The sequence below is a fragment of the Microbispora sp. NPDC004025 genome, from assembly GCF_053604425.1.
Window position 1 is genome coordinate 1 of sequence record NZ_JBSGHN010000001.1, and the last position, 110,114, is coordinate 110,114.

Below are 110,114 nucleotides of genomic sequence, written 5' to 3' on the forward strand. Positions count from 1 at the left end.
GGCCCCCTAGAGATGATGGGGTTGATAGGCCGGAAGTGGAAGCGCAGTAATGTGTGGAGCTGACCGGTACTAATAGGCCGAGGACTTGACCATGAAACCCGCCCTGCTTGGTGCGGGGTGTGGTGCTCGCGTTCACTATGTGATCTCAGAGACAGCAACCAGTTGTGGTTGTGTGTTTCATGGGGTTACGGCGGTCATAGCGGCAGGGAAACACCCGGTTACTTTCCGAACCCGGAAGTTAAGCCTGCCAGCGCCGATGGTACTGCACCGGGGACGGTGTGGGAGAGTAGGACACCGCCGGACAATCTTTGAAAAAGGGGTCACCCCGCATGGGGTGGCCCCTTTTTTGTTTTCATGCTCCGGCTGCCCTGGTGGCAGGCCCCCGCCCCCGGACGTCGCAGCAGGCGAGCACTGCTGCCCGGGCGGCTGCAGCGACGGCGAAGGGCAGGACCCCAACGGTGAGTCGTGAATCGTCGCCGGCTGAGGTGACCATGGAGCAAATGATCCGCGTCCCCGCAGGGAGGATTCTCCTCCGGGATGAGGGGACGCGGACGAGCTGGGTGGGCGTGGTCGGGGATTTCCTTTTGGCGCCCTTTCCGGTGACCCGGGAGCTGTATCGATCCGTCACCGGTGAGGCCGCGGTGGACGCGGCGGGACCGCATACGCCGATCACCGAGGTCTCCTGGATCGACGCCGTCCGGTTCTGCAATCGCCTCTCAGAAGTCATGGGGCTGACGCCCTGCTATGCCATCGGAGACGACCCCAACGCGCAGGACGTGGTCTGCGACTGGGACGCGGACGGATACCGCCTGCCGTCCGAGGCGGAGTGGGAGTACGCCTGCCGGGCCGGCACGACCGGGGTTCGGTACGGAGAGCTCGACGAGATCGCCTGGTACAGGGAGAACTCCGCCGGGCGAGTGCACGACGTCGGGACCAGGAAGCCGAACGCGTGGGGCCTGTACGACATGATCGGCAACGTGTGGGAATGGTGCTGGGACGTCTACGACGCGAGTGTCTACGGGCCCTACCGGGTTTTCCGCGGTGGAGGAGCACATGATCTGCCCCGGGCATGCCGGGCCTCGTGCCGCCGCAAGAGCCACCCGACCTTGCGCATCGACGACCTCGGCTTCCGCGTCGCGCGATCCGTCTGAGCCGCGGTTCGTCTGAGCCGCGGTTCGTCTGAGCCGCGGATCGCCCGAGCTGCTGAGCGCCCGAGCCGGCGACCGCGACCAAACGCCGGCGCCCGCGCGATTCAGGCCGGCGTGCGCGGTGGTTCAGACGGTGCGACCGCGGCCTCCAGCAAGGGCTCGATGCGGAAGGGGATCTGGGTCGACAGGGCGATCGTCGTGTCGGTGCGCTGGATGGCGGGGGAGGCGAGGATCCGGGCGATGATCTCCTGAAGATGCGGGGTGCTGCGGGCGACCACGCGGCACAGCAGGTCGGCCTGGCCGCTGGTGCCGTAGACCTCGAGGATCTCCGGGATGCCGTCCAGCCACCGCACGGCCTCGGTCAGCTTGCCCTGAGCGATCTGCAGGGAAGCGAAGGCCAGGATGGGGTAGCCGATCTGCTCCGTCGTGATCGTCGGGCCGAAGTCGCCGATGACGCCGCGGGCGGTCAGCTTGTCCAGCCGCGACTGCACGGTGCCGCGGGCGACGCCGAGCAGGCGGGCCAGTTCGGTGAGCCCGATCCGGGGGTTGGCCCGCATGGTGGTCAGCAGGCGGCTGTCGAGCGCGTCGAGCATGCGCCGAGGGTACGCCCCGACTGAGCGGATCGACCAGTGTGCCCGCCCGAATACACGCTGATTTGAGCATTTCGCACACCTCAACTGGTCACTCTTGCCAGCCAACCGCTTACTTGCTGTCATATCGGAGTATGTTCGAAGAAGCGCAGTATTTCGCTCCGGTGGCGACGAAGGAAGACGGATCCGTCGTCGTCGAGCTGGCCACGAGCCACCCCGGCTTCGCGGACGCCGTCTACCGTCAGCGCCGCAACGCGATCGCGGCGCTGGCGCTGGTGCACAAGCCGGGTGACCCCATCCCGATGGCCGAGTACACCGACGAGGAGCACCATGTGTGGGCACTCGTCACCAAGGAACTGGCGATCAAGCATCAGAAGTACGCGGTGCGGGAGTTCCTCGACGCGGCGGCGCGGCTCGGCCTGCCGGAGGACCGCATCCCGCAGCTGCAGGAGGTCGGCGACCTGCTGGAGCCGCTGACGGGTTTCCGCTATCTGCCCGCGGCCGGGCTGGTCCCGCTCCGCGAGTTCTACGGTGTCCTGGCCGACGGCCTGTTCCACTCCACCCAGTACATCCGGCACCACTCCGTGCCGTTCTACACCCCTGAGCCGGACGTCATCCACGAGGTGATCGGGCACGCCAACACGCTGGCCTCGCCCCGGTTCGCCGCGCTGTACCGAGCCGCCGGCCGGGCGGCGCGCCGGATGGAGACCGACGAGGCGCTGGAGTTCGTGTCCAAGGTGTTCTGGTTCACCCTGGAGTTCGGCGTCATGCGGGAGGACGGCGAACTCAGGGCGTACGGCGCGGGGATTCTCAGCTCGTACGGCGAGATCGAGGAGTTCCGCGGGATGGACATCCGCCCGCTCGACCTCGCCGCGATGGGGACCACCCACTACGACATCACGAAGTATCAGGAGGTCCTCTTCGAGGCGGCCTCGTTCGACCACCTCGAAGACACGGTCGGGACGTTCTGGGACACCTGCGACGACGACTCGATCGCCCGGCTCCTCGCGGGTTCCCCCGCCTGAGCGGGTTCGGCGAGGCGGGTGCCCCGGTCTGGCGCGTACCCCGGTTCGATGCGTCCCTTGCCTATGCGGGCTAGCGCGGGCCGAGGATCAACAGGGCGTCGCCGACTCCCCGCTCGGCGCCGTCGGACGGATGGTTGACCACCTTCTTGCCGAGGACCATGGTGCTCGACCCGCCGCCGTCCAGGTTGACCGCGTCGCGCGCGCCGAGCCAGCGCATGAGCGCGGCCGCCTCGAAGAACGACGCGCCGATCGTGCCGCCGGGCCGGCGGCCGTCGACGACCGCGATGACGAGCTTGCCGTCGCGGGTGACGCCGGCGAGCGTGCGCGGGTGGCGCCGCAGGATCATGTTGGTGTTGGCCATGCCGTCCCGCGACGCGGTGATCGAGGTCCTGCCGTTCCGGACCAGGCCGATCGCGCCGCCGACGATGTTGGTCTCCGGGGTCAGCGGGACGGCCTTGTTCGTCCGCAGGTCGGTGACCCGGGTCGTGACCGTGATGGTCGTGCCCTCGCCCGCGCGCTGCGACAGCCAGTCGGCGGCGGCTCCCACGGCGTGCAGCACGCGGGTGCCGGGTGCCACGGGACCGCCGGACGCGCGGACGGCGGTCACCCTTCCGGAGGCGTCGAGGACCACCTCGATGCCGTCGTCCTGGGGAGTGTCCCGCCCGAGTTCCTCGGTGTACATGACCAGTTCGTCCGGCTTCGGCACCCGGTTGACGCCGGTCACCTCGGCCGTGGTCCCGTCGGCCGCCCGGGCGACCACCGTGGACGACAACTCGGTGACGCGCGCCGTACGGCCCCGCAGGACCAGGCCCACGCGGCCGGCGACGGCCTCGCTGAGCAGCCTGCCGCGGACGACGGAGATGCCGGTGGGGTCGCCGCGGAAGGCGGGCAGCGTGTGGATGTCGAAGAAGCCGCCGTTCACGGCGGCGAGGGCCTTGGCGGCGGACGCCATGGCCGAGACCTTCTCGCGCTTGGCGACGCTCGTGCCCAGCGACGCCTCGTAGGAGCCGCGGAACTTGCGCGGGTCGACGACGATGACCCGCACATCCCAGGGACCGGTGGTGACGAAGCCGTCGTCGCCCTGGAAGTCGACCTTCGCGCTCACCCCGGCCTCCTTGAGCTGCTTGACGACCTCGGCGGCCGCGGCCTTCTGGTCCAGCGGCCAGCTGCCCACCCGCACCATGAAGTAGTCGCCGGCGGGGTGGTCGGCGACGGCGGGCCTGGTGAACTTGACGATGACGGGTTCGAGGCCCGCCGCCTGCACGGCCGTCGCCTGGGCCTGCGCCTTGGCCTCGGACATGAAGTCCTTGCCCGCCATGACGACGCTGACCGTGTATCCGTCCTGCGGCTTGCCGTGCCTGAGGGTGAAGTAGCTGACGCCGGGGGCCAGGCTCTTGGCCGCCGACTTCGGGATCCCGGGCTCACCGAGGGGGAAGCTCGTCGTCGGCAGTCCGGCGACGGGCTCGGCGGTGGCCGGTGCCGAAGAGATGGTCGTCGTCAGGGCCAGCGCGGCGGCCCCGACGATCAGGCGGCGTTTCATGCGATCGCTCCCGCTCGGTGATCCTTGCGGGACTATCGTGGCGACGATTGCGTACGGAGACGACGGAAACGCGCTAAAGCGCATGAAATTCCCAGACGACTTCGGTAATTCTCGCATGTCGAATCGGACATTCATGCACATAAGCGCACTAAGGGGTGTTGGCGTCGATTTCCCGTGCCCGCTGCACGAACTCCTGCGCGGACCGGGCCTCGATGTGGACGAGCAGTCCGTCCCGCCGCCGGGACATGCCCCAGTAGTGCGTGGTGGCCTCGCCCCACCAGATGGTCCATTTGGGGAAACGCGCGGACAGGGCCCGTACCACGACCGTCGGGCTGATTTTGGGTTCGCTCATCGTGGGCACGTTTCGAGGTAAGCACGATTCACCCCGTGAGCGCGAGCATGCGAAAAGTAGTCAGGGGCGATAGACCTTACACCCGGGACGACATACGTACTTTCTGGGTGTCAGCAAGTCCGCGAGGAGCTGCCCAGCGAACGCCTTAACGGGTCAAATCGTCTGCCCCGGTCGTCGAGTACGCCGTGCGGGGAGCTCGCTCAGGTGGTCTCCCGGCGGAAGGTCTCCAGAGCCAGCAGCGCGACGTGCAGCGACAGGCACGACTCGACGTCGTCGAGGTCGGTGTCGAGGACGCGTTCGAGCCGCCGCAGGCGGTCGTAGAAGGCGGGGCGGGACAGATGGGCCTTCTGCGCGGCCACCGCCTTGTTGCGTCCCGCGTCGAGATAGACGCGCAGGATCCTCGTCAGGTCGCCGTGCCGCTGAGCGTCGTGAGCCAGCAGGGCCCCCAGCTCGCGCTCGGCGAAGGTCTGCAACCGGGCGTCGTCGCGCAGTAGGTGCAGCAGGCCGCGCAGCCGCAGGTCGGGCAGCCGGTAGAACGGCCGGCCGTCGGGCTGGCGCACGGCCACCTCCGCCACCTGCTCGGCCTCCAGGAAACTCCGCCGTACGTCCTTGATGGACTCGACGACCGAACCGGCGGCCAGCACGAACGGCGTGGCGAAGTTCGCCCGCAGGCGCTCGGCCAGCGATTCGAGCGCCGTCTCCGCGGCCATGCGGGGCGGCAGCGGCAGCAGCACTCCGACGCGGTTCTGGTCCAGCGCCCCGACGAGTGCGGGCAGCTTGGCCTCGCGGCAGGCGGCGGCGCCGGCCTCGGCGAGCTCGCCCAGCCTGGCCTGCTCGCCCAGCGCGGTGCCGGCGGGCGCGGTCAGCCGGATGACGGCGCTCACGAGCCTGCGGCCGGTGAGCGGGACGCCGACGGCGCGGGCGCGGGCGGCGGCCTCGTCGGGGTCGGCGTACGCGTGGGTGAGGATGCCGGTCAGTATGGTCCCGTGCGCCTGCCGCTCCAGGGACTCCTGGTGCCGCTCCAGCAGGCGGCTGAGCGCGAGCGTCGTCGCCGCGCGCTCGGCCAGCACGATGTCGCGAGGGCTGGGCGGGCCGTCGCAGAGCAGGATGAGCCGCCCCCAGTCCTGGCCGCGGGCGCCGACCATGGTCACCAGCCACCCCGCGGCGGCGTCGTAGGCGGTCCGCTCGGCCGGCATCACCCCACGCGACCTGGTCTCCCAGTTGGCCAGCACGGTTCCGGTGTCGCCGCCGGCGGCGTCGCACGCCAGGACCTGGTGGGCGAGGTTCTCCAGCAGCGCCGGGCGGCCGGAGAACCGGGTGACCTGGTTGAGCACCTCCGCCGGGGACGCGCCCTCGACCGACAGCTCGGTGAACACCTCGTGCAGTTGCTCGGAGGCCCGCAGCTCCTGGAGCTGGATGTCGATGATCCGTGCGTGGACCGACTCGGTGATCTGCACGAAGGGCGTCTCGCGGGCCAGCGTGATCAGGGGCAGCCCGTGCTCCTCCGCGGCCTTCACCACCGCCCTAGGCAGCTCGCGGACGAACCTGCGGCCGAGCTCCACGATCAGGCCCGAGGCGCCGACCGCGGCCAGCTCGCAGATGTAGTCGGCCAGCTTGTCGGGTTCGCTCGGCAGCGCCACACCGGTCGTGAGGACCAGCTCGCCGCCGCGTAACAGGTGGGCGATGTCGTGCACCTCGCCCACGTGGACCCATCGGACCCTGGTGTCGAGCCGGTCGCCGCCCGCCACCACCCGGGGGCTGCCACGCCGGACGGTGTCCAGCGCGAGCACGTCGGCGACCGTGGGGAGCATGCTCAGAGGCTACCTGATCATTATGTAAGGATGACCCCCCAGTAGCTGACACACTGAGAGCCGGCTCTCAGTGCAGGCGCGTGCCGAGACCGTCCAGAAGGGCCGTCAGCCCGAAGTCGAAGCTGAGCCGCCGCGCGATCGCGGGATCGAAGCTCTTGCCCACGTATGTCTGGTAGCGCTCGCGCAGTCGCGGGCGCTCCGACGCCAGCTTCTCCAGCACGGGCGCGATGGCCTGCTGCATCTCCAGGTGGTCGGTGCCGGCCTCGACCGCCGCCCTCGACCAGGCCACCTCGGGCACGGTGGCTCCGAGCGTGAAGGCGACGACCGCGGCCACCGCGTAGTCCCCGTCCATGCCTCCGAACCCCGCCTCGGCGAAGGCGGCCATCAGGTTGTCGGCCGCGGCGAGGGCGTTGGGCCCCAGCGCGGGCAGCGCGCCGATCAGGCTCGCGCTCCACGGATGCTCCAGGATCGCGCCGCGCAGGCCGTACGCGAAGGCGGTGGCCGCCTGCCGCCATCCGGCGTCGTCCGGCACGCTGACCATGCCGTAGACCTCGTCCATGGCGAGTTCGAGCAGCTCGTCCTTGTTCGCCACGTGCCAGTAGAGGCTGGTCGCCCCCGCGCCGAGCCGGGCGCCGAGCTTGCGCATGCTGAGCGCGTCGAGGCCCTCGGCGTCGAGCAGCTCCACGGCCGCGCGGACGATCTGGTCACGACTGAGGCCCTGCTCGCGCGCACCCTTGCGCTCGCGGGTCCAGACCGAGGAGAACGGCTTCGCTGACACGGCCTCACAATATTCGCTCGCACGGTGTTCGATTCAGTCGTACAGTGTCCGACAGTACTCGCACACTGTTCGAGGTGACCTTCATGTCTCATCCCCGACGCTGGTGGATCCTCGGCGTCCTCTGTCTGAGCCTGCTGACCCTGGTGGTGGACAACACCGTCCTCAACCTGGCGATCCCGTCGCTCATGCGCGACCTGGGCGCCACGCCGTCCGACGTGCAGTGGATCATCGACGCGTACGTGCTGGTGTTCGCGGGCCTGCTGCTCACCGCGGGCAGCCTGTCCGACCGGTACGGCAGGCGGCGGATGCTCGTGATCGGCCTGGCGTTCTTCGGCGGGGCCTCGCTGGCGGCCACGCTCGCCACCGAGCCCTGGCAGCTCATCGCCGCCCGCGCGCTGATGGGCGTCGGCGGCTCCTGCGTGATGCCGTCGACCCTGTCGATCCTGATCACGGTGTTCGACGAGAGCGAGCGGCGCAAGGCGATCGCCGCCTGGAGCTCGGTCGCCATGGTCGGCGTCATCGCCGGGCCGACGATCGGCGGGTTCCTGCTCCAGCACTACTACTGGGGGTCGGTCTTCCTGCTCAACGTGCCGATCGCGGTGCTGGCGATCGTCGCGGCCTTCGCGCTCATGCCCGAGACGTACGGCGAGACGCGGCGGGCCGACCCGCTCGGCGTGATCCTGTCCACCGCCGGGATGGGCGGGCTGGTCTGGGCCGTCATCTCGGCGCCCGGCGGGCACTTCAACCCCCTGACCGTGGCGCTCTCGGCGGCCGCGCTGCTGGCGTTCGTGCTGTGGGAGCGCCGCACCGCCCATCCCATGCTGCCGCTCGGCCTGTTCCGCGACCGCTCGTTCAGCGGCGCGTGCTTCTCCATCGTGCTGCTGTCGTTCGGCGCGGGCGCGCTGATGCTGGCCATCACGCAGTATCTGCAGTTCGTCCTCGGCTACGACCCGCTGAAGGCCGGTTTCGCGCTGCTGCCGTACGTGGTGGCCGCCATGGTGTTCAACGGCCTGGGCGCGGCGCTCGGCAAGAAGGTGAGCAACCGGACGCTCATCGTCACCGGCCTGGTCGTCATGGCCGCCGGGTTCGTGCTGCTGTCCACGCTCACCGGCGGGTACGGCACGCTGATCGCCGGCCTGATGGTCATGGGGGTGGGCGGCGGCCTGGCCGGTCCCGCGTCGTACGCCACGCTGATGGGGGCGGTGCCGCCCGAGCGCGCCGGGGTCGGCTCCGCGCTCAACGACACGGTGCAGCAGGTGGGCATGGCGCTCAGTGTGGCCGTCCTCGGCAGCGTGCTCGCCGGCGCGTACACCGCGGCCATGCCGGAGTCGGCGCCGCCGGCGGCGCGCGAGTCGATCGGCGTCGCGGTGAACCTCGGCGACGCCGCCGTGGCCGCCGCCGGACGCGAGGCGTTCGTGTCGGCGATGTCCGTCGGCTCGTGGGTGGGCGCGGGCTGCTCGCTCGCGGCGGCCCTGGTCGCGCTGCTGGTCCTGCGCGGGAAGGCCGCGGGAACGGCTCCCGCGCGGGAGACCGGGGCGCCCACCACTGTGTAAGGGAAGTTCGCGGTATCCCAGACAGGCTGACGGGTGAGCCGGTCACCCGTCAGCCGGGATACTTCAGAGCATGTCGGACCTTCTCGCACGCCATCGCGCGGTCATGCCGAACTGGATGGCCCTGTACTACAACGAGCCCATCGAGATCGTCGGCGGCAAGGGGAACCGCGTCGTCGACGCGAACGGGAAGAGCTATCTCGACTTCTTCGCCGGGATCCTCACCAACATGATCGGGTACGACGTGGCCGAGGTGCGGGAGGCCGTCGAGCGCCAGCTCGCCACCGGTGTCGTCCACACCTCGACGCTGTACCTCATCCGCGGCCAGGTCGAGCTGGCCGAGAAGATCGCCCGCCTGTCCGGCATCCCGGACGCCAAGGTCTTCTTCACCAACTCCGGCACCGAGGCCAACGAGACCGCCCTGCTGCTGGCCACCTACGCCCGCGGGTCCGACCAGGTGCTCGCCATGCGGCAGAGCTACCACGGCCGGTCCTTCGGCGCGGTCAGCGTGACCTCCAACCGGTCCTGGAAGAACAACTCGCTGTCGCCGCTCAACGTGCACTTCCTGCACGGCGCCGACAAGCATCTGGCGCAGTTCCGCGGCATGTCGGACGCCGACTACATCGCCGCCTGCGTGGACGACCTGCGTCACGTGCTCGCCACGGCCGTCACCAAGGACGTCGCCGCGCTCATCGCCGAGCCGATCCAGGGCGTCGGCGGGTTCACGATGGCCCCCGACGGGCTGTTCGCGGCGTACAAGGAGGTCCTCGACGAGGAGGGCATCCTGTTCATCTCCGACGAGGTGCAGACCGGCTGGGGCCGTACGGGCTCGGCGTTCTTCGGGATCCAGAACCACGGCGTGACGCCGGACATGATGACCTTCGCCAAGGGGCTCGGCAACGGCTTCGCGGTCGGCGGCGTCGTGGCGCGCGGCGACCTCATGGACGGCCCGCACGCCGCCGGTGTGGCCACGTTCGGCGGCAACCCGATCTCGATGGCGGCGGCCAACGCCACCCTCGACTACGTGCTCGACCACGACCTGCAGGCCAACGCCGCGAGGACCGGCGAGATCATCATCGGCGGGCTGCGCGAGGCGGCGCCCCGGCTGCCCGTCGTCGGCGACGTACGCGGCAAGGGGCTGATGTTCGCCGTCGAACTGGTCGACCCCGCCACCAAGGCGCCCGCTCCGGCGCTCGCCGCCCGCTTCCTGGAGGAGACCAGGAAGCTCGGCCTGCTCGTCGGTAAGGGCGGGTTGTACGGCAACACGCTGCGGATGGCGCCGCCGCTCACCCTCACCGAGGACGAGGCCCGCGAGGGTCTGGGCATCCTCGTCACCGCTCTGGAGGTCGTCAACGATGAAGCGCGTTAACCACTGGATCGACGGCACGCTCGTCGAGGGCGCCGGCCGTACGGCGGAGGTGTTCGACCCCGCCACCGGCGGGGTGAGCGGGCAGGTGTCGCTCGCCTCGGCCGAGGAGGTCGACGCGGCGGTCGAGGCGGCCGCGCGGGCCTTCCCCGCGTGGCGCGACACCTCGCTCACCAAGCGCACCCAGATCCTGTTCCGGTTTCGCGAGCTGCTCGACGCGCACCGCGACGACCTGGCCGCCCTGATCAGCGCCGAGCACGGCAAGGTGCACTCCGACGCGCTCGGCGAGGTGGCCCGCGGACTGGAGGTCGTGGAGTTCGCCTGCGGCATCCCCCATCTGCTCAAGGGCGGCTACTCGGAGAACGTCTCGACCCGGGTCGACTCCTACTCGATCCGCCAGCCGCTCGGCGTGGTGGCGGGCATCACGCCGTTCAACTTCCCGGCGATGGTCCCGATGTGGATGTTCCCCGTGGCCATCGCCTGCGGGAACACCTTCGTGCTCAAGCCCTCCGAGCGCGACCCCTCCGCGTCGCTGCTGCTCGCGGAGCTGTGGCGGCGGGCCGGTCTGCCGGACGGCGTGTTCAACGTCGTCCAGGGCGACAAGGTGGCGGTGGACCGGCTGCTGGAGCACCCGGCCGTACGGGCCGTGTCGTTCGTCGGGTCCACCCCGATCGCGCGGTACGTGTACGAGACCGGCACGGCCCACGGCAAGCGGGTGCAGGCGCTCGGCGGGGCCAAGAACCACATGCTCGTGCTGCCCGACGCGGACCTCGACCTGGTCGCCGACTCCGCCGTCTCGGCGGGCTTCGGCTCGGCGGGGGAGCGGTGCATGGCGATCTCCGTGGTGCTCGCGGTCGACCCGATCGGCGACGAGCTGGTCGAGAAGATCGTGTCGCGGGTGCGGGACCTCGAGATCGGGCCCGGAAACGACCCCGAGTCGCAGATGGGCCCGCTCGTCACCGCCGCCCACCGGGACAAGGTGGCGTCCTACCTCGACCTCGGCGTCGAGGAGGGGGCCAAGCTCGTGGTCGACGGCCGGGAGACCCCGGTGCGCGGCGGCCGGGGGGACGGCTTCTGGCTCGGCCCGACCGTCCTCGACCACGTGCCGCCCAACTCCCGCGTGCACCGCGAGGAGATCTTCGGCCCGGTGCTGTCGATCGTGCGCGTCCGCTCGTACGAGGAGGGCCTGGAGCTGATCAACACCGGCGAGTACGGCAACGGCACGGCCATCTTCACCAACGACGGCGGCGCGGCCCGGCGCTTCCAGAACGAGGTCGAGGTCGGCATGATCGGCGTCAACGTGCCGATCCCGGTGCCGATGGCCTTCTACAGCTTCGGCGGCTGGAAGGCCTCGCTGTTCGGCGACACGCACGTGCACGGCACCGAGGGGGTCCACTTCTACACCAGGGGCAAGGTCGTCACCTCGCGGTGGCTCGATCCCTCCCACGGCGGCGTGAACCTGGGCTTCCCCACCAACGCCTGACGCGGCGGGCGACGCCCCGAGCCGGTGCGGCCCAGTAGGCTCGGGGCGTCCGTCTTCTGTCTTGGGGGTCGTGCGTGCGCCGTACACACCTGGTCGTGACGGTCGCGGCCGCGGGTCTGCTCGCGGCCGCCTGCGGCGGCGGGCCCGCGCCCGAGACGGAGGTGGCGACGCCGGGCACCTCGGCGGCCGCGGCGACCGCGTCCCGCAGCACCGGCCCCGGTCCGTCCTCCGCCGGCCCCACGCCCACCCCCGCCGCGTCCCTCGGGCCGGGCGAGGGGACGCTCAGCGTGGTCGCGATCGACGGGTACGCCGAGTGGGGCGGCGTCGACCCCAAGGTCAGGTGGGTCGGCACGTTCGAGAAGGAGACGGGCTGCAAGGTCAGCCTGCGCTACTACGACCCCCGCCAGGAGGAGAAGCCGGGCGACTTCCCGCCGTCGTCGTTCGACGTGATCTCGGCGACGCCTGAGGTGGGCGGCCGGCTGATGAACGAGGGCAGGGCCGCTCCGCTCAACACCGCTCTGCTGCAGGGCTACGACAAGATCCCCAAGCGGCTGCGGACGCTGCCGTCGGTGACCCGGGACGAGCGGGTGTACGGCGTGCCGTACGTCTGGGCGACCAACGAGGTCCTCTACGACGCCCGCAAGGTCAGTCCCGACGGGCCGGAGTCGCTCTTCGAGGACAAGGGCCCGGTGCTGCTGCGGGACCGCCCGCTGGCGCTCGCCGACGCCGCGCTGGTGCTCAAGGCCCGAGGCGGGGACGCCGGCGCCGACATCAAGGACCCGTTCGACCTAACCGACGACCAGCTCGACGCCGCCGCCGGGCTCGTCACCTCGGATGAGGACGGCCGCCGCGTCTTCTGGCGCGATCCCGTCGAGGTCGTCCAGGCCTTCGCGACCGGGTCCGCGCGGCTCGCGCAGGGCACGCCGTACCACCTGGACGTGCTCAGGCGGGGGCACAAGCCGGTCAGGGCTCTGACGGACCGGCCGGTGACCGGCTGGGCCGACGCGTGGATGATGTCGGCCCAGGCCGCGCATCCGTCGTGCGCGTACAAATGGCTCGACTTCACGATGTCGGCGGACGTGCAGCGCAAGGTGTCCGCCTGGACGGGCCTCGCCCCGGCCAACCCCGCGGCGTGCACCGGCGCGGCCCGCCGGATCTGCCTGGACTACCGCGTCGGCACCTCCCGCGCGTTCCGGGGCGTCTACTTCGCGGTGCGGCCCGAGGCGTACGACAAGTGGGTGGAGCGCTGGTCGCGCGTCGTGTCCTGACGGACGGCGCCCGGCCGGGGCGGCGCACGCGAGGACGGTCAGCGCCCGGTCCCGCCGCTGAGGGATTCGTGCGTCCCGGCGTCCCGGGGCGGGCGCGTGGGGAAGACGGTGCAGGCGACCGGCCAGAACACCAGCCAGACCACCATGACGAACGTCAGGCGGCCGGCCCATGCCAGCAGCGCGGCCGAGCGGTCGAGGTCGCCGATGAGAGCGACGCCGGCCAGCAGCAGCCCGCAGGCGACGGCCCAGCCGATCATGCCCTTGCCCCAGGCGACCCATTCGTACCGGGCCCGCTCCCTGCCGTAACGCTTGCGCCGGTCCGGCGGCGGCCCTCCGGCGAAGCGGTGGGCGAACCTGGCGTCGGCCCACCGCACCAAGTCGTGCCCGAAGGCGACGCTGAACCCCAGGTAGGCCGCGGCCAGCCCGTGCGTGAGCTCCGCCCGGCCGCCGCCGCGAAGGTCGATGACGCTCGCCACGAGGAGGACCAGGTCGACGAGGGGGACGGCGAGCAGCAGCAGGCCGCCGAGCCGCTTCCGGCGCAGGAGGTAGCGGACCGCGAGGCCCGCGACCAGGAGTACCCAGAACGCGACCTCGCAGGCGACGATCAGACCCAACAGCATGCCGGCTCCTTTTTTCGCACGGTGTGCTACGAAGGTTTCTCACACATTGTGCTATAAAAAATCGCGACTCGCGTGGCTGGAGGATCTGTGCCGAAGATCGTGGATCGCCAGATGCGGCGTGAGGAGATCGCCGAGGCGCTGTGGCGGGTCGTGCGCCGGGACGGCGTCGGCGCCGCCACCGTCCGCAGCATCGCCGCGGAGGCCGGTTGGTCCCCGAGCGCGCTGCGGCACTACTTCTCGACCCAGGCGGAGCTGCTCGCCTTCGCGATGGAGCACGTCATCGCGCGGGTCCGCGCGCGCATCGCGAACACCGTCTTCGACGGACCCGTCCGCGTCGCCGTACGCCGCCTGCTCGAGGAGCTGCTGCCCATGGACGCGGAACGGCGCGCGGAGGCCGAGGTCTGGCTGCAGCTGACCGCGCGGGCCCAGGGCGACCCGGTCGCGGCCGCCTGGTTGCGCCACGCGGACGACGGTCTGGTGGAGGCGGCGACCTCGGCCATCGGCGCGCTCGCCGCGGAGGGGGAGCTCGCCGGGCATCGGGACGCCGAGTTCGAGGCGGCGCGGCTGCGCGCCCTCATCGACGGCCTGACCGTGCACGTCCTGGCCCGGCCGGAGTCGATGCCGCCCGAGCGCGTCAGCGCCGTGCTGGCCGCCCACCTGGAGGATCTGGCGACCTGAGGACGCTCCGGGCATCCCATGACGGCGAACGCGAAATCCGCCATTCACGAGAAGTGATCTAATCGCTACCGATAGAAATGACGTGAGAGAAGAGATCCAGGGCGGCGCGGCCCCGGGGTCGCGCCGTCCGCCCCACACGGCGGCGCCGGGCGGGTACGGCCGCCGAACCAGGCGTCACATCAACGACGCGGGCGGATCGCCGGCCAGGAACGGAGGCGGCGGCTGCGACGAATCGACCATGTCGGCCGGCAGCATCCAGCTCTCACCGGGTGGGGCGTGGCTGAGCTGTTCGGATATGCCGTCGAAGGCAGCGGTCGCCAGGTGATGGCCCCTGGCGGCCGCGATACGGAACCAGTAGGCGGCCGTCCAGCCCTCGCCCTTGTCCTGGTGGATGAGCGCCAGCTGGTAGGCGGCTTCCGGATGGCCTCCCGGGTCGGCGGCCATCCGGTAGAAGAACATCGCGACCTCGATCCGGTCGTCACGCTGATAGCTGCGGCCGCAGCGGTAGGCGTAGTCGGCGGCCATCTGGTGCCGGCGTGGATGTGACAGCAACTCCAAGGCGTCGCGGTGGCCGGCTTGGGCGGCCTCCATCAGACGCTGGACGCCCTCCTGGGCGTGTCCGCGCAGCAACGCGGTCACTGCCAGGCTCACTCCGACCTTCACGTCGAACGGGTAGTCCTTCATCAGCCGCACTCCCGTCCGGCCGTATATCTCCAGCATGCGCTGGGCGTGTTCGCCCGGCTGTCCCGTGTCCTCGGCGGGCGGCGGGGGCGCGTCGCCGGCCGCGGGCGCCGACGGGGGCGCGGGCGGCATCGGCTCCCTCACCGGTTCTGTCGACGGCTCTCCCGGCGGCTCGCCGTCGAGGGCGGCGGCAGTCTGGCCGGCCCGGGCGGCGCACCAGCGGGCGTGCCAGTCCATCAGCGTGCCCATCGTCTCGGTCGGCAGCCCGGTCTGCTCCGCCGCGGCGCGACAGGCGGTCACGAACGAGGCCACCCATGGCCAGCTGGGGACCCTTTTCCGCCTTCCGCGCAATATGTCGTGCGTGGTGCTCCTGGCCAGAGGTCGGGGTTGGCGTCCGTTATCGCCAGTACCGCCCGACAATTTCTTCAATTCGGACATCGTGGGAGAGCCTGCCTGGTCGTGCAGCGTTTTCAGCTGCGCGAGGAAGGCGCGGCACGCCGCGACGAGAGCTTCTTCGGTCATCGCCTCAGCCGCAAGAAGAGAGATCCACAAATTACGGAAGCGCTTGCTGATGGTCATGGTGGCATCACGGCGGGACTGATGTTCGCATGATTGGCATATCCCACCTCATCCGGAAATCCTGTCGGGCCTGCCTCGTCGGACAACCCCGGACGGCTCCGAACGTCGCCGGACGATTCCGGACGGCTCCGGATGGGACGGGACGAGGGCGGATGATGTCGACCGGCGTGGGACGGGCTCGGCTACGGGAAGGGTGAATCGGCGGCGGCGGCGCGCGGGCGGCGGCCGTGTGGCGCCCAGATGATCCGGAGTTGTCCGGACAGTGCCGATGCGGTGGCGGCCCCGGTCCGGTCGGGGTCAATGTAGGGCCCGTCCAATCCCCCAAGTGAAAGTCGAGCCCATGTCGCGTGCCGCCCCGAACGCATCCCCGCGCTGCGCCGGCGCACGGCCCGGCGCTCGACCTGACCGGGGTCGGTGTGATGAGCGGCAGTTGCTCATCCTGCTGGTGTCGACCTGGGCGCTGGCCACTGGGCGGATCCCGCCCGACCGGCCTCCCTGCGAGCTGTCCAGCGCGGAACTCATCGAGTTCTGGGCCGACGACCACACCGCCGGCACCCTGAACCCGCTTCAGGAGCGACAGAAATGATCCCTCTGCCACTGCTGGTCCTGCTCGTCTGTGCCGCCCTGGTGGCGGCGATCGCCTGCGCGCTGGCCCTTGCCGCCGGTGCCCCCTGGCCTACCGCGCTGCTCGGCGGCGGCGCCGCGGGGGGCGGCGTGCTGGGCATCCTGCCGCGCCTGCTGGAGGATCGCCGTGACCGCGACGAGTAGGTTCCCGGGTCGTACGCGTTCTCGACCGCCCCGTCCATCAGTCCCGGTACGTCGTCGGCAATCGTCGGCCACGGCCCTCCGCCCGCGGAACGGGGTCAGGACATGGCCGCCCGGGAGCGGCGGGGCAGCGGCACCTTGCCCTCCGGGGCGGGCAGCAGGGCCTCGGCGCAGTCGTCGCACGCGTGGACGGGGGCGTTGTCGGGCAGCATCCCGACCTTGACCCGGGGACGGGGCCACTTCTTGTGGCAGACGACGCAGGCGTCGCCGTCGCGCTGCGTGATGGTGAGGCCGGCAGGGTCGAACGTCAGCATGAGCCGCTCGGCGCCGTTCGGGTTCCAGCCCATCAAAGTCCCCCCTCGATCGCCTATCGGAACCGTTATAACGCGGTTACCCTTCGTGATCGGCGCGAGTCGGGCCAAGCGATGGTTAAATCGAGGCATAACGCAAGCCGTACAACAACAAAAGGGACACCTTGGAACAGACCGGGTGCCCCTTTTGGTGTTGTTTAAACGGTCTACTCCACGTTGAGTGCCTTCTCCAGAATGGAGAGGCCCTCCTCGAGCAGGTGGTCCGGGATGACGAGCGGCGGCAGGAAGCGCAGCACGTTGCCGTACGTCCCGGCGGTGAGCGCGAGCAGGCCCTGCTCGTGGCACCTGCGCGCGATCTCGGCGGCCGGGTAGGGCTCCTTGGTGCCGGGCACCACGAGCTCGACGGCGATCATCGCGCCGCGCCCGCGCACGTCCCCGATGATCGGGTTGCGCTCCTGGATGGCGCGCAGGCGGGGCAGCATGATCTCGCCGATGTGCCGGGCCCGCTCGACGAGCTTGTCCTGCTCGATGGTCTCCAGCACGCCCAGGGCCGCCTCGCAGGCGAGCGGGTTGCCGCCGTACGTGCCTCCGAGGCCGCCGCTGTGGACGTGGTCGAGCAGGTCGGCCCTGCCGGTCACCGCCGCCAGCGGAAGGCCGCCGGCGATGCCCTTGGCGGTGGTGATGATGTCCGGGACGATGCCCTCGTCCTCGCAGGCGAACATGTGGCCGGTGCGGGCGAAGCCCGTCTGCACCTCGTCGGCGATGAACACGATGCCGTTGGCGCGGCAGAACTCCACGATCTTCGGCAGGAAGCCGCGGGCCGGCTCGATGAAGCCGCCCTCGCCCGCGATCGGCTCGATGACCACCGCCGCGACGTTCTCCGCGCCGATCTGCTTGTTGATCATGTCGATCGCCTGCGCCGCGGCCTCCTCGGCGCAGTTGTCCGGGCCGGTCGGCCAGCGGAACGGGTAGGCGAGCGGCACCCGGTACACCTCGGGCGCGAACGGCCCGAACCCGTGCTTGTACGGCATGCTCTTGGCCGTCAGCGTCATCGTCAGCAGCGTGCGGCCGTGGTAGCCGTGGTCGAAGACGACGACCGCCTGCCGCCCGGTGGCGTGCCGGGCGACCTTGACCGCGTTCTCGACGGCCTCCGCGCCGCTGTTTACCAGGAACGTCCGCTTCTCGTGGTCGCCGGGCGTGAGCTCGTTGAGCTTCTCGCACACCGCGACGTACGACTCGTACGGGGCGACCATGAAGCAGGTGTGCGTGAAGTCGGCGACCTGCTTCTGGACGCGCTCGACGACCCGGGGGGCGGCGTTGCCGACGTTGGTCACGGCGATGCCGGAGCCGAAGTCGATCAGCGAGTTGCCGTCCGCGTCGACGATCACACCGCCGCCCGCGTGGGTCACGAAGACGGGCAGCGTGGTGCCGATGCCCGGGGGCACGGCGGACTGCTTGCGCGCGAACAGCTCGCGGGACCGCGGGCCGGGGATCTCGGTGACGAGGCGGCGCTCCTGGGGGAGCTGCGGGCCGCCGTGCGTGGTGGCAGTGCTCATATCTGAGACCGTACGACCGCCGCCGCCACCTGCCGATATGCCGCTATGTCAGAATGTAGGCGTACTTTTGGCCGGTAAGGACAAGCCGGTTGTTCGGGGGGAAGAGCAGTGGCACCCACGCTGCGCCGGATCACCGCGATCGTACCGCTCCAGCTGGCGGTCCTCGCGGGGCGGAGCGGCCTCGACCGGCAGGTCCGCTGGGTCGCGGTGAGCGAGCTGGAGGATCCGACGCCGTTCCTGGAGGGCGGCGAACTGGTGCTCACGACCGGCATGCGCCTGTCCGCCGGCGACGCCGTGCCGTACGTCTCCCGCCTCGTTGCCCGTGGCGTCACGGGGCTGGGGTTCGGGGTGGGGCTGAGCCACGAGACCGTGCCGCCCGGGTTCGCGGAGGCGGCCGAGGCCGCCGGGCTGCCGCTGGTCGAGGTGCCGAGGGACACCCCCTTCATCGCGATCGGCAAGGCCGTCAGCGATCTGCTCGCCGGGGAGCAGTACGAGGAGATCAGCCGCGCCTTCGCGGCCCAGGGCAGGCTCACCCGCGCCGCGCTGCAGCGCGAGGGGCCGTTGGCCGTGGTGGACCGGCTGGCGCGGGAGATCGGCGGCTGGGCGCTGCTCCTGGACCCCTCGGGCGCCGTACGGCACGCCGCCGACGCGACCGGCCGCCGCGCCGGTTTGGCAGGCACGCGCGGCGCGGCGGCGGACTGGGCGGGAGAGACGGCCCGGTCGCTCGAGCCCGAGATCGCCCGGCTGCGGAACGCGCCGTCGCTGTCGAGCCTCGCGCTGGCCACCCCGGACGAGCATGTCGTCGTCCAGCCGCTCGGCCGCAGGGGATTCTTCGCGGTGGGCTCGCCGCGGCCGTTCGCGCCCATCGCGCACACGGTCGTCAACGCGGCCGGATCCCTGCTCACGCTCGCGCTGGAACAGGGCAGGGAGCAGCGGTCGGCGGCGGCGCACGTGCGCTCGGCGGTGCTCCGCCTGCTGCTGGCCGGTGAGACGCGGGCCGCCGCGGAGACCCTGGCGGCCCTGGGCATGCGGCTGCCCCGGGAGCCGGTCACGGTCCTCGCCTGCGACACCCCCGACCCCGACGCGCTGACGGAGGCCCTGACCGGCGCGGCGCCGCACTCCGCCGGTGGGCGCCGGCCGGCCGCGGCGGCCGCTCACGAGGCGAAGCGTGGGCCGGCCTCCGGGACGACGTCGCGGGCGATTCCCTCGTGCTTCACCGCGCACTGGGAGGGGCTGCTCGTCGTGCTGGCCCCGGATTCCCGCGCCGACGAGGTCGTCGCGCTGGCCGCGCGGCACGGCCGGGTGGGCGTCAGCGCGCCCGGCGTGGAGATCGCGGCCTCCGCGCGGACGGACAACCGGGTGGAGAGCCGCCCGGAGAGCCGGACCGACCCCCTTGCGGAGGCCCGGGAGGAGGCGCGTGCGGAGGCCCGGGAGGACCGTGCTCTCGACCGTGCCCCCGACCGCGCCCCGGACCGCGCCCTGGACCGTGCTCTCGACCGTGCTCTCGACCAGGCGAGACGGGCGCTCGTCTCGGCCTCGCCGGTGGCGCGCTTCAGCGAACTGGCCGGGCGCGGGCTGCTGTCGCTGATCGACCCGGCCGCCGCCGCGTCGTTCGCCGCGGCGATCCTCGCGCCGCTCCGCGACTACGGCTCGCGCGCCGATCTGGTCGAGTCGCTGCGCGCCTACCTGGCCAGCAACGGCCACTGGGACGCGGCGGCCCAGCGTCTGGGCGTGCATCGGCACACCCTCCGCTACCGCATGAAGCGGGTGAGCGAACTGCTCGGCCGTGATCTGGACGATCCCGCCGTCCGGGCCGAGCTGTGGATCGCGCTGTGCCTCTAGCTCAGGCCGAGCTCAAAACGGGTTCAGGCAGAGGGGCGGCGGGCGAGGAATGAGCGGATGGTGGCGTTCGTGACGATCTCGTACGTCTTGCCGTCCGGCAGGTGTCCGGCACGTTCCAGGCCGAGCGCACCCTGAGCCGCGGCCCACAGCGCATCGGCGATCTTCCGGGGCTGGGTGGGCACGAGGTGACCGGAGGAGATGCAGTCGGCGATCACCCGGTCCACGATGTTGAGCGCGGCCCTCGCGAGCGTGCGGGCGCGCTCGCTCGGCACGAAGCCGGGGATGGCCCGCTCGAACATCAGGCTGTAGTAACCGGGCTCGGCCAGCGCCGCCTCCCGGTACGCGGGGCCGAGCAGGCTCAGGTGCTCCAGTGGGTCGTCGCGCTTCGGCACCGCCTCCAGCCTGCGCCGGAACCGCTCGAAGCCCTCCAGGTAGAGCGCCTCGGCCAGGCCCTCCTTGCTGCCGAACATCGTGTAGATGACCTGGGTCGAGCAGCCGGCCTCGGCGGCGATCCTGCGTACGGTCAGGCTTTCCGGCCCGGCCTTGGCGAGCAGTCCGTTGGCGACGTCGAGGAGACGGGTGCGCAACTCGTCGTAGTTGCTGCGATGGCCACGTGCGTAGGCACCCTGAAGACCGAGCGGCGCCGGCGTACCCATCAGCGACGAGCCCTTCTCATATTGGGGGTCCCGCGACAGACCCGGATGATGACTTAACCATGCCGCTCCGCCTTCAAACCGCAGTGAAACAGAAAACATCATGAAATTGCCGCGCATCTGTGACATCTGGGAGTTGTCCACGATGGCGTGACGGAGGGCGGCGATTGGCCCGTCCGGCGTAGGGACCGCCTCCCGCCATGGGCATAGCGTGAAGACATGGACGTAGGCCGCACTTCCGATCCCCGCCCCTTCTGGCTCGCCGGTCGCCCCGTCACCGGGGACGCCGAGCAGGCCGTGACCAACCCCCACGACGGCAGGGTCGTCGGCGTCCACTCGGTGCCGACCCCTGAGCAGGTCGAGCAGGCGGTGGCCGCAGCCGACGCCGTGCGCAAGCAGGCCGCCGCGCTGCCCATCCACGTACGCGCCGAGGCGCTGGCCCATGTGGCCCGGCGGCTGACCGAGCGCGCCGAGGAGATCGCCCAGCTCATCAGCGCCGAGAACGGCAAGCCGATCTTCTGGGCGCGCGGCGAGGTGGGCCGCGCGATCTCGACGTTCCGCTTCGGCGCCGAGGAGGCCCGCCGGTTCAGCGGCGAGGTGCAGCGGCTCGACACCGAGCCCGCGGCGCAGGGACGGCTCGCCTACGTCTCCCGCGTGCCGCACGGCCCGGTGCTGGCGATCACGCCGTTCAACTTCCCGCTCAACCTGGTGGCGCACAAGGTCGCTCCCGCCATCGCCGTCGGCGCGCCGATCGTCGTCAAGCCCGCGCCCGCGACTCCGCTTTCCGCGCTCGTGCTCGGCGAGATCCTGGCCGAGACCGATCTGCCCGAGGGCATGTTCTCGGTGCTGCCCGTGCCCAACGACCGGGCGGCGGCGCTGGTGGAGGACCCGCGGCTGCCGGTCATCTCCTTCACCGGCTCCGGCCCGGTCGGCTACTCGATCCTGGACAGCGTGCCGCGCAAGCACGTCACGCTCGAGCTCGGCGGCAACGCCGCCGCGGTCGTGCTGGCCGACGCCGACCTCGACTGGGCGGCGAGCCGGGTGGCGCTCTTCTCCAACTACCAGGCGGGCCAGAGCTGCATCGCCGTGCAGCGGGTGCTCGTGGAGGACACGGTCGCCGACGCGTTCACCGACAAGCTCGTCGCCGCCGTCGGCGCGCTCGTCACCGGCGATCCCGCGGACGACAAGACGCAGGTCGGCCCCCTCGTCAGCGAGGACGCCGCGATCCGCGTCGAGAGCTGGGTCGACGAGGCCGTCGCCGCCGGGGCGCGCCTGCTGGCGGGCGGCACCAGGGAGGGCGCGACCGTCACCCCCACCGTGCTGGCCGACGTGCCCGCGGACGCCAAGGTGGCGTGCGAGGAGGTCTTCGGGCCCGTCATGATCGTGCAGCGGGTCGCCTCGGTCGACGAGGCGTTCGCCGCGGTCAACGACTCCCGGTACGGCCTGCAGGCCGGGGTCTTCACCCGCAGTCTGGACGTCGCCTTCCGGGCCAACCGCGAGCTCGAGGTCGGCGGCGTCATCATCGGCGACGTGCCGTCCTACCGGGCCGACCAGATGCCGTACGGCGGGGTCAAGGAGTCGGGCGTGGGCCGCGAGGGGCTGCGCTCGGCGATGGAGGACTTCACCTACGAGAAGGTCATGGTGCTCACGGGTCTCACGCTCTGAGTACCTCTGAGGCGCCGAATCAGCGAGAACCGGGCTCGGGGACCACGTCCCCGAGCCCGGTTTCCTCTGTGAGGCGTCAGTCCGCCACGAGCCGTGCCACGAGGTCCGATCCGCGCGACCGCTGCTCGCGCTGCCGCCGTACGACGTAGGCGCCGGGGGCGCAGCCCGTCCCGCCGTGCTCGGGATGCAGCAGGTAGACGACGGACGAGGCCTCGAAGATCCCCAGCGCCAGGCCCTCGGTGTCGGCGACGTCGGCCGTCCAGCGGCAGGTGCCCGCGTCGGCGACGAGCGTGTGCGGGTTGCCGCCGGCGGCGCCGCGCAGCAGCTCGACCCCCTCGGGCGGCACGTCGGTCCACCGGGCCCGCGGCCGGGCCTGCACGGACGACGCGATGAGCGGGAGCGGGACGACGATGAGGTCGCCCTGGGCGTGGAGCCCGTCGACGACGGGGATGCGCGCCGACCGCTCGAGATGGTCGAGCACGGCGAGTCCGGTCCGGTGGGACAGGGATGCCAGAGTCGCGGAAGCCAGAGTCACAGTCATGGAGATCACCTCAGGTTCGGCGGACGAGAAGGGAGTACTGCTCGGCGGACAGCCCGTAGGTCCAGCCGGCGGCCGCGACCGGGTCACGGAAGTAGCCCGGCACGGTCAGCCCGTACCGGCGGCGGGTGCCGTCGCGTTCGACGGAGCCGTTCACCGCGAGGAGCACCCTGGTCTGCCCGCGCAGGTCGTAGAGCCGCAGGAAGTGGCCGGGGTTGCCGGGGTCGGGGGCGGAGGCGACCGGACGCAGCCCGGCCCGGCCGATGTAGGCGTCCCAGCCGACGCGCTCGATCGCGCACCGCCTGACCTCGACGTTCTCCTCCCGCTCGATGCGTTCGACGGACGGATCGGTGATCACCCAGGGAGGCACGAGTGTGCCGTGCCAGGCGTGCACCTCCCAGCTGTCGGCGTACCGCACGGCCGGGCCGTCCGCGCAGTGCGGCCGAACCTCGCCGTCGTCCCCCCACACCTCCGTACGGAGGACGGTGGGCCGTTCGGACACGACGCAGACGTCCTGCCGGGGCCACCACGGGCCGCAGGAGGCGGCCGCGGTGGCCCACAGGCCGAGCTGTCGCGCCTGCCCGGCCGGGAAGACCACCCCCGCCTGCCGCAGGGCGTCGTAGTGGGCGGCCCAGAAGGCGCTCTGAACGCGGTACCAGTCGGGCCGGGGGAGGTGTGGTGCGTGCGCGGCCAGGACCGGCCTGACGAACGCGCCGTCCGCGGAGCGTTCGAGCGGCGCGCGCACGTCGTGGCGGATCCAGCCGTCCAGAGTCCGGTGCCTGGGGCGGACCCGCAGGTCGAGGTCCAGGCAGAGCTCCGTCACCACGGCCTGGAACCGGCGGGTGAGAGGCCAGTCGGATACCCGGCTCGCGTCCTCGGCGGGACGTGGACGCACCCCGGGCGGGAGGGTCGTCAGGGCCGTGAGCGGTGACGGGACCCAGTGGAACCGGGGCGGAGCGAGCCCGATCAGGCCGTACAGCCCGGAGATGGCGGCCTCTGCGGCCGGACGGTCGGCGGGCCGCGTCGACAACACGCGGCCCAGCCATTTTTCGCGGAGTGCGGCAGCTTCCCGCTGCGCGAGAACGCTCACCGGATGCGGGTGGCGTCGTCCTTTCCAACGATCATGTCGTCGATGGTGACAGACGGCCACGGGTCCTGTCCACGGTCAGAGGAGACCGAGCGCCTTGGCGAGGCCGGGGTCGCGGCCCTTGGCCAGGTCGAGCGCCGTCATGGGGGCGTAGTGGTCGACGGGGACGCCGATGGTGTCGATGGTCTCCCGGGCGGGACCGAGGTGCCGGACCTTGGGCAGCAGCAGCACGCTCCCGTCGTCGAGGAGGTGCGGCTCGCCCGGGCCGGAGATCGCGCCCGCGGTGCGGGTCCCGACGAGAACGCCGAGGCCGTTGTCCTGCACGGCCGAGCTGAAGTGCTCGCAGGCCGAGGCGCAGGCGCGGTCGGTGAGCACGACCAGGCGCAGCCCGAGCAGCGGGACGGAGTCGTCGGTGCGGTTGGCCGTGCACTCGCCGGTCAGCGGGCAGAAGTAGCCGGTGACCTTCCCGTGCGCGAACGCGCCGAGCAGCCGGTTCACTTCGCGCGGCGACCCGCCGCCGTTGCCGCGCACGTCGATGACCGCGGCCTTCGTGGCGCCCTTCAGCGCGGCGATCACCTGGTCGGCCGCGCCCTCGAAGAACCCGGGCACCTTGACGTGGGTGACGCCGCCGGGCAGCGTCTTCGACGTCACCGCCGGTTCCTGCTCCCCGACGGGCCCAGCCGTGAGTGTGACGGTCGTGACGCGTCCCGTCGTGGGCCGCTTCAGCGTGAGCCGCACGGTGTCGGAGGTGAACGCCTCGACGAGGCTCTGATTCACCTTGTCCCCGAAGAACGCCGGCATGCCGTCCGCCTCGACGACGATGTCGCCGGGCCGGACGCCGGCGCGGTCCGCCGGGCTGCGGGGCAGGACGCGGGTGATGAACAGGGGTGGTCGGGCCGCCGGATCCAGCTGTGGTCCCTGCGCGGCCGACAGTCCCACGATGCCCGTTCCGGTCGGCCCGCCCTCGGGCGGAGGAGTCGGCCTGACCGCCCGGGCGTGGTTGTCGCGCAGCCCGGCGACCATGCCGGTGATCGCGGCGCGCAGCGCGTCCGGGTGGCCGGAGCCGATCACGCCGGCGAACGCGGCCCAGTCGGCGTCGCGGTTCCCCGTCAGCGCGGGCAGGCGGAGACCGGCCACGTCGGCGCCGCGCCGCATCAGTTCCTGCGTGTACGCGGCGAGAGCGTCCCGCAGCAGGAGCTTCGGATCCAGCGAGGGCCCGCTGTAGTAGTTGTCCAGCACGCACTCGTACGCCTGCCGTAGCGTGTCCACCGTCGTCGGCGGCGCGGACTCGGGCGGCGGCCCGGTCGGCCGGGCGCACGCGCCGCCCGGGGACGCCGCGGCAGGCGTCGCGGCGGCCGTCGTGGAGGTCGTCGCCGCGGTGGGAGCGGAAACGGCGGCGGTCAGCGCGCAGGCCGTCATCAGGACGGCGGAGCAGACAGTTCTGATCATGCCCGTCAGCGTGTCCGCCGGTGGGTTGCGCGGCCGTGAACGACATCGTTAACGCCGCTGTTACCTCCCGTCGATTAGGAACCCGGGTATGCGGGTTCTCGTGGCCGAAGACGAACGCGATCTGGCCGATCTCGTGGCGATGGGGCTGCGCCGCCACGCCATGGCGGTCGACGTGGTGTACGACGGGGCCGCCGCGGCCGAGCGGCTGGCGGTGAGCGACTACGACGTCCTCGTGCTCGACCGCGATCTGCCGGAGCTGCACGGCGACCTGGTCTGCCGCGAGCTGGTGGCGCGCGGCAGCCGTACGCGGATCCTCATGATGACGGCGGCGTCGTCGGTGCCGGAGCGCGTCGCCGGGCTCGGCATGGGAGCCGACGACTACCTGCCCAAGCCCTTCGACTTCACCGAACTCGTCGCCCGGGTCCGGGCGCTGGGCCGGCGCAGCCGGGACCAGGTGCCCCCGGTGCTGGCCCGGCACGGGATCGTGCTCGACACGCACCGGCTCCAGGCGTCCAGGGACGGCCGTCACCTGCACCTGTCGCTCAAGGAGTTCGCCGTCCTGGAGGTGCTGATGCGTGCGGAGGGCGCGGCGGTGAGCGCCGAACGGCTTCTCGAGGAGGCCTGGGACGAGAACGCCGACCCCTTCACCACCGTGGTGCGGGTCGTGGTCAGCCGCCTGCGCGCGAAACTGGGCGATCCGCCGTGCATCCGGACCGTTCCCGGCGCGGGTTACCTGCTGTGACGACGGTGCGGGTACGTCTCACGCTGATCTACTCGGGGATCTTCCTGCTCACCTCCGTCGTCCTGCTGGTCATCGTCAACACCCTGTTGCGGCAGGCGCTGCACACGCGGATCGCGCGGCTTCCCGAGCCGTTGCCGGGAGGGGCCCCGCCGGCCCCGGCCGCCCCCATGGAGAGGATGCCGGACACTCCGTCGCCGTTGTCCGCGCTGGTGCGGGACGTGATCCACTATCAGTGGGACGTGAGCGCGCTGGCGATCGGCGTCCTGGCGGTGGTGTCGGTGGTCGTGGGATGGGTGATCTCCGGGCGTGTCCTGCGGCCCCTCCACCGGATCACCGCCACCGCGCAGCGGCTGTCCCTGTCCACCCTGCACGAGCGGATCGCCCTGTCCGGGCCACGGGACGAGCTGAAGGAACTGGCCGACACCTTCGACGCCATGCTCGACCGGCTGGAGCGCTCGGTCGTGGGCCAGCGGCGGTTCATCGCCAACGCCTCCCACGAGCTGCGGACCCCGCTCGCCGTGCAGCGGACGGCGATCGAGGTCGGCCTGCCCGAGGACGTCGGGGAGATCCGCGACACCCTGCTGCTCCACAACCACCGCATCGAGAGTCTCATCGACGCCCTGCTGGTGCTCTCCCAGGCCGAGCACGGGCTGGAGGGGCGGAGCCCGGTGGCGCTGGACGAGGTCGTACGGCTGGTCCTGGCGGAAGTGGACCGCGGCGACGTGACGGTCACGGCGCGGCTGGACTGGTTCGTCGTCCCCGGCGACCCGGTCCTGCTGAACCGGCTCGTCACCAACCTCGTCGACAACGCCGTGCGGTACAACCATCACGGCGGCGCCGTCGAGGTGACGCTCGCCGGGGGCGTGCTGACGGTCCGCAACACCGGTCCCGAGGTGCCGGCCGAGCGCCTGGGCGACATCTTCGCGCCCTTCAGGCGACTGCACACCAGCCGTCGTCAGGGCGCGGGGCTCGGACTGTCCATCGTCGCGTCGATCGCGACGGCGCACGGGGCCACCGTACGGGCGCGTCCCAACCCCGGCGGCGGCCTCGAAGTCGCCGTGACGTTCCCGGCCGGATGAATTCCCCGAGAACAGTGTGGCCGACGGGGATTGGAATCGTCCGACAGGTGCAGTAGGGGGCCATGGAGATGCCGCAAGCGTCGCAGAGTGCGCGGGAGCACCCGGACGGCGTCGAGTTGCTGCGCCGTACGCCGGGGTTGAAGGTGCTGGACGACGATGACGACGATCCCGTCCTCGTACGCGCCGACGGGGGCCCGGTGGACACCTGGCGCGAGCACTACCCGTACGACCACCGCATCGCCCGGCAGGAGTACGACCGGCAGAAGCGGCTGCTGCAGATCGAGCTGCTGAAGCTGCAGTACTGGCTGAAGGACACCGGCGGGCGCCTGGTGATCCTGTTCGAGGGACGGGACGCGGCCGGCAAGGGCGGCACCATCAAGCGCTTCATGGAGCACCTCAACCCCCGCGGCGCGACGGTGGTGGCGCTGGAGAAGCCCAGCGAGCGCGAGCGTGGCCAGTGGTACTTCCAGCGATACGTCGAGCATCTTCCGGCCGCGGGGGAGATCGTGCTGTTCGACCGGTCCTGGTACAACCGGGCAGGGGTCGAGCGGGTCATGGGCTTCTGCACTCCGGAGGAGTACATGGAGTTCATGTACCAGACGCCGCTGTTCGAGCGGATGCTCGTGCGCGACGGCATCCGCCTGGTCAAGCTGTGGTTCTCGGTGTCGCGGGCCGAGCAGCGCACCCGCTTCGTCATCCGCCAGGTGGACCCCGTGCGGCAGTGGAAGCTGTCGCCGATGGACATCGCCTCGCTCGACCTGTGGGACGAGTACACCCGGGCCAAGGAGGACATGTTCCTCAACACCGACACCGAGGACGCCCCCTGGACGATCATCAAGAGCAACGACAAGAAGCGCGGCAGGCTGGAGGCGATGCGCTACGTCCTGTCCCTGTACGACTACGACGACAAGGACGCCTCGGTGGTGGGCGAGCCCGACCCCCTGATCGTCCGGTCCGCCGCCGACATCGTGGACGAGGACAACGCCGAGCCGCTGTCGCCGTTCTGACCCCTCACGCCCGCTCGGCGGTGCGGTACAGGTCGCGTACGGCCTGGCCGAAGTAGGGGCCGTACATCGTGCGGTGGTCGTTGCTGTACTTGAAGCTGCTGACGGACGTGAGCGTGCCCCGGCCCGAGGCGGGGTCGAAGCCGCTGAGCCAGGGCCCGCCGCTGGCCCCCGCGGTGAGGTTGCAGCGCAGGCCCTGGTCGCGGGTCTGCCCCTGCGGGTCGCCGTGCGGGACGCCCGCGCAGTACAGCAGCCGCTCCCCGTCGTACGGAGGATCGGCGGGGAACCCGAAGCCGTAGGTCCGGCGGCCCCGCGGCGGGTAGAAGCCGATGGGCTGCCCGCCCACGGCGTCGGTCAGGTGCTGCCCGTCCAGGTCGTCCACGGCGACCATGCCCACGTCGTAGTCGTCGTCGCCCGAGCGCGACCAGGGCCCGGCGACGAACATGCGCCGCGCGGGGAAGCCGCCGTACGGCTGCCGCCCCTCGTCGTATCCGGGCACGAAGGTCCAGTTCTCCGCCCAGGCCCCGGCGCCGTCCTTGACGCAGTGCCCGGCGGTGACGACCAGGTCCCTGTTCGCGCTGCGCACGGCACTGGCGGAGCAGGAGAAGTCCACGCCGTTCAGCGTCAGGAACACCCTGCCGGTGGTCCTCGTCACCGAACCGCCCGCCGCCCAGCGCGTGCCGCTGGTGGTGGCGGGGGGCATCGCCGCCGCCTGCCGTGTCCTGTCCGTCCTGCCCATCCGGGTCGTCTGGGTGGTCCGGGTCGTCCCGGTCCTCGCGGCCGGCCGCACCGCGTGGCCGGGCACGAGAGCCGACCCGGCGGCCGGCGTCAGAGCGGCCCCGACCACGGGCGGCAGGACCGGTTGGGTGCCGCCCAGCAGCTTGACCGGGACCGCCCGCGCCATCCGCTGCGGCGTCCAGTAGATCCCGGACGCGTGCCCGGCGACGTGCTCCACGACGTCTCCGAGGGGCGGGACCTCCGGGCTGGGGGCTCCCAGGAGTCCGGCGGCGAGGGCGGTGACGGCAAGCATGGGGAGGCTCGAAGTCATGGCTCCCGAGTGTGGACCACAATTCGTGATCTCGCCGCTACTTTGCGTGAATCAGGTCAGGGCCGTCTTCTGGGCCGCGTTGTAGACCGCCTCGGCCTCGGGGCCGAAGTAGGGCCCGAACATCCAGTAGGACGCGAAGTTGTACTTGAAGCTGTTCACCGAGTTGAGCAGGCCGCTGCCGGTGTCCGGGTCGAACCGCACGAACCACGGGCCGCCGCTCGAGCCGCCGGTCATACCGCAGCTCAGCCCCTGGTCCTGGGAGCTGAGGTAGTCGTCGAACGTGCGCCCCCCGCAGTAGACCAGTTTCGACCCGTCGTACGGCGCGCCCGCGGGGTAGCCGAAGGCGTACGTCTGCCGCCCGCGCGGCTGGTTGAACGCGACGCCCTGGCCGCCGACGACGTCGGTGAGGCTCTTGCCGCCCTGCGGCGCGACGACGGCGGCGGCGAGGTCGTAGTTCATGTTCTCGCCGGAGTTCCACTGCGAGGTGGTGAGCAGGGTGGTCGCCGGCCAGGTGCCGTCGGGCCGATCGCCCTGGTCGTAGCCGGGGACGAAGACCCAGTTGGCGTGGAAGGCGCCGTTCAGCTTCACGCAGTGGCCCGCGGTGATGACCACGCTCTTGTTGGCGCTGGTGACGGCGGTGCCCGAGCAGGAGGCGTTCCGCCCGGCGTCCGACCCGGCCGTGACCGTGAAGAACACCCTGCCCGTCGTCTTCGCGACCGTCCCGCCCGCCGTCCAGGGCGAGCCTGAGGTCCGCGACGAGACGTACGCGGCGGCGCCGACCGCCATGGTCCTCGCCGTGGGCGCCGTGGCGCCGGACGGGGTGGAGGAGACGGGCACGGTGGGAGAGAGCGGCACGGTGGGGGAGACGACGACGGGCCGTGTCCCGGTGCCGTCGGCGGAGGCGGTGGCGGAGGCGGCCGCGGCGAAGTGCCGGTCGCCGGCGCCGGGCGCGTCCAGCGGCTCGGCGGCCTCCATCCTCGCGGCGGTCCAGAACTTCTTGACCGTGCGCTGCTCCGTCGTCGTGTCGGCGGCCTCGTGAACGGCGGGCCGGGGGCCGGCGGCGGCCCGGGTCACGGTCGCCGCGGCGCCGTGCGCGGCGGGGAGCATCGCTCCCGCGGCCGCGAGGGCGGGGACGGCGAGAACCGCGAGACGTCGTGCGGTGGGGTGCATGCCTACCTCCGGGTCGGGATGTCCTGACGCGGGAAAGTAGCGACGCCTTCACCCGGATTTCCCGCAATTCGTCTATACGGTTATGGGCAAATTCGGTCTTATATGTGCTGTTTTCTCCTGGGTACCGGGCGTCTCGTACCGGGCCCGCGTCAGGACGCTTCGGCGGCCCGTGCTGATGCGAGCCCGCGGTGCGGCTTGGGGACAATGGAGAGATGAGCTCCGAATCACTGCCGCAGCCCCGGTCCGTCGTCGTGCTGGGGTCCACCGGATCCATCGGCACCCAGGCTCTCGACGTCGTCGCCAACGCTCCCGGACGGTTCCGCGTGACCGCGCTCGCCGCGGGCGGCGGCCGGGTCGACCTGCTGGCGAGGCAGGCGGCCGGCTTCGGGGTCGAGGCGGTGGCGGTCGCCGACCCGTCGGCCGTGCCGGCGCTGCGCGAGGCCCTCGCGGCGGCCGGGGCGCGGCCGAGGGTGCTGGCGGGCCCGGAGGGGGTGGCGGAGGTCGCGGCCTCGCCCTGCGACGTCGTGCTCAACGGCATCACCGGGGCGCTGGGGCTGACCTCCACGCTGGCGGCGCTGGAGGCGGGCCGGGTGCTCGCACTGGCCAACAAGGAGTCGCTGATCGTGGGCGGCCCGCTGGTCAAGCGCCTGGCCGGGCCGGGACGGATGATCCCGGTGGACTCCGAGCACTCCGCGCTCGCCCAGTGCCTGTGGGCGGCCGGGCCCGAGGGGGCCGACCCCGCGGCCGTACGGCGGCTGGTGGTGACGGCGAGCGGCGGCCCGTTCCGGGGCAGGAAGCGGGCCGAGCTGACGGACGTGACGCCGGAGATGGCGCTGAACCACCCGACCTGGAGCATGGGCCCGGTCATCACGGTGAACTCGGCGACGCTCGTGAACAAGGGCCTGGAGGTGATCGAGGCCCATCTGCTGTTCGACATCGGGTTCGACCGGATCGAGGTGGTGGTCCACCCGCAGTCGATCATCCACTCGATGGTGGAGTTCACCGACGGCTCGACGGTCGCGCAGGCGAGCCCGCCCGACATGCGGCTGCCGATCTCGCTCGCCCTGGCCTATCCCGAGCGGGTGCCCGGCGCGGCCCGGCCGGTCGACTGGACCACCGCCCACACCTGGACCTTCGAACCGCTCGACGACGAGGCGTTCCCGTCGGTCGCGCTGGCCCGTCACGTGGGCGCCCTGGGCGGCACGGCGCCGGCGGTCTACAACGCGGCGAACGAGGTGTGCGTGGAGGCGTTCCTGAAGGGCGCCCTGCCGTTCCTCGGCATCGTGGACACGGTGGAACGCGTGGTGGCCGCCCACACCCCCGGGCCGGCGGCGTCCGTGGAGGAGGTCCTCGCGGCGGACGCCTGGGCGAGGGCGCGGGCGGCCGAGCTGACGGTCTAGATCACCCCTGGCGCGACCCGGGTCAGGCGGGCCGCGCCACGGGCGGGCGGGTCAGGCCGTCGAGCAGGTCAGCGAGGGGGTGCCGCTGCTCGACCCGTTGGCCAGGAAGCCGAACGTGGTCGAGGCGCCGGCGCCCAGGCTGCCGTTGTAGTTCACGTTCTGCACGCTGACGTTGCTGCCGGACTGGCTGAGCGTGCCGTTCCAGACCTGCGTGATCGTGCCGCCGCTCGGCTGGGTCCAGCTCACCGTCCAGCTGCCGATGGACGAGGACCCTGCCTTCACCGTCACCTCACCCTGGAAGCCGCCGCCCCAGGAGTTGGTGACCTTGTAGGTGGCCGAGCAGGCGCCGCCGTTGCCGGAGGTCGGGCTCGCCGAGGGGCTGACCCTCGGGCTCGGCGAGGTGTTCGGCGAGGTGCCGGGGGACGGGGAGACGGGCGGGGTGGGGCTCGGGCTGGTGTTCGGGATGCCGACGCCGGTCACCTCGCCGTTGCCGCCGTCGAAGACGACGTCGGAGCAGCTGTAGAACGTCTCGTTGCTGTCCGAGCGCTGCCACACGGTGTAGATGATGTGGCGGCCGCTCTTACCGGAAGGCAGGCGGGCGTTCCAGTAGTAGTGGCCGTCCTCGGTGCCCACAGAGCCGAGGCTCGGCGGGTTGGTGACGCTGTCGAACGGCGTCGACTCCAGGTCGCTCCAGGCCAGCGGGCGGGTCGGGCTCCAGGAGTCCTTGGTGACGTACGAGCGGAACGTGCCGGGGTGCGCGGCCCACTTGTTGTACTTGAACTGGATGGTCGCCCCGGACGTCAGGTGGGTGACCGGCCAGTCGTTGCGGGCGAGGTCGAAACCGCTGAAGTCATAGACGACCGCGCCGCCGCTGCACAGCTGCCCGTCCGGGATGAAGCCGGACATCCGGCCCGCGCCGTCCGAGCGGAGCACGGCGAACCAGTTGTACAGCGCGTTGGTCCCGCCCTTGGCGACCGCGGCCGCGCAGGCGGGGTTCTTCGGCTGGATGGCTCCGCTCGAAGTCGTGCCGTCCTTCCAGCACAGGTAGGTGCGGCTGCCGGGCACCATCGGGGCGCCGTGCGCGGACGCCGGGGAGGCGAGCACGACGGCGGACACGAGGGCGGACAGTGCGGCGACGATCAGCCCGATCGTCGTCTTCGTTACTCTTCTTCGTGGTCTACCCACGGGCTACCCTTTCGCGTGGTCATGGCTGCCGCACTCGTGGTGCAGCACGGCACCGCCGACGGCGCGAGCACGTCGGCCCGGGGGACAGCCTTTGACACAAACCGGCCAGATGGTGCGAGAGCGCTCACGCTGTTCGGACTGTAGGTCGGCCCCCGCCGTCTGCCCACCCCGCATGCGGGGACGATGGCGATTGGCGCAGGTCGTGCCGGTTTCTTCCGCGACGGGTCATGAAACCTTCATTCCTCGTGAAAGGTTTCGGGCCGTCCGGCCTCACGACACTCCTTAGACTGGGAGGGCCCCCCACCGGGCGTCGCCTATCACAACAAGGTGCAGAAATGTCTGTTGATCTCGGGATCCCCGCCGTACGGACGCAGCCGATCGCCAAGCGGCGGGTGTCGCGTCAGATCATGGTCGGCTCGGTCCCCGTCGGCGGGGACGCGCCGGTCTCGGTGCAGTCCATGACCACCACGCTGACCGCCGACGTCAACGCCACCCTCCAGCAGATCGCCGAGCTCACCGCGACGGGCTGCCAGATCGTGCGTGTCGCGGTCCCGTCGCAGGACGACGCCGACGCGCTGCCGGCCATCGCGAGGAAATCCAAGATCCCCGTCATCGCCGACATCCATTTCCAGCCCAAATACGTGTTCGCGGCGATCGACGCCGGATGCGCCGCGGTCCGGGTGAACCCGGGGAACATCAAGAAGTTCGACGACAAGGTCGGCGAGATCGCGCGCGCCGCCTCCGACGCCGGTGTGCCGATCAGGATCGGCGTCAACGCCGGCTCTCTCGACCCGCGCCTGCTGCAGAAGTACGGCAAGGCCACCCCCGAGGCGCTGGTGGAGTCGGCGCTGTGGGAGTGCTCCCTGTTCGAGGAGCACGGCTTCCGCGACATCAAGATCTCGGTCAAGCACAACGACCCGGTCGTCATGATCCAGGCCTACCGGCTGCTCGCCCAGCGCTGCGACTACCCCCTGCACCTCGGCGTGACCGAGGCGGGGCCGGCGTTCCAAGGCACGATCAAGTCCGCGGTGGCGTTCGGCGCGCTGCTGGCCGAGGGCATCGGCGACACCATCCGGGTGTCGCTGTCGGCGCCTCCGGTCGAGGAGGTCAAGGTCGGCACCCAGATCCTCGAGTCGCTGGGCCTGCGCGAGCGCGGCCTGGAGATCGTCTCCTGCCCCTCCTGCGGCCGTGCCCAGGTGGATGTGTACACCCTGGCCGAGCAGGTGCAGGCGGGGCTGACCGGGCTCAAGGTCCCGCTGCGCGTGGCCGTCATGGGCTGTGTCGTCAACGGTCCCGGCGAGGCCCGGGAGGCCGACCTCGGCGTCGCCTCCGGCAACGGCAAGGGCCAGATCTTCGTGAAGGGCGAGGTCATCAAGACGGTCCCCGAGTCGCAGATCGTCGAGACCCTCATCGAGGAGGCCCTGCGCCTGGCCGAGGAGATGGGCGTCGAGGTGGACCTCGACGAGGACGAGGCCGTCGGCCCGGAGGTCGTCGTCCGCTGACCTCGGGCGGGTTACACCAAGCAATGCTCTGACTACACAATGGCAATGATCGGGTAGTACGGTCCGTGCTCCGCCGATCACGCGGCGAAGCTGTCCTCTGCCGTAAAGGGAGCAGAGGAGCGTGCCGGTGAAGCGGGTCGTTGGTGTGGTCATGGGCGTGGCGGTGCTGGTCGCCGGGCTGGTCGGACCTGAGGCGGCGGCTGGATCCGACCATGCCGGGCACTGGGGGCCGCCGCAGCGTCCGCTGGAGTGGAAGCCATGTCCGCCGGAGCCCGGGCCGGCCTCCGGCGGCGCCCTCGCCCCGACCCGGTCCGCCCGCCGGGAGCCGGCGCAGGAGTGCGCGGAGCTGCGTGTCCCGCTCGACTACCGCGAGCCGTACGGCCAGCAGATCTCGCTGGCGCTCAACCGGATCAAGGGCACCGCCTCGCGTGACGGCAACCACCTCGGCGCGCTGCTGGTGAACCCCGGCGGGCCGGGCGGCGAGGGGCTCAGCCTGGCCCGGTTCGTCGCGGCCCGGCTGCCCCGGGACGTCGCCGCGCGGTTCGACGTCATCGGCTTCGCGCCGCGCGGCGTCGCCCCCAGCAAGCCCGCGCTGTCGTGTGTCGACGTGGCCCGCTTCTACGCGCCGCCCCGGCCGGACAACGTGCCGAGGAACGACGCCGAGGAGCAGGTGCTGATCGGCCGGGCCAAGCAGTACGCCGAGGGCTGCGGCAACCGCGGGGCCTGGTTCCTGCCGTACCTGACCACGGAGAACAGCGCGCGGGACATGGACGCCGTGCGCGCGGCGCTGGGCGAGGAGAAGATCAGCTATCTCGGCTACTCCTACGGCACCTACCTGGGGGCGGTCTACGCCACCCTGTTCCCGCAGCGGGTGCGCCGGCTCGTGCTCGACAGCGTGGTCGACCCCGACGGGGTCTGGTACGAGGCCAACATCGCCCAGGACCACAGCTTCGACCGGCGGCACCGCGACTTCCTCGCCTGGGTGGCCGAGCACAGCGACGTCTACAAGCTGGGCGCGACGCAGGCGGCGGTGTCCTTCGCGTGGTACTCCATGCGCTCACGGCTGCGCGACAGGCCCGCGGGCGGGATCGTGGGCCCGAGCGAACTGGACGACGTCTTCTCCAACGGCGCCTACAGCGACCGCCTCTGGCCGTACCTGGGCGCCGCCTTCTCGGCCTACGTCCGCGACGGCGATTCCTCGGTCCTGGTGAAACTGTTCCGCCTGGAGGCCGAGATCGACGCCGAGGAGGAGAACGCCTACGCGGTCTACCTGGGGGTCGAATGCCGGGACGCCGCCTGGCCCCGGTCGTGGGAGCGCTGGCGCGCCGACACGCGCCGGGCGCACGCCGAGGCGCCGTTCATGGCCTGGCCCAACGCCGTCTACAACGCGCCCTGCGCCTTCTGGCCGGAGAAGGGCGGCACGCCGGTCAAGGTGGGCACACCGCACCTGCCGCCCGTCCTGCTGATCCAGGCCGAGCGCGACGCCGCCACGCCGTACGAGGGCGCGCTGCGCATGCGCCGCCTGTTCCCGACCGCGCGCCTGCTGACCGCGGGCGGCGGCAACCACGGCGTGTCGCTCGCGGGGAACGCGTGCGTGGACCGGCACCTGGCGGCCTACCTGCGCGACGCGGCGCTGCTGCCGCAGCGCAAGGGCAAGCGGGGCGCCGACGCGGCCTGCCCGGCCGGGCCGGAGCCGCGGGCCGCGCTGATGAAGGTCGCGGAGGGCGCGCAGGGGACGCCCGCCCACGTCTCGGCCGTACGGCGGTGAGCGCAGCCGGGCCGATACCTCCCAAACGGGAATCGTTCGCGTAGGCTGGCCCCGTGATGCTGCGAACATCGGCGTCGCGCGTGCTCGACGACAGCGATCGTGACGAGGTGCTGGCGCTCCTCGACACCGATCCGGTCGCCAATGTGTTCGTAGCGGCCCGGGTCAGGGCCGTCGGCCTCAGCCCTTCACGGCTCGGCGGTCAGATGTGGGGCTACGGCCCGCGTGGCGGGCTCGTGGCCGTGTGCTACGCGGGCGCCAACCTGGTGCCCGTGAACGCCACCCGCGAGGCGGTACACGCCTTCGCCGACCGGGCGCGCAAGCAGGGCCGCCGCTGCTCGTCCATCGTCGGTCCGGCCGGCGCCGTGGAGCAGCTCTGGGAGCGGCTGGAGCCGCACTGGGGTGGCGCCCGCGCGATCCGGTGGGCCCAGCCGGTCATGGCCACGAGCTCCGCGCCCGCCGTCGAACCGGACCCGCTCGTACGCAGGGTCCGGCCCGAGGAGTTCGGCATCCTGCTGCCCGCCTGCGTGGCCATGTTCACCGAGGAGGTTGGCGTCTCGCCGGACAACGGGGACGGCGGCGCGCTCTACCGGTCCAGGGTCGCCGAACTCATCCGCATCGGGCGGTCCTACGCGCGGATCGACGACGGCCAGGTGGTCTTCAAGGCCGAGATCGGCGCGGTGACGCCGCAGGCGTGCCAGATCCAGGGCGTGTGGGTCCATCCCGACCTGCGCGGACGCGGCCACGCTGCCGCCGGGATGGCCGCCGTGGTCGAGCAGGCGCTCAAGTACTTCGCCCCGGTCGTCACCCTCTACGTGAACGACTTCAACCTCCCGGCCAGGGCGGTCTACCGCAAGGTGGGCTTCCAGGAGGTCGACACGTTCATGTCCGTGCTGTTCTAGCCGGCTGTTCTAGCCGGCTGTCCTATCCGGCGCCGAGGCCGGCCTGTGCGGGTCGCACCAGTCGGGTCAGCAGGTGATCCAGCTCGGCCGCGGGGTCGCCGGTCAGCCCGGCGTGCACCGGCCCGGTCTGGACGACCGTGCTGCGCGGCGCGGTGAGCCAGCGGAACCGGGCGCCCAGCGGCTCCCCGCCCAGCGGCCCCGCCTCCTCGCCGCACGCCCGCTCGTAGGCGGCCAGGGCAAGCCGTACGCCGGGCAGGTCCACCGCCGCGCCCAGCGCCAGCAGCCGGGCCTCGTCCAGCTCGACCCGCGCGCACAGGTAGCCGCGCGGCTGGCAGTAGAGGATGACCCCGGCGTTGACCAGCTCGCCCCGCTCCACGCTGGGCACCACGCGGATCACCGCGTACTCGTAGACGTCCAGGTCGCTCATCGGCCGCCCTCCCGGGTGGCGCGCCAGAAGCCGCCGATCGTCGCGCCCCGCTCGCCGCGGCGCTGCGAGGCGGTGGCGGTGCCGGCAGCGGGGTCCGGCAGCCAGTCGCGCGGCCCCGCGACCCGGGCGAGCAGATGCTCGGTGTAGGCCTGCCGTACGGCCCGCGCGTCCGCGAAGCCCGGCTCGTCCTCCAGCCACTCGTCCGGCACGAGCGCGGTCACCTCGTCGAGCAGCGGACGGGTGACGAGCCCGGCCAGGTCCGCGTCGGCCTGCTCCAGCTTCGTCGCGAACGGCGCGAGCACGTGGTCGCGGCCGTCGAACCGGCGCCGCGGGTCGGCCGTCGGCCAGTTGTGGTGGAACCACAGAGCCGCGCCGTGGTCGATGAGCCACACTCCGCCGTGCCAGACGAGCAGGTTCGGGTTGCGCCAGCTCCGGTCGACGTTGTGGACGAGCGCGTCGAACCACAGCACCCGGGAGGCGAACTCGGCGTCGGGCTCCCAGGCGAGCGGGTCGAAGCCGAGCGCTCCGGGCAGGAAGTCGATCGCGAGGTTGTGCCCGGCGCTCGCCGTGAGCAGGTCCTGGATCTCCTCGTCGGGCTCGCGGAGGCCGAGCTGCGGGTCGAGGTCGATGACCTTGAGATCCGGGGTGGCGAAGCCGAGCCGCCTGGCGAGTTCGGCGCAGACGATCTCGGCGACGAGCACCCGCCTGCCCTGTCCGGCGCCGCGGAACTTCACGACGTACGTGCCGAGGTCGTCGGCTTCGACGACACCGGGCAGCGACCCGCCCTCGCGCAGGGGCGCGACGTACCGCGTCGCCGTGATCTGTTCGAGCACGAGAGGAAGGTTACCGTCAGGGCCGGCGGTCGCTCCCCTCCCCGCGCCCGCCGGCCGTCGTGACGGTCAAGCTCCTCAGTTGGCCTTGCTCGGCAGCCACCACATGCGGCCCTCGGCGACGTCGTGGTAGACGTCGAGCAGGTCCATGCCGGTGGTCTTGCTGCGCGACTCGGCCGCGGCCCACGCGTACACCCCCCGGGCTATCGCGCCGGGCTCCTGCTGGACCCGCATCGCGTAGACGAGGGCCCTGATCTCGTGCACCCGCCGGTCCTCCGGCTCCGCCTGGGCGGCGAGCTCGGCGAGCTGACAGGCCAGGCGCAGGTCGCCGTCGGCCGCCGCGGCGACGGCCCGCCCCGCGACCGACGCCGCTCCCGCGGACAGCTCGGCGACCGCGCGGGCGAACACGGCGTCCGGGGCCGGCTTGAGGTTGGCGGGGTTGCCGTCATGCCAGCCGCCGTGCAGCCGCCAGATGTTGCGCACGATGAACTCGGGTTCGTCGTGACGTTCGCGCAGGTAGGGCCGTCCGGCGAGCGCGGCGGGCGGCTTGACCGTGTGCAGGATCTCGTCCAGGCGGGCGCCCGCGTTCATCAGGTCGAGCGTCTGCTCCACCAGGCTGTCGAGATAGTCGGCGGTGTCGGTGAGCGCCCGGCGCACCCGGGCGGACCCGCGCACGGGCAGCCCACGCCCGGGGAGCAGCAGGTCGGCGTCGAGCGTCGCCATGGTGCGCAGCGCCACCGCCCAGTCGTCCGGGTAACGCTGCACCCGCTGCGGGTCGCCCGCCCCGGGAACCGTCCAGGCGAACAGATCGCCGGTCAGCAGCACGCCACGCTCGGGCAGGAACGCCCAGGTGGCGTCCTCGGTGTCACCCCGGGCGTGCGTGAGCTCGAAGGAGACGTCTCCCAGCGAAAGCGACAACCGGTCGCGGTAGGTCAGGTCGGGCAGCCGCTGCGGCGGCGGCCAGACCAGCCGGGGGAAGCCCCGCTCGCGCAGGTCGACGACCGCGTTGTAGCCGGCCGTCCTGGCCTGCCGGGTGAGCCTGTGGGCCAGCCCCTCCTGCGCCACGACCAGCGGGCGGGTGCCCGGTTCGGCGTCGAACTCCTCGATGCCGCTCAGCCTCTCGGCACGGCTGCGCGAGAAGATCGCGTATTTGAGCGGCTCGACCGACCACTTCCTGATCGCGCGGTACGACTGCGGGGCCTCATGGGCGTCGCCGGTGTCGAAGAGGCCCAGCCCTTCCTCGCCGCGGACCACGTACACGTTGCCGCACGCCGGCCACATCGCCACGCCGTAGGCGATCTCCTGCACCCCGTCTCGGCGCAGCTCGGCATAGGGCACGTCCTCCGGGCGCACCGAACCACGCCAGACCTCGTCGGCGTACGAGAGGATCGGTGATTCCATGGTCAAGAGCCTGATCCTCCGGGCGGACGGTGCCCAGTAGGGAGATCCCTAATGTCCGCGCCGGCCCGCCGGGGTCTTCGCGTTCCAGCTCGCGAGAAGGTCCAGGGCGCGTTTCGAGGACGAGCCGGGTTCGGCGGTGTAGACGAAGAGCGTCGTGTCCGGATCTCCGGGCAGGGAGAGGGTCTCGTACTCGACGGTCAGCTCGCCGACGAGAGGGTGCCGCAGACGCTTGGAGCCGTGGGTGCGCTGGTGGACGCGGTGCTGCTCCCACCAGTGGGCGAACTCACGGCTGTGCTCGCGCAGGTCGGCGATGAGTGCGACGGTGGCCTGGTCGTCCGGGTCGCGGCCCGCGTCGAGCCGAAGGCTCTCGACCGCGGCGCGCGCCTGGACGTCCCAGTCCACGAACAGCGACCGGGCGTCGTCGTCGAGGAACATCCATCGCGCGTAGTTGCGCTGCCGGGGCGGCAGCCGGTCGAAGTCCGTGAACAGCGCTTTCGCCATCGCGTTGGCGGCGAGCACGTCGGTGCGGCGGCCGAGGACGAGGGCGGGCTCGCCGTCGAGCGCGTCGAGGAGCTGGTAGAGCCCGGGGCGCACACGCTGGACGCCGCGGGCCCGGTGCCGGACGGGGGCCGCGGTCATCCCGATGAGGTCGTGCAGATGCGCGCGTCCGGCGTCGTCGAGCCCGAGGGCGCGTCCGACGGCCTCGACGACGGACGGCGAGGGGGTGATGCGCCGGCCCTGTTCCAGGCGTGCGTAGTAGTCGGTCGAGACTCCGGCCAGGAAGGCGACCTCCTCGCGGCGCAGGCCCGGGACCCGTCGCACGCGGCCGTCGGAGGGCAGGCCGGCCCGTGCCGGGTCGACCTGGCTGCGGGCACGTCTCAGGAAATCGGCGAGTTCACGGTTGGTTCCGGCCACGAATCCAGTCTCTCGTCCGCCGCGCGTTCCTGACTGGTCCTGTGCGTCCTAGGTTTCCCGGTGCGCGGTCGCGCAGGGCGCGATATGGACGTCCGCGGCGGATCGCCGTGGATGAAGCTGGAGCCGTGCCGGTCCCGGGGGCTTCCCGGCCGGCGCCACTTGCGACCTTCGAAAGGATCACCATGAGCTTCCCGGCGGATCGACCCGCTACGTGGTTCGTGACCGGCACCTCCCGCGGCCTCGGCCTCGAACTGGTCAGGCGGCTACTGGAGCGCGGCGACCAGGTCGCCGCCACGACGCGGTCGCCGGAGCGGCTGCTCGCCGCCCTCGGTGACGGGACCGGGACCTCGCGCCTTCTTCCGCTCACCGTCGACCTGCGTGACGAGGCGGCGGTCAGGCGTGCGGTCCGGGAGACCACCGGGCGCTTCGGCGGCCTGGACGTCGTCGTCAACAACGCGGGCTACGGTTTCCTGGCCGCGGTGGAGGAGACCAGCGACCGCGAGGTCCGCGACATGCTCGACGTCCAGGTCGTGGGCGTGTGGAACGTACTGCGCGCCGCCCTGCCGATCCTCCGCGAGCAACGCGGCGGTCACATCGTCAACGTGTCCTCGATCCTGGGCCTGACCGCTGTCGCGGGCTGGGCTCTGTACTGCGCCGGGAAGTTCGCGCTGGAGGGGCTGAGCGAGGCGCTCGCCGCCGAGGTGGCGGACTTCGGCGTCCAGGTCACCATCGTCGAGCCCGGGTACTTCCGCACCGAGTTCCTCACCCCGGACTCCATCGCCCTGCCCGCCGAGACGACCGCGCACTACCCGGCCATCCGTGAGATGACCCTCGACCACCTCAAGTTGCAGGGCAGCCAGCTCGGCGACCCGGTCAAGGGCGCCCGCGCGATCATCGACCGGGTCCTGGCCGGGGAAGGCCCGCTGCGGCAGCTGCTCGGTTCGGACGCCCACTCCTACGCCGTGGCCAAGGTCGAGGCCCTGCGGGCGAACGTCGAGGCCGCCGCCCTCAGCGCCCCGGCCACCGACTTCCCCGCCGCCTGACGCCCGTAATCGCCCCGGGGACACGCAGGTGGACAGGGGGACTCGTCACAGCTCGCCGCGTTCGACGGCCAGGGCGAGCTCGACACGCGACCGCAGGCCGGTCTTCGCGTACACGCGGGTGAGATAGACCTCCACGGTCTTGCGGCTGTAGTGCAGCTCCTCGGCGATCTGGGGGTTGCTCAGCCCGTCGGCGACCAGTTCGATGACGCGGCGCTCGCCGGGGGTGAGGTGGCCCGCCGGTTCGGGGACCAGCCCGGCCGCACGCAGGCGGCGCTCCGACAGGGCCGCCCAGGGCGCGGCGCCGAGCCGGGTGAAGATCGCATGTGCGCGGGGGAGCTGCGCGGTGTCGCCGAGCGCGCCGAGGACCAGCCGGGCCCGGGCCTCCTCGAACGGCAGGCCGTCCGCGCGGGACTGCTCCAGCGCCGCGCCCGCCCGCGCGCGGTCGCGGAACGCCCAGCCCACCGCCAGGTCGGCGGAGAGCCGGGCCCGGGGCGTGCCGTTGGCCGACCGCTCCTCCAGCCGGGAGGCCGCCGCCCGGCAGCCCGCGTCGTCGCCCGCTCCGCCCGCCACCAGCACCTTGATCGCCAGAGCCCGGTGCACCACCTCGGGCACGTCGCACGCGAGGGCGTCGTCGAGCTCGCGCCGCGCGGCGGCGATGTCGCCGCGGGCGGCCGCCAGGCGGGCGTGGAACACGCACCGCATGCCCTGCTGCAGGGCCGAGCCGGGCGGCGGCTCGGCGAGGACCCGGGCGGCCTCGTCGAGCCTGCCCTGGTCGAGCAGGATGTCCAGTTCCATGTTGCGCAGGAGGGCCAGGTTCTCCAGCAGGCCCGCCTCGGCCAGGGCCCGGCCCGCGACCGCGATCTCCTCCAGCGCCCGGGCCCATTCGCCGCTCATCCGCCGGATCACGGCCATGGTCCGCACGTGCTGCCCGGCGATGTCGTGCCAGCCGAGGCCGCGGTGGATCTGCTCGGCCTGGTCGAGCACCTCGACGGCGCGCGAGCGCAGCCCGGCGATCGCCAGCACGTGCGCCGCCGACTCCAGCGACGCGAGCCGGGCGCCCGGCGGCAGCGCGGCGGCGAAGGTGAGCAGGTCGTCGACCGCTCGCCGCGTCTCGGTCCAGTCGCCCTGGACGAGTGCGTGGATGGCCAGATAGCCGACCGTGATCGCGCGGTCCTGCGGCGGGCAGTCGGCCAGGCCCTCCCAGGCCCGCCGGGCGGACTCCCGGCTGGGACGGCCCATCTCCGCGCTGATCACCGCCTGCTGCGCGAGCAGCGCCGAGGCGTCGTCGGCCTTCGGGATCTGGCGGCGGGCCACGTCGAGGGCCACCTCGTACCAGCCCATCACGTGGGCCGCGCCGACCGCGGTGTACGCCGCACGGGTGTGGCGGCGACCGGGGGGCAGCACGGCGAGCGCCCGCTGCGCGGAGTTCAGCGCCAGCGCGGGCCGCGATCCCTTCCAGTACGCGAGCGCCTGCCTGGCCAGCAGCTCACCGGGCTGCGGGGACAGCTCGGCGGCCTTGCCGTACCAGTGCGCGGCCGACAGCGGCGCGGTCCAGCGGGTCAGTTCGGCGGCCCGCAGCACCGCGGGCAGGGCCTCGACGGCCGGGCCAGCCTCGGCCTTGTGGGTGGCCCACTCCAGGACCCGCCTGGTGCCGGTCAGCCCCTCCCGTTCGAGCATGTCGGCGATGCGGCGGTGCACCTCACGGCGGCCGGACGCGCCGAGGTCGTCGTAGAGCGCCTCGGCCACGAGCGGGTGGGCCAGCGCGTAGCCGTCGCCGTTCTCCGTGACCACGCCATCCCTGACGAGCGCGTCGAGAGCGCGTTCCGCCCGGGGCGGCTCGAGCCCGGCGAGTTCGGCGAGCGCCGTGAGGCCGGCCGTCTCCCTCGTGCGCGACAGCGCGGCCAGCACGCGGGCGAGGTCGCGTCCGCCCCGGTCCCGCTGGAACAGCCGGCTCAGGATCGCGCCGCGCCGCGCCCCCGGATCGGCCGAGCGCACCGCACCGCCCTGCACCAGGGCCAGCACGGCCTCCTGCACGAACCACGGGTTGCCCCGGCTCGCGACGTGGATACGCCGCAGGACGGTGTCGCTCGGCGTACGGCCGAGCAGCGTGCCGACCAGGTCCGCGATCTCGGCCATGGTGAGCGGCTGGAGCCGGACGGACAGGTCCACGTCGAGCGGGGGAGGGTGGCGGGCGGTGCCGAGGATCGCGACGGCGTCGTGACGGCGTGGCAGGGCCCGCAGCACGCTCAGCGTGTCGGCGTCGGCCAGGTGCAGGTCGTCGATGGCGAGGAGGGTCGGACCGGGCAGCGACTCCAGCAGCCGGGCGGCCATCGCGCCGGGCGCGGCGGCGGGGTGTCCGAGCGCGGCCTGGTCGATCGCGTCGAGCAGGTCGGACAGCACGTCGGCCGCCTCACCGCGCAGCGCCCCTAGCGCCTCGACGAGGGGGGCGTAGGCGCGCCCGCCGTCCAGCTCGCGGGCCTGGCCGCGCAGCACGTGGTAGCCCTTGAGCCGCGCCGCGACCGCGTTCAGCAGGTGCGTCTTCCCGATGCCGGGCTCGCCGAGGACGAGGACGGTCCGCGGCGTCTTCGACAGGGCCGACACCACCTGACCGAGTGTGCCCGCGCGGCCCTCGCCGGCGGCCGATACGTCCACGACTGGCCGTCACTCCCTTCGCATCCGTCCCGCTGGTGTCTCCTAGGACGCGGCGGAAAGGTTGAACGTTCACACGAAATGTGACGTGCTCCGCAAGTGATCGCAAGGGGATCGATGTATCAAGATTCGAACACGGCGACGGCGGCGGCGGTCAGCCTCTCCTCGACCACCTCTTCGGGCACGTCCATGGTCTTCACCACCCCGGACTGCACCGCGCCGAGGGCGGCCCAGGCACGTACGCGCGTGCCGGGGGAGGGGTCCGGCCCGGCCAGGCGGGCGAACAACTCCCGGCCGAACTCCCTGATCGCCTCGCCGGGCGATCCGGGAGGGGCGCTGTCGGCGGCGCCGATGTCCTCGGTGAGCAACCGGATCACCGCGCGGTGCCGTACGGCGAACGCCGCGAACGCCCGCAGGAACTCCCGGTGCCCGGGGAACCGGGCGCCGAGCAGCGCGAGCAGGTCGTCGGCCGCCGGGGCGATGATCTCGGCCGCCAGCCGGTCCTTGGGATGGAAGTGGTAGGCGACCGCCGTCTTGGTCAGGCCGACCGCCGCCGCGATGTCGGCGAGCGACACGGCGGCGTACCCGCGCTCGGCGAACAGGTCGCGGGCCGCGGCCAGGATCCGGGACCGGGTCGCGTTCCCCTGGTCGAGTGTGGTCATCGTCTCATTTTCCGGCGTGCCCCTCGCCCGCCGATGCGTTCCGTTTACCCTCGTTCTGTACGGCCGTACAGGACGGCCGTCAGGACATGCTAGCCGGGACGGACGACGATGAGCGGGCTTCTGGGGCGGCTCGGCGGATGGTGCGCGCGCCACGGCTGGCTCGTGCTGACGCTGTGGGTGCTGGCGGCGGGGCTGCTGACCGCGGGCACGCTGGTATGGGGCCGGCCGGTGAACAACGACGTCGCGATCCCCGGCACGGACGCGCAGCGGGCGCACGAACTCATGCGCGAGGGCTTCGGCCCGGGATTCGACGCGGGCGGGACGGTGCAGCTCGTTCTCTACACGGCGGACGGCACGCTGATCGACAAGTCCCGCAAACAGGCCGTCGAGCAGTCGATGGACGCCCTGCGGCGCGCGCCGCACGTCGCCCAGGTGGAGACGCCGTACCGGATCGGCGGCATGTCGTCCAACCTGCGGATCGGCATGATCACCGTACGGTTGGAGGGGCAGGACACCACCAAGATCGCGCAGACCTCCGAGCAGCTCGTCGCCGCCGCCGCGCCGGCCGCGCGGGCGGGCATCGAGGTCGTCCCGTCCGACAGCTCCACCCCCGCCGACAAGGAGATCAAGACCGGCGCCAGCGAGGTCGCGGGCGTGGTCGTCGCGCTGCTGGTGCTGCTGTTCGCCTTCGGGACGCTGGTCGCCGCGCTCGTGCCGATCTTCACGGCGCTGATCAGCATCGGCGTTGGGCTCGGCGTCATCGCGCTGCTCGGGCATGTCGTGGACGTCCCTTCGACGGCGTCGATCCTGGCCACGATGATCGGCCTCGGCGTCGGCATCGACTACGCGTTGTTCCTGCTGTCGCGGCACCGGTCGCTGCTGGCCGGCGGCGTGCCGGTGCCGGAGGCGGTGCGGCGCACCGCGGCCTCCTCCGGCGGGGCCGTGCTGTTCGCCGGCGGCACGGTCGTGATCGCGCTGAGCGCGCTGATGTTCGCCGGCGTCCCGCTGCTGCGCACGCTCGGCTGGATCACCGGCGTCTCGGTCGTCTGCGCCGTGCTCACCTCGATCACGCTGGTGCCCGCGCTGCTCGGCATCCTCGGCCACCGGGTCAACGCGCTGCGGCTGCCCTTCTCCGGGCGCGCCGCCCGCCAGGACGGCCCGGCGACCGGCTGGGCCAGGCTGGGCACCTGGGTGGCGCGCCGCCCCTGGCGGGTGCTCGCCGTCACCGTGGTCGTGCTCGCGGCGCTCGCCGCCCCGGCCGTCACGATCAAACTCGGCCCGCTCGACGACGGGTACGGCGACAAGGGCACCCCCGCCCGCCGCGCGTACGAGCTGGTCGAGGCGGGCTTCGGCCCGGGCGCCAACGGCGGGCTCGTCGTCGTGGCCGAACTCGACCGGAAGATCGCCGACTCGACACCACCCGACCCGGTGGTGCAGGTGCTGCGCCAGCGGGTGGAGCACACCGAGGGCGTCGCGTTCGTCGCGCCGCCGCAGGTCAACGAGGACGGCCGGTCCGTGCTCATCCAGGCCGTTCCCGACTACGGGCCGAGCGACCGGCGCGCCCTGGACGTCGTGAAGCGGGTGCGTGCCATCGAGGTGCCGGGGGCGCACGTCCACGTCGGCGGGGAGGTGGCCGGGCTGGCGGACATGGGCGACCGCATCATGGGCCGGACTCCGCTGGTCGTCGGCATCGTCGTGCTGCTCAGCGCCATGCTCCTGCTGCTGGCCTTCCGCGCGCCCCTGGTCGCGGTCAAGGCGGCGGTGATGAACCTCGTCTCGCTCGGCGCCGCCTTCGGCGCCCTGGCCGTGGTGTTCTCCCACGGCCTGGGCAGCCGTCTGGTCGGCATGGACCCGCCGCCCTCGGCCGAGGGGTCCTATCTCGCCACGCTGTTCTTCTCGGTGCCCATCGACACGTACGTGCCGCTCATGCTGTTCGCCGTGCTGTTCGGCCTGTCGATGGACTACGAGGTCTTCCTGCTCACCTCCGTACGGCAGGCCTACGCCCGCAGCGGGGACAACCGGAGCGCGGTGGCCGAGGGACTGGGGTCGACCGGCCGCGTCATCACCTCGGCCGCGCTGATCATGGTGGCGGTGTTCACCGCCTTCATCGCCTACCCCGACCCGTTGGTCAAGGTGTTCGGCGTCGGGCTGGCCGTGGCCATCACCGTCGACGCGACCCTGATCCGGGGCTTTCTCGTGCCGGCCACGATGGTGCTGCTCGGCAGGCTCAACTGGTGGATCCCGCGGTGGCTCGACCGGATCCTGCCGAACCTGTCCATCGAGGGCCATGAGGAGGACGGCGAGCCGGCCGGGCCGGCGGAGCCCGAACTCGTCGGCGTGGGCCGGCACGCTCGTCCCTGACGCGCTCATCGGTACGGCACCGGTGTCCGGATCAGAAGTTCTTGTTCCGGACGGTCCAGGGGGCTCTGGCCGCCAGGCCCGAGGGGCCGAGGATGTACGCCCGTGCCGTGGCGTTGCCGTTGAGGGTCATGTCCAGGAACTGGACCACCGCGGTCATGCCGTCGGTCATCTGGCTGCCGGTGATGAACCCCACGTGACCGGCCTGCGGATGCTCGGCCAGCACCGCCGGCACCTGGGTGAGGTCGTAGTTGGCCCTGGTGTTGTCGTAGGCGATGTCGGAGGGCCCGCCGTCCAGGAACATCACCGGGGTGTGCAGCTTGGACAGTTCCGCGCGTGAGTATCCGAACGAACCGTCGGCGAACAGCCCGCTGTCCAGCGAGACGACGCCCTTGACCCGCCGGTCCTGGCCGGCGATCAGCGCCTCCAGCCCGCCGCAGGAGTGCCCGGCCGTGGCGACCCTGGACAGGTCGAGGCGCTGGTAGAGCGGCGAGCCGGCGCGGGCGTTCTCGCGCTCGGCCCAGCTGATCGCGTCGGTCAGCAGCGACGGGATCGGGGACCCGCTCTGCACGCCGTTCGGCGAGCCGTCGACCGACGCGGTGTCCACCACGACGAACCCGCGGGCGGCGATGAACGTCAGCGCCCGGACGACCTCGCTCCCGTTGGTGTGCGCGCAGGCCCCGTTGCCGAAGACCAGCACGGGCATGGGGCGCCCCACGGCCGCGGGGTTCGACGGCCGGAACACGGTGTAGCGGTTGGTGCCGTACGCCCCCTCCCTGGTGACCGGGAAGTCGTTCTCGATGGCCGGCCTGCTCGGCGGGGTGGGACTGGCACTCGGCGAGACACTGGGACTGGCACTGGGACTGGCACTGGGACTGGCACTGGGACTGGCACTGGGACTGGCACTGGGACTGGCACTGGGACTGGCACTGGGACTGGCGCTGGGGCTGGATGTGGGACTGGGGCTGGGAGAGGTGACGCCGCCGGTGCAGGTCACGCCGTTCAGGGCGAAGCCGGACGGCGCCGGGTTGGAGCCGTTCCAGCTGCCGTTGAACCCGAATTCCGTGCTGCCCCCGCTGGGGAGGCTGCCGTTGTAGGAGACGTTGGTCACCGTGACCTGGGAGCCGGACTGGGTGTGGGTGCCGTTCCACAGCTGGGTGATGGTCTGCCCGGCCGGGAACGACCAGGTCAGCTTCCACCCGTTGATCGGGTCACCGAGGTTGCGGACGCTGACGCTCGCGCCGAAGCCGCCTTGCCACTGGCTGGTGACCGTGTAGCTGACCTGGCATCCGGCCGCGGCCGCCGACGCGGCATGCGTCGCGGCCACCCCGGCGCCGGCAGTCAGCAGCACAGTGGCGGCCGACAACGTCAACCGCCGGCGAAAGGAGCTGTCATTTCGCACGGGCTTCTCCCGAATCTCCCGAGTATTCGCGTTAGCGCTAACAATCACGGGTGCCGATGTCCGCGGACATCGTGCCGTCGCTGTCGGGAGTCAAACCGGCACACAAAAGAGGCGTCAACGGCACGAGGGAGTCCGCCGTTCTCCCAGCACGAGGGCAACCCTGGTGAACAGGCGCTTCGAAAAGCATGCGAAAGACTGTCGGCCGGGACGGCGGTGAATTTTTCACGCCACCCGCCCGCGGTAGGCGGGTCAGTCGATGACCGGCGGAGGCGGGGTGTCCTGCGGATCGGGACTCTGCCGCCCCGGCTCCCGCGGCCCGGGGTCCTCCGGCACCGGACTCCGCGGTGGCTCAGGAGTCGCGGGCGTATCGGGACTCCTGGGCGGGTCCGGTGTCTTGGGCGGATCGGGTGTCTTGGGCGGATCGGGTGTCTTGGGCGGATCGGGTGTCTTGGGCGGGGCGGGGCTCTCGTTTCCCTGGCCCGAGGGCGACTCCTGCGGACGCGGGCAGCGGGGACCGGCGACCCCTGCCTCGGCCTGGCGCGGCCCGCCGGCATAGGCCGGATCGGTCGTGACGCGCACCCCGAACACGGCTCTCTTCCCGCATGCCACGGGGCCGAGGCCGGAGGCCACCGTGAAGGAGTAGGACGTGCGGCCCGAGAGCGTACGGGTGTCGGCCGCCGCCGGGCGACCGTCGCGGGTGAAGACGGTGGAGACCCTGACCGGGCCTCTGCCCGTGGTCCGCACCGTCACGGCCGCCGCCCTGCCGTCCCAGCGGTCGATCGCCACGCCTTCGACGGTGGGCGCCGGGCAGGGCGCCCCGGTGAGTTTCCGCGTGTTTGTGCGGGTGCCTCCGCGGGCGGCCGGGGCCGTGGACACCTCGACCCGCCGATACACGGTGGTTCCGCAGGCGGGGGCGGGGAACGCCTGCTGCAGCCCGATGTGATAGGACCTCGCGCCCCGCAGCCCGACCGTCTGCGCGGGCGCGGCGGTGAGGGCGTCCGGCGACGGCCCGGACGCGAAGCGCGCGGTGAGCAGGACCCGCGCCGTCGTGCTCGCCCGTACGTCGACCGTGACCGCCTGGCCGTCGAACGCCGCGATGCCGAGGTCCGTCACCCGCGCCGGCGCCGGCGACGCGGTCGCGCCCAGGTGCGAGGGGGTGACGCTCGGCCCCGAAGAGCCCGGCGGCCCCGCGGAGCCCGGCGGCCCCGCGGAGCCCGGCGGCACGGAGTGGTTCGGCGGCGCGGAGGGGTTCGGCGGCACGGCCGGCCCGGTGGACACGGACGACACCGGTGTCTCGGACAGGTCGGGCGGCATCGCCCCGGCGTTCTCGTCCGGCCCCGCGTCGCTCCCCGAGGTGCCGCCGGGTGTCGTCTCGTCCGGTGTCGTCCCGCCCGGCTCCGTCTCCTCGGGTGCCGTCTCAGGCACGGCCGGCGGGGCCGTCTCCATGGAGTCCGCGGCCGGGGGTAGCGCCGCCGGAGCGCTCCGCGGCGGCGGGGTGAGCAGGGTGTCCTGCGCCACCGGGGTCTGCCGGTTGGCCGCGACCACCGCCGCGATCACGGCGGCCGACAGCACGGCGGCGCCGATGGCGAAGCGGGGCGCGAAGCGCGTGAGCCGCTCCGACAGCACGGTCTGGGCGAGCGAGCTGGCCGCCTCGACCGGCTCGGCCGGGGCGGCCAGGGGAAACGTCAGCGCCAGCAGGGTCGCCAGCTCGGCCAGATGGCGGCGGCCGCGCTGCTCCCAGTCGGGCCCGTACGCGGTGGTCGCGGCGGTCTCCAGATCGGTGATGAACGCCCGCGCGGTGGGCGGCCGGTCCGCCGGGTTCTTGGCCATGCCGCGCGCGACCAGGCCCCGCACCGAGCCCGGCACGTCCGCCGCCGGGATGGGAGCGCTGCGGTGCAGCATGCGCAGTGCCGTCAGGTCGTTCGCCCGGTAGGGCCGGTGCCCGGTGAGGCACTCGTAGAACACGCAGGTGGCCGCGTACACGTCGGCGGCGGGGCCGGCGAGCCCGCCGTACCACTGCTCCGGTGCCATGTAGGGCGGGGTGCCCGCGGGCGCGTCCGGCGAGCCGCTCGGCGTCGCGATGCCGAAGTCCGACAGTTTGCTGGTCCCGTCGGCCTGGATCAGCACGTTCTCCGGCTTGTAGTCACGGTGGACGATGCCCGCGGCGTGCGCCGCCGACAGGCCCGCGAGCGAGCCCTTCAGCACGACCAGCGCCGCCTCCGGGCTGGTCGAGCCGTGCTCGGCGAGGATCCTGCGCAGCGAGACCCCGTCGACGAGCTCCATGACGATCGCCGCGCCGTCGGGCGCCTCGACGTACTCGTACAGGCGCACGACGTTGGGATCGTTGAGCTCGACCATGATCCGGGCCTCGTGCCGGAACCCGGCGAGGAAGCGCTGGTCCCGCCGCAGTTCCTCGCGCAGGTACTTGATCGCCACGTAGGCGCCCGTGGTCACGTAGGTCGCCAGCACGACCCGTCCGGCGCCGCCGGCGCCGAGTTCGCGCACCTCCCGGTAGCCGGGTACCGACCAGGCGTTCATGACGCCGCCCCCTCGGATAGCTTCGACTCAAGGTCTCACCCGAAAGGGCGGTTGTCACCGGAGCAAAAAAGTCACCTTGCGGATGTAGTCCTGGCGTGCGCGGTGACGTGCCGGGCCGCGCGTACGGCGAGGTCGCGGGCGCGGTCGGCGTCCACGCCCATAAGGCGGCCACCGCGCTTGACGACGCGCCCGCCGACCAGCACCGTGTCCACGGCGGCGGTGTCGGCCGCCGTGACGACCGCGGCCACCGGGTCGTGCACGGGCGCGAGGCCGGGGGCTCCGGCGTCCAGGATCACGATGTCGGCCTGCTTGCCGGGGCGCAGCGAGCCGATCCTGTGGTCCATGCCCAGCGCGGCCGCGCCTTCGATCGTGGCCATGCGCAGCACGTCCGCAGCGGTGAGTGCGGGCCCGGCGGGGCGGGCGCGTCCGGCCGCGAACGCCGCGCGCATCACGGAGAACATGTCGCCGGGGACGTCGGTGACCGTGTCCACGCCGAGACCCGTGGTGATTCCGGACGAGCGCAGCCTGCCGGTCTCGGGGTGGCCGTGTCCCATCAGCGACTCCACCGCCGGGGCCACCGAGGCCGTGCCGCCGCTGCCGGCGATCAGCTTCAGCGACTCGTCCGGGATGCCGTTGCAGTGCACGAACAGCACGTCCGGGCCGAGCAGGCCGGCGTCGCGCAGCCGCTCGACCGGGCCCTCGCCGGTGGCGTGCAGGCTGACCCGCAGGCCGAGGTCGCGCGCGAGCGCCCAGTCGGCCCGCGCCGCCTCCACCGAGCCGTAGACCGGGCCCCAGGCGGCGAAGGCGGGGGTGACGAGACCGTCGTCGGACGGCAGGAGCTCCGAGCGGACCCGCCGCACCTCCTGCTCGGCGCGGTCGGCGTCGCCCGTACCCCGGTGCGCGTACCCGAAGACCGCCCGTACGCCGGACTCGCGTAACGCCCCGACGGCGGCGTCCGTGTGATCGGGAGTGAGCTGGATGTGCGACCAGTCGTAGACGGTGGTGACGCCGGCGTTGAGGGCCTCGGCCGCGCCCCAGAGGTTGGCGGCGTACACGTCCTGCGCGCGGAACGCCGGGGCGAGGGAGCCGAGGACCAGCTCGAGGTACGCGCCGAGAGTCGCGTCGGCCGCGATGCCGCGCAGCACGCTCTGCCACACGTGGCGGTGGGTGTCCACGAAGCCCGGCAGCACGATGCCGCCGCCCGCGTCGACGATCTGGTCGTTCTCCTGTCTGTCGTCCGGGCGCGGCCCGACCGAGACGATGACCCCGTCCTCGATGACGACGGCCGCGTCCGGCACGACGCGCGGGCGCGGCTCGGTGTCGACGACGATGCCCTCGACGATGATCGTTCTCATGGAGGCTCCTATCTCAAATGCTTTCACAAAAGCTTTTACGAAAGCTATCAGGGCGAAGGACTAGGCTCAACCTCATGCGACAGCGGGACCGGGTCGACGAGATGATCGAAGGGTGGCGGGCCGAACTGCCGGAGGCGGCCACCGTCCAACTGGAGATCGTCAAGCGCATCAGCCGGCTCAAGGCCCGCGTCGAGGAGGTCACCCAGGCGGTGCTCGGCCGCCACGGCCTGACCTACGCGGAGTTCGACGTGCTCGCCACCCTCCGCCGGGCCGGCCGGCCATACCGGCTCAAGCCGAGCAGGCTCGCCTCCCACCTGATGCTCACGACCGGAGGGACGAGCAACATCCTGCAGCGGCTGGTCGCCGCCGGGCTGGTGGAACGGGAGCCCGATCCGACCGACGGGCGCAGCTCGTGGGTGCGGCTCACCCCGCTCGGCGTGGCGAAAGCCGAGGAGTTGTCGCTGGCCACGACCGAGGCGCACCGGGAGCTGCTGGCGGACGTGCCGGAGCCGGCCGCGCGCGCCCTGGCCGACCTGCTCAGGGACGTCCTGCTCGCCCTGGGCGACCGAGCCCAGCCCAGAACATAAGGTGCTTGTCATGCCGCGCAACCTCATCCTGTCCGGGGGAGTGGCCCACGACTTCCCGGCCACCTCGGCCGCTCTCGCGGGCGTGCTCGCCGAGATCGGCATCGAGTCGGAGATCACCGAGGACATCGCGGGGGCACTGGCCGAGCCCCCGCCGGTCGGCCTGATCACCGTGAACGCGCTCCGCTGGAGGATCGACGGCGACGACTTCGCGGAGGAGCGCGACCGCTGGCGCTTCGAGACGCCGGACTCCGTCAGGCGCACGCTGCTCGCCCACCTCGCGCGGGGCGGCGGGCTGCTCGCCGTGCACACCGCCTCGCTCTGCTTCGACGACTGGCCGGAGTGGGCCGAGATCGTGGGCGGCGCCTGGAGATGGGGCAAGTCGTACCACCCGCCGATCGGCCCGGCGGAGGTCCGGCTCGCGGGCGGTCACCCGATCGTCGACGGCCTGACCGGCTTCGAGGTCACCGACGAGGTCTACACCGACCTCGACGTCCTGCCGGACGTGGAGCCGCTGGCGTACTCGGGGGACCAGCCCCTGCTGTGGGCGAGAACCGTGGCGGGCGGCAGGGTCGTGTACGACGCGCTCGGCCACGACACCCGGTCGTACGAGAACCCGGTGCGCCGCACGCTGCTGCGGCGGGCGGCGCGGTGGCTCCTCGGGAACTGACTCCTACGCGCCGGGGAGGTTCCGCAGCGCCTCGCGGCGGCTCAGCCCGCTGATGCCCTGGTGCTTCACGTAGCGGAGCACCTCCTGCGGGTTGGTCTTCGCGTACTCCCGGAGCGCCCACCCGATCGCCTTGCGGGCGAAGAAGTCGGTGTCCGACAGGCTCGGCTCGATGCAGGCGTAGAGCAGATGGGCGTCGGTCCGCTCCTTGAAGGAGTTCTGGCACAGGATGGCCGTGCGCCGCTTCCACAGGTCGGGGTCGTGCGCCCACTCCAGCACCAGGCGGCGCATGCTCTCGGGATACAGCCGCAGCAGCGTGCCGATCCGGTGCACGGCGATGTCGTCGACCAGGTCCCACCACGCCCCGGTGACGATCATCTCCTCGTACATGGGGATGGTGTAGAGCGTCTGCCAGGGCCGGTAGAAGCGGTGCGCGGACAGCTCGATGGCGGCGTAGCGCTCCTCGCGGTACTCCGCCTCGCGCCACAGGGCCAGCACCGCCCTGCGCCACTCGGGGGCGCTGTCCAGCCGGTGCTCGGCGAAGACCTTGCGCAGCGCGGCCCGGCGGGGCACGGCCGTCACCCCGAGGAACGGCATCTCCGACTTCATGTACGACCGCATCGAGAGGGCGCGCGCCGGGTCTGCGGCCTCGGTCAGCGCGAGCCGTACGGCCTTGACGAGTGTCATGACGGGCGGCTCGCCCGTTCGCCGGTCGCCAGGCCGTCGAACAGCAGCTTGCCGAAGTGGTCGGCCAGCGCGTCCGTGTCGAGCCTGCCGTCGGGGCGGAACCAGCGGACGGTCACCCAGATCGTGTCGCGGATCATCCGGTAGGTCAGCTTGGGGTCGACGTCGGGGCGGAACTGCCCGGCGGCCTGGCCGCTCTTGATCTGCTCCACCCACATGCGCTCGACCTCGTCCTCGGCCCGCACCAGGTAGTCGAACCGGTCGCCGGGCAGCGAGCGCAGGTAGTTCCAGTCGTTCTGCATGACCGTGATGGCCGCCCGGTGGTCTTCCAGCGTGCCGAAGCCGATCCTGACCATCTCCGCCAGGACCGAGCGCGGGTCGGTCCGCGTGTCCAGGACCGCGCGGTAACGGGCGATCAGATCCTCGAGGAAGGTGCGCAGCACCTCGTCGACGATCGTCTCCTTGGAGTCGAAGTGGTGGTAGAGACTGCCGGAGAGGATGCCGGCCTCCAGTGCGATCTCCCGCACGGTGGTGGCCTGGAAGCCCTTGCGCGCGAACAACTCGGCGGCGAGCTTGACGAGGTGGTCGCGCCGTTCGGACGCCGAACCGGCCGCCCCCCGCTTCGCCCTGACCGGCGCGGCCGTGCCGCCGGAGTCCTTACGCTGGTTCACGGCTCCCATTATGGCCGCCGACCAAGAGCTTGTTCACATTCTCGCCTCGCCCGACCTCCCCGCACCGGCCGTGCCCGTAGGGCAGGATCGAACGCATGGCGAAAATGGGCTATCCGTTCACCCTGGGGGTGGCGTCAGGGGAGCCGTTACCCGACGGCGTGATCCTGTGGACCCGTCTGGCCCCCGAACCGCTGCATCCGACACAGCCCGGCGGCATGCCCAATCGGGCGCTGACCGTACGGTGGGAGCTCGCCGAGGACGAGGCGTTCACGAAGATCGTGCAGTCCGGCACGGCGCCCGCGCAACCGGACTGGGCGCACAGCGTGCACGTGCGGGTGGCCGGGCTGCGGCCCGCCGCCGACTACTTCTACCGGTTCTCCGTGGAGGGCCACGTCAGCCCGGTCGGCCGCACCAGGACCGCGCCCGCCCCCGATTCGACCGCGCCCGTCCGGTTCTGCTTCGTCTCCTGCCAGCGCTACGAGCACGGCCACTTCACCGCACTGCGTCACATGGCCGCCGAACGCCCCGACATCGTCCTCCACCTCGGCGACTACATCTACGAGTACGGCAAGCCGAAGAACCCCAAGCCGGGCCGATGGGTGCGCCCGCTCGAGTCGGCGGCCGAGTGCACGACGCTGGGCGCCTACCGCAACCGCTACGCCCGCTACAAGATGGACAAGGACCTGCAGGCCGCCCACGCCGCCGCGCCGTGGGTCCCGATCCCCGACGACCACGAGGTGCGCGACAACTGGGCGGGCGCGCTGCCCGGCGACGGTGGCAGCCCCGCCGCCTTCCTCAAGCGCAGGGCCGCCGCGTTCAAGGCCTACTACGAGCACCAGCCGCTGCGCGTGCGCCCGTCCGGTTCCGCCCTGCAGAACCACCGCTGGCGCCCGTACGGCCGGGTGGCCGACTTCCTGCTGACCGACACGCGGCAGTACCGCGAGGGGCGCGACATGCTCGGCGCCGAGCAGGAGAAGTGGCTGACCGACCGGCTGCGCGGCTCGGCGGCCCGATGGAAGGTGCTCGCGCAGGCCGTGTTCTTCTCGCAGCGGAGGTTCCCGCTCGAACCCGTGAGCGCCGACGCCTGGGACGGCTACCCCGACTCGCGCGCCCGCGTGCTCGCCGCCGCCCCCGACGGGCTGGTCGTGCTGAGCGGCGACGTGCACAGCGCGTACGCCTGCGACATCCGGGCCGACTGGGCGGATCCGGCCTCGCGCGCCCTCGGGGTCGAGTTCGTCGGGCCGTCGGTGACGAGCATGCCCGGCATCACCGACGCGAGCGCGATCCTCGACGCCAACCCGCACATCGCGTTCTTCGACAGCCGCCACGGCTACGTGTCCTGCGTGGCGGACATGGAGGGCTTCCGCGCGGACTACCGGGCCGTCGCCTTCGTGGACCGTCCCGGCGCGCCGGCGACCACGATCGCCGGCTTCGAGGTGAAGGAGAACCGGCTCCACCGCGTCGATCTGTGAGCACATCCCCAGGCCTGCCCACTAGCAAATAGGAAACTTTCCTATTAGATTGCGGGGCATGCCTGAGCGATGCCTTGTGGGCGCAGCATGAAGCGAAGCCCTGACCTGCTCCGTCTGGCCGACACGGTCCTGTTGCCCGGCTTCACCGGAACCACCGCCCCCGACTGGGTGCGCCGGCGGCTCGCCGGCGGGCTCGCCGGTGTGGTGCTGTTCTCCCGGAACGTCGACACCCCGGCCCAGCTCGCCGCGCTGACCTCGGCTCTGCGCGCGGAGAACCCCGAAATCCTGATCGGCATCGACGAGGAGGCCGGGGAGGTGACGAGGCTCGAGGCCCGCACGGGCAGCTCGCGGCCGGGCAACTACGCCCTGGGCGTCGTGGACGATGTGGAGCTGACCGAGCGGGTGGCCCGCGACATCGGCCGCGACCTGCGGGCCGCGGGGGTGAACATCGACTTCGCCCCGGCCGCCGACGTCAACTCCAACCCGGACAACCCGGTCATCGGCCTAAGGGCGTTCGGCGCCGATCCCCTGCTCGTCGCGCGGCACACGGCCGCCTGGATCCGCGGCCTGCAGTCCACCGGCGTGGCGGCCTGCGCCAAGCACTTCCCCGGGCACGGCGACACCTCGGTCGACTCCCACCACGGCGTGCCGCGCGTCCCGGCCTCCCGGGAGGAGCTGGCCGAGGTCGAGCTGTGGCCGTTCCGGGTGGCCATCGGCGAGGGCGTGCGCTCGATCATGACCGGTCACCTGCTGGTCACGGCTTACGACGAGGAGCTGCCGGCCACGCTCAGCCGCCGCATCCTCACCGGCCTGCTGCGAGAGGAGCTGGGCTTCGAGGGCCTGATCGTGACCGACGGCATCGAGATGGCCGCCGTCTCCGGCCGGTACGGCCTGGGCGGCGCGAGCGCGATGGCCGTGGCGGCCGGAGCCGACGCGGTCTGCGTGGGCGGGGAGAACGCCGACGAGGCGACCCACGAGCACATCCGCGACGCCGTCGCGGACGCGGTGACCGAGGGCAGGCTGTCGGAGGAGCGACTCGCCGACGCCGCCGCGCGGGTGCGCGCCCTGACCGCCTGGCAGGCGCAGGCCCCGCCGCCGGACGACCGCGAGGACGAGATCGGGCTCGTCGCCGCCCGCCGGGCCGTACGGGTGACCCTGCGCGGGGCGGACGGCGTGCTGCCGCTGGCCGGCGCACCGCACGTGGTGGAGCTGGCGCCGGAGACCAACCTCGCGATCGACAAGGGCATGCCCTGGGGCGCGGGGGAGCCGCTCGGCAAGCTGCTGCCCGGCACCACGGTCGCCCGGCTGCGGCAGGGCGACGTCCACAACGGCGTCGCCGGCACGGTGCTGAGCCAGGCGGCCGACCGGCCCCTCGTCATCGTCGTGCGGGACGCCCACCGCCACCTCTGGCAGACGGACCTGCTGGAGCGCCTGCTGGCCGCCCGGCCGGACGGCGTCGTGGTCGAGATGGGGCTGCCGGGCCGCACGGACCTCGGGGCGGTCCACATCGCCACGCACGGCGCCGCCAGGGTCTGCGGCCAGGCGGCGGCGGAGGTGCTGGCCGGGCTCACCTGACGTGCCCAATAGCATTGGTCACCGATGACATGCGGATGGGAGCGTCATGAAGGTCGCCTACGTCACCACTGATCACCCGGCGGCCGAGCTGGACGACGAGCGGGAGATCGCCCTCGCCGCCTGGCTCGGCGCCGGCATCGAGGGCGCGCCGGTGAACTGGCACGACCCCCGCGTCGACTGGTCGGACTTCGACGCGGCGGTGGTGCGGTCCCCGTGGGACTACATCGACCGTCGTGACGAGTTCGTCGCGTGGGCCCACCGGGTGGAGTCGGCGACCCGGCTGTTCAACCCGGCGCCGGTGATCGAGTGGAACACCGACAAGACCTACCTGCGGACGCTCGGCGTGCCCACCGTCCCCACGCACTGGCCCACGCAGGGCGGCGACCCCGGCGCGGACCTGCCCGGCTGGGACGAGTACGTGGTCAAGCCGGCCGTGTCGGCGGGGGCCCGCGACACCGTCCGGACCGCGGACCGGGACGCCGCCGCCGGCCACGCGGCGAAGCTGCTCGCCGAGGGCCGCACGGTCATGGTCCAGCCGTACGTCCCGTCCGTCGAGCAGGAGGGGGAGCTGTCGCTGCTGTACTTCGGCGGGCAGTTCAGCCACGCCGTACGGCGGCACCCCATGCTCGCGGGCGTGGCGGAGACCCGGGAGAACCGCGCCACACTGCGCGACCCGGACGACGACCAGTTCGCCCTCGCCGAGCGGGTCCTGGCCGCGGTGCCGCCGAACCTGCTGTACGCCCGGGTGGACCTGGTGCGGATGCCGGACGGCGAGCCGGTCCTGATCGAGCTGGAGCTCACCGAGCCCTACCTGTTCCTGCGGGACGAGCTGGCCGCGCCGGACCTGTTCGCCGAGACCCTCGCCGAGATGCTCAAGGGCTGAGCGGGCCCGCCCGTCCCGCGGCGGCCAGCGCCAGCCGTACGGCCTCGGCCGGCCCGGCCGCGGCCACCGGGCCGGGCACCGGGCGGCCCTCGGCGTCGAGGACCCGCCAGCCGCCGAGAGTGATCACGGGCGTGCCGCCCCGCTGGGCGAGGGCCAGCTCGGACAGCGTGCCCCAGGACCCGCCCACGACGACGACCGCGTCGGCGGCCCGCACGATCAGCGCGTTGCGGGCCTCGCCGAGGCCGGTGGGCAGGGCCACGGTGAGGTCAGGGCTCGCCCCGGACCGGTCCCGCCCGGACAGGACGCCGACCGCGACGCCTCCGCCCTCCCGGGCGCCCGCCGCGGCGGCGGCCATCACCCCGCCGTACCCGCCGCACAGCACGACCGCGCCGTGCTCGGCCAGTAGACGGCCCACGGCGCGGGCCGCCTCGGCCTCCTGGGGGGTGCACTCGCCCGGCCCGCATACCGCGACCTGCCACATGCCCGTCCCCTACCCGTGGGTGGAGATCCCGCCGTCCACCGGGATCACCGCGCCGGTCAGGTACGACCCGGCGCGTGAGGCGAGGAAGATGGCCGCGCCCGCCATGTCGTCGGGCCTGCCGATCCGGCCCAGCGGGACGCCGCTCTCGATCGCGCCGCGCATCTGGGGGTCGTCGAGCGCGAAGGCCATCATCTTCGACTCGAACGGCCCGGGCGCGATCGCGTTGACCGTGATCGACTCCCGGGCGAGCTGGTGGGCCAGGTGCCGGGTGAGCATGTGGACGGCCGCCTTGGCCGCCGAGTACGCGTAGTTCTCCATGAACGGCACGCGGAGCCCGTCGATCGAGCCGATGTTGATCACCCGTGCCGGGTCCTCGGGTGACGCGGCGGCGCGCAGCAGCGGCAGGAACCGGCGGGTGAGGAAGAAGACGCCCTTGACGTTGATGTTCCAGAGCTTGTCGAAGGCGTGCTCGGGATACTCCTCCAGTGGCGCGCCCCAGCTCGCCCCCGCGTTGTTGACGAGCACGTCGAGGCGGCTCTCCCGCTCCGACACGGCCTGCGCCAGCGCCTCGACGCCGTCGGGGGTGGACAGGTCCGCCTGTACGGCGTGGCAGCCCAGCTCGGCGGCCGTCGCCTCCAGCTCGTCCTTCTTCCGTGAGGAGATGTAGACGGTGGCGCCCGCGTCGAGGAACCCTCGCGCGATCATCTTCCCGATGCCCCGGGACCCGCCCGTGACGACGACCGTCTTGCCTTCCACCGAGAACAGAGTCATGCGGGCAGCATACCGACCGGTCGGTTCCTGCGTCAGGAGCGGAACCCCCCGTAGGCGCCGCGGAAGAACACCAGCGGGCCGCCGTCGTCGTGCCGGTCCAGCCCGGTGACCCGGGCGACGACGATCACGTGGTCGCCGGCGGGGTGCTCCACGTCCACCACGCAGTCGATCCAGGCGAGCGCGCCGTCCAGCACGGGGGCGCCGCCGGGGGACAGGGCCCACGACAGACCCGCGAACTTGTCCCCGCCCGGGGCGGCGAGCCGCTCGCACGCCTCCCGCTGCTGTTCGGCGAGCACGTTGACGCACAGGCTCGCGGCGGCCTTCAGCCGCGGCCAGCTCGTGCTGTCGCCCGATACGCAGAACGCGACCAGCGGCGGGTCGAGGCTCACGGACGTGAAGGAGTTGACGGCCAGGCCGCACGGCTCCCCGGTCCGCGGGTCGATCGCCGTCACGGCCACGACTCCCGTGGCGTACCTGCCGAGGACGTTCCTGAAGTGCTGGGGATTGACGGCCGGGATTCTCCTGGCGCCGTCGTGGCCGACCCTCCGGGACACAGGGATGCTCATCGCGCACGGGCCTCCTCGGTCGCCTCCCCATGAAGTCAAGGAGGGCCGGAGCCGATGCATTCCCTGTGTGCGGTTAACGGTGGCGCGTCCTGGCGGGCGTGGGGGACCCGCCAGGACGCGCTCCGCCCCGGCGCGAGACCTCGACCCCGGCGAGGGTTGGGGTCGAGACCTCGTTCATTCGCACGGAGTCCGTGGGGAGCGGCCGTCCTCGTCCGGCCGCTCGGGGGTGCGGTGGTACCGCGTGTTCGGGCACGTCACGCCATTTCCGCGCAAGGCGGTCATGTCGGTGGATACCGACAGCTCTGACATGTCGTTCCCGTCGCTCTGATAGGTCTGGGCTCTGGCAGGTCCGGGCTCTGTTGGTCTGAGCCGGGGCTCGCGGCACAGCGAGTTCGGCGTTCTCGCACCGGCCGCCCTCACGGGCCCACCTCCATTGGATGGATTTGTACCAACGTTTGGATAATGCGCGGCTGGGTGGGCTCAGGTCAAGGGGTTGTTTCCCGGTAGACCGAGATCCTCTAGATTTGTTGGAACAAAAGGGTGGATTGAGGAAAGATGGCACGATCGTCGCTCTACCAGCAGGTGGCCGCTGAGGTGCGCAGGGCCATCTACGCGGGCGAACTCGCGCCGGGCGACCAGATCCCGACCGAGGCCGACCTCATGGAGGCGCACGGCGTCAGCCGCAACACCGTACGGCTGGCACTGGGCGAGCTGGAGAACGAGGGTCTCATCCTGCGGATGCGCCGGCGTGGAACGTTCGTACGCGAGCGCCGCCCCCTCCTCATGCGCCCCCAGGACGAGTTCCTCCCGTACGACCAGGAGGAGCCGCGGTTCGACACGTTCGTCCACGCGGTCCGCTCCGAGGGCCGTACGGCGGACCAGAGGATCGAGGTCTCGATCGTCGAGCCGCCCGAGGACGTGGCCACCCGCCTCGCGCTGGCCGACGGCGCCCTGGCCGTCGTGCGCCGGCGGCTGCGTTTCGTGGACGGCCAGCCGTACAACACGCTGGACTCCTACTTCCCCCTGGAGATCGTGGGGGACTCCGAGATCGCCCGGCCCGGCGACATCACGCGCGGGGCCAACCGGGTGCTGGAGGAGCTGGGCCATCTCCAGGTCCGCGTGATCGACGACATCTCGGCGCGCATGCCGACCTCGGACGAGTCGTCGCGGCTCCAGCTGGAGCCCGGCACTCCGGTCGTCGTCCACACCCGGGTCGGCTACGACGCCGACGACACGCCCGTACGCGTCGCCGTGTCCGTGCTGCCCGCAGACAAGCATCTGATCCGATACGAGCTGGAACGTCATTGACGAGGCCCGGACGCCCTCTCGGCTGAGCGGGCGTCCCAGGCCGCCGGGCCCTCCTCCGGGGGGCCGCTCTCGCGATTCCCGTCCTGACCCCGGCAGGGGACCGCGCCGGACCCGCGCGCCCTGACGCGGCCCGCCGTCTCCGGACGGACGCTGTACGGCATCCCGCCGTCACTCACAGTGATCGAATCGCCGCCGTCGGCACGAAAGGAATCAGGCATGCCCGCGAACACCCTGGATCTTGTTACGGAACTCACGCTGCGTCGCGCCGCCCCCGCCGATCTGCAGGGCGTCCTCACCCTGCTGGCGCGCACCGCCGGGTGGCTGAACGGCCTCGGCGTGCGGCAGTGGCCCGCCGGGGGCTTCCCGGCCGGGCGCATCGAACCGCTCATCGGCGAGGGGGTCATGTACGTCCTGGACGCCGGTGAGGACGCCGAAGCCGGCGACGGCATCCGGGTGCCGGCGGCCACGATCGCCGTGGACGGCCACGCCGACCCGGAGTTCTGGACCCCCGCGGACCGGCCCGGCGACGCGCTCTACGTCCACAAGCTCGCCGTGGGCCGGGCCTACTCGGGACAGGGCCTGGGGGAGGCGCTGCTCGACTGGGCCGCCCTGCGGGCCGCCGTCCACGGCCGGCCCTACCTCCGGCTGGACTGCGCCAAGGACAACACCCGCCTGCAGTCGTACTACCGGAGGGCGGGCTTCCGGCACGTCCGCACCGTCGACCTGCCGCACCGCGCCTCCGGCGCGCTGTTCGAGCGGGACGCCCCCGGAACGCTCCGGGCCGAGCCGTCCCATCGCCGCGCGCCGGCGGTGCCGGTGGTGCCGGCCCCCCGCTCGGGACATGCCGCACAAGCCCGGAGAGTTCTTGACATCACTGCCCACAACGAGTTGATCGAGTGCTGAACAGGGCGGATGCCGTGAGGTGCCGCAAAGGGACCGGATACTGTTCACTCCATGACGGGATCCCTCCTTGAAGTGATCGCGCTCGACCTGCGTGACGCCGTGGCCGCCGAGGAGGGTGGGGCGGACCGCCTGGAGATCGTGTCCGACATGGGCGCGGGCGGTCTCACCCCCTCGGCGGACCTCGTCGCGGCGATCGCGCGCGAGTGCGGGCTGCCGCAGATGGTCATGCTCCGCTGCAACGCCGGGTTCACCGTGACGCCGGACGAGCTCGACCGGCTGCGCGGCCACGTCAAGGAGCTCGCCGAGGCCGGCGCGGCGGGCTTCGTCTTCGGTTTCCTGTCCGAGGACGGGTCGGTCGACAGGGAGGCGACGGACGCGCTCATCCACGCGGTCTCGCCGCTGCCCTGGACCTTCCACCGAGCCGTGGACCACGCCGCCGACGTACGGGCCGCCTGGCGTGCCGTACGGCTGCTGCCGAACCTGGCGACCGTTCTCACGTCCGGTTCGCCCGAGGGCGTCGGCAGCGGCCTGGGGGTGTTACGCGCGCGGGCCGAGGCGGGCGACGCCTCGCTCATGCTCGCGGGCGGCGGCCTGCGCGAGGAGCACGTGCCGGTGCTGCTCGACTACGGCGTCCGGGCCTTCCACGTGGGCAGCGCCGTACGGGGCTCGTGGCGGGAGCCGGTCGACCCGGACCGGGTCAGGCGCTGGCGCGGCATCGTGGACCGGTTCTGACGCGCTCTACGCGCGGCGGCGGGCGACGAGGACGGCGTCGCGGATCGTGACCTCACGTCCCTCCTGGTCGACGGCCGTGCGCGGCCGGGCGTCGGCCGCCGCGACCTCCCACTCGGCCGGGTCGAGCGAGGCCGCGACCTCCTCGGCGGTGAACATCATCTGCGGGAAGTGCATCCGCCGCGCCGTGGTCAGCAGGTCGGACGGGTGGTGCCCGACGATCAGCAGGGTGCCGCCGGGAGCCACCGCGGCGGCCAGCCGGGCGAACAGCTCCCGCCTGTCCTCGCCCGGCAGGTGCATGTACTGCGCCGAGACCAGGTCGTACGCGCCCTCGGGAAGGGCGTGGTCGCGCAGGTCCGCGTGCAGCCACTCGACGCGGCCCGCCACGTCCGCACCCGCCTCGGCGGCATGGGCGGCGGCCCGCTCCAGCGCGGTGGCGGAGATGTCGGCCCCCGTCACCCGCCAGCCCCTCGCGGCGAGCCAGACCGCGTCGGCGCCCTCGCCGCTGCCGACGTCGAGGGCCCGGCCCGGCGGCAGCCCGGTGGCCTCGGCGACGAGCTGGGGATTCGGCTGCCCGCTCCAGACCGCCGGCCGGGAGCGGTAGCGCTCCTCCCAGGCGGCCTCCTCCATCATCGTGCTCATCTGGTCCCGGTAGGCGGCGACGGCCTCCCGGGTCTCCTCGGCGATGAGATCCATGTTGATCGCCGCGCCGGCGGCCAGGCCCGCCGCGGCGGACGCGATCACCACGGCGCGCACGTCCGTCACGTTCCCCGCCACGAAGACACCGGGCACGGCGGTCGCCCCGCTCGGGTCCGCGGCGATCCGGGTGCCGGCGACGTGTCCGCCGATCTCCACCTCGACCGGCTTGAGCCCGAGCGACTCCAGCACCCCGGATCGAGCGGCGAGCGGCGCGGCGACGACGAGCGCGTCGAGCGCGACGGCCTCGCCCGAGGCCAGCCGCACCCCGGTGAGCGCGTCGCCGGTCACCTCGACCGCCGTGACCGGGCCCTCGGCGACGGGAATCCGGCGCGCGGCGAGCCGCTCGGCCTCCTCGTCGGACAGCGCGGGGAGATCGTGGGCCAGGAACACGACGTCCTGGCTCCACTGCCGCCACAGCAGCGCCTGTTCGACGGAGAGCGGCCCGGTGGCCAGCACCCCGATCCGCCGGTCGCGGACCTCCCAACCGTGGCAGTACGGGCAGTGCAGCACGTCGCGGCCCCACCGCTCGGCCAGGCCGGGCACACCGGGCAGCTCGTCCACGGCTCCGGTCGCCACCAGCAGCCGCCGGGCCCGTACGGCGCGGCCGTCGTCCAGCGTCACGAGGAATCCGTCGTCCTCCCGCGTAGCGGTCTCGGCTCGCCCCGCGACGACCTCGACGCCGTACCGCATCACCTCCTCCCGCCCGGCCGCCGGCAGCTCGGCGGGCGGCGTGCCGTCCCGGCCGAGGTAGTTGTGCATGTGCCCGGCAGGCGCGTTGCGCGGCTCCCCGGCGTCCACCACCAGCACCGACCGCCGCGCCCGGCCCAGTGCCAGGGCGCCGCTGAGCCCGGCGGCGCCGCCGCCCACCACGACGACGTCGTACTTCTCGTTCACCTGTGCCTCCTGTGTTCGGCTTGTGCGCAACACTGCGGCACGGCCGGTGAACACGGCAAGAAATGTTGCCGGTACGGCAAATCTCAGCAGAGCGCCCGGTCGGCCCGGGCCAGCGCGGCGACCAGCGTCTTGATCGTCGCGGGCTCGTCGAGCACGCCTCCGGCGGCCGTACGCCGTTCCTGCCAGGCGCGCACCCGGTCGGCGTACTTCTCGTAGCAGGCGAGGTGGAACGCGTACACGGTCGTGAAGCGGCTGACGAGGTGCGAGGGGTGCATGTCCCAGCCCTGGTAGAAGCCGTGCGCCAGCGAGTGCGACACCAGCGCCGAGTGCCTGCGCAGCAGGGCGTGCACGTCGGCCGCCGCGTTCGAGGCCGGGGCCGCGGCCAGGGAGCCGTCCGACAGCTCCACGCCCGTCCCCGACAGCGCCGTCTGCATGACGTGCCGCGCGTGGTCGCAGGCAGGATGGTCGAGCCGCTGCTCGTCCGGCGGCAGCCCCAGCGAGGCGGTGTAGTCGAACACCCCGAAGTGGGCGGCCGCCAGCCGGCCGCCCAGTGACGGCACGAGGCCGGCCGAGCGCTGGAGCATGAGCACGGTCTGCGGAGCCTCCACCTGCATCTCGAAGCGCAGCGTGCCGGTGGGCAGGCGCGACGCCCGCTCCAGCGCCTCCAGGCAGCCGGCGAACTGGCGAAGGTAGTCCTCCATGAGGACCTTGGGGAACGTGACCGTGAACCCGGCGGGCAGCTCGCCGGCGCGCCGCACGACCCCGGTCAGGAACCCGTCGAGCGTGCGCACCGAGCGCCGGGGGTCGCCGTCGGCGAACGACTTCACCCGCAGCCCCCACCGGCGAGGCAGCGTGCCCGCCGCGTGCATCGCGGCCACGGCCGCCGCCGCCGACTCGGTGTGCCGGTCCTCCTCCTCCGAGGAGCGCGGGCCGTACCCGTCCTCGAAGTCGATCCGCAGGTCCTCGATGGGCTCGGCGTGCAGCTTCCTGCGTACGCGGTCGTGCACGGGCTGGGCCAGGTCGGGGTCGAGCCCGAACAACGCGGCCAGCTCGGCGGGGGTGAACAGGAGCCGGTGGAGCAGGTCGGTCGCGGCGTGCCGCCACTGCTGGACGATCTCCGCTGTCACCCGGTCCGCGGGCACGTACACGGTGTGCACCGGCTGCCACGCGGGTTCCCGTACGGGGAACCGGGCGAGCTGCTCGTCATAGGTGCCCGCGAAGTCGTCGAGCAGCCCGTCGAGCGGTCCGGCGGGCGAACCGTCTGGGCCGGTCAGCGTCGTCTCCATGGGGACGATCCTCGCAGACACCCCCGCCACGGCGACCTCATCACGCAACGTCGCTGCGCGACCACGTTCGGTTGGCTATTCTTTTCCTCGAACAGCCGATCGAACAGGTGAGCGAAAAAGAAACGGCCCCCTGTCGGGGGCCGTAGAGCCCGGGGACGTAACCTCGGGCGCGGTGACTCCATGTTAGGAGATGATGGCGGTGCGCGACAACCCCGTTCCCCAAGTCCTGCGTGTCGGGGTCTACGTGGACGGGTTCAACCTCTACTACGGGCTGCGCTCCCTGCGGGGACGCCGTTATCTCTGGCTCGATCTCCACGCGCTGGCGCGTCGGCTGCTGAGGCCCGGGCAGACGCTGACCGCCGTCCGCTACTTCAGCGCGCACGTGCGCGGCGAACCTGCCGCGCTGCTGCGGCAGAAGACCTACCTCGCGGTCCTGGAGACCCTTGGGGTCGAGGTGGTGCTCGGGCGGTTCCAGGAGCAGCGCGCCTCCTGCCGGGCCTGCGGCGTCTCCTGGAAGACCTACGAGGAGAAACAGTCCGACGTCGCGCTGGCCGCCGCGATGGTCGGCGACGTCGCCCTCGACCGGGTGGACATGGTGCTGCTGCTGTCGGCGGACTCCGACCTGTGCGCGGCCATCGAGGCGGTGCGCCGGGTGGACGCCCGGCGCGGCGGCAAGACCAGGGTCGTCGCCGTCTTCCCGCCCGGCAGACGCTCCGACGGCCTGCGCCTCGCCAGTGACGCCTGGTTCCCCCTCGGCGAGGCGCTCATCCGGCAGTCGCAACTCCCCGAGCTCGTGCCCGGCCGCGACGGCGCGCGCTACCACCGGCCGGCCCACTGGTCCTGACCGGGACACCCGTCAGGACGCGCCACCCGGCCGGGCGAGCCGGCCGCACGCGCCCAGCATCGCGTCCCTGCCCACCAGCTTCACCCGCTCGCCTCTCCGCAGGCTGCCGGCCAGCGAGGCCTCGGCGGCCTCGATCGCCAGCCAGTCCTCGTACGTCACCGGGCTCAGCCCGCGCGCGGCCAGCAGGTCGTCCAGCCGGGCGGTCGCGGTGCCCGGCACCGCCTCGGCGAGCAGCGTGCGCACGGTCTCGGCGGCGTCGGACTTGTTGGTCCCGATCACGCCCGTCGGCCCCCGCTTGAGCCAGCCCGCGACGTACTGCCGGTCGGTCACCCTGCCGGCGACGTTCGGCACCGTCATCGTCCCCGGGTCGAACGGCACCCCGGGCAGCGCCACGCTCTGGTAGCCCACCGAGCGCATCACCATGTCCGCGGGGATGGTCTCGAACTCGCCCGTCCCGACGACCCGTCCGTCCTCCAGCCGGGTCCGCTCCAGCCGTACGCCCTCGACCCGGGACACGCCGAGGATCTCCACCGGACGCAGCCAGAACCGCACCTCGAGGCGGCGGGGCCGGTCGGCCGGCTTGCGCTCCGACCACGACCGCAGCACGTCCACGTTGCCCTTGACCTGCCGCGACAGCGTGGTCAGGTCGGCGACCGCGATCTCGTCGGGGAAGGTGAGGACGTCGGCGTTCAGCAGCTCGCCGAGCTCGCGCAGCTCCTTCAGGGTGAACTTCGCGTGCTCGGGGCCGCGCCGGCCGACCATGTGGATGCGCTTGACCCGCGAGGCGGCCAGCCGGTCGAGCACCTCCTCGGGCACGTCGGTGCCGCGCAGCTCGGCGGCGCTCTTGGCCATGATCCGCACCACGTCCACGGCGACGTTGCCGACGCCGATGACGACGACGTCCTCCACGTCGAGGGAGAAGGCGTCCGGCGGTACGTCCGGGTGGCCGCAGTACCAGTTGACGAAGTCGGTCGCGGCGACGCTGCCCGGCAGGTCCTCGCCGGGAACGCCGAGGTGCCTGTCCACCATCGCGCCCGTGCAGTACACGACGGCGTCGTAGCAGGACAGCAGGTCGTCCGCGGTCAGGTCCGCGCCCAGCTCGACGCCGCCCAGGAAGCGGACCCCCGGGGTCTCCAGCACCCTGCGCAGGTAGCCGGCGATCGACTTGATCGACGCGTGGTCGGGCGCGACGCCGTACCGGACGAGCCCGTACGGCGTGGGCAGGCGTTCGAGGACGTCCACCTCGACGGGGCCGTGCGACTGCTTGACCAGCGCCTCGGCGGTGTAGATGCCGGCCGGGCCCGACCCGACGATCGCGACGCGCAGTGTCACCATGGCCTCCAGGCACAGGCGGAGCTTCTACCTGTGATTCTTTATCATCGCGAGCACGCCCTGCCAGTGGTACGCCATGCCGTGCACCCCGTGCGGATCCGTGTTGTGATGATTCACGGGGTTGCGGGGGAGCGGCGTCCGCGATCAAAGTGATGCGCGTGGGCTCTGGGGCTAAAAGACGGGGAAACCCGCGGACGAGAAGGCCGGGCGGTGGCACCCTCCCTGACATGAGGGGACTCCGCGGGGGGCGGGACGAGCCCGGGGCCTCACCGGCCACGGCCTACGGCCCGCAGAACGGTCATGACGACGGCGGCGGCGACGCGCCGCCACACGGCTCCGGCCCGGACGGGCTCAGGTACGAGGCGCTGGGACGGGTCATGGCCGCCCTGTCCGGCGAGGCCGAGACGCTCGAGGCGTGCCGCGACCTCACCTGGTGGCGGGGCACCGGCCGGTCCTGGCACATCGAGTGGCGCGACGGCCCGTACGCCGCCGAGGTGGCGGCGCTGCTCATGGAGCGGATCGGCGAGCCGGGGCCGGAGAGCGTGCCGGCGGCCCCCGCGGGCCCGGCGACCACCTCGACGGCGATGCTGAACGTGCTGGGCGTGACCTTCGTGCTGCGGGCCATCGACCCGTCCGGCATGGAACGGCACCGGAGCAGGGCCGGTCTGTGGCGGCTGTCGGCGGCGCTGGACGGCGGCCCGGTCGGCACGGGAGGGCGGTCGCGCCGGCACTGGGAGGAACTGCTCGGCGGCTGAGCCGGGCACGCCGTCGTTTACGTGAGGCGGTGAGGGTCCCGGAGTCGATAGCCTTGAGAGCACATCGTCTTCGTCTCGTCTCTCAGGTCGTCTCCGAGGATCCGCGAGGAGTTCCGCGTCGCGGGCCCCGAGGAGGCGCCCTCCGGCGAGACCTCTCACGAGCAAGGAGTAGCCGTGCTGCTGCGTATGTCGACCCTGTTCCTGCGCACCCTGCGTGAGGATCCGGCGGACGCGGAAGTGCCGAGCCACAAGCTGCTCGTCCGCGCCGGCTACATCCGCCGGGTCGCGCCCGGCATCTACTCCTGGCTGCCGCTCGGCAAGATCGTGCTGGAGAACGTCGCGCGGGTCGTGCGCGAGGAGATGGACCGGATGGGCGCGCAGGAGGTGCTCTTCCCCGCGCTGCTGCCCAGGGACTTCTACGAGCCCACGGGCCGCTGGACCGAGTACGGCGACACGCTGTTCCGGCTGAAGGACCGCAAGGGCGCCGACTATCTCCTGGGGCCGACCCACGAGGAGATGTTCACCGACATGGTGAAGGGGGAGTACTCCTCGTACAAGGACTATCCCGTCACTCTGTACCAGATCCAGACGAAGTACCGCGACGAGGCCCGGCCCCGGGCGGGCATCCTGCGGGGCCGCGAGTTCGTCATGAAGGACTCCTACTCCTTCGACCTCGACGACGACGGTCTCAAGCGGTCCTACGAGATGCACCGCGAGGCGTACATCCGCATCTTCGAGCGCCTCGGCATCGACTACAGGATCTGCTTCGCGATGTCGGGCGCGATGGGCGGGTCGGCCTCCGAGGAGTTCCTCGCCCCCTGCCCGACCGGTGAGGACACCTTCGTGGCCTGCCACAACTGCGGCTACGCGGCCAACGCCGAGGCCGTCGTCACGCCCGCGCCGCCCGCCGTCACCGCCGAGCAGCCGCCCATGAGGGTGCTCGACACGCCCGACACCCCGACGATCGAGTCGCTGGTGACGTACGTCAACGAGCAGCACGGCCTCGGCATCACCGCCGCGGACACGTTGAAGAACCTCGTCGTCAAGGTCCGCACGCCGGGCTCCGACGAGGTCAAGACGGTGATCGTAGGGGTGCCCGGCGACCGCGAGGTCGACTTCAAGCGCCTGGAGGCGGCGCTCTCACCCGGCGTGCCGGAGATCTTCGAGGCCGAGGACTTCGCCCGCCATCCCGGCCTGGTGCGCGGCTACATCGGCCCGCAGGTGCTCAGGGACCTGGGGATCACCTACCTGGTCGACCCGCGCGTGGTGGAGGGCTCGGCCTGGGTGACGGGCGCCAACGAGCCGGGCAGGCACGCCGCGCACGTGGTCGCGGGCCGCGACTTCCAGCCCGACGGCACGATCGAGGCCGCCGAGGTGCGGGCCGGCGACTCCTGCCCCCGCTGCGCGCACCCGCTGTCGATCGACCGGGGCATCGAGATCGGCCACATCTTCCAGCTCGGCCGCAAGTACGCCGACGCCGCCCAGCTCGACGCGCTCGGGCCCGACGGCAAGCCCATCCGCATCACCATGGGCTCGTACGGGGTCGGCGTGTCCCGGGCGGTGGCCGTGCTCGCCGAGCAGCGCCACGACCAGCTCGGCCTGGTGTGGCCCAGGGAGGTCGCGCCCGCCGACGTGCACATCGTCGGCACCGGCAAGGAGAACCAGATCGAGGTCGCCAGCACGCTCGCCGAGACCCTCGAGGCGCGGGGGCTGCGGGTGCTCGTGGACGACCGTCCCGGAGTGTCGCCCGGCGTCAAGTTCAAGGACTCCGAGCTGCTCGGCCTGCCCACCGTGCTGATCGTCGGCCGGGGCCTGGCCAACGGCGTGGTCGAGCTGCGCGACCGGGTCACCGGCACCAAGGAGGAGATCCCGCTGGACGAGGCCGTCGAGCGGGTCCTGGCCGCCTGCCGGGCCTGATCGCCGGACACACGGCGCCGCCGTCCCCCGCGCACGACGCACACGGGGCGGCGGCGCCGCCTTTTCGCCGGCCGCCGGTCGTGGCCCGCGCCGCCTACTGGCCGTCGGACGCGGACGGCTCCGGCCGGGCCTCCTGACCGGACGTCTCCGCGGAGCTGTCCGCCGCGGCGGATTCGGCGTCCTGAGTGGGGATGGCGACGTCGAAGTCGGTGCCGTCCCGGCCCATGCCCGGGAACGGGTCACCGATCTTCGGCTGCCAGCCGTACGCCCGGGTCGCGCACTCCTGCGCGGTCAGCGCCGCGATCCGCCGCAGGCCGGGGTCGGGGTCGGCGGCCAGCTCCAGGTAGGCGGTGATCATCCGCTGCTCCACCAGCACGGCCAGGCGCACCGCGTCGGCCGGTTCGCGCACCTCGAAGGGCAGGCGGTAGGTCGGGACCGGCTCGGCGGGGGTGCCGCCCCGCTGGGTGATGAGCGCGCGGAGCTGGTCGCGCCGCGCCCGGTGGGCGTCGAACCCCGCCATGGCGCGCCTGAGCAGCGCACCGCTCGTCTTCCCGCCGATCACTCCGTACGCGAACACGGCGGCGTGCTCGGCGGTCAGGACTCGGCCGAGCACGTCGCCAGCGGCCGGCGGCCCGGTGGGCGCGGTCGGGCTCTCAGTCACGCACCCTCCCCAGGGCGACGACGTGGACGGCCTCGCACGCCCCGATGCTCGCCAGGAGCTGGGACAGAGCGGGGGAGGCCGCGGCCATCTGCGCCGGGCGCGCCGACGAGGCGCGCCGCTCGGCGTCCCTCAGCGTTTGCACCGAGACCGCCGACCGCCCGTCCGACGGCGACCCCGAGGGCGAGGGCGCGGGCGGGGACGGCGGCGCGGGGCTCGCGGGGAACGTTCCCGTGCCGCTCGCGGCGGGCAGGAGCACGCGCAGGGCCTGCAGATGGGCCACGTGACGCTGACGGAACGGCTCCAGCGCCGCGGCCCGGTCCGGCAGGGCGGCGGCCGCGCGCCCGTACAACGACACCAGCTGCTCCTTGCCGGCGATCAGCGAGGCGAGCAGCACGGCCTGCGGGTCCGGCGACGCCGGCTTGACCGGTCGCCGAGGGCTCGAGGAACAGCCGGCCGCGGCCAGACCGGCCGCTGCGGCGGAGCCCAGCAACGCGCGTCTCGTCACCCGTGCCCCGCCGCTGTGTCTCACGACACAGCATCGTACGGCGCGCCGCCCAGTGGTCATCGCCCGGTGACCACGATGATCGTGCACGTGTCGGAGCGCCGCTCGGGTGTGGCGCTGTTTCCACCTCCCGGTGTCGATAGGCTGTTGGCACATCGGGCTAGGCACACGGTCACAGCCACACGGTCATTGGGAGGTCGGCATGGGCATCGACGCTCGACGCGGCCGCCTGGTTGAGCTGCTCGGCCCGGTGGTCGCCGCCGAGGGCTTCGACCTGGAGGACGTGACGGTCACACCGGCGGGCCGCCGGCGGCTGGTGCGCGTCGTGGTGGACCGGGACGGCGGCGTGAGCCTGGACGACGTGGCCGACGTGAGTCAGTCGGTCTCCAAGCGGCTGGACGAGGTGGACGTGCTCGGCGGCAGCCCGTACGTCCTCGAGGTCACCTCTCCCGGCGTCGACAGGCCGCTCACCGAGCCGCGCCACTGGCGCCGGGCGCGCGGGCGGCTGGTGAAGGCGGAGCTGCGGGACGGCACCTCCGCGGAGGGCCGCGTGACCGAGGCCGACGAGACCGGCGTGGAGCTGGACGGCACGCGCCGCCTCGCGTACGGCGAGCTGGTGCGCGGCCGGGTGCAGGTCGAGTTCAACCGGCGCGACGCCGGGCTCGACGACGAACTTGACGAGGACCTCGATGTCGACGAAGACATCGACGACGCCGACGACGAGGGCTAGGGGGAGCCTTGTGGACATTGACATGAGCGTCCTGCGCAGCCTGGAGCGGGAGAAGGACATCTCCTTCGACCTGGTCGTCAAGGCGATCGAGGACGCGTTGCTCATCGCGTACTTCCGGACGGAGGGCGCGGCGCAGAAGGCGCGCGCCGAGCTGGACCGCGACACGGGCCACGTGATCATCTGGGCGGCCGAGCTGGACGAGAACGGCGACGTCGTGCGGGAGTACGACGACACCCCGTCCAACTTCAGCCGGATCGCCGCCACCACGGCCAAGCAGGTGATCCTGCAGCAGCTGCGCGACGCCGAGGACGAGATCAACTTCGGCGAGTTCGCCAGCCGCGAGGGCGAGCTCGTCGCGGGCGTCATCCAGCAGGGCAAGGACCCGCGGGTGGTGCTGGTCGACCTCGGCAAGATCGAGGCGATCCTGCCGCACAACGAGCAGGTCCCGGGCGAGGAGTACGCGCACGGCGAGCGCATCCGCTGCTACGTCGTGCAGGTGAAGAAGGGGCCCAAGGGCCCGTCGGTCACCCTGTCGCGCACTCATCCCAACCTCGTGAAGAAGCTCTTCGCGCTGGAGGTCCCGGAGATCGCCGACGGCACGGTGGAGATCGCGGCCATCGCGCGCGAGGCCGGCCACCGCACCAAGATCGCGGTGAGGTCGCGCAAGCCCGGCGTCAACGCCAAGGGCGCCTGCATCGGCCCGATGGGCTCGCGCGTGCGCAACGTCATGACGGAGCTGCACGGCGAGAAGATCGACATCATCGACTGGTCGGAGGATCCGGCGGAGTTCGTCGGGAATGCCCTGTCGCCCGCGCGTGTTTCCCGTGTCGAGGTGGTCGACGCCGACAGCCGCACCGCGCGGGTGATCGTGCCCGACTACCAGTTGTCCCTGGCGATCGGCAAGGAAGGGCAGAACGCCCGCCTCGCCAACCGTCTGACGGGCTGGCGGATCGACATCCGGCCGGACACCGAGCAGGCACCTGCTGATCCCGCTGATGCGTCGGCAAGGTAAGCTGGAATATGGTTACCAGGCAGCCCCGCTGAGAACGTGTGTGGGCTGCCGGGTTCGCACGGTAAAGTCCGAGTTGCTCCGCCTGGTCGTGGCCGAGGGCGTGATCGTCCCCGACACGGCAGGACGGCTTCCGGGACGCGGTGCGTCGCTGCACCCGTCCCCGCGCTGTCTGGAGCTCGCCGAGCGTCGCCGGGCGTTCCCTCGCGCGTTCCGCGTGGAGGGGCCGCTTGACACGTCGCTCTTGCGGGCTCACGTGGAGGGGTTGACGCCGGGGCGGTCCGGGTGAATGGTTACCGCTGGCCCTCGGTATCGGCTCCGGGAGCCAGGGCACGACGAAATTGTCATGTAGGACGCCGAGTTGATGGGCGGAGTCAGATTGCTATGAGCGCCTGATGAGCACGCGGCGATGAGTACGTTCAGGTAGCGACGGTCCGGCGGCACTGCAAGCCTCCCGGGCCGAGTTAGGGAGTGCAGTGGCGAAGGTCCGCGTATACGAGCTCGCCAAGGAGTTCGGGGTCGAGAGCAAGGTCGTCATGGCCAAGCTCACCGAAATGGGCGAGTTCGTGAGGTCGGCATCCTCGACGATAGAGGCGCCGGTCGTCCGCAAATTGACTGAGGCGTTCAAGGGTGACGCCTCCAAGGGCGGGGGTAGGCCCGCCCGTCCGGCGCAGCCGAAGCCTGCGCCGAGGCCGGCTGAGAGCCAGGCCAACGGGGGCGCCCCGCAGGCGCCCGTTTCCCAGTCCACCGGCGCGGTGGCCAAGCCGGGCCCGAAGCCCGGCCCGCGGCCCGCTCCGCGTCCGGTCCCGATGCCTCACCCGCCGGTGTCCCAGCCGGACGTGGCGCGCCCCGAGGCCGCCCGTCCGCAGACGCCGCGTCCGGAGGTCCAGCGTCCGGATGCCCCGCGTCCGGATGCCCCGCGTCCGGCGGCCGCGGGCCCCAGGCCGGGTGCTCCCGGCGCCGGCGCGCCGAAGCCCGGTCCCAGGCCGGCCTCGGCCCCGCGCCCGGGTGGCGCACCCGCCGGTCCCGGCGCACCCACCGGCGGCGCTCCGCGCCCCGGCGGGCCCAAGCCGGGCCCGCGCGGCCCGCGTCCGGGCAACAACCCGTTCTCCTCGAACGCCAGCGGCATGGGCCAGCGCCCCGCGCGTCCGGGCGGTCGTGACGGCGGTCGTCCCGACCGCGGTGACCGTCCCGAGCGTGCGGACGGTCCGCGCGAGCCGCGCCGTGACGGCGGCCGGGACGGCGCCATGCCGCGTCCGCCGGCCGCGCGTTCCGGCGCTCCGGGCGCCGGCGGTCCGCGTCCCGGGCCCGCGGGCCCGCGTCCCGGACCGGGCATGGGCGGTCCGCGCCCCGGCCCCGGCGCCGGTGGCCCGCGTCCAGGCGGTCCGCGTCCGAACCCGATGATGATGCCGCAGGGTCGTCCGGCCGCGCCGGGCGGCGGTGGCCGTCCCGGTGGTCCCGGCGGCGGTGGCCGTCCCGGTGGTCCCGGCGGCGGTGGCCGTCCGGGTGGCGGCGGCGGTCGTCCCGGTGGCTTCGGCGGTCCGCGTCCCGGTGGCGCCACGGGTGCCGGTCGCCCCGGTGGTCCCGGCGGCGGTCCGGGTGGTGGCGGCGGCGGCTTCGCCGGCCGTCCGGGTGGCGGCGGCGGCCGTGGCCGCGGTGGCGGCACGGCGGGCGCGTTCGGGCGTCCTGGCGGCCGTCCGACCCGTGGCCGCAAGTCCAAGCGCCAGAGGCGCCAGGAGTTCGACAACATGCAGGCCCCGGCGATCGGTGGCGTGCAGGTTCCGCGCGGCGGTGGTCAGACCATCCGTCTTCCGCGGGGCGCGTCCCTGTCGGACTTCGCCGACCGGATCGGCGCCAACCCCGCGTCGCTGGTGCAGATCATGCTGCACCTCGGCGAGATGGTGACGGCGACGCAGTCGGTCAACGAGGAGACCCTGCAGCTGCTCGGCGCCGAACTGGACTACGACGTCCAGGTCGTCAGCCCGGAGGAGGAGGACCGCGAGCTCCTCGAGTCCTTCAAGATCGAGTTCGGCGAGGACGAGGGCGACGAGGCCGACCTCGCGCCGCGTCCGCCGGTCGTGACCGTCATGGGTCACGTCGACCACGGTAAGACGAAGCTGCTCGACGCGATCCGCCACACCAACGTGGTGGCCCGCGAGGCCGGCGGCATCACCCAGCACATCGGCGCCTACCAGGTGGGCACGACGCACGAGGGCGAGCCGCGGAAGATCACCTTCATCGACACCCCGGGTCACGAGGCGTTCACCGCCATGCGTGCCCGCGGTGCGCAGGCCACCGACATCGCGGTGCTGGTGGTCGCGGCCGACGACGGTGTGAAGCCGCAGACCATCGAGGCGCTCAACCACGCTCAGGCGGCGAACGTCCCGGTCGTGGTGGCGGTCAACAAGATCGACAAGGAGGGCGCGGACCCGACCAAGGTGCGGGCCCAGCTCACCGAGTACGGCCTGGTGGCCGAGGAGTTCGGTGGCTCCACCCTCTTCGTCGACATCTCCGCCAAGCAGAGCCTGGGCATCGACAACCTGCTCGAGGCCATCCTGCTGACCGCCGACGCCGAGCTGGACCTGCGGGCCAACCCGGAAATGGACGCCCAGGGCCTCGCGATCGAGGCGCACCTCGACAAGGGCCGCGGCCCGGTCGCGACCGTGCTCGTGCAGCGCGGCACGCTCCGGGTGGGCGACTCGATCGTCTGTGGTGAGGCGTTCGGCCGCGTCCGCGCCATGCTGGACGACAACGGCGAGACGGTCGAAGAGGCCGACCCGTCGCGTCCGGTCCTGGTCCTCGGTCTGACGGCCGTCCCGCGCGCCGGTGACAACTTCATCGTCGTCACCGACGACCGGATGGCCCGCCAGATCGCCCAGCAGCGGGCGGCCAGGCAGCGGATCGCCGACATGGCGAAGTCCGGCCGCCGCCGCACTCTCGAGGAGCTGTTCAAGGACCTCGAGAAGGGTCAGGTCGACGAGCTCAAGCTCATCATCAAGGGTGACGTCTCCGGTTCCGTCGAGGCCCTGGAGGACGCGCTGCTCAAGATCGACGTCGGCGACGAGGTGCGCCTGCGGGTGCTCCACCGCGCGGTCGGCGCCATCACCGAGCACGACGTCAACCTGGCGATGGGCGACGACAACGCCGTCATCATCGGCTTCAACGTCCGGCCCGAGGTACGGGCGCGGGACCTGGCCGAGCGCGAGGGCGTGGACATCCGGTACTACTCGGTCATCTACCAGGCGATCGAGGAGATCGAGGCGGCCCTCAAGGGCATGCTCAAGCCGGAGTTCGAGGAGGTCAGGACCGGCACCGCGGAGATCCGCGAGGTCTTCAAGGTTCCGAAGATCGGCAATGTCGCCGGTTCGATCGTCCGCTCGGGCGTGATCACCCGCAACAGCAAGGCCCGGCTCATCCGCGACGGCGTCGTGGTGGCCGACAACCTCACCGTCTCGTCGCTGCGCCGCTTCAAGGACGACGCGACCGAGGTCCGCGAGGGCTTCGAGTGCGGTATCGGTGTCGGCTACAGCGACATCAAGATCGACGACGTCATCGAGACGTTCGAGATGCAGGAGAAGCCGCGCGTCTGACGCATCGTGCCGCCGCCTCCGCCACGTGCGGGGGCGGCGGCCCGGCGTTCGGGACGTGGTGACAACCCATGTTCATCGGTGCTCTTACTCTGGACATCCTGCTGGGCGACGTCCGTTCGCTGAAGCAGAAGCGCTCGCTGGTCCGGCCGCTCATCGCCGAGATCCAGCGCAAGTACCCCGCCATCGCCGTCGCGGAGGCGGGGCATCTCGACCTTCACCGGCGCGCCGAGATCGGCGTGGCCGTCGTGTCGGCGTCCGCGGCCAACTGCGACGAGGTGCTGGACGCCTGCGAACGCCTGGTCGCCTACCACCCCGAGATCGAGTTGCTGTCCGCGCGACGGCGGCTCTTCAACGACCACGAGGAATAGACGGCCCGGCCCGCGCGTCAGCCGTACAGATACGAGGGAGCGTGAGCATGGACGCAGCGCGTGCCAGAAAGCTGGCCGACCGCATCCAGCAGGTGGTCGCGGAGATGCTGGAGCGGCGGATCAAGGATCCGCGGCTGGGGTTCGTGACGGTGACCGACGCGAAGGTCACCGCGGACCTGAGCGACGCGACCGTCTACTACACGGTGTTCGGCTCCGAGGCGGAGCGGGCCGACACGGCCGCCGCCCTGGAGAGCGCGAAGGGCATCATCCGGTCCGAGGTCGGCCGGCAGACCGGCCTGCGGCACACCCCCGGTCTCACGTTCGTGCACGACCCCCTCCCCGACAACGCGCGTCACATGGACGACCTGTTCGCGCTCGCCAAGGCCAAGGACGCCGAGGTCGCCCGCCAGGCGGAGGGCGCGAAGTTCGCCGGGGACGCCGACCCCTACCGCTTCGAGGAGGACCTCGACGCCGAGGCGGCCGAGGAGGAGGGCGAGGACGAGCCCTCCGACCGGGCGGGACGCCCCGCGCGGTGACCGCGATCGACGAGACGGCGATCGGCGAGACGGACTGGCGGCGGGCGGCCGATCTGATCGACGCCGCCGGCTCCCTGGCCTTGGCCTGCCACGTGTCCCCGGACGGGGACGCCCTCGGCTCGATGCTCGGTCTGGGGCTGGCGCTCGCGCACACCGGGAAGAAGGTCGTGGCGTCCTTCGGCGACCGGGCCTTCGCGGTGCCCCGGCTGCTGCGGTTCCTGCCCGGGCAGCGGCTGCTGGTGGAGCCGTCGGCCTACCCCGCCGAGCCCGACCTGATGGTCACCTTCGACGCCTCCACGATGGAGCGGCTGGGCCTGCTCGCGCCCCACGCGGGCAAGGCCGGCGAACTCGTCGTGATCGACCACCACGTGTCGAACACCCGCTTCGGGACGGTCCACCTCGTGGATCCCGCGGCGGCCTCGACCACGATGGTCGTCGAGGAGCTCATCCGCCGGCTCGGGCTCACGGTGGACCGGGAGGTCGCCACCTGCCTGTACGCCGGCCTGGTGACCGACACCGGCTCCTTCCGGCACTCCATCACCACTCCGGCCGCCCACGCCATGGCCGGGCGGTTGCTGGCCACGGGACTGCGCCCTGAGGAGATCGCCAGGGAGCTGTGGGACCGCTCCCCGTTCGCGTACCTGCGGGTGCTCGGCACGGCGCTCGGGCGGGCCGCTCTGGAGCCGGACGCCGCGGGCGGCCTTGGGCTGGTGTGGACCTACGTGAGCCGCGCCGACCGCGCCGCGGAGGGCCTGCCGTACGACGAGGTGGAAGGCGTGATCGACGTCGTGCGCCGCGTCGACGAGGCGGAGGTCGCGGTCGTCCTCAAGGAGGACGACGAGGGCGGCTGGAACGTCTCGACCCGATCGAAGGGCGCGGTGGACGTGGCGCGGGCCTGCGCCGCGCTCGGCGGCGGCGGCCACCCGCGTGCCGCCGGATTCTCCTCGGCGCTGTCGGTGGCGGACACGCTGGCCGCCCTGCGTCCCCACCTCGCTCCGGAAGGGAGCCGGCCGTGAGCCCGGCCCAGCCAAGAAGGACACAGAACAGAAGAACTCCTCCGCCGAGCGGTCTGATCATCGTGGACAAGCCGTCCGACTGGACGTCGCACGACGTGGTGGGCAAGATGCGCGGCGTCGCGGGCACCCGCAAGGTCGGCCACGCGGGCACGCTCGACCCGATGGCCACCGGCGTGCTGGTGATCGGGGTGGAGAAGGCGACCCGCCTCCTCGGGCACCTCGCGCTGACCGAGAAGGTCTACGAGGCGACGATCCGCCTCGGCGTGACGACGAACACCGACGACGCCGAGGGCGAGGTGATCGCCACCACCCCGGCGGGGCACGTGACCGACGAGCAGGTGCGCAAGGGCGTCGCCGCGCTCACCGGTGAGATCATGCAGGTCCCGCCGCAGGTGAGCGCCATCAAGGTGGACGGTCAGCGGGCCTACAAGCGGGCCCGCGCCGGCGAGGAGGTCGAGCTGGCCGCCCGGCCGGTCACGATCCACGCGTTCGAGGCCGGGGAGATCAGGCGGACCCCGGAGACGGTGGACCTGGACGCCGTGATCACCTGCTCCAGCGGCACCTACATCCGGGCGCTGGCCCGCGACCTCGGCGCGTCGCTCGGCGTCGGCGGCCACCTCACCCGGCTGCGCCGCACCCGGGTCGGGCCGTACGGCATCGAGGCGGCCCGCACGATCGAGGACCTCGCCCGGGAGTGCGTGATCATGCCCATGGCCGACGCGGTGGCGGCGGCCTTCCCCCGCAGGGACGTGGGCGAGGACGAGGCGCGGCTGGTCGCGCACGGCGGCAGGCTGCGCGCGGCGGGCCTCGGGCCCGGCCCGATCGGCGTCTTCGGGCCGGACGGAGCGCTGCTCGCGCTCGCCGAGGAGCGCGGCGGGACGGCCCGGCCCCTGGTGGTCTTCGCCTCCTGACGCCGGGGCTGGTTCCCCGGCACCCTGGTTCCCCGGCACCCCCTGGGGCATGGCAGTCTTGTCTACTGCGCGCTTCCCACGCGAGGCGACTCAGGCGCCGTGCCGGAGGCGCGGCAGATGAACACAGAAGCGAGGTCGAGGTGCAGAGCTGGCACGGGCTGGACGAGGTCCCCCAGGACTGGGGCAGGTCCGTCGTCACGATCGGCGTGTTCGACGGCGTGCATCTCGGTCACCAGCGGATGGTGGCCCGCGCGGTGGACATGGCCCGCGATCTGGGGCTGCCGGCCGTGGCCGTCACCTTCGACCCGCATCCCGACGAAGTCGTACGGCCGGGGAGCCACCCGCCGCGGCTCACCACCACCGCCCGCCGGGCCGAGCTGCTCTTCGCGCTCGGCGTGGACGCGGTGTGCGTGCTGCCGTTCACGCTGGAGTTCTCCCGGATGTCGCCGGACGAGTTCGTCCAGACGGCTCTGGTCGACCGGCTGCACGCGGCGGGGGTCGTGGTGGGGGAGAACTTCCGCTTCGGCCACAAGGCGTCGGGCGATCTGGAGACGCTGCGGACGCTGGGGGAGAAGTACGACTTCACGGCCGAGGGAGTGCCTCTGGTCAGCGACGGCGACGCCATCTCCTCCACGTTGATCCGGGAGCGGCTGGCCACCGGCGACGTCGCGGGCGCGGCCGCCCTGCTGGACCGTCCGCACCGAGTGGAGGGCGTGGTGGTCCGCGGTCACCAGCGCGGCCGGGCGCTCGGCTTCCCCACCGCCAACGTCGAATCGCCGCAGCACACGGCCATCCCCGCCGAGGGCGTCTACGCCGGGTGGCTGCAGTGCGTGCAGAGCCCCTCGCCGTACGAGGGGGAGCGCTGGCCGGCCGCGATTTCGATCGGGACCAACCCCACGTTCGACGGAGTGGAGCGCACGGTCGAGGCGTACGCGCTGGACCGCGACGACCTGGACCTGTACGGCGCGCACGTGGCGGTGGACTTCGGCGAGCGGCTGCGCGACACGCTGCGGTTCGACTCGATCGAGGCGCTGATCGAGCAGATGCACGCCGACGTGGCCCGGGCCCGGGAGCTCACGTCCTGAAGGGCCGGCGTGACGCGGCGTGTCCTACGGGCTGGTAGGGTTGTATGTCAGCCATGTTCAGGTGGCGTTAGCCACCCGGCTGTCCTGTCACGGCGACTGTAGGCACGCACGGTCGTTCGCGGGCTGGGAACCGTTGCGCGTGCCACTTCACCAGAACGGAGAAGCAGTGTCGCTTGACGCCGCTACCACCAAGTCCATCATCGGCGAGTACGGCACCAGCGAGGGTGACACCGGGTCGCCGGAGGTCCAGATCGCGCTTCTGAGCAAGCGGATCAGCGACCTCACCGAGCACCTGAAGACGCACAAGCACGACCACCACAGCCGTCGTGGTCTGCTTCTGCTGGTGGGCCGCCGTCGCCGGCTGCTGAAGTACCTGCAGGCCAAGGACATCACCCGCTACCGCTCCCTCATTGAGCGGCTGGGCCTTCGCCGATAAGGTGAGGAAGGAGCGGCGATTCTTCGCCGCTCCTTTTCCATAACGGGCCACAATGGCCTGAGCGAACAACTGAATAGCCGAGACCAACTGCCCCGCGTCCGCAAGCAAGCCGCAGCGCGATCCCGCGGCGTGAGAGGGCCGGTCCTCGGTAGTGGCCCCCGGTCGGCACGGCGACAGCCGTTTGTACGGACCGGGCGCTTCGATCGAAGACCGGCACTGCACCTGAACGGGGAGCCCGGCAACCGAGGACGCGGGAGACCGACCCGAAAGAGGAGGTCCCCCGTGGAGGGTGTCCACAGCACAGAGGCCGTCATCGACAACGGTCCCTTCGGCACGCGCACGATCAGGTTCGAGACCGGGCGGCTCGCCCGGCAGGCGGCGGGAAGCGCCGTCGCGTACCTGGACGACGAGACGATGATCCTGTCCGCGACCACCGCGTCGAAGCATCCCAAGGAGAACCTGGACTTCTTCCCGCTCACGGTCGACGTCGAGGAGCGGATGTACGCGGCCGGGCGCATTCCCGGCTCGTTCTTCCGCCGGGAGGGCAGGCCGTCCGAGGACGCGATCCTCACCTGCCGCCTCATCGACCGGCCGCTGCGCCCGTCGTTCGTGAAGGGCCTGCGCAACGAGATCCAGATCGTCGCGACGGTCATGGCCCTGCACCCCGAGCACCTGTACGACGTGATCGCGATCAACGCCGCGAGCATGTCCACGCAGCTCGCCGGGCTGCCGTTCTCCGGCCCGATCGGCGGCGTCCGCGTCGCGCTGATCGACGGCCAGTGGGTGGCGTTCCCGACCCACACCGAGCTCGAGCGCGCCACGTTCGACATGGTCGTCGCCGGGCGCGTCCTGGCCGACGGCGACGTCGCGATCATGATGGTCGAGGCCGAGTCGACCCGCGACACGCTCAAGCTGGTCGCCGAGGGCGCGGTGGCCCCGACCGAGGAGGCCGTGGCCCAGGGCCTGGAGGCCGCCAAGCCGTTCATCAAGGTGCTCTGCGAGGCGCAGTCGAAGCTGGCCGAGGTCGCGGCCAAGCCGACCGCCGAGTACCCGATCTTCCTCGACTACCAGGACGACGCCCTGGAGGCCGTCACCGCCGCGGTCAAGAGCGAGCTCGCCTCCGCGCTGACGATCGCCGGCAAGCAGGAGCGCGAGCTGGAGATCGACCGCGTCAAGCTGCTGGCGGCCGAGAAGCTGCTGCCGGACTTCGAGGGCCGCGAGAAGGAGATCGGCGCCGCGTTCCGGTCGCTCACCAAGAAGCTGATGCGCGAGCGCGTCATCAGCGAGGGCGTCCGCATCGACGGCCGTGGCCCGAAGGACATCCGGCAGCTCAACGCCGAGGTCCACGTGGTGCCGCGGGTGCACGGGTCGGCCCTGTTCGAGCGGGGTGAGACGCAGATCCTCGGCATCACGACGCTGAACATGCTGCGCATGGAGCAGATGATCGACACGCTCAACCCTGAGCGGACCAAGCGCTACATGCACAACTACAACTTCCCGCCGTACTCCACCGGCGAGACGGGCCGCGTGGGCTCGCCGAAGCGCCGCGAGATCGGCCACGGCGCGCTGGCCGAGCGGGCGCTGATCCCGGTGCTGCCGTCGCGCGAGGAGTTCCCGTACGCCATCCGGCAGGTGTCGGAGGCGCTCGGGTCGAACGGCTCGACCTCCATGGGGTCGGTCTGCGCCTCCACGATGGCCCTGCTCGACGCGGGCGTGCCGCTCAAGGAGATGGTCGCCGGCATCGCGATGGGCCTCATCGGCGAGGGTGACACCTACGTCACGCTGACCGACATCCTCGGCGCCGAGGACGCCATGGGCGACATGGACTTCAAGGTCGCCGGCACCAAGGACCTGATCACCGCACTCCAGCTCGACACCAAGCTGGACGGCATCCCGGCCCACGTGCTCGCCGCCGCGCTGAAGCAGGCGCGCGGCGCCCGGCTGGCGATCCTCGACGTGATGCAGGAGGCCATCGACTCTCCGGCGGAGATGAACCCGACCGCGCCGCGCATCATCACGATCAAGGTGCCGGTCGACAAGATCGGCGAGGTCATCGGCCCCAAGGGCAAGATGATCAACCAGATCCAGGACGACACGGGTGCCGAGATCACCATCGAGGACGACGGCACGATCTACATCGGCGCCACCGACGGCCCGTCCGCCGAGGCCGCCCGTACGCTGATCAACGGCATCGCGAACCCGCACATGCCGGAGGTCGGCGAGCGTTACCTGGGCACGGTCGTCAAGATCGCCGCCTTCGGCGCGTTCGTCTCGCTGCTGCCGGGCAAGGACGGCCTGCTGCACGTCTCGCAGATCCGCAAGCTGCACGGCGGCCGGCGGATCGAGAACGTCGAGGACGTCATGAACGTCGGCGAGAAGATCCAGGTGGAGATCGCCGAGATCGACTCGCGCGGCAAGCTCTCGCTGGTGCCGGTCGAGGTGGTCGAGAAGGAGGCCGCCGAGAAGGAGGCCGCGGCCGAGAACGGCGAGGCCCCGCCCGCGCCGGCCGAGGCCGCCGACGCTCCGGCGGAGGAGGAGCAGCCGCGGACGCCGCGCCGCAGCCGCAGCCGCACCCGTGGCGGACGTGACGAGCGCAACTCGTGACGACCGAGACGCTGTTCCCGGGCAAGGACGGTGCGGGGGTCATCCGCCGCACCGTCCTTCCCGGCGGCCTCCGGGTCGTGACCGAGACGATGCCGACCGTGCGAAGCGTGGCGGTCGGCCTGTGGGTGGGCATCGGTTCGCGTGACGAGGCCCCCGAGCACATGGGGGCCACCCACTTCCTGGAGCACCTGCTCTTCAAGGGCACGCCCACGCGCGACGCCATGGAGATCTCGGCGTCCATCGAGGGCATCGGCGGTGAGATCAACGCGTTCACCGCCAAGGAGTACACCTGCTACTACGCCCGGGTGCTCGACGAGGACCTGCCGCTGGCGATCGACGTGCTCGCCGACGTGGTGACCTCCTCGCTGATCACCGAGGAGGACGTGGAGTCGGAGCGCGGCGTGATCCTGGAGGAGATCGCCATGCACGACGACGATCCCTCGGACGTGGTGCACGAGCAGTTCTCCGCCGAGCTGTACGGCGACACGCCGGTGGGCCGCCCGATCCTCGGCAACGAGGAGTCGATCAACGCGCTCACCCGTGACCGCATCCACGAGTACTACCAGCGGTTCTACGTCCCGCCTCGCACGGTCGTGTCGGTGGCGGGCAACATCGACCACGAGCGGGTGGTCGCGCTGGTCGCGGCGGCGTACGAGCGGGCGGGCGCCCTGGGCGGCTCCGCCGCGCCCGCGCCCCCACGTCTAGGCGGTCCCGGCGTGGACGTCCGCAGCGGTGTCCGGGTGCTCGATCGGCCCACCGAGCAGGCCAACCTGGTGCTGGGCATGACCGCCGTGGACCGCAACGACGACCGGCGCTTCGCCCTCGGCGTCCTGAACGCGGCGCTCGGCGGCGGCATGTCGTCGCGTCTGTTCCAGGAGATCCGGGAGAAGCGTGGCCTGGCCTACAGCGCCTACAGCTACACCTCCCAGTACGCCGACACCGGGCAGTTCGGCATCTACGTGGGCTGCCTGCCCTCGAAGGTGGACGACGTGCTCAAGATCTGCCGCGACGAGGTGGCCAGGGTCGTGGCCGAGGGCATCTCCTCCGAGGAGATCGCCCGCGGCAAGGGCCAGATGCGCGGCGGACTGGTTCTCGGCCTGGAGGACACCGGATCGCGCATGTCCAGGATCGGCAAGAGCGAGCTCGTGTACGAGCGCCTCATGACGGTCGACGAGGTGCTCGCGCGGATCGAGGGGGTCACCCCCGAAGAGATCACCGCGATCGCCGAGGACATCCTCAACCGGCCGCTGACGCTCGCGGTGATCGGGCCCTACTCCGACAAGGACTTCGGCTTCGCCATCGCCTGACCGTGCCACTGGAGGCCGCGCCGGCGCCGTCGTGCGTCGCGCGGCCTCTCGCGTCCCCGCGGCATGCGGGCCGCCCGCTCGTCGCGGCCCGGCCACGCGTACGCCCGTCACGGCTCTCGCCGCGGCGGCGCCTCCCCGCCGTCGCGGGCACGGGCGCGCCGGGCCGCTCCTCGCCGTCCCGGCTCCGGCCGTCACGTATAGCCTTGGGCGCGTGATTAAGGTCGGTGTTCTTGGCGCCCGAGGGCGCGTGGGTGTGGAAGTGTGCAAGGCCGTCGAGGCGGCCGACGACCTGGAGCTCGTGGCGGAGGTCGACAAGGACGACCCGCTCGACGCCCTGACCGGCGCCGAGGTGGTGGTGGATTTCACCCACCCCGACGTCGTCATGGGCAACCTCGAGTGGTGCATCTCCCACGGGATCCACACGGTCGTGGGCACGACGGGCTTCGACGCCGGACGGCTGGAGACCGTGCGGGGCTGGCTGGCCGCCAACCCGGGGACCAACGCGCTGATCGCCCCCAACTTCGGCATCGCCGCCGTGCTGATGATGCACTTCGCCGCGCAGGCGGCCAAGCACTTCGAGTCGGTCGAGATCGTCGAGCTGCACCACCCGCACAAGGCCGACGCCCCCTCCGGCACCGCCCGCCGTACGGCGGAGCTGGTGGCGCAGGCGCGGCACGAGGCGGGGCTCGGTCCCTCTCCCGACGCGACGACCACCGCCCTCGACGGCGCCCGGGGCGCGACGGTGGGCGACGTCCACGTGCACGCCGTACGGCTCGCCGGGCTGATCGCCCACCAGGAGGTCATTCTCGGCGGCGAGGGGGAGACCCTCACGATCCGGCACGACACGATGAGCCGGGCGTCGTTCACACCGGGCGTCCTGCTGGGCGTACGCCGCGTGCCGGAGCTCGACGGCCTCACCATGGGCCTGGAGCGCCTTCTCGACCTGTAGAGCGGTCACAGTGGCCGCGCCGCCCGGCCCGTCGTCGTGGGGACGGGCCCGGGCGGCGCCCCTTCACGATCTGCTCAGGGTGATGAACGGGCCGCCGCCCTCGGGCGGGTGATAGCGGTCCACCTCGGTGAAGCCGTGTGCTTCGGCGAAGCGCAGACCGTCGGTGTTGGACGCCAGCACGACCGTCTCGATCACGCTCGCGTCCAGTGAGCGCGCGTGAGCCACCGACCGCGCGTACATCTCCTCGCCGTAACCCCGCCGCCGGTAGGCGGGAAGCACACGCACGATCACGGTCGCGACCGGCGAGCCGTTCCTGGGCGGACGCACCGTGGAGCAGCCGACCAGCTCGCCGCCGGCGTAGGCCACCTCCAGGTGGTTGCGTCCTGCGCGTTCGCGTACCTCGTCGAGGGTCAGCGGGTCATCGGGAATGATCACGTTGTGGGCGTGCCGCCAGTCCTCGAGGGTGGCGTCGGTCACGGAGTCGATCCGCAGGGTGGGCATGGGAGACATGCAAGCGACGCCCAGCGCTCCGGGCAAACAATTTACGCATGGCGGGCATGAGCGGGCGCCTTTAACGTTTCGGCGGTATCTGCCCAGTTCACGCGACAAGAGGCTGCTCAGGGAGTCCCGTCGTCTACTCGGGGCGGCAAAAATCATCCATGCGGTTCAGGTCCTTCTCCAGAACGGTTTTCGGTGGTCCGAAGCGGTTCGAAGCCGCTTCCGCCCTACGGCATGGTTGTCCCCCGGACCGCCGCCCGGCGGCCCGTCCCGAACGACGACCCCCCGGAGAAAGGCATGACTACCATGGCCGACATGGACCTCGAAGAGCGCGTTACGGGACTCGAGACGGACGTGCAGTCCATCAAGATCCTCATCCGTGCCGTCGACGACAAGGTCGAGCGTGCGCGCCTGGACATTCAGCAGGCACAGGGTGCGAACGTCCGCCTGTTCCAGGCGGCGCGCGACGACGCGACGGAGTTCCGCGCGCGTGTGGACTCGCGTTTCGCCGAGATGAGGGCCAGGTTCGACATCGCCGACGAACGGTTCACGGCGATGGAGGACCGCTTCATCGGCGTCGAGGCCCGGCTCGAAGTCGTCGGCCGCCGCCTCGACGGTCTGGACGCGCGGATCGATCGCGTCGAGACCCGTCTCGACGGCATCGACCGGCGGCTGGACGGCATGGACGCCCGGTTCGACGCCGTGGACGCCCGGTTCGACGCCGTGGGCGAGCGACTCGACCAGATGGACGCGCGGTTCGACAAGATGGATGCGAGGTTCGACGAGGTGATCGCGCTCATCAAGGACCGGCTCGTGGGCCAGGGCTAACCGCCTAAAGGATGACGCGCTCCTGAGCAGGGACCTCCACGATGCGGCCCGGCTGGCGGCCACGGCGTGCCGCATCCGGAGGTCCTGGAGCGCGGCCAGAGCCGGCGGCGAAGGGCTCGCGCAGCCGGTGTGCGATGTCCAGCATCCGGGCGCCCAGCCGCGCAGCGCCCGATCCGGTGACGACGGCCGTACTCGTCGGCCGGCAGCCATCGCAGGGGCGATCCCCCGCTGCTGGGACTTGCTCAGAACAGGGCGAGACCGAGGGTGAACAGGGCGCCGAAGACGAGCTGCAGGCGGCCGGTCTGCTGGAGCGTCGCGATGAGCGCGGGGCCGGTGGCGCCGGAGCGGACCGTCCTGATCGGGGCCACCACGAGGGGGAGCGCCAGCACGGTCAGCGCGGCGAAGGGCCTGACCGGCACCAGGGCGAGCGCGCACACGAAGGGCAGCACCAGGGTCGCCGAGTAGGCCAGGCGTGTGCGGGCGTCACCCAGCACCACGGCCAGCGTGCGCTTGCCGGAGGGGCCGTCGGTCACGATGTCGCGCAGGTTGTTGACCACGAGGAGCGCGCAGGCGAGCAGCCCCACGGGCACGGCCGCGGCCAGCGAGAGCCAGGTCAGCCGCTCCACCTGGACGTACGTCGTCCCCGCGACGGCCACGAGGCCGAAGAACACGAAGACCGAGATCTCCCCGAGCGCGCGGTAGCCGTACGGGCGGGAGCCCCCGGTGTAGAACCACGCGGCCAGGATGGAGGCGAGGCCGACGAGCAGCAGCCACCAGGCGCGGGTGGCCACCACCAGGACGAGACCGGCAACCGCGGCGGCGAGGAAGCAGCCGAGAGCGGCGGCGAGCACCTGCTTCGGGGGAGCGACGCCCGAGCCGACCAGCCGCAGCGGTCCCACCCGGTCCTTGTCGGTGCCCTTCACGCCGTCGCTGTAGTCGTTGGCGTAGTTGACCCCGACCTGCAGCGCCAGGGCGACGAACAGCGCGAGCGCCGCTCGCCACCAGACCGCGCCGCCCTCCGCGACGGCGGCTCCGGTGCCGACGGCGACCGGGACGACGGCGGCGGGCAGCGTACGGGGGCGTGCGCCCGCTAACCATTGAGCTGGGGTGGCCACGTGACTCCCTTTTCCTACCTGTGCGTAGCCGGTGAAGGCGTACCTAGTCTGGCCAATCCCCCGTCATCCCTTGACGGCGGGGTTGGCGGACGCGACGCCGCCGGGGGCGGAACGCCCTGCGGACGGGCAGGAGGGGAAGGGTGAACCGTGGTCCGGTGCGGGTTCGCAGTGCGGCGCGGGCGCGCTCGGCGGATGGCCGTGGTCAGGACGACCGTCTCCGCGTCGAGCTCTCAGCTGATGTCGGTGGTGAGGCGGATCATCCTGATCGGGCGGCCCATGTCGAGGACGCGCTCGGCCTCGTCCTCGCCCCATCCGGCCGACTCGAGGAAGCCCAGCATCGGGTGGTTGTCGGCGAAGACCCAGGTGACCACCGTGCTGTAGCCGTCCTCACGCAGGTGGTCCACCGTGGCGTTGAGCAGTCTGCTGCCGTGTCCGCGCCTGATGTGGTTGGGATCGACGAGCAACGTCATCAGCTCGGCCGTCGTGGCGGGATGGAGATCCGGGTCCTCGGCGGGTCCGTGCGAGGCCAGCCCCACGACCCGGTCGGAGGCGCGCTGCGCCGCGGTCGCCAGGATGCCTCCGGGCCCGAGCGCGGTGAACGCGTCGGTGTCGGGCACCACTCGCTCGACGGCGACGAGCAGGCGGTGACGCGGCGAGGGCGGGGAGAGGATCGCCTCCTCCCACTGGCGGCGCCACATCTTCTCCGCCGCCGGCCCGGTCATCTGCTCCAGCGGGATCGGTGGCAGGAAGTCGCGATAGACAGCCTTCCACGCCCGGATCTGGGTGCTGGTCACCGCGTCGACGTCCTCGAGGCGGGCAGCTCTAACACCCATTCGGCGGGCTCCTTTCTTAGCCTGTAACACCGTACTGGTCAGGAGGGCCTCGGCGTACCTTCCGCCTGGCGTCGTGCCCGATATGCCCGGGTTTTTGTGCGGTTTCCGCAGACGCGCATGGAGCACCAGGAGCGAGACCGGTTTTTCGAGGAGTCGATGAACGCCCATTGACAGGTGCTCTCGGCGCACACCTTCAGCCGCGGCCAGGTGCCGTCGGCGTGGGCGGCCGGGATCAGCGCCGCGAGCCGCGCGAGCCCGCCCGCCACTCCGGGCACCGTCGGCTCCAGGACCGGCGTGCCCGCCGAGAGCGTCACCCGCACCGGCAGCCCCGCCAGTGCGGCGTCCAGCCCTTCCGGCACCTCGTACGAACCCCCGTCGTGGTTGCCGCGCAGCGCGGTCCGCAGCCCTTCGCGCAGCTGGGTCGCCACGGCGAGATCCTCGTCGGCGGCACGGTCGTCGTCGCCGATCAGCTTCCGTTCGCGCAGCCAGACGGACAGCTCGGCCGGCGAGGCCAGCTCGTCGGCGTCTCCCTCGACGTCGTAGGTGTTCACGAAGTCGCGGAGCAGCTCCGCCGGGCCCGTCATGATCGATCACCCCTCGTGACCACTGTACGACAGTCGGAGGTCGCGGAATAACAACACCTACGTAAGCGTTTCACTGGTGTCGGTCATTCCGAGGAGGATCTCATGCGTGTCAGCTACCTGGCCTATCTGGCCCTGCGGAACAGCGAGCGCCGCGAGCGTCTGTCGCGGGCCGATCGCCGCGGAGAGCGTGGAGAGCGCGGAGAAGAGCCCCGGTCCGGCCGCGAGCGTCACTGAGCTCAAAGGCCCAGCCGTCGCACGGCGGTTCGCCAGTTCCTGGCGATCGCCTGCTGCGCCTTCGCGAGCGGCACCTCGCCCCGGCAGACCGCCCGCCACAGGGTGAGCTCGACCGCGTCCTTGGCGGCCGGGGTCTTCCCCGTGCCGGCCAGCATCGGCTGCGGCCACAGGTTCTTCGCGCTCTTCGGCGATCCGCCGAGGGACAGCGGGATGAGGTGGTCCTCCTTGTAGTGCGAGGGCTTCCTGTCCGCGTAGCCGTACTGAGCGATCTGCGTCACACGCAGGGCCTGCGTGTAGCTCGCCGGGGGCGCGACCTTCCTGCCATAACCGGCCGTGCAGATCGTCGATTTGATCGACTTTTGGGTGACGGCGGGGTTGCGCGCCCCCGGCTGGCACTTCGGGTCCGGCAGCGGCAGGTACTTCTGGGAGCACTTCGGCCCCGTCGGCCTGGCGGTCGGGGTGGCCTTCGGCGTCGGCTTGGGTGTGGGCTTCTGAGTGGGCTGTTGGGTGGGGCCTCCCGAGGAGCCGGCCGGCTTCCACCGCCAGGCCGAGCCGTCCTGCGCGCACCGGTAGTGGTCCCCGTCCTCCGAGTACCCGTCCCTGCCGTGGGCCGCCGCCGGGCAGAACGCGCCGGGCGTGACGCATTCCCAGTGGTCCCCGGCCTGGCGGTAGCAGCCGGTCGAGGCCGGTGTCCGGGCGGAGGCGGCCTCGGCGGCCTCGGCGGCGATCGGAGCGGCGAGCGGGCCGGCCGACGCGAGCACGGCGCATGACGCGATCGACATGAAGCGGACGCGCACGGTGTCTCCTCTGTGAAGGGGGGCGATAGGGCGACAGAGAAGAGACGGCTCAGGCGGGGCGCAGGTTGTCTCCCGGGACTGGTGTGACTAACCGGGCGTCCGGGCGGGTGAGGCGAGAATCGGGCCGAGACGGCGGACGCCCTCGTCGAGCTCGGGCAGGCCCGTCGCGGCCGTGTGGGTCAGCCGGAGCCGCGGGCCCGGCGGCTCGGAGGGGTAGTAGATGCGCCCCGGGCTCACCAGCACGCCCTGTGCCTGTGCCGCCTCGACCACCTCCGCCTCGTCCGTGCCGGGCGGGAGCCGTACCCAGACGTGCAGGCCGCCGGCGGGCACCAGATGCACCTCGGCGGCGGGCGCGTGACGGGCGAGCCCGGCCAGCAGCGCGGCCTGCCGTACGCCGATCTCCTGGCGGACGGTGCCGAGGTGGCGCCGCCAGGCGGGGGAGCCGACGAACTCGACGGCCGTCTCCTGCAGGGGCCGGGCGACGAAGAACGACTCCACCACCTGGCAGGCCCGCAGCCGGTGCGCGGCCGGGCCCCGCGCGATCAGGCCCGCCACCCGCAGGCTCGGTGAGGTGATCTTGCTCAGCGACAGGACGTGGACCACCGTGCCGTGGGCGTCCACGCTCACCATGGGCGGCGGGACCGGGCCGGTGGCCAGGTATCGCGCGTAGTCGTCCTCGATCACGAACGCCCCCGCGGCCCGGGCCACGGCCAGCACCTGTTCCCTGCGCTCCCGGGTCAGCGTCGCCCCGGTGGGGTTGTGCAGCGTCGGCTGGCAGTAGAACACCCGCGCCCCCGTCATCGCGAACGCCTCCGCCAGCAGGTCGGGCCGTACGCCGTCCCGGTCGAGGGGCACCGCGCTCGCCCGCAGTCCTGCGGCCTTGGCCGCCGCGAGCGCTCCCGGGTAGGTGGGGGTCTCGACGAGGATCGGCGAGCCGGGGGCCGCCAGTGCGCGGAACGCGAGGGTGAGCGCCGACTGACCGCCGCTCACGACGAGCACGTCGTCCTGCGTCACCGCGCCGCCGACCTCCGTGGCGAACCAGCGGCGCAGCTCCGGCAGGCCGTTCAGCGGGGGCATGCTCCACGCCTCCGGACGGCGTACGGCTCGCGCGGCCGCCGCGGCGAGCGCCCGCACGGGGCGCAGCTCGGGGTTGAGATAGCCGCCGGTGAGCGGCACGACGCCGTCGGCGGGCTGGGCCAGCAGGCTCGCGGTCGCCGAGTCGTCCACCACCCGGTCGCCCAGGGCGACGGTCTGCCACGACAGGTCGGGCGCATCGGCGACCGGCCGCCGGGCCGGGGCCACGAACACCCCCGCGCCGGGCCGGGTGACGACCCGCCCCTCCGCCGCGAGCTGCGCGATCGCCCGCGAGACCGTCACCGGGCCCACGCCGTGGCGGCGCATGATCTCCCTGCTCGGCGCCAGCCGCTCGCCCGGCCGCGCCCGTTCCGTCTCCTCCCTCAGGATCGCGGCGAGACGGGCGATACTGCTATCGTCATTCATGAAGATTGACAATAGCGCTATCGCTGTCCTTCCGATAGCGGACTCCCCTCGCCGTTCCGCGTGGCGGGGCAGCCTCCTGGCCGGCGTGGGCGTGCTGTCGTTCTCGGGGTCGTTTCCCGCGACCGTGTTCGCGATGCGGGGGTTCGATCCGTACCTCGTCGCGATCGGGCGCGCGGCCATCGCGGCGCTCGCCGCCGTGATCTGCCTCAAGGCGGCAGGTGCGCCGCTCCTGCCGCCCCGCGCCCACCTGCGGTCGTACGCGATGATCGTGCTGGGCGTGGTCGTCGGCTTCCCGCTGTTCAGCGGCCTGGCCCTCGACGGCGGCGCGAGCACGGCCCACTCCGCCGTCGTCATCGGCCTGCTCCCGGCCGCCACGGCCGCGTTCGCGGTGCTGCGGGCGGGGGAGCGGCCGCGGCCCCTGTTCTGGGCGGCCTGCGCGGCGGGCGCGTTGTCGATCACCGTGTTCACCCTGACCCGGGGGACCGGCCGTTTCGCCGGGGCGGACGTGCTCCTCGTGCTCGCCCTGCTGTCGGCCGCCGTCGGCTACACCGAGGGCGGGCGCCTGGCGCGGGAGACGCCCGGCTGGCGGGTCATCTCGTACGCGCTGGTGCTGGCGGCCCCGCTCACCGTGCCCGTGACGGTGGTGCTGGCGGTCACCACACCCGTGGAGCCTTCGGCCGTGTCGCTCGCCGGGTTCGCGTACGTCGCGCTGGTGTCGATGTTCCTCGGGTTCATCCCGTGGTACGCCGGGCTCGCGATGGGCGGGATCGCGCGGGCCGGGCAGATCCAGCTCGCGCAGCCGCTGCTCACCCTGGTGTGGGCCTGGCTGCTGCTGGACGAGGAGATCGGCGTCGCGACGATCGTGGCGGCCGCCGCCGTGCTGGTGTGCGTCGCGGTCACGCAGGGCAGCCGCGGACGGCGAGGTGTGGGCGCTTGAGCGGTGTGGGCACTTGATTGGTATGACGGCGCGGCGCAGGATGAGGCTGACGCTGTTACATGGTGATGTGAGTCACAGGTGCGGGGATGGTGAGACGATGTCGGACGTCGTGGTTCCCGAGGGCGGTTTCTGGCCGGCTCCCGAGATCCCGCAGCCCAACATCTACCCGATGGAGTGGCGGGTGGAGACCGGGAAGCTGGCGGCGATCTACGAGAAGTCCAAGCGCATGGTCTGGAACCCCGCCGACCTGCCGTGGAACCTGCTCGACCCCGGGGAGTTCACGGCCGAGCAGCGGCTGGGAATCATGTACTGGTTCTCGGTGCTGGCCAACTTCGACGCCTCCGGCCCCGCCGTCTTCGCCCGCGCCACGATCCAGGCGTTCGAGAAGCACGAGGAGGATCCGGTACGCAAGTGCTTCTTCTCGATCACCCGTGACGAGATGAACCACGAGGAGTGCTGCCAGCGGGTGATCGCGCGGCTGTGGCCTGGCGGCCCGCTGGACTGGCAGCCCTCCACCGACCTGGAGCGGGCGGCGCACAACAACATCGGCTGGCTCTACCACAACGGCGGGCGCTACTGGAACGGCTACAACGCGGCCGTGGGCAAGTATTCGCTCGCCGTGCTGTTCACGAGCTTCATGATGGGGGAGATGGCGGCCTCGACGCTGTTTCGCGGGATGGCCTCGGGCACCGAGCACCCCCTGTTCTCGGACATGTTCCACAAGATCGGCCGGGACGAGTCGCGCCACCTCCAGATCTGCATGACGATCCTGGAGAACGAGTGGCCGGGGCTCACCGACGACGTGCGCGGCCTGATCACGCGCCAGTTGCGCGCCGGGTTCGTCTTCCTGTCGATGATCCTTTGGGAGCCGCCGGAGGGCTTCTGGGAGCTCCCGCCGTACTTCCTGCACAACCACCGGGTGCTCATGGACCACGCGCGCGAGGGCGGCCTCGGCGTGCTGTCGTACGAGGAGCAGGCCGACAACTGGCGGCTGGCCATGGCCCGGGTACGCGCGATCGTCGAGCGGTGGGGCATCGAGTTCCCCGCGATCCCCGAGCTCGACATCGACGGCGTGGAGGTCGACGTCATCGACCCGGAGGACATCATCCCGGTCTTCTGACTCCTATCGGACGGCCGGTCTTCTGGCTGCTATCGGACGGCGGAACGCAGGGCCGCGATCAGGGCGACGACGGCGGGGTGACCGCCGGCGCCCCTGCGGAAGGCGACGCGGGTGCGGCGGCGCATGGACAGCGCGGTCAGCGTGACGCCTCGGGGCGGGTCGGCGGCTCCCAGCTCCGGCACGAGCGCCACGCCCTGCCCGACGGCGACCATGGCCAGGACGGTGGCGAAGTCGTCGATGTGGTGACGTACGCGGGGGGAGAACCCGGCCGCCTGGCAGGCCCGCACGGTCATCGCGTGGCACAGGGTGCCGGGAGTGGAGGCGATCCAGGGCGCGTCGCGGCAGGCGAGGAGCGTGGCCGCGTCGCCCTCGCCGCCGACGGCGTGCGGGGTGGCCAGGTACATGAACTCGTCGAGGAGGGGGACGGCGTCCAGGGCGAGGTCGGGCTCGGCCGGGACGAAGTCGTACTCGTGGACCAGGGCGACGTCGAGCTCGCCGGCGCGCAGCCGGGGCGCGACCTCGGCGGGATCGACCTCGTCCACCATCGGATCCAGGCCGGGGTGGCTCCGCGCGAGCGCCGCCAGGGCCGCGGGGAGGATCGCCCGGGTCGCGGTGGGAAAGGCGCCGATCCGCAGGATCCCGGCCAGATCGGTTCCGGACGGATCGCTCCTGGCCGCGGCGAGTTCCGCCGCCGCCTGCTCCAGCCGTTCGAGCACGGCCTCCGCGTGCCGCACCAGCGCCAGCCCGGCGGGGGTGAGGGCGACCCGCCGTCCGGTGCGCTCCAGCAGGGCGACCCCCGCTTCGCGTTCCAGCGCGGCGAGCTGCTGGGAGACGGCCGAGGGGGTGAACGTCAGCGCCTCGGCCACCGCCGCGATCGTGCCCCGGTGAGCGAGTTCACGAAGCAGGCGGAGCCTGCGGACGTCGAGCATCAGCGCGGGCGGGGTCGGTGGCAATCGAGCATCAGTTCAGCTTAACGGTTTCGATAGAAACGCGAACTGGACCTACACGGTTGCTCGCCGGAAGGATCGTGCCATGACTCTTTCCGGTGTTCACGTCCCTTTGATCACTCCGTTCGCGGAGGACGGCGAGATCGCTGTCGACGCGCTCGAAGCCCTGGCGCACGGCGTGCTCGACGACGGCGCGTCCGGGCTCGTCGCGCTCGGTACCACGGCGGAGGTCGCCACGCTGACCGAGGAGGAACGGCGCGCGGTGATCGAGATCTGCGGCCGGGTCTGCCGCGAACGGGGCGCCACGCTCACGGTCGGCGCGGGGTCGGCCGACACGCGGAGCACGGCCGAGGCGCTGCGTGCCCTCAAGGGGGAGGCGGACGCGGCGCTGGTGACGGTCCCGGCGTTCGTCCGGCCGTCCGAGGCGGGCGTGCTCGCCCACTTCACCGCGCTGGCCGAGCAGACCCCGGTGCCGCTGGTCGTCTACAACATCCCGTATCGGACCGGGCAGTCCGTGGGCGCGGGCACGCTGCGCCGGCTGGGGGAGCTGCCCATGGTGGCCGGGGTCAAGCACGCGGTCGGCGGCGTCGACCTCGACACGATCGCCCTGCTCGCCGACCCGCCGGCCGATTTCGCGGTGCTCGCCGGGGACGACCCGTTCCTGTCCGCGCTGCTCGCGCTGGGCGCATCCGGTGGCATCCTCGCCTCCGCCCACCTGCGTACCGGTGATTTCGCGGAGCTCGTCCGGGCCTGGCAGGCCGGGGAGACCGAGCATGCCCGCTCTCTCGGTCACCGGCTGTCGCTCATGTCGGCGGCCATGTTCGCCGAGCCCAACCCGACCGTCCTGAAGGGTGTCCTGCACGCCCAGGGCCGGATTCCCACCGCCGCCGTACGGCTCCCGCTCGTGCCGGCGGGTCAGGCGTCGATCGAGGCCGCCCTGCGGACGCTGTGACCTTTGGAGATAATCCGCAAAGGGACGAATTGGTAGCCTGGGCGTATGACAGCCATGGCGCCCTCGCGTAACGAGCCCGACCTGTCCTTCCTGCTCGATCACACCAGCCACGTGCTGCGTACGCGGATGGCGGCGGCCCTCGCCGAGATCGGACTGACGGCGCGCATGCACTGCGTGCTCGTCCACGCGATGGAGGAGGAGCGTACGCAGATCCAGCTCGCCGAGCTCGGTGACATGGACAAGACCACGATGGTGGTCACCCTCGACGCCCTGGAGGAGGCCGGCCTCGCCGAGCGGCGCCCGTCCAGCACGGACCGGCGCGCCCGCATCGTCGCGGTCACCGAGAAGGGCGCGGAGATGGCGAAGCGGAGCCAGGAGATCGTCGACGGGGTCCACCGGGCCGCTCTCGAGTCGCTGCCGGAGGAGGAGGCGGAGGTGCTCGTCCGTGCGCTGAACCGCCTGGTCACCGGGCATCTGGACATTCCGGTGGAGGCGCCGCGGCCGGTCCGGCGGGCACGCCAGCGCGCCTGATCGGTCCGTAGGGGATCGTCTACAACAAAACTATCTGCTACGGTCGATCCTGTTCCCCATGAACAGGAGGCGACCCCTTGTCGCGCATATCCCGATCCCGTCGGCTCGTGCTGGGCGTGCTGTCCGCCACGATGCTGATGACGGTCCTCGACGGCAGCATCGTGACCGTGGCCATGCCCGCCATCCAGCGGGACCTCGGCTTCGCGCCCGCCGAGCTGAGCTGGACCGTCAACGCCTACCTCATCGCGTACGGCGGCCTGCTCCTGCTGGCGGGCCGGCTGGGCGACCTGGTCGGCCGCCGGGCCATGTTCCTGGCGGGCAACGCCGTCTTCGCGGCGGCGTCCCTGCTGGCCGGAGCCGCCACCGGGCCGGGGATGCTGATCGGCGCCCGGTTCCTGCAGGGCGTCGGCAGCGCCATGGCCTCGGCGGTCGTGCTCGGCATCCTGGTGACGACCTTCACCGACGCGGGGGAGCGGGCGAAGGCCATCGGCGTCTTCAGCTTCACCGGCGCCGCGGGGGCGTCGCTGGGCCAGGTGCTCGGCGGGGTCCTCACCGACGCGCTGGGCTGGAACTACATCTTCCTCGTCAACGTGCCGATCGGCGTGGTCACGATCGCGCTGGCGGTCCGGGCGCTGCCGGCCGATCGAGGGCTCGGCCTGTCGGCGGGCGCGGACGCCTTGGGCGCCCTGCTGGTCACGGCCGGTCTGATGCTGGGCATCTACGCCGTGGTCCAGATCGAGCGGTTCGGCCCGCGCTCCCTGTGGTTCGGCGCGGTGTCGCTCGCGCTGCTGGCCGCGTTCCTCGTCCGCCAGGCGACCGCCCGGACCCCGCTCATGCCGCTGCGGATCCTCCGCTCGCGCGCCGTCGCCGGGGCCAACCTGGTGCAGGTCCTGACGCTGGGCGCGATGTTCGCCTTCCAGATCATGGTGGCGCTGTTCATGCAGCAGGTGCTCGGCTATGGGGCGCTCGGCACCGGCCTGGCCATGCTCCCCGCTGCGCTGGCCATCGCGGGGGTGTCGCTGTTCGTGTCCCCGCGGCTGAGCACCCGCTTCGGCGCGCGCGCCGTGCTGCTGGGCGGTCTGGCGCTCCTGATCGGCGCGATGGCCTGGCTCACCCGCGTCCCCGTCGACGCCCGCTACGTGACCGACCTGCTCCCCGTGATGGTGCTCATCATGGGCGGGGGCCTGGTGCTTCCGGCGCTGACCACGCTCGGCATGTCGGGCGCCCGTTCCGACGACGCCGGCCTGGTCTCGGGGTTCTTCAACACGACTCAGCAGGTCGGGATGGCCGTCGGTGTCGCGTTGTTGTCCACGCTTGCCGCCACCCGTACGCAGGGGCTGCTGGCGGGCGGGGCGGGCGAGGCGGTCGCGCTGACCGGCGGTTACCGCCTGGCCTTCACGGTGTCCCTCGCCCTGCTGATCTCCGCCTTCGCGGTCGCGCTCGTCGTCCTGCGGCGGCCCCGGGCGGATGACGTGCGGCAGGCGGCGGCGCTTCAGCCCGAGCGGGTCTGAGGGCCGCGGCCCGGAGCCCTGTGGCTCCGATGACCTGTGACTCCTATGACCTGTGACTCCAATGAAGCGGGGCCCGGTTGTCACCGGCGGAAGGCCGTGCGGCGTCCTCTCCGGTGCGACCAGTGCTGACGGGAGGCGGCGATGCGAGTTCCCTCCCCAATGCGGGCGGGGACCCGTCGCCGCCTCCCGCACTGCGTCGCCCGGCCGGTGAGTGTCGGTGACCGCGTCCCCCGCGCGACCGGCTTCCGTACTACGGCGGCGTATTCGTCGCCGGTCATCCCCCGAACTACGGAGCCATGGTGGATTCGCAGACCGTTCTCATTCTCGTCGCAGCCTTCTTCGGCATCTGGCTCGTCTCCGACTACATCCGCAACTACCTGTCCAAATGTCCCAAGTGCAAGGGCAGCGGCACACTCAAGGCCACCTGGTGGTCCGGGCGATACCGCCCCTGCCCGCGCTGCGGACGCAAGGGAGAGGTCCCGCACGCCTTCGGCCCCAAGAGCTGACCCGGAAACGAGCGCGCGGGAAACATCGCTTTCCGGATGATCCATTGTCAGGCTGCTCCTGACGGGACTAGCCTCGGTGCCGATCGTCAGGAACAGCCTGACAAGTCATCCCGTGGAGGCGACATGCCGGCTCCTTCTCTGGCGGAACAGGACATCCGCTGCTCGTTCTGCTCCAAGCCGAAGACCGCCGTGGCCAAGATGATCGCCGGTGCCGGCGTCTACATCTGCAACGAGTGCGTCGGGCTCTGCAGTGAGATCCTGGCGGCCCAGTCCGTCGAGGCCCCGGAGATTCCGTACACCGAGAGCATGACCGACGAGCAGATCCTGGAGTTCCTGCCGCGGATCGCCGAGGTGAGCGCGCAGGTCGAGGACAACCTGCGGGTCTGGGTGCAGCGGGCGCGCGACCGGGGGGTGACCTGGGCCAGGATCGGCGCGGCGCTCGGCATGACCCGCCAGTCCGCCTGGGAGCGGTTCTCCGGCGAGGAGTGAGGCTCGCTCAGGCGAATTTGTCAGTACGGACTGCCACCCTGGCCCGCATGACGACGACCGATCCCTTGGCCCCGTTCCGATGGCTCAACGTGCCCGAGAGCGAGGGCGGCGGCCCGTTGGGCGTGATCTTCAGTGTGGCCTTCTTCCGCGGGCTCGACCCGGCCGAGGTCGTGCGCCGCTTCAGCCGGGGTGAGGACTCCGGCCAGGAGTCCGGCTTCGCCGAGCTCGACGACAAGGTGTACGAGTTCGTCGAGGAGACGGACGGCGGAGACGGCGGCGGTCATGTGGGCGTTTTCCAGGCCGGCGAGTGGTGCGTGGCCATCGAGCCCTTCGGCTGGATGGTCACGCTCCACGAGGTGCTGCCCAGGCTGTCCCACGGCTGCGAGGTGGTGGCGGTCACCCGGCACGACTACGCCGCCGACCACGGCTTCGAGTACGCGATCGACGGCACGATCGTCACCGGGTATCGGCCGCGGCACCCGTACGAGCGTTACGGGTCCGACCCCGACCGGCTCAACGGCTACATGCGCGAGCTGGGGATGGGACTGGACACGCCGGAGGACGAGGCCGCGTGGGACGCCGCCTGGGAGGACAACTACGACACCGCCCTGGCGAGGGGGTTCGCCCTGGCAGCGAAGATCACCGGGGTGCCGTTCACGGAGGACATGCTCGCCCGCCCGATGCTCGTGGGGCCCATCGTGGATCCTTTCGGAGACGCCGGCGTGTGACCGGCTCCCGGCCGACCGCCGGAATGTCGGAGGCGCTGACTAGGGTGCGGCCCATGACCACGGATGACGCTCTCTTCTCGGCGATCGGCCGGATGGTGGTGCTCGTCGACGACGCCGACGAGGCGCTGGCCTTCTACCGCGACGTGCTCGGCTTCGCCGTGCTGCACGACTATGTGGCGGGCGGCTATCGCTTCCTGCACGTCGGCCTGCCGGGACAGGAGGGGGTGGGGCTGTGGCTGATGCCGATCACCTCCGAGCGGCAGCGTGAGCTCGTCGGCGGGCAGACCGGCGGGCAGCCGCTGTTCGTCCTCTACACCGCCGACCTCGGCGTGGTCGCCAAGCGGCTGCGCGAGCACGGCGTACGGGTCTGGGACGAGCGTGAGGACCCCGACAGCCGCTCCCTGCACTTCGCCGACCTGTACGGCAACGTCATCGTCGTGGCCCAGCTGCTTGCCGCCTGAGGCGGAGGCCGCGCCCGGGTGGCCACCGGCGTCGGGCCGGCAAGGTGAGCCGAGCTCGATCGCTGGAGACGCGCAGGGACGCCGGACGTCAGGTGTCCGCTGAGCGTCAGGGGTCCATCGCGCAGCCCGGGCAGCCCGCGCAGTCCGCGCAGTCCGCGCAGTCCGGGCCGTTCTGGGCGGGCGACTCGGTTGTGCCGAGCCTGCGCCGCAGGTGGGCCCGTTCGGGTTCGGTGCCGGCCAGATCGAGGGCTCGACGGTAGGCCGCCGCGGCCTCGGCGAGCCGTCCGAGTCGCTGCAGCAGGTCCGCCCGGGCGGCGTGGTAAGGGTGGTAGCCGCGCAGCCGCTCCTCGCCGGCCAGCTCGTCGAGCAAAGCCAGGCCCGCTTGCGGGCCGTCGCGCATCGCCACGGCCGCCGCCCGGTTGAGCGCGATGACGGGGGACGGGTCCAGCACGAGCATTACTTCGTAAAGGGCCACGATCTGGGGCCAATCGGTGGTCGCCAGATCGGTCGCCTCGTTATGTAAGGCCGCGATCGCGGCCTGCACCCCGTACGGCCCGGGCGGACCGCCGGTCAGCGCGACGGGCACCAGCGCGAGGCCCTCCTCGATCATGGCCCGGTCCCAGCGGCCGCGGTCCTGCTCCCCGAGCAGCACGAGCTCCCCGTCCGGGCCGGTGCGGGCCGCGCGCCGCGCGTGGACCAGCAGCATCAGCGCCAGCAGCCCGGTGACCTCGCGCTCGGCGGGCAACAGCCGCCGTAGGATCCGCGCCAGCCGGATCGCCTCCTCGGCGAGGCCCGGCCGCTGCAGATCAGGGCCCGAACTGGCCGCGTACCCCTCAGTGAAGACCGAATACAGGACCTGGAGCACGCCCGGCAGGCGCCCCGGCAGCTCGTCGGCCCCGGGCACCCGGAACGGGATCCGGGCCTCACGGATCTTCTTCTTGGCTCGTACGATTCGCTGCGCCATCGTGGCCGGCGGGACGAGATACGCCCGCGCGACCTCCGGGGTGGTCAACCCGGCCAGGCAGCGCAGCATCAGAGCCCCGCGCGCCTCATCCGGCAGGGCCGGGTGAGCGCAGGTGAAGAAGAGCTGCAGCCGTTCGTCGGGAAGATCGGCGCCGGCGTCCGCGGGCGGAGCGGGATCGGCCCGGTCCGCCTCCACCTGCAGCACGGCGAGCCGGGCGGCATAGGTCTGGTCCCGGCGCAACCGGTCGACAGCCTTGCGCCGGGCCGTCGTCAGGAGCCAGGCGCCGGGTTTGGCGGGGACGCCCTGCACCGGCCAGTGCACCAGCGCCGCCTCGATCGCCTCGGAGGCGACCTCCTCGGCCAGGTCCAGGTCGCCGAACCTCTGCACGAGAGAGGCCAGCAGGCGCCCGTGTTCCTCCCGGAACACCGACTCCACCGCCCTGCCGGTGCCGGACGCCTGCTCCCGCACCGCGCTCAGGCCCCGAAGTCGGCGACCGGCCGCACCACGACAGAACCGCTGCCGCGTGCCCCCGGGCAGCGGGCCGCCCAGTCCAGCGCGACATCCAGGTTCGGGACGTCGATGACGTAGAAACCACCGAGGACCTCGCGGGTCTCCGCGAACGGGCCGTCGACGACGGACCGCTGCCCGTCCGGGCCGACCCGGACCGTCGTGGCGGTAACCAGGTCCGCCAGCGACTCACCCGAGACCCAGATCCCCGCGTCCCGTACGGCCTTGTCGTAGTTCACCCATTCCTGGAAGTCGCCCTCGGCGCCCGCGCCGTTCGCGTCGGCCGCACTGGCGTTGATCAGCAGCATGTACTTCACAGCCCGAACTCCTGTCATGTCCTGTCGTTCCCTCACGCGGCGAGGCGCCGCACATGATGACGACGAACGAGAGGCGACGATATCGACAGCGCCCCCGATTCTTTCCAGACGGGCCGACGGTCATGGCGTAATGTGCAATCTCTGTGTCGTTGACGCCATGAGGCCATGGTCGCGAGCATTGAGGCATGCAGCGACGCGTGGTCATCGTGATCTTCGATGGCTTCCAGATGTTCGATCTCGCCGGGCCGGCCGACGTCTTCACCACGGCGAACCTGCTCGTGCCCGAGCCCGGCTACCGGGTCGAGGTGACGGCCGTGCGTGCCGGGGCCGTACCCGCCCAGAACGGGATCGCGACACTCGCGGAGACGTCGCTGGACGAGGTCGCGGCGCCGATCGACACGCTGATGGTCGTGGGCGGGCTGTCGGTGCCGGAGCACCTGCGCGATCGGGAGCTGCTCGCGGGCGTCGCCCGGCTGGCGGCCGGGGCCCGGCGGGTCGCCTCGGTATGCAACGGCGGCTTCCTCCTAGCGGAGGCAGGACTGCTGGGCGGCAGGCGCGCGACCACCCACTGGCTGGTCGCGGGCGAGATGGCGGATCGCTATCCGGACGTCGAGGTGGACGCGGATCCCATCTACATCCGCGACGGGAACGTCTGGACCTCGGCGGGGGTCAGCTCGGGAGTGGACCTCGCACTGGCGCTCGTCGCCGACGACCACGGTCATGCGCTCGCCCGCGACGTCGCCCGCGGGCTCGTGGTGTACCTGCACCGCCCGGGCGGGCAGAGCCAGTTCAGCGCCCCCATGCGGGCCGCCGTCCCACGTGCCGAGCCGCTGCGCGAGATCCAGGCGTTCATCGACGCCAACCCCGCCGAGGACCTGAGCGTTCCGGCGCTCGCCCGGCGGGCGGGGATGAGCGAGCGGCACTTCTCCCGGGTCTTCACCGAGCAGACGGGGGTCTCACCCGGCAGGTACGTCGAACGCAGCAGGGCCGACGCGGCGCGGCGGCTGCTGGAGACCACCGCTCATCCCCTGGACAGGGTGGCCAGGGAGTCGGGACTCGGCGTTCCCGAGACCCTCTACCGGGTCTTCCGCCGCCATTGGCGCGTCTCACCCGGCGACTACCGTCGCCGGTTCCGATCGAAGGAGAGCAGCAGAGCATGAACATCGCGATCCCCCTCTATCCCCGATTCACCGCGCTCGACGCCGTCGGGCCGTACACGGTGCTGGCCTTCGCGCCGGGCTGCACGGTCACGTTCGTCGCGGCCGAGCCGGGGCCGGTGCTCGACGACCGGGGCAGCCTGAGCCTCGCGGCGACCGCGTCGTACGGCGACCTGCCCGCGCCGGACGTCGTCGTCGTGCCCGGAGGACCCGGGACGATCGAGGCGTTGTCCGACTCGGAGTTGCTGGGCTGGATCGCGCGGGCGCACGAGCGGACCCGGTGGACGACCTCGGTGTGCAGCGGCGCGTTCCTGCTGGGCGCGGCGGGGCTGCTGAAGGGCCGTAGGGCGACGACCCACTGGGGATGGCTGGACCAGCTCGCCGGATTCGGCGCCGAGCCGGTCAGCGAGCGCGTGGTCATCGACGGCAAGGTAGTGACGGCGGCGGGCGTCTCGTCGGGCATCGACATGGCCCTGACCCTGCTGGCCGCGATGCGCGACGAGGAGACGGCGCAGACCGTTCAGCTCGCCATCGAGTACGCCCCGCGGCCGCCCTTCGACGCCGGCAGCCCGAAGACCGCCCCGGCGGGCCTGCGTGACCGGGCGCTCGCCCTCATCGACTGAGCGCCGCTGTCCGTCCACGCGAGCGCCGGGAGGAGGTTCGCCCTGCTGGGGCGCTCAGGTGGGGCCGCGGCGGGTCAGCGGGGGAGCCTGTCGAGGAAGGGGATCACGAGAGCGGCGAGGCGACCGGCGGCGCTGTAGTTGGCGTTGCGCGGGCTTCCGGGCACGACGGCGAGTCTCCGCGCGGCAGCGACGCGGCCACCTCCCACGCCCACCGTTGTGACACCAGCGGCTCACGCTCGCCTCTCGTCACCAGCGCGGGCACGCCGACGGCGGGCAGCTTGCGTTCGATTGGATAACGCAGGGAGATCTGGAACATACGGGCGATCCGCAGGGGTCCGGCGTCCAGGACGTCACGCAGGAGGATGGGCGCCTGGAAGGGATCCTCGCGCGGTGGGAGCTGTGCCTGGCTGCCGCAAGGAGCCAGGCCAACTTACGCCATGATTCCTGAGGAGTCGATCTCCTCGTTCGATGTTCCCGGCAGGGACGGCGCCTGCACCACCTGGATGGTCTCCTCCACCGGATGGCTCCGCCCGGAACTACTGTTCCGCCGGGCGGTCATCCGACTGCTACCCGAATCGTCGGCTGTTCCGTCCCCGCCCCGTTCGGCGATCTGCAACCGGTGTGGTGATGGTCACGGGGATCCCTGAGGGAGCCTGGGCGCCCGTGATACGTCGCAGTTCGGCCTCACCCGAACAGACCTGACTGGTCTGCGGGACGATACCGGCGTCGGCCATCAGGCGGGTCACGGCACGGCGCTGGTTGGGCAGGACGAGGGTGACGACGCTGCCGGACTCGCCTGCGCGGGCGGTGCGGCCGCCGCGGTGCAGGTAGTCCTTGGGGTCGCTCGGCGGGTCGACATTGACGACGAGGTCGAGGTTGTCGACGTGGATGCCGCGGGCCGCGACGTTGGTCGCCACCAGCACCGTGACGTGGCCGGTCTTGAACTGGGCGAGGGTGCGGGTGCGCTGGGGCTGGGACTTGCCCCCGTGTAGCGCCGCGGCGCGTACGCCGCTGTTCAGGAGGTTCTCGGTGAGCCGATCCACGGCGTGCTTGGTGTCCAGGAACATGATCACTCTGCCGTCGCGAGCAGCGATCTCCACAGTGGTGGCCTGCTTGTCGGCGCCTTGGACGTGCAGCACGTGGTGCTCCATGGTGGTGACCGCGCCCGCCGAGGGGTCGACCGAATGGACCACCGGGTCGGTCAGGTAGCGGCGTACCAGCAGGTCGACGTTGCGGTCCAGCGTGGCGGAGAACAGCATGCGCTGGCCCTCGGGGCGCACCTGGTCGAGCAGGTAGGTGATCTGAGGCATGAAGCCCATGTCGGCCATCTGGTCGGCCTCGTCCAGCACGGTGATGCCGACCTGGTCCAGGCGGCAGTCGCCGCGCTCGATGAGATCCCTGAGCCGTCCGGGGGTCGCGACGACGACCTCGGCACCACCGCGCAGAGCGCTGGCCTGCCGGCCGATCGACATTCCGCCGACGACGGTGGCCAGCCGCAGCTTCAATGACCGGGCGTACGGGGTGAGCGCGTCGGTGACCTGTTGGGCCAGTTCCCGAGTGGGAACGAGGATCAGGGCCAGCGGCCGCCGCGACTCGGCGCGCTGTCCGGAGGTGCGGACGAGCAGGGCCAGGCCGAAGGCGAGAGTCTTGCCCGACCCGGTGCGCCCCCGCCCGAGGACATCCCGGCCCGCCAGGGAGTTCGGCAGCGTCGCCGCCTGGATCGGGAACGGCTCGTTCATACCCAGGCTGGTGAGCACCTTCATCAGCGCGGGCGGCATGTCCAGTTCAGCGAAAGTCGCGGCTGCCGGCAGGGCCGGGGTAACGGTGACCGGCAGTGCGAACTCCCCCTGAAGCGCGGTGGGACGCCGCCCGTGACCGCCAGAACGCCTGGGGGTGCCTGAACGGCCCAGAGCCGGCGAGCCGGCTCGGTCACCCCTGCCGGGGTTGGCAGAGCCGCCCGTACGAGTGGAGGAGTAGCGGTCGTGCTTGCGAGTTGCATGGTTCATGCAGAACCTTCCTCGATGCGGCACGTGTCAAGTGATTCCCGGCGCGACGAGCGGCACAAGAATGGCGAGCACGGGCCGAAGAAAGACGAGCCGAGCCCGCGGAGAACAGCCTGGCCTCGTGTGTCGAAATGGTCGGCATCCGGCCGAGAAGAACGGCGACTGGGATGCCGATCAGAGAGCTGGATCGGATCAGGCCCGAACCGGCACCATCAGTGGTCTATCCGGTGTGCGGCGGAAGAACGGACATGTTCGTGAGGTCGTCACGGCACAGCGGGTACCACAAGAAGCAACGCGCTGGGGCCCACACCTCACGGCGCGGGCCCCAGCTGCGTGATGCGTCGGTGTCAGGCGGGAACGATGTTCTCGGCCTGCGGGCCCTTCTGGCCCTGGGTGACATCGAAGGCCACCTTCTGGCCCTCGCGCAGCTCGCGGTAGCCGCCGTTCGCGACGATGTTGGAGTAGTGCGCGAAGACGTCGGCGCCGCCGCCGTCCTGCTCGATGAAGCCGAAGCCCTTTTCCGCGTTGAACCACTTCACGGTGCCAGAAGCCATATTGATCTCCTCTTGATGGGTGTAGCCGAAATCCGCACTGTCACGAATCCCGCGTTGCCGCGATAGAGGCCCACACCCGGAGAAGACCGGCAAACAAAAAATGCACCTGAGGCTACATACCGTCAGGCGCACACAAGTTTATTATGGGTACCACAACTGCAACTACGTTCAGCCTAGCACACCTGAGGCGTGATACCCACCCCGCCGCTATCCGCCTGGACGAATCGCATTTCGCGCGGCGCCGCGCGCCAGCATGGACCCGACCGGCACGGGCCGCAAACGCTGGACGAACCGATGGAAGGCCGCCCTGAACGCCTTCGAGATCACCTTGGGAGGCCGACTGTCAGCGGCCCGCAGCAAGAACAAATCGAAGGCCGTCGTGGTCAAGCGCCACTCCGTCAGGAGCCGGACGCCCCGATGTGACGCGTCTTCTCAAGTCGCGTGGTCAGTCCTGCGGCCAGTTATCCGGAGATGACACATAGGTGCCGCGATGGGGGACGGTGAAGACGTAGCCCTGGTCCCGGAGGAAGCCGACGGCCAGTCGCACGGTCACCTTGGCCACGCCGTACTGCTGCATGAGTGACTTCTCGCTCGGGATCGGCCGGTTCGGTTTCAGCTCCCGGCGCTCGATGCGCTCCGCGACCTCTCTCGCGATCAGTTCGTACAGCGGTGGCTTGCGTCGGGGACGGTAGACGGTGCCGTCTCCGACGAAGGTCCCCATTCCCTGCACGGTACGAACGAGACCGAGCTCCCTCAGTTCTCGGGCGACTCGCCGCGCCGTGGGGCGAGCCACCCCGTATTCGGCCTCCATCTCCGCCTCGCTGGGGATGGCATCACCGTCGATCAACTCGCCCCGGCGGATCTGTTCCTGGATCAGGTCGGCGATCTGCTTGTAAACGGGTACCGGTCCGTCACGGTCAAGCATGGATCGACCGTAGACCGACCGGGACGACTAGACGACGGAAACCGCTAATCTGCCGGCCACTTGTCCTCAGGTGACACGAAGCTCCCTCGTTGCGGGACGGTGTAGACCCAGCCCTGTTCGCGGAGACGGCCGATCGCCCTGCGTACCGTCTCGCGTGCCACCTCGTACTTCTCAACCAGCGCCGTCTCGCTCGGTATGGGACGACGCGGCAGCAGGTCGCCGTTGCGAATTCCTTCGACGATGTCGTCTGCGATCTTCCGGTACATCGGAATCTTCCGCGGCTCTCGTGGCGCGGTGCCCGGTGAGGTCACGAACGTGCCCTCGCCCTGCACCGTGTAGATCAGGCCTTCTTCCCGCAGCATGTGGAAGGCGCGCCGTGCCGTGGTCCGGGCCACGCCGAACTCACTCTGTATGGCGGCCTCGCTGGGAATGGGGTGTCCAGGCGGGAGGTCGCCTCGCTGGATCTGTTGCCGGATGATCTCGGCGATCTGCACGTACAGATGCGTGTCACCGTCGTGGTCGAGCACGCCCGCAGCCTAGACGGCCCATTACGAGGGCGTCTGTATGGCTATGTCTGATCAGGCGTTGTGTTTTGCCCTGGGCAAGACAATACAACTAGACGTACTATGCAACTATGCATTCCCGAGAGGGGGCCAAGGGACGCGGCGCCAGGCGGTGTCGGTGACGATCACGTGGTCGAGGAAACGGAGGCCGACGGTGTCGGCGGCCTCGTGGAGGCGGGCCGTGACCTCGACGTCGGCGGGGCTGGCGTCGAGCGATCCGCTCGGGTGGTTGTGGGCGAGGCCGAAGGCGGCCCCGCCGGAGAGGAGAACGGTGGTGACGATGTCGCGGACGGGCGCGGGGGTGTGGTCGCTGCCGCCCTCGGTGACCACGGTCCGGCGCAGCACGGCGCCGCGGCCGTCGCACACCACCACGACGAGCCGCTCGCGCGGCTGTCCGTGGAGCAGGGGAGCGGCAGCCGAAGCGATGTCGGCCGAGCAGGTGATCCGGCTTCGCTCCGGCTCCGCCTGGGCCCGCCGGACGAGATGGAACGCG

107 protein-coding genes and 2 rRNA genes (1 of these 109 running past the window's edge) are annotated in these 110,114 nt (G+C 71.9%); 60 read left to right on the forward strand and 49 right to left on the reverse strand.

Annotated elements, in window-relative coordinates; translation table 11 throughout:
- The 3 genes from ACWEQG_RS00005 to ACWEQG_RS00015 all read left to right on the forward strand — a co-directional run.
- Window positions 1-93, forward strand: a 23S ribosomal RNA gene (locus ACWEQG_RS00005); the annotation flags it as partial.
- A gap of 93 nt (window positions 94-186) precedes the next feature.
- Window positions 187-303 (forward strand): 5S ribosomal RNA (rrf, locus tag ACWEQG_RS00010).
- A 197-nt stretch (window positions 304-500) separates the two neighbouring features.
- Entirely contained in the window at window positions 501-1,151 is a 651-nt protein-coding gene (locus ACWEQG_RS00015; RefSeq protein WP_452281635.1) for a formylglycine-generating enzyme family protein, read from the forward strand.
- Window positions 1,152-1,252: 101 nt separating this feature from the next.
- On the opposite strand, the gene ACWEQG_RS00020 is transcribed toward ACWEQG_RS00015, so the two are convergent.
- On the reverse strand, window positions 1,253-1,741 hold the full coding sequence (locus ACWEQG_RS00020) for an Lrp/AsnC family transcriptional regulator (protein WP_452280459.1): 489 nt from the start codon (window positions 1,739-1,741) through the stop codon (window positions 1,253-1,255).
- 131 nt (window positions 1,742-1,872) lie between these two features.
- Here ACWEQG_RS00020 and ACWEQG_RS00025 point away from each other — a divergent pair, with 131 nt between their 5' ends.
- Window positions 1,873-2,763, forward strand: a complete 891-nt coding sequence (locus ACWEQG_RS00025; RefSeq protein ID WP_452280460.1) for a phenylalanine 4-monooxygenase — start codon at window positions 1,873-1,875, stop codon at window positions 2,761-2,763.
- Between the two features lie 70 nt (window positions 2,764-2,833).
- Here the strand turns inward: ACWEQG_RS00025 and ACWEQG_RS00030 are convergent, their stop codons facing one another.
- From ACWEQG_RS00030 to ACWEQG_RS00045, 4 genes are all read right to left on the reverse strand, one after another.
- Window positions 2,834-4,303 carry a phosphodiester glycosidase family protein gene (locus ACWEQG_RS00030; protein ID WP_452280461.1) on the reverse strand — a complete coding sequence of 490 codons (1,470 nt, stop codon included), beginning with the start codon at window positions 4,301-4,303 and terminating at the stop codon, window positions 2,834-2,836.
- Window positions 4,304-4,451: 148 nt separating this feature from the next.
- A complete protein-coding gene (locus ACWEQG_RS00035; protein WP_169988936.1) occupies window positions 4,452-4,655 on the reverse strand; it encodes a hypothetical protein in 204 nt (67 codons plus the stop codon).
- Between the two features lie 200 nt (window positions 4,656-4,855).
- Window positions 4,856-6,466 carry a PucR family transcriptional regulator gene (locus ACWEQG_RS00040; protein ID WP_452280462.1) on the reverse strand — a complete coding sequence of 537 codons (1,611 nt, stop codon included), beginning with the start codon at window positions 6,464-6,466 and terminating at the stop codon, window positions 4,856-4,858.
- A 67-nt stretch (window positions 6,467-6,533) separates the two neighbouring features.
- A complete protein-coding gene (locus tag ACWEQG_RS00045; RefSeq protein WP_452280463.1) occupies window positions 6,534-7,244 on the reverse strand; it encodes a TetR/AcrR family transcriptional regulator C-terminal domain-containing protein in 711 nt (236 codons plus the stop codon).
- An 83-nt stretch (window positions 7,245-7,327) separates the two neighbouring features.
- On the opposite strand from ACWEQG_RS00045, the gene ACWEQG_RS00050 reads away from it, so the two are divergent.
- The 4 genes from ACWEQG_RS00050 to ACWEQG_RS00065 all read left to right on the forward strand — a co-directional run bounded on the left by ACWEQG_RS00050 (window position 7,328) and on the right by ACWEQG_RS00065 (window position 12,911).
- Entirely contained in the window at window positions 7,328-8,797 is a 1,470-nt protein-coding gene (locus tag ACWEQG_RS00050; RefSeq protein WP_452280464.1) for an MFS transporter, read from the forward strand.
- Between the two features lie 70 nt (window positions 8,798-8,867).
- The gene (locus tag ACWEQG_RS00055; protein ID WP_452280465.1) at window positions 8,868-10,163 is read left to right on the forward strand and encodes an aspartate aminotransferase family protein; all 1,296 of its coding nucleotides are present in this window, start codon (window positions 8,868-8,870) and stop codon (window positions 10,161-10,163) included.
- A complete protein-coding gene (locus tag ACWEQG_RS00060; RefSeq protein WP_452280466.1) occupies window positions 10,150-11,643 on the forward strand; it encodes a CoA-acylating methylmalonate-semialdehyde dehydrogenase in 1,494 nt (497 codons plus the stop codon). The genes ACWEQG_RS00055 and ACWEQG_RS00060 overlap by 14 nt, the downstream gene beginning before the upstream one ends.
- Window positions 11,644-11,717: 74 nt before the next feature.
- Window positions 11,718-12,911: an extracellular solute-binding protein gene (locus ACWEQG_RS00065; protein WP_452280467.1), complete on the forward strand. Its 1,194-nt coding sequence runs from the start codon at window positions 11,718-11,720 to the stop codon at window positions 12,909-12,911.
- Between the two features lie 38 nt (window positions 12,912-12,949).
- Here ACWEQG_RS00065 and ACWEQG_RS00070 read toward each other — a convergent pair whose 3' ends face one another.
- Entirely contained in the window at window positions 12,950-13,531 is a 582-nt protein-coding gene (locus ACWEQG_RS00070; protein ID WP_452280468.1) for a hypothetical protein, read from the reverse strand.
- Between the two features lie 87 nt (window positions 13,532-13,618).
- Here ACWEQG_RS00070 and ACWEQG_RS00075 point away from each other — a divergent pair, with 87 nt between their 5' ends.
- Entirely contained in the window at window positions 13,619-14,209 is a 591-nt protein-coding gene (locus ACWEQG_RS00075) for a TetR/AcrR family transcriptional regulator (protein ID WP_452280469.1), read from the forward strand.
- A 174-nt stretch (window positions 14,210-14,383) separates the two neighbouring features.
- On the opposite strand, the gene ACWEQG_RS00080 is transcribed toward ACWEQG_RS00075, so the two are convergent.
- A complete protein-coding gene (locus ACWEQG_RS00080; RefSeq protein ID WP_452280470.1) occupies window positions 14,384-15,190 on the reverse strand; it encodes a hypothetical protein in 807 nt (268 codons plus the stop codon).
- A gap of 159 nt (window positions 15,191-15,349) precedes the next feature.
- Here ACWEQG_RS00080 and ACWEQG_RS00085 point away from each other — a divergent pair, with 159 nt between their 5' ends.
- The 3 genes from ACWEQG_RS00085 to ACWEQG_RS00095 all read left to right on the forward strand — a co-directional run bounded on the left by ACWEQG_RS00085 (window position 15,350) and on the right by ACWEQG_RS00095 (window position 16,237).
- Entirely contained in the window at window positions 15,350-15,502 is a 153-nt protein-coding gene (locus ACWEQG_RS00085; RefSeq protein ID WP_452280471.1) for a hypothetical protein, read from the forward strand.
- Between the two features lie 397 nt (window positions 15,503-15,899).
- Complete coding sequence (locus tag ACWEQG_RS00090) at window positions 15,900-16,055, forward strand: hypothetical protein (protein WP_363468232.1); 156 nt, start codon at window positions 15,900-15,902, stop codon at window positions 16,053-16,055.
- The gene (locus ACWEQG_RS00095; protein ID WP_357039304.1) at window positions 16,052-16,237 is read left to right on the forward strand and encodes a hypothetical protein; all 186 of its coding nucleotides are present in this window, start codon (window positions 16,052-16,054) and stop codon (window positions 16,235-16,237) included. The genes ACWEQG_RS00090 and ACWEQG_RS00095 overlap by 4 nt, the downstream gene beginning before the upstream one ends.
- Window positions 16,238-16,332: 95 nt before the next feature.
- Here the strand turns inward: ACWEQG_RS00095 and ACWEQG_RS00100 are convergent, their stop codons facing one another.
- Window positions 16,333-16,581 (reverse strand): hypothetical protein, encoded by a 249-nt coding sequence (locus ACWEQG_RS00100; protein ID WP_183535616.1) that lies wholly within the window; start codon window positions 16,579-16,581, stop codon window positions 16,333-16,335.
- A gap of 170 nt (window positions 16,582-16,751) precedes the next feature.
- Window positions 16,752-18,101, reverse strand: a complete 1,350-nt coding sequence (gene gabT / locus ACWEQG_RS00105; RefSeq protein ID WP_452280472.1) for a 4-aminobutyrate--2-oxoglutarate transaminase — start codon at window positions 18,099-18,101, stop codon at window positions 16,752-16,754.
- A 108-nt stretch (window positions 18,102-18,209) separates the two neighbouring features.
- Here gabT and ACWEQG_RS00110 point away from each other — a divergent pair, with 108 nt between their 5' ends.
- The gene (locus ACWEQG_RS00110; RefSeq protein ID WP_452280473.1) at window positions 18,210-19,943 is read left to right on the forward strand and encodes a PucR family transcriptional regulator; all 1,734 of its coding nucleotides are present in this window, start codon (window positions 18,210-18,212) and stop codon (window positions 19,941-19,943) included.
- Window positions 19,944-19,966: 23 nt separating this feature from the next.
- On the opposite strand, the gene ACWEQG_RS00115 is transcribed toward ACWEQG_RS00110, so the two are convergent.
- Window positions 19,967-20,599 carry a TetR/AcrR family transcriptional regulator gene (locus ACWEQG_RS00115; protein WP_363468226.1) on the reverse strand — a complete coding sequence of 211 codons (633 nt, stop codon included), beginning with the start codon at window positions 20,597-20,599 and terminating at the stop codon, window positions 19,967-19,969.
- 216 nt (window positions 20,600-20,815) lie between these two features.
- On the opposite strand from ACWEQG_RS00115, the gene ACWEQG_RS00120 reads away from it, so the two are divergent.
- Window positions 20,816-22,261 carry an aldehyde dehydrogenase family protein gene (locus ACWEQG_RS00120; protein WP_452280474.1) on the forward strand — a complete coding sequence of 482 codons (1,446 nt, stop codon included), beginning with the start codon at window positions 20,816-20,818 and terminating at the stop codon, window positions 22,259-22,261.
- 76 nt (window positions 22,262-22,337) lie between these two features.
- Here the strand turns inward: ACWEQG_RS00120 and ACWEQG_RS00125 are convergent, their stop codons facing one another.
- From ACWEQG_RS00125 to ACWEQG_RS00135, 3 genes are all read right to left on the reverse strand, one after another.
- The gene (locus ACWEQG_RS00125) at window positions 22,338-22,802 is read right to left on the reverse strand and encodes a hypothetical protein (RefSeq protein ID WP_452280475.1); all 465 of its coding nucleotides are present in this window, start codon (window positions 22,800-22,802) and stop codon (window positions 22,338-22,340) included.
- A 10-nt stretch (window positions 22,803-22,812) separates the two neighbouring features.
- Window positions 22,813-23,832: a DUF6745 domain-containing protein gene (locus ACWEQG_RS00130; RefSeq protein ID WP_452280476.1), complete on the reverse strand. Its 1,020-nt coding sequence runs from the start codon at window positions 23,830-23,832 to the stop codon at window positions 22,813-22,815.
- A 132-nt stretch (window positions 23,833-23,964) separates the two neighbouring features.
- Window positions 23,965-25,335: a S41 family peptidase gene (locus ACWEQG_RS00135; RefSeq protein WP_452280477.1), complete on the reverse strand. Its 1,371-nt coding sequence runs from the start codon at window positions 25,333-25,335 to the stop codon at window positions 23,965-23,967.
- Between the two features lie 88 nt (window positions 25,336-25,423).
- Here ACWEQG_RS00135 and ACWEQG_RS00140 point away from each other — a divergent pair, with 88 nt between their 5' ends.
- From ACWEQG_RS00140 to ppk2, 3 genes are all read left to right on the forward strand, one after another.
- A complete protein-coding gene (locus ACWEQG_RS00140; RefSeq protein ID WP_452280478.1) occupies window positions 25,424-26,077 on the forward strand; it encodes a response regulator transcription factor in 654 nt (217 codons plus the stop codon).
- A 5-nt stretch (window positions 26,078-26,082) separates the two neighbouring features.
- Window positions 26,083-27,156, forward strand: a complete 1,074-nt coding sequence (locus ACWEQG_RS00145) for a sensor histidine kinase (RefSeq protein WP_452280479.1) — start codon at window positions 26,083-26,085, stop codon at window positions 27,154-27,156.
- A 62-nt stretch (window positions 27,157-27,218) separates the two neighbouring features.
- Window positions 27,219-28,163, forward strand: coding sequence for a polyphosphate kinase 2 (gene ppk2 / locus ACWEQG_RS00150; RefSeq protein ID WP_452280480.1), 945 nt, complete (start codon window positions 27,219-27,221; stop codon window positions 28,161-28,163).
- A 4-nt stretch (window positions 28,164-28,167) separates the two neighbouring features.
- Here the strand turns inward: ppk2 and ACWEQG_RS00155 are convergent, their stop codons facing one another.
- Together ACWEQG_RS00155 and ACWEQG_RS00160 are read right to left on the reverse strand one after the other, a co-directional pair.
- Entirely contained in the window at window positions 28,168-29,208 is a 1,041-nt protein-coding gene (locus ACWEQG_RS00155) for a trypsin-like serine peptidase (RefSeq protein ID WP_452280481.1), read from the reverse strand.
- A gap of 51 nt (window positions 29,209-29,259) precedes the next feature.
- The gene (locus ACWEQG_RS00160; protein WP_452280482.1) at window positions 29,260-30,378 is read right to left on the reverse strand and encodes a trypsin-like serine peptidase; all 1,119 of its coding nucleotides are present in this window, start codon (window positions 30,376-30,378) and stop codon (window positions 29,260-29,262) included.
- Window positions 30,379-30,590: 212 nt separating this feature from the next.
- Here ACWEQG_RS00160 and dxr point away from each other — a divergent pair, with 212 nt between their 5' ends.
- Window positions 30,591-31,778, forward strand: a complete 1,188-nt coding sequence (gene dxr / locus ACWEQG_RS00165; RefSeq protein ID WP_452280483.1) for a 1-deoxy-D-xylulose-5-phosphate reductoisomerase — start codon at window positions 30,591-30,593, stop codon at window positions 31,776-31,778.
- 51 nt (window positions 31,779-31,829) lie between these two features.
- On the opposite strand, the gene ACWEQG_RS00170 is transcribed toward dxr, so the two are convergent.
- Window positions 31,830-32,963: a lytic polysaccharide monooxygenase auxiliary activity family 9 protein gene (locus ACWEQG_RS00170; protein ID WP_363471607.1), complete on the reverse strand. Its 1,134-nt coding sequence runs from the start codon at window positions 32,961-32,963 to the stop codon at window positions 31,830-31,832.
- 335 nt (window positions 32,964-33,298) lie between these two features.
- Here ACWEQG_RS00170 and ispG point away from each other — a divergent pair, with 335 nt between their 5' ends.
- From ispG to ACWEQG_RS00185, 3 genes are all read left to right on the forward strand, one after another.
- Entirely contained in the window at window positions 33,299-34,465 is a 1,167-nt protein-coding gene (gene ispG, locus ACWEQG_RS00175; protein WP_452280484.1) for a flavodoxin-dependent (E)-4-hydroxy-3-methylbut-2-enyl-diphosphate synthase, read from the forward strand.
- Between the two features lie 127 nt (window positions 34,466-34,592).
- Entirely contained in the window at window positions 34,593-36,233 is a 1,641-nt protein-coding gene (locus tag ACWEQG_RS00180) for an alpha/beta hydrolase (RefSeq protein ID WP_452280485.1), read from the forward strand.
- 56 nt (window positions 36,234-36,289) lie between these two features.
- On the forward strand, window positions 36,290-37,132 hold the full coding sequence (locus tag ACWEQG_RS00185) for a GNAT family N-acetyltransferase (protein ID WP_452281637.1): 843 nt from the start codon (window positions 36,290-36,292) through the stop codon (window positions 37,130-37,132).
- A 22-nt stretch (window positions 37,133-37,154) separates the two neighbouring features.
- Here ACWEQG_RS00185 and ACWEQG_RS00190 read toward each other — a convergent pair whose 3' ends face one another.
- From ACWEQG_RS00190 to ACWEQG_RS00205, 4 genes are all read right to left on the reverse strand, one after another.
- A complete protein-coding gene (locus tag ACWEQG_RS00190) occupies window positions 37,155-37,559 on the reverse strand; it encodes a DUF3037 domain-containing protein (RefSeq protein ID WP_452280486.1) in 405 nt (134 codons plus the stop codon).
- The gene (locus ACWEQG_RS00195; protein WP_452280487.1) at window positions 37,556-38,392 is read right to left on the reverse strand and encodes a HipA family kinase; all 837 of its coding nucleotides are present in this window, start codon (window positions 38,390-38,392) and stop codon (window positions 37,556-37,558) included. Before ACWEQG_RS00195 ends, ACWEQG_RS00190 begins: the two co-directional genes overlap by 4 nt.
- 75 nt (window positions 38,393-38,467) lie before the next feature.
- Complete coding sequence (locus ACWEQG_RS00200; RefSeq protein WP_452280488.1) at window positions 38,468-39,790, reverse strand: alkyl sulfatase dimerization domain-containing protein; 1,323 nt, start codon at window positions 39,788-39,790, stop codon at window positions 38,468-38,470.
- 48 nt (window positions 39,791-39,838) lie between these two features.
- Window positions 39,839-40,705, reverse strand: coding sequence for a helix-turn-helix transcriptional regulator (locus ACWEQG_RS00205; protein WP_452280489.1), 867 nt, complete (start codon window positions 40,703-40,705; stop codon window positions 39,839-39,841).
- Between the two features lie 182 nt (window positions 40,706-40,887).
- Between ACWEQG_RS00205 and ACWEQG_RS00210 the strand changes: the two genes are divergently transcribed.
- The gene (locus tag ACWEQG_RS00210; protein WP_363471598.1) at window positions 40,888-41,748 is read left to right on the forward strand and encodes an SDR family oxidoreductase; all 861 of its coding nucleotides are present in this window, start codon (window positions 40,888-40,890) and stop codon (window positions 41,746-41,748) included.
- A 45-nt stretch (window positions 41,749-41,793) separates the two neighbouring features.
- Here ACWEQG_RS00210 and ACWEQG_RS00215 read toward each other — a convergent pair whose 3' ends face one another.
- Window positions 41,794-44,400 (reverse strand): ATP-binding protein, encoded by a 2,607-nt coding sequence (locus ACWEQG_RS00215; RefSeq protein WP_452280490.1) that lies wholly within the window; start codon window positions 44,398-44,400, stop codon window positions 41,794-41,796.
- A 119-nt stretch (window positions 44,401-44,519) separates the two neighbouring features.
- On the reverse strand, window positions 44,520-45,059 hold the full coding sequence (locus tag ACWEQG_RS00220; RefSeq protein WP_363467422.1) for a TetR/AcrR family transcriptional regulator: 540 nt from the start codon (window positions 45,057-45,059) through the stop codon (window positions 44,520-44,522).
- A gap of 108 nt (window positions 45,060-45,167) precedes the next feature.
- On the opposite strand from ACWEQG_RS00220, the gene ACWEQG_RS00225 reads away from it, so the two are divergent.
- Window positions 45,168-47,420 carry an MMPL family transporter gene (locus tag ACWEQG_RS00225; RefSeq protein ID WP_452280491.1) on the forward strand — a complete coding sequence of 751 codons (2,253 nt, stop codon included), beginning with the start codon at window positions 45,168-45,170 and terminating at the stop codon, window positions 47,418-47,420.
- A 31-nt stretch (window positions 47,421-47,451) separates the two neighbouring features.
- Here ACWEQG_RS00225 and ACWEQG_RS00230 read toward each other — a convergent pair whose 3' ends face one another.
- The 3 genes from ACWEQG_RS00230 to ACWEQG_RS00240 form a co-directional block, all read right to left on the reverse strand.
- Window positions 47,452-48,819 (reverse strand): cellulose binding domain-containing protein, encoded by a 1,368-nt coding sequence (locus ACWEQG_RS00230; protein ID WP_452280492.1) that lies wholly within the window; start codon window positions 48,817-48,819, stop codon window positions 47,452-47,454.
- A gap of 249 nt (window positions 48,820-49,068) precedes the next feature.
- The gene (locus ACWEQG_RS00235) at window positions 49,069-51,357 is read right to left on the reverse strand and encodes a protein kinase domain-containing protein (RefSeq protein WP_452280493.1); all 2,289 of its coding nucleotides are present in this window, start codon (window positions 51,355-51,357) and stop codon (window positions 49,069-49,071) included.
- A 71-nt stretch (window positions 51,358-51,428) separates the two neighbouring features.
- Window positions 51,429-52,712 carry an amidohydrolase family protein gene (locus ACWEQG_RS00240; protein WP_452280494.1) on the reverse strand — a complete coding sequence of 428 codons (1,284 nt, stop codon included), beginning with the start codon at window positions 52,710-52,712 and terminating at the stop codon, window positions 51,429-51,431.
- Window positions 52,713-52,786: 74 nt separating this feature from the next.
- Between ACWEQG_RS00240 and ACWEQG_RS00245 the strand changes: the two genes are divergently transcribed.
- Together ACWEQG_RS00245 and ACWEQG_RS00250 are read left to right on the forward strand one after the other, a co-directional pair.
- Window positions 52,787-53,299 carry a MarR family winged helix-turn-helix transcriptional regulator gene (locus tag ACWEQG_RS00245; RefSeq protein ID WP_452280495.1) on the forward strand — a complete coding sequence of 171 codons (513 nt, stop codon included), beginning with the start codon at window positions 52,787-52,789 and terminating at the stop codon, window positions 53,297-53,299.
- A gap of 10 nt (window positions 53,300-53,309) precedes the next feature.
- Complete coding sequence (locus tag ACWEQG_RS00250) at window positions 53,310-53,966, forward strand: ThuA domain-containing protein (RefSeq protein WP_452280496.1); 657 nt, start codon at window positions 53,310-53,312, stop codon at window positions 53,964-53,966.
- A 3-nt stretch (window positions 53,967-53,969) separates the two neighbouring features.
- On the opposite strand, the gene ACWEQG_RS00255 is transcribed toward ACWEQG_RS00250, so the two are convergent.
- Together ACWEQG_RS00255 and ACWEQG_RS00260 are read right to left on the reverse strand one after the other, a co-directional pair.
- On the reverse strand, window positions 53,970-54,650 hold the full coding sequence (locus ACWEQG_RS00255) for a DNA alkylation repair protein (protein WP_452280497.1): 681 nt from the start codon (window positions 54,648-54,650) through the stop codon (window positions 53,970-53,972).
- The gene (locus ACWEQG_RS00260; protein ID WP_452280498.1) at window positions 54,647-55,327 is read right to left on the reverse strand and encodes a TetR/AcrR family transcriptional regulator; all 681 of its coding nucleotides are present in this window, start codon (window positions 55,325-55,327) and stop codon (window positions 54,647-54,649) included. Before ACWEQG_RS00260 ends, ACWEQG_RS00255 begins: the two co-directional genes overlap by 4 nt.
- Window positions 55,328-55,413: 86 nt before the next feature.
- On the opposite strand from ACWEQG_RS00260, the gene ACWEQG_RS00265 reads away from it, so the two are divergent.
- The 3 genes from ACWEQG_RS00265 to ACWEQG_RS00275 all read left to right on the forward strand — a co-directional run bounded on the left by ACWEQG_RS00265 (window position 55,414) and on the right by ACWEQG_RS00275 (window position 59,248).
- Window positions 55,414-56,790 carry an alkaline phosphatase D family protein gene (locus ACWEQG_RS00265; protein ID WP_452280499.1) on the forward strand — a complete coding sequence of 459 codons (1,377 nt, stop codon included), beginning with the start codon at window positions 55,414-55,416 and terminating at the stop codon, window positions 56,788-56,790.
- Window positions 56,791-56,877: 87 nt separating this feature from the next.
- The gene (locus ACWEQG_RS00270) at window positions 56,878-58,365 is read left to right on the forward strand and encodes a glycoside hydrolase family 3 protein (RefSeq protein ID WP_452280500.1); all 1,488 of its coding nucleotides are present in this window, start codon (window positions 56,878-56,880) and stop codon (window positions 58,363-58,365) included.
- 46 nt (window positions 58,366-58,411) lie between these two features.
- Window positions 58,412-59,248, forward strand: a complete 837-nt coding sequence (locus ACWEQG_RS00275; RefSeq protein WP_452280501.1) for an ATP-grasp domain-containing protein — start codon at window positions 58,412-58,414, stop codon at window positions 59,246-59,248.
- Here the strand turns inward: ACWEQG_RS00275 and ACWEQG_RS00280 are convergent.
- From ACWEQG_RS00280 to ACWEQG_RS00290, 3 genes are read right to left on the reverse strand one after another with little or no spacing between them, the layout of a single operon-like run.
- Window positions 59,238-59,729 carry a TIGR00725 family protein gene (locus ACWEQG_RS00280; protein WP_452280502.1) on the reverse strand — a complete coding sequence of 164 codons (492 nt, stop codon included), beginning with the start codon at window positions 59,727-59,729 and terminating at the stop codon, window positions 59,238-59,240. The two genes, ACWEQG_RS00275 and ACWEQG_RS00280, sit on opposite strands and share 11 nt — an antisense overlap.
- Window positions 59,730-59,738: 9 nt before the next feature.
- Entirely contained in the window at window positions 59,739-60,500 is a 762-nt protein-coding gene (locus tag ACWEQG_RS00285) for an SDR family oxidoreductase (protein WP_452280503.1), read from the reverse strand.
- A 32-nt stretch (window positions 60,501-60,532) separates the two neighbouring features.
- Window positions 60,533-61,066 carry a flavin reductase family protein gene (locus tag ACWEQG_RS00290; RefSeq protein WP_452280504.1) on the reverse strand — a complete coding sequence of 178 codons (534 nt, stop codon included), beginning with the start codon at window positions 61,064-61,066 and terminating at the stop codon, window positions 60,533-60,535.
- Window positions 61,067-61,621: 555 nt separating this feature from the next.
- Between ACWEQG_RS00290 and ACWEQG_RS00295 the strand changes: the two genes are divergently transcribed.
- The 3 genes from ACWEQG_RS00295 to ACWEQG_RS00305 all read left to right on the forward strand — a co-directional run bounded on the left by ACWEQG_RS00295 (window position 61,622) and on the right by ACWEQG_RS00305 (window position 64,009).
- Entirely contained in the window at window positions 61,622-62,374 is a 753-nt protein-coding gene (locus ACWEQG_RS00295; RefSeq protein WP_452280505.1) for a GntR family transcriptional regulator, read from the forward strand.
- A gap of 216 nt (window positions 62,375-62,590) precedes the next feature.
- Complete coding sequence (locus tag ACWEQG_RS00300; RefSeq protein ID WP_452280506.1) at window positions 62,591-63,277, forward strand: GNAT family N-acetyltransferase; 687 nt, start codon at window positions 62,591-62,593, stop codon at window positions 63,275-63,277.
- 51 nt (window positions 63,278-63,328) lie between these two features.
- Window positions 63,329-64,009, forward strand: coding sequence for a copper homeostasis protein CutC (locus tag ACWEQG_RS00305; protein WP_452280507.1), 681 nt, complete (start codon window positions 63,329-63,331; stop codon window positions 64,007-64,009).
- Between the two features lie 6 nt (window positions 64,010-64,015).
- Here the strand turns inward: ACWEQG_RS00305 and ACWEQG_RS00310 are convergent, their stop codons facing one another.
- Together ACWEQG_RS00310 and ACWEQG_RS00315 are read right to left on the reverse strand one after the other, a co-directional pair.
- Complete coding sequence (locus ACWEQG_RS00310) at window positions 64,016-65,599, reverse strand: FAD-dependent oxidoreductase (RefSeq protein WP_452280508.1); 1,584 nt, start codon at window positions 65,597-65,599, stop codon at window positions 64,016-64,018.
- Window positions 65,600-65,682: 83 nt separating this feature from the next.
- Window positions 65,683-66,885 carry a DUF6986 family protein gene (locus ACWEQG_RS00315; RefSeq protein ID WP_452280509.1) on the reverse strand — a complete coding sequence of 401 codons (1,203 nt, stop codon included), beginning with the start codon at window positions 66,883-66,885 and terminating at the stop codon, window positions 65,683-65,685.
- Between the two features lie 199 nt (window positions 66,886-67,084).
- Here ACWEQG_RS00315 and ACWEQG_RS00320 point away from each other — a divergent pair, with 199 nt between their 5' ends.
- Entirely contained in the window at window positions 67,085-67,729 is a 645-nt protein-coding gene (locus tag ACWEQG_RS00320) for an NYN domain-containing protein (protein ID WP_452280510.1), read from the forward strand.
- 12 nt (window positions 67,730-67,741) lie between these two features.
- On the opposite strand, the gene ACWEQG_RS00325 is transcribed toward ACWEQG_RS00320, so the two are convergent.
- Window positions 67,742-69,064: an FAD-dependent oxidoreductase gene (locus ACWEQG_RS00325; RefSeq protein WP_452280511.1), complete on the reverse strand. Its 1,323-nt coding sequence runs from the start codon at window positions 69,062-69,064 to the stop codon at window positions 67,742-67,744.
- Between the two features lie 224 nt (window positions 69,065-69,288).
- On the opposite strand from ACWEQG_RS00325, the gene ACWEQG_RS00330 reads away from it, so the two are divergent.
- Window positions 69,289-69,816 (forward strand): hypothetical protein, encoded by a 528-nt coding sequence (locus ACWEQG_RS00330; RefSeq protein WP_452280512.1) that lies wholly within the window; start codon window positions 69,289-69,291, stop codon window positions 69,814-69,816.
- Window positions 69,817-69,990: 174 nt separating this feature from the next.
- Window positions 69,991-71,733, forward strand: a complete 1,743-nt coding sequence (locus ACWEQG_RS00335) for a proline--tRNA ligase (protein ID WP_452280513.1) — start codon at window positions 69,991-69,993, stop codon at window positions 71,731-71,733.
- 94 nt (window positions 71,734-71,827) lie between these two features.
- Here the strand turns inward: ACWEQG_RS00335 and ACWEQG_RS00340 are convergent, their stop codons facing one another.
- Together ACWEQG_RS00340 and ACWEQG_RS00345 are read right to left on the reverse strand one after the other, a co-directional pair.
- Window positions 71,828-72,394, reverse strand: coding sequence for a ferritin-like domain-containing protein (locus tag ACWEQG_RS00340; RefSeq protein WP_452280514.1), 567 nt, complete (start codon window positions 72,392-72,394; stop codon window positions 71,828-71,830).
- Entirely contained in the window at window positions 72,387-72,923 is a 537-nt protein-coding gene (locus tag ACWEQG_RS00345) for a hypothetical protein (RefSeq protein ID WP_452280515.1), read from the reverse strand. The genes ACWEQG_RS00340 and ACWEQG_RS00345 overlap by 8 nt, the downstream gene beginning before the upstream one ends.
- Window positions 72,924-73,098: 175 nt before the next feature.
- Here ACWEQG_RS00345 and rimP point away from each other — a divergent pair, with 175 nt between their 5' ends.
- From rimP to dapB, 13 genes are all read left to right on the forward strand, one after another.
- Window positions 73,099-73,626 (forward strand): ribosome maturation factor RimP, encoded by a 528-nt coding sequence (rimP, locus tag ACWEQG_RS00350; RefSeq protein WP_363467355.1) that lies wholly within the window; start codon window positions 73,099-73,101, stop codon window positions 73,624-73,626.
- A gap of 22 nt (window positions 73,627-73,648) precedes the next feature.
- Window positions 73,649-74,638, forward strand: a complete 990-nt coding sequence (gene nusA, locus ACWEQG_RS00355; protein ID WP_211591473.1) for a transcription termination factor NusA — start codon at window positions 73,649-73,651, stop codon at window positions 74,636-74,638.
- On the forward strand, window positions 74,622-74,924 hold the full coding sequence (locus tag ACWEQG_RS00360; RefSeq protein WP_363467352.1) for a YlxR family protein: 303 nt from the start codon (window positions 74,622-74,624) through the stop codon (window positions 74,922-74,924). The genes nusA and ACWEQG_RS00360 overlap by 17 nt, the downstream gene beginning before the upstream one ends.
- Before the next feature lie 187 nt (window positions 74,925-75,111).
- On the forward strand, window positions 75,112-78,225 hold the full coding sequence (gene infB / locus ACWEQG_RS00365) for a translation initiation factor IF-2 (RefSeq protein WP_452280516.1): 3,114 nt from the start codon (window positions 75,112-75,114) through the stop codon (window positions 78,223-78,225).
- Between the two features lie 68 nt (window positions 78,226-78,293).
- On the forward strand, window positions 78,294-78,593 hold the full coding sequence (locus ACWEQG_RS00370; RefSeq protein ID WP_346227619.1) for a DUF503 domain-containing protein: 300 nt from the start codon (window positions 78,294-78,296) through the stop codon (window positions 78,591-78,593).
- Between the two features lie 47 nt (window positions 78,594-78,640).
- Complete coding sequence (gene rbfA, locus ACWEQG_RS00375) at window positions 78,641-79,129, forward strand: 30S ribosome-binding factor RbfA (RefSeq protein WP_452280517.1); 489 nt, start codon at window positions 78,641-78,643, stop codon at window positions 79,127-79,129.
- Window positions 79,126-80,145: a DHH family phosphoesterase gene (locus ACWEQG_RS00380; protein WP_452280518.1), complete on the forward strand. Its 1,020-nt coding sequence runs from the start codon at window positions 79,126-79,128 to the stop codon at window positions 80,143-80,145. Before rbfA ends, ACWEQG_RS00380 begins: the two co-directional genes overlap by 4 nt.
- On the forward strand, window positions 80,142-81,056 hold the full coding sequence (truB, locus tag ACWEQG_RS00385; RefSeq protein WP_452280519.1) for a tRNA pseudouridine(55) synthase TruB: 915 nt from the start codon (window positions 80,142-80,144) through the stop codon (window positions 81,054-81,056). The genes ACWEQG_RS00380 and truB overlap by 4 nt, the downstream gene beginning before the upstream one ends.
- A 140-nt stretch (window positions 81,057-81,196) precedes the next feature.
- Complete coding sequence (locus tag ACWEQG_RS00390; RefSeq protein WP_363463557.1) at window positions 81,197-82,141, forward strand: bifunctional riboflavin kinase/FAD synthetase; 945 nt, start codon at window positions 81,197-81,199, stop codon at window positions 82,139-82,141.
- 166 nt (window positions 82,142-82,307) lie between these two features.
- The gene (gene rpsO / locus ACWEQG_RS00395) at window positions 82,308-82,577 is read left to right on the forward strand and encodes a 30S ribosomal protein S15 (protein ID WP_030510715.1); all 270 of its coding nucleotides are present in this window, start codon (window positions 82,308-82,310) and stop codon (window positions 82,575-82,577) included.
- A gap of 282 nt (window positions 82,578-82,859) precedes the next feature.
- Window positions 82,860-85,181 carry a polyribonucleotide nucleotidyltransferase gene (locus tag ACWEQG_RS00400; RefSeq protein ID WP_452280520.1) on the forward strand — a complete coding sequence of 774 codons (2,322 nt, stop codon included), beginning with the start codon at window positions 82,860-82,862 and terminating at the stop codon, window positions 85,179-85,181.
- On the forward strand, window positions 85,178-86,488 hold the full coding sequence (locus tag ACWEQG_RS00405) for a M16 family metallopeptidase (protein WP_452280521.1): 1,311 nt from the start codon (window positions 85,178-85,180) through the stop codon (window positions 86,486-86,488). The genes ACWEQG_RS00400 and ACWEQG_RS00405 overlap by 4 nt, the downstream gene beginning before the upstream one ends.
- 211 nt (window positions 86,489-86,699) lie before the next feature.
- Entirely contained in the window at window positions 86,700-87,437 is a 738-nt protein-coding gene (gene dapB / locus ACWEQG_RS00410) for a 4-hydroxy-tetrahydrodipicolinate reductase (RefSeq protein WP_452280522.1), read from the forward strand.
- Between the two features lie 63 nt (window positions 87,438-87,500).
- Here the strand turns inward: dapB and ACWEQG_RS00415 are convergent, their stop codons facing one another.
- On the reverse strand, window positions 87,501-87,938 hold the full coding sequence (locus ACWEQG_RS00415) for an N-acetyltransferase family protein (protein WP_452280523.1): 438 nt from the start codon (window positions 87,936-87,938) through the stop codon (window positions 87,501-87,503).
- Window positions 87,939-88,250: 312 nt separating this feature from the next.
- Here ACWEQG_RS00415 and ACWEQG_RS00420 point away from each other — a divergent pair, with 312 nt between their 5' ends.
- Window positions 88,251-88,763, forward strand: coding sequence for a hypothetical protein (locus tag ACWEQG_RS00420; protein WP_452280524.1), 513 nt, complete (start codon window positions 88,251-88,253; stop codon window positions 88,761-88,763).
- Between the two features lie 242 nt (window positions 88,764-89,005).
- Here the strand turns inward: ACWEQG_RS00420 and ACWEQG_RS00425 are convergent, their stop codons facing one another.
- The 3 genes from ACWEQG_RS00425 to ACWEQG_RS00435 all read right to left on the reverse strand — a co-directional run bounded on the left by ACWEQG_RS00425 (window position 89,006) and on the right by ACWEQG_RS00435 (window position 91,295).
- Window positions 89,006-89,878, reverse strand: a complete 873-nt coding sequence (locus tag ACWEQG_RS00425) for a 1,4-dihydroxy-2-naphthoate polyprenyltransferase (protein ID WP_363463569.1) — start codon at window positions 89,876-89,878, stop codon at window positions 89,006-89,008.
- A 230-nt stretch (window positions 89,879-90,108) separates the two neighbouring features.
- Entirely contained in the window at window positions 90,109-90,711 is a 603-nt protein-coding gene (locus ACWEQG_RS00430) for a GNAT family N-acetyltransferase (RefSeq protein ID WP_363463571.1), read from the reverse strand.
- Window positions 90,712-90,749: 38 nt separating this feature from the next.
- On the reverse strand, window positions 90,750-91,295 hold the full coding sequence (locus ACWEQG_RS00435) for a CGNR zinc finger domain-containing protein (protein WP_452280525.1): 546 nt from the start codon (window positions 91,293-91,295) through the stop codon (window positions 90,750-90,752).
- A gap of 102 nt (window positions 91,296-91,397) precedes the next feature.
- On the opposite strand from ACWEQG_RS00435, the gene ACWEQG_RS00440 reads away from it, so the two are divergent.
- Complete coding sequence (locus ACWEQG_RS00440) at window positions 91,398-91,529, forward strand: hypothetical protein (protein ID WP_363463575.1); 132 nt, start codon at window positions 91,398-91,400, stop codon at window positions 91,527-91,529.
- Between the two features lie 2 nt (window positions 91,530-91,531).
- Here the strand turns inward: ACWEQG_RS00440 and ACWEQG_RS00445 are convergent, their stop codons facing one another.
- Entirely contained in the window at window positions 91,532-92,326 is a 795-nt protein-coding gene (locus ACWEQG_RS00445) for a hypothetical protein (protein WP_452280526.1), read from the reverse strand.
- 87 nt (window positions 92,327-92,413) lie between these two features.
- A complete protein-coding gene (locus ACWEQG_RS00450) occupies window positions 92,414-93,826 on the reverse strand; it encodes an aminotransferase-like domain-containing protein (RefSeq protein ID WP_452280527.1) in 1,413 nt (470 codons plus the stop codon).
- On the opposite strand from ACWEQG_RS00450, the gene ACWEQG_RS00455 reads away from it, so the two are divergent.
- Complete coding sequence (locus ACWEQG_RS00455) at window positions 93,825-94,763, forward strand: DMT family transporter (protein WP_452280528.1); 939 nt, start codon at window positions 93,825-93,827, stop codon at window positions 94,761-94,763. The genes ACWEQG_RS00450 and ACWEQG_RS00455 overlap by 2 nt on opposite strands.
- A 97-nt stretch (window positions 94,764-94,860) precedes the next feature.
- Entirely contained in the window at window positions 94,861-95,883 is a 1,023-nt protein-coding gene (locus ACWEQG_RS00460; RefSeq protein ID WP_452280529.1) for a hypothetical protein, read from the forward strand.
- Window positions 95,884-95,912: 29 nt separating this feature from the next.
- On the opposite strand, the gene ACWEQG_RS00465 is transcribed toward ACWEQG_RS00460, so the two are convergent.
- Complete coding sequence (locus ACWEQG_RS00465; protein WP_452280530.1) at window positions 95,913-96,836, reverse strand: LysR family transcriptional regulator; 924 nt, start codon at window positions 96,834-96,836, stop codon at window positions 95,913-95,915.
- Between the two features lie 79 nt (window positions 96,837-96,915).
- On the opposite strand from ACWEQG_RS00465, the gene ACWEQG_RS00470 reads away from it, so the two are divergent.
- The 7 genes from ACWEQG_RS00470 (at window position 96,916) to ACWEQG_RS00500 (ending at window position 102,008) form a co-directional block, all read left to right on the forward strand.
- Window positions 96,916-97,782: a 4-hydroxy-tetrahydrodipicolinate synthase family protein gene (locus ACWEQG_RS00470; RefSeq protein ID WP_452280531.1), complete on the forward strand. Its 867-nt coding sequence runs from the start codon at window positions 96,916-96,918 to the stop codon at window positions 97,780-97,782.
- Window positions 97,783-97,827: 45 nt separating this feature from the next.
- Window positions 97,828-98,313: a MarR family winged helix-turn-helix transcriptional regulator gene (locus ACWEQG_RS00475; protein ID WP_452280532.1), complete on the forward strand. Its 486-nt coding sequence runs from the start codon at window positions 97,828-97,830 to the stop codon at window positions 98,311-98,313.
- A gap of 77 nt (window positions 98,314-98,390) precedes the next feature.
- Window positions 98,391-99,824: an MFS transporter gene (locus ACWEQG_RS00480; protein ID WP_452280533.1), complete on the forward strand. Its 1,434-nt coding sequence runs from the start codon at window positions 98,391-98,393 to the stop codon at window positions 99,822-99,824.
- A gap of 296 nt (window positions 99,825-100,120) precedes the next feature.
- A complete protein-coding gene (locus tag ACWEQG_RS00485; protein ID WP_452280534.1) occupies window positions 100,121-100,330 on the forward strand; it encodes a hypothetical protein in 210 nt (69 codons plus the stop codon).
- 123 nt (window positions 100,331-100,453) lie between these two features.
- A complete protein-coding gene (locus tag ACWEQG_RS00490) occupies window positions 100,454-100,819 on the forward strand; it encodes a ClpX C4-type zinc finger protein (RefSeq protein WP_452280535.1) in 366 nt (121 codons plus the stop codon).
- A gap of 47 nt (window positions 100,820-100,866) precedes the next feature.
- Complete coding sequence (locus ACWEQG_RS00495; RefSeq protein WP_452280536.1) at window positions 100,867-101,547, forward strand: DUF6461 domain-containing protein; 681 nt, start codon at window positions 100,867-100,869, stop codon at window positions 101,545-101,547.
- 53 nt (window positions 101,548-101,600) lie between these two features.
- On the forward strand, window positions 101,601-102,008 hold the full coding sequence (locus tag ACWEQG_RS00500; protein WP_452280537.1) for a VOC family protein: 408 nt from the start codon (window positions 101,601-101,603) through the stop codon (window positions 102,006-102,008).
- A gap of 106 nt (window positions 102,009-102,114) precedes the next feature.
- Here ACWEQG_RS00500 and ACWEQG_RS00505 read toward each other — a convergent pair whose 3' ends face one another.
- Both ACWEQG_RS00505 and ACWEQG_RS00510 read right to left on the reverse strand, forming a co-directional pair.
- Complete coding sequence (locus tag ACWEQG_RS00505) at window positions 102,115-103,440, reverse strand: RNA polymerase sigma factor (RefSeq protein ID WP_452280538.1); 1,326 nt, start codon at window positions 103,438-103,440, stop codon at window positions 102,115-102,117.
- Between the two features lie 5 nt (window positions 103,441-103,445).
- The gene (locus ACWEQG_RS00510) at window positions 103,446-103,787 is read right to left on the reverse strand and encodes a YciI family protein (protein ID WP_452281639.1); all 342 of its coding nucleotides are present in this window, start codon (window positions 103,785-103,787) and stop codon (window positions 103,446-103,448) included.
- A gap of 194 nt (window positions 103,788-103,981) precedes the next feature.
- On the opposite strand from ACWEQG_RS00510, the gene ACWEQG_RS00515 reads away from it, so the two are divergent.
- Window positions 103,982-104,956, forward strand: coding sequence for a GlxA family transcriptional regulator (locus ACWEQG_RS00515; RefSeq protein WP_452280539.1), 975 nt, complete (start codon window positions 103,982-103,984; stop codon window positions 104,954-104,956).
- Window positions 104,953-105,576: a DJ-1/PfpI family protein gene (locus tag ACWEQG_RS00520; RefSeq protein ID WP_452280540.1), complete on the forward strand. Its 624-nt coding sequence runs from the start codon at window positions 104,953-104,955 to the stop codon at window positions 105,574-105,576. Before ACWEQG_RS00515 ends, ACWEQG_RS00520 begins: the two co-directional genes overlap by 4 nt.
- 566 nt (window positions 105,577-106,142) lie before the next feature.
- On the opposite strand, the gene ACWEQG_RS00525 is transcribed toward ACWEQG_RS00520, so the two are convergent.
- From ACWEQG_RS00525 to ACWEQG_RS00545, 5 genes are all read right to left on the reverse strand, one after another.
- Entirely contained in the window at window positions 106,143-107,582 is a 1,440-nt protein-coding gene (locus ACWEQG_RS00525) for a DEAD/DEAH box helicase (RefSeq protein ID WP_452280541.1), read from the reverse strand.
- Window positions 107,583-107,926: 344 nt separating this feature from the next.
- Window positions 107,927-108,133 (reverse strand): cold-shock protein, encoded by a 207-nt coding sequence (locus ACWEQG_RS00530; RefSeq protein ID WP_020545593.1) that lies wholly within the window; start codon window positions 108,131-108,133, stop codon window positions 107,927-107,929.
- Between the two features lie 445 nt (window positions 108,134-108,578).
- Window positions 108,579-109,058 (reverse strand): GntR family transcriptional regulator, encoded by a 480-nt coding sequence (locus ACWEQG_RS00535; protein ID WP_452280542.1) that lies wholly within the window; start codon window positions 109,056-109,058, stop codon window positions 108,579-108,581.
- A gap of 44 nt (window positions 109,059-109,102) precedes the next feature.
- Complete coding sequence (locus ACWEQG_RS00540) at window positions 109,103-109,585, reverse strand: GntR family transcriptional regulator (RefSeq protein ID WP_452280543.1); 483 nt, start codon at window positions 109,583-109,585, stop codon at window positions 109,103-109,105.
- 105 nt (window positions 109,586-109,690) lie between these two features.
- On the reverse strand, window positions 109,691-110,114 hold the 3' portion of the coding sequence (locus tag ACWEQG_RS00545; protein ID WP_452280544.1) for a JAB domain-containing protein. It continues 251 nt past the right edge of the window; 424 of the gene's 675 nt are visible here — the last part of the coding sequence; the start codon falls outside the window, past its right edge; the stop codon is at window positions 109,691-109,693.

Excerpts from the sequence above, each read along its gene's own strand:
- ACWEQG_RS00120 (WP_452280474.1), top strand. The coding sequence starts at position 20,816 with ATGGACGTAGGCCGCACTTCCGATCCCCGCCCCTTCTGGCTCGCCGGT.
- ACWEQG_RS00420 (WP_452280524.1), top strand. The coding sequence starts at position 88,251 with ATGGACCTCGAAGAGCGCGTTACGGGACTCGAGACGGACGTGCAGTCC.
- ACWEQG_RS00235 (WP_452280493.1), bottom strand. The coding sequence starts at position 51,357 with ATGAACGCCTGGTCGGTACCCGGCTACCGGGAGGTGCGCGAACTCGGC.
- ACWEQG_RS00250 (WP_452280496.1), top strand. The coding sequence starts at position 53,310 with ATGCCGCGCAACCTCATCCTGTCCGGGGGAGTGGCCCACGACTTCCCG.
- ACWEQG_RS00030 (WP_452280461.1), bottom strand. The coding sequence starts at position 4,303 with ATGAAACGCCGCCTGATCGTCGGGGCCGCCGCGCTGGCCCTGACGACG.
- ACWEQG_RS00220 (WP_363467422.1), bottom strand. The coding sequence starts at position 45,059 with ATGACCACACTCGACCAGGGGAACGCGACCCGGTCCCGGATCCTGGCC.
- ACWEQG_RS00415 (WP_452280523.1), bottom strand. The coding sequence starts at position 87,938 with ATGCCCACCCTGCGGATCGACTCCGTGACCGACGCCACCCTCGAGGAC.
- ACWEQG_RS00135 (WP_452280477.1), bottom strand. The coding sequence starts at position 25,335 with ATGATCAGAACTGTCTGCTCCGCCGTCCTGATGACGGCCTGCGCGCTG.
- ACWEQG_RS00260 (WP_452280498.1), bottom strand. The coding sequence starts at position 55,327 with ATGGGAGCCGTGAACCAGCGTAAGGACTCCGGCGGCACGGCCGCGCCG.
- ACWEQG_RS00475 (WP_452280532.1), top strand. The coding sequence starts at position 97,828 with ATGACAGCCATGGCGCCCTCGCGTAACGAGCCCGACCTGTCCTTCCTG.
- ACWEQG_RS00460 (WP_452280529.1), top strand. The coding sequence starts at position 94,861 with ATGTCGGACGTCGTGGTTCCCGAGGGCGGTTTCTGGCCGGCTCCCGAG.
- ACWEQG_RS00035 (WP_169988936.1), bottom strand. The coding sequence starts at position 4,655 with ATGAGCGAACCCAAAATCAGCCCGACGGTCGTGGTACGGGCCCTGTCC.
- rbfA (WP_452280517.1), top strand. The coding sequence starts at position 78,641 with ATGGACGCAGCGCGTGCCAGAAAGCTGGCCGACCGCATCCAGCAGGTG.
- ACWEQG_RS00305 (WP_452280507.1), top strand. The coding sequence starts at position 63,329 with ATGACGGGATCCCTCCTTGAAGTGATCGCGCTCGACCTGCGTGACGCC.
- ACWEQG_RS00025 (WP_452280460.1), top strand. The coding sequence starts at position 1,873 with ATGTTCGAAGAAGCGCAGTATTTCGCTCCGGTGGCGACGAAGGAAGAC.
- ACWEQG_RS00100 (WP_183535616.1), bottom strand. The coding sequence starts at position 16,581 with ATGGGCTGGAACCCGAACGGCGCCGAGCGGCTCATGCTGACGTTCGAC.
- ACWEQG_RS00270 (WP_452280500.1), top strand. The coding sequence starts at position 56,878 with ATGAAGCGAAGCCCTGACCTGCTCCGTCTGGCCGACACGGTCCTGTTG.
- ACWEQG_RS00055 (WP_452280465.1), top strand. The coding sequence starts at position 8,868 with ATGTCGGACCTTCTCGCACGCCATCGCGCGGTCATGCCGAACTGGATG.
- ACWEQG_RS00290 (WP_452280504.1), bottom strand. The coding sequence starts at position 61,066 with ATGAGCATCCCTGTGTCCCGGAGGGTCGGCCACGACGGCGCCAGGAGA.
- ACWEQG_RS00155 (WP_452280481.1), bottom strand. The coding sequence starts at position 29,208 with ATGACTTCGAGCCTCCCCATGCTTGCCGTCACCGCCCTCGCCGCCGGA.
- ACWEQG_RS00060 (WP_452280466.1), top strand. The coding sequence starts at position 10,150 with ATGAAGCGCGTTAACCACTGGATCGACGGCACGCTCGTCGAGGGCGCC.
- ACWEQG_RS00095 (WP_357039304.1), top strand. The coding sequence starts at position 16,052 with ATGATCCCTCTGCCACTGCTGGTCCTGCTCGTCTGTGCCGCCCTGGTG.
- ACWEQG_RS00240 (WP_452280494.1), bottom strand. The coding sequence starts at position 52,712 with ATGAGAACGATCATCGTCGAGGGCATCGTCGTCGACACCGAGCCGCGC.
- ACWEQG_RS00185 (WP_452281637.1), top strand. The coding sequence starts at position 36,290 with ATGCTGCGAACATCGGCGTCGCGCGTGCTCGACGACAGCGATCGTGAC.
- ACWEQG_RS00245 (WP_452280495.1), top strand. The coding sequence starts at position 52,787 with ATGCGACAGCGGGACCGGGTCGACGAGATGATCGAAGGGTGGCGGGCC.
- ACWEQG_RS00265 (WP_452280499.1), top strand. The coding sequence starts at position 55,414 with ATGGCGAAAATGGGCTATCCGTTCACCCTGGGGGTGGCGTCAGGGGAG.
- ACWEQG_RS00190 (WP_452280486.1), bottom strand. The coding sequence starts at position 37,559 with ATGAGCGACCTGGACGTCTACGAGTACGCGGTGATCCGCGTGGTGCCC.
- ACWEQG_RS00510 (WP_452281639.1), bottom strand. The coding sequence starts at position 103,787 with ATGCTGCTGATCAACGCCAGTGCGGCCGACGCGAACGGCGCGGGCGCC.
- ACWEQG_RS00115 (WP_363468226.1), bottom strand. The coding sequence starts at position 20,599 with ATGGGTACGCCGGCGCCGCTCGGTCTTCAGGGTGCCTACGCACGTGGC.
- ACWEQG_RS00285 (WP_452280503.1), bottom strand. The coding sequence starts at position 60,500 with ATGACTCTGTTCTCGGTGGAAGGCAAGACGGTCGTCGTCACGGGCGGG.
- ACWEQG_RS00440 (WP_363463575.1), top strand. The coding sequence starts at position 91,398 with ATGCGTGTCAGCTACCTGGCCTATCTGGCCCTGCGGAACAGCGAGCGC.
- ACWEQG_RS00535 (WP_452280542.1), bottom strand. The coding sequence starts at position 109,058 with ATGCTTGACCGTGACGGACCGGTACCCGTTTACAAGCAGATCGCCGAC.
- ACWEQG_RS00275 (WP_452280501.1), top strand. The coding sequence starts at position 58,412 with ATGAAGGTCGCCTACGTCACCACTGATCACCCGGCGGCCGAGCTGGAC.
- ACWEQG_RS00040 (WP_452280462.1), bottom strand. The coding sequence starts at position 6,466 with ATGCTCCCCACGGTCGCCGACGTGCTCGCGCTGGACACCGTCCGGCGT.
- ACWEQG_RS00140 (WP_452280478.1), top strand. The coding sequence starts at position 25,424 with ATGCGGGTTCTCGTGGCCGAAGACGAACGCGATCTGGCCGATCTCGTG.
- ACWEQG_RS00520 (WP_452280540.1), top strand. The coding sequence starts at position 104,953 with ATGAACATCGCGATCCCCCTCTATCCCCGATTCACCGCGCTCGACGCC.
- ACWEQG_RS00125 (WP_452280475.1), bottom strand. The coding sequence starts at position 22,802 with ATGACTGTGACTCTGGCTTCCGCGACTCTGGCATCCCTGTCCCACCGG.
- ACWEQG_RS00020 (WP_452280459.1), bottom strand. The coding sequence starts at position 1,741 with ATGCTCGACGCGCTCGACAGCCGCCTGCTGACCACCATGCGGGCCAAC.
- ACWEQG_RS00455 (WP_452280528.1), top strand. The coding sequence starts at position 93,825 with ATGAAGATTGACAATAGCGCTATCGCTGTCCTTCCGATAGCGGACTCC.
- ACWEQG_RS00430 (WP_363463571.1), bottom strand. The coding sequence starts at position 90,711 with ATGGGTGTTAGAGCTGCCCGCCTCGAGGACGTCGACGCGGTGACCAGC.
- ACWEQG_RS00495 (WP_452280536.1), top strand. The coding sequence starts at position 100,867 with ATGACGACGACCGATCCCTTGGCCCCGTTCCGATGGCTCAACGTGCCC.
- ACWEQG_RS00525 (WP_452280541.1), bottom strand. The coding sequence starts at position 107,582 with ATGAACCATGCAACTCGCAAGCACGACCGCTACTCCTCCACTCGTACG.
- ACWEQG_RS00225 (WP_452280491.1), top strand. The coding sequence starts at position 45,168 with ATGAGCGGGCTTCTGGGGCGGCTCGGCGGATGGTGCGCGCGCCACGGC.
- ACWEQG_RS00315 (WP_452280509.1), bottom strand. The coding sequence starts at position 66,885 with ATGGAGACGACGCTGACCGGCCCAGACGGTTCGCCCGCCGGACCGCTC.
- ACWEQG_RS00485 (WP_452280534.1), top strand. The coding sequence starts at position 100,121 with ATGGTGGATTCGCAGACCGTTCTCATTCTCGTCGCAGCCTTCTTCGGC.
- ACWEQG_RS00070 (WP_452280468.1), bottom strand. The coding sequence starts at position 13,531 with ATGCTGTTGGGTCTGATCGTCGCCTGCGAGGTCGCGTTCTGGGTACTC.
- dxr (WP_452280483.1), top strand. The coding sequence starts at position 30,591 with ATGAGCTCCGAATCACTGCCGCAGCCCCGGTCCGTCGTCGTGCTGGGG.
- ACWEQG_RS00255 (WP_452280497.1), bottom strand. The coding sequence starts at position 54,650 with ATGACACTCGTCAAGGCCGTACGGCTCGCGCTGACCGAGGCCGCAGAC.
- rimP (WP_363467355.1), top strand. The coding sequence starts at position 73,099 with ATGGGCATCGACGCTCGACGCGGCCGCCTGGTTGAGCTGCTCGGCCCG.
- ACWEQG_RS00500 (WP_452280537.1), top strand. The coding sequence starts at position 101,601 with ATGACCACGGATGACGCTCTCTTCTCGGCGATCGGCCGGATGGTGGTG.
- ACWEQG_RS00280 (WP_452280502.1), bottom strand. The coding sequence starts at position 59,729 with ATGTGGCAGGTCGCGGTATGCGGGCCGGGCGAGTGCACCCCCCAGGAG.
- ACWEQG_RS00015 (WP_452281635.1), top strand. The coding sequence starts at position 501 with ATGATCCGCGTCCCCGCAGGGAGGATTCTCCTCCGGGATGAGGGGACG.
- ACWEQG_RS00530 (WP_020545593.1), bottom strand. The coding sequence starts at position 108,133 with ATGGCTTCTGGCACCGTGAAGTGGTTCAACGCGGAAAAGGGCTTCGGC.
- ACWEQG_RS00300 (WP_452280506.1), top strand. The coding sequence starts at position 62,591 with ATGCCCGCGAACACCCTGGATCTTGTTACGGAACTCACGCTGCGTCGC.
- ispG (WP_452280484.1), top strand. The coding sequence starts at position 33,299 with ATGTCTGTTGATCTCGGGATCCCCGCCGTACGGACGCAGCCGATCGCC.
- ACWEQG_RS00050 (WP_452280464.1), top strand. The coding sequence starts at position 7,328 with ATGTCTCATCCCCGACGCTGGTGGATCCTCGGCGTCCTCTGTCTGAGC.
- ACWEQG_RS00450 (WP_452280527.1), bottom strand. The coding sequence starts at position 93,826 with ATGAATGACGATAGCAGTATCGCCCGTCTCGCCGCGATCCTGAGGGAG.
- ACWEQG_RS00210 (WP_363471598.1), top strand. The coding sequence starts at position 40,888 with ATGAGCTTCCCGGCGGATCGACCCGCTACGTGGTTCGTGACCGGCACC.
- nusA (WP_211591473.1), top strand. The coding sequence starts at position 73,649 with ATGAGCGTCCTGCGCAGCCTGGAGCGGGAGAAGGACATCTCCTTCGAC.
- ACWEQG_RS00360 (WP_363467352.1), top strand. The coding sequence starts at position 74,622 with ATGCGTCGGCAAGGTAAGCTGGAATATGGTTACCAGGCAGCCCCGCTG.
- ACWEQG_RS00160 (WP_452280482.1), bottom strand. The coding sequence starts at position 30,378 with ATGCACCCCACCGCACGACGTCTCGCGGTTCTCGCCGTCCCCGCCCTC.
- ppk2 (WP_452280480.1), top strand. The coding sequence starts at position 27,219 with ATGGAGATGCCGCAAGCGTCGCAGAGTGCGCGGGAGCACCCGGACGGC.
- ACWEQG_RS00370 (WP_346227619.1), top strand. The coding sequence starts at position 78,294 with ATGTTCATCGGTGCTCTTACTCTGGACATCCTGCTGGGCGACGTCCGT.
- ACWEQG_RS00200 (WP_452280488.1), bottom strand. The coding sequence starts at position 39,790 with ATGGAATCACCGATCCTCTCGTACGCCGACGAGGTCTGGCGTGGTTCG.
- ACWEQG_RS00435 (WP_452280525.1), bottom strand. The coding sequence starts at position 91,295 with ATGACGGGCCCGGCGGAGCTGCTCCGCGACTTCGTGAACACCTACGAC.
- ACWEQG_RS00515 (WP_452280539.1), top strand. The coding sequence starts at position 103,982 with ATGCAGCGACGCGTGGTCATCGTGATCTTCGATGGCTTCCAGATGTTC.
- ACWEQG_RS00470 (WP_452280531.1), top strand. The coding sequence starts at position 96,916 with ATGACTCTTTCCGGTGTTCACGTCCCTTTGATCACTCCGTTCGCGGAG.
- ACWEQG_RS00295 (WP_452280505.1), top strand. The coding sequence starts at position 61,622 with ATGGCACGATCGTCGCTCTACCAGCAGGTGGCCGCTGAGGTGCGCAGG.
- ACWEQG_RS00325 (WP_452280511.1), bottom strand. The coding sequence starts at position 69,064 with ATGGTGACACTGCGCGTCGCGATCGTCGGGTCGGGCCCGGCCGGCATC.
- gabT (WP_452280472.1), bottom strand. The coding sequence starts at position 18,101 with ATGAGCACTGCCACCACGCACGGCGGCCCGCAGCTCCCCCAGGAGCGC.
- ACWEQG_RS00490 (WP_452280535.1), top strand. The coding sequence starts at position 100,454 with ATGCCGGCTCCTTCTCTGGCGGAACAGGACATCCGCTGCTCGTTCTGC.
- ACWEQG_RS00330 (WP_452280512.1), top strand. The coding sequence starts at position 69,289 with ATGAGGGGACTCCGCGGGGGGCGGGACGAGCCCGGGGCCTCACCGGCC.